The following is a 115,343-nucleotide window of genomic DNA, read 5'->3' on the forward strand; positions in this document are numbered from 1 at the left end:
TTACGAAGTGCTGCACGAACTGAAGCTGATCGTGGACCTGTTCTACGAAGGCGGCATCACTCGCATGCTGGAGTTCGTCTCCGAAACCGCGCAGTACGGCGACTACGTCAGCGGACCGCGCGTCATCGATGCCAGCACCAAGGCACGCATGAAAGATGTGCTGACCGACATCCAGAACGGCACCTTCACCAAGAACTGGGTGGCCGAATACGAAGCCGGCCTGCCGAACTACACCAAGTTCAAGCAGGCCGATCTGGAGCACCCGATCGAAGAAGTGGGCAAGAAATTGCGCGCCAAGATGGTATGGCTCAATGGTGAGCAGCAGGCCGCCACACCTGCGAAGCAACAGGCGGCGTAACGCCGCCGCCTCCCCCACCGTTTAACCGAAAGGTCCGCACAACGCATGAACACCTCCGCACACAGCAAGCCCCGCAATGGCGCGCGCTGGCTGACGCAGGCCCTGGAAGCCGAGGGCGTGGAAACGCTGTTCGGCTATCCGGGCGGCACCATCATGCCGTTCTACGACGCCCTGGTGGATTCCAAGCTCAAGCACATCCTTGTGCGTCATGAACAAGGTGCCGCATTGGCGGCCAACGGGTTCGCCCGTGCCAGTGGCCGTGTCGGCGTGTGCGTGGCCACCTCCGGCCCGGGCGCGTCCAACCTGGTCACCGGCATTGCCGACGCCATGCTCGACTCGGTGCCGATGGTGTGCCTGACCGGCCAGGTCGCCACACCCTTGCTGGGCACCGATGCGTTCCAGGAACTGGACGTGTTCGGCATGACCATGCCAATCGTCAAGCACAGCTTCCTGGTGCGCAGCGTGGATGAGTTGCCGGAGATGGTGCGCGAGGCGTTTCGGATTGCACGCGAAGGGCGTCCTGGGCCGGTGCTGATCGACCTGCCCAAGGACGTGCAGATTGCCGATGCCTCGCATCTGCCCGACCACGTGCCGGCGCAGGTGCTGCCTCCGCCGGCGCCGCAGGACGCCAAGTTGGCCGAAGCGTTGGCGGCGATCGCCAGCGCCGAACGCCCGGTGGTCTACGGCGGTGGCGGCATTGCGCTGGCGGGCGCGGTGGAGGCCTTCCGTCGCTTCGTGGAAGCCACCGGCATCCCGACCGCGCTGACCTTGCGCGGCCTGGGCGCGTTACCGCATGCCCACCCGGACTATTTGGGCATGTTGGGCATGCACGGCACGCGCGCGGCGAACATGGCCATCCAGGAGTGCGATCTGCTGGTGGTGGTCGGCGCCCGGTTCGACGACCGCGCCACCGGCAAATTGAGCGAATTTGCACCATTTGCGCGCGTCATCCACCTGGATGCCGACGCGTATGAAATTTCCAAGCTGCGCACCGCCGATGTGGCGGTGCCCGGCGATGTGGCCACCAGCCTGAAGGCGTTGAGCGCGGCACGTGCCAATTGCCAGGCCTGGCGCACGCGGTGTTTTGCCAACCGTGAAAAGTTCGGCGCGCGCTATGACGCACCAGGCACCGATATCTACGCACCGGCGCTGCTGAAGCGCCTGAGCGAAGTGGCCCCGGCCGACACCATCATTGCCTGCGATGTCGGCCAGCATCAGATGTGGGTTGCGCAGCATTGCCGCTTCAACGACCCACGCAACCATCTCACCAGCGGCGCGCTCGGCACCATGGGCTTCGGCCTGCCGGCGGCGATGGGCGCGCAGTTCGCCTGCCCGGACCGCACCGTGGTGCTGGTCTCCGGCGATGGCAGCTTCATGATGAATGTGCAGGAGCTGGTGACGATTGCGCGCTGCAAGTTGCCGGTGAAGATCGTGCTGCTGGATAACAGCTCGCTGGGCATGGTGCGGCAGTGGCAGGAACTGTTCTTTGCCGAGCGCTACAGCGAGATCGACCTCTCCGACAACCCGGATTTCGCCGCGTTGGCGCAGGTATTCGGCATCCCGGCCAAGCGCATCATTGCGCGCGGCGATGTGGACGCCGCGCTGGCCGAGTTGCTGGCGCAGCCCGGCCCGGGCCTGCTGCATGTGGCCATCGACGCACGCGCCAACGTGTGGCCGCTGGTGCCGCCCAACAATGCCAACAGCACCATGCTGGACAGCAATCCCGCACATGCGGCCAAGGAGACCCCTCATGCGTTACCGGCTTGATCTGGTGCTGAAGCCGGCCGAAGGCGCGCTGGTGCGCGTGATCGGCATGACCGAACGGCGTGGCTTCCGCCCGTGCGCCATCCAGGGCGCCGCCGCGCCGGACGATGCCGGCCGCTGGCATCTGCAACTAGACGTGGACAGCACGCGCCCGCCGGAAACGCTGCGCCTACAGTTGGAAAAAGTGTACGACTGCGAGTCGGTGGCGATCACGGCATTGGACTCGGTGGAGGCGGCCGCATGAGCCTGCAGACCTCGCGGGATGACCAGATGGCTGTTCGGAGGTGTCTTCTTCCGGATCGGCCGCGCGCGTGCCGCAATGCCTGATTCCGGCCGCCCGACCACGCAGGAGCCAGACGTAGGCGAGGTCGCCGTCAGCGTGGCCGACGTGCTGGCCGCGCAGGCACGCCTGCGCAAGTACCTCTCGCCCACACCACTGCATTACGCCGAACGCTTCGGCGTGTGGCTGAAGCTGGAAAACCTGCAGCGTACCGGCTCCTACAAGGTACGTGGCGCATTGAATGCGCTGCTGGCCGGACTGGAGCGCGGCGATGAGCGCCCGGTCATCTGCGCCTCGGCCGGCAACCATGCTCAGGGTGTGGCGTGGTCGGCGTATCGGTTGGGCGTGCAGGCCATTACGGTGATGCCGCACGGTGCGCCGCAGACCAAGATCGCCGGCGTGGCCCACTGGGGCGCCACGGTGCGCCAGCACGGCAACAGTTACGACGAAGCCTTCGCCTTTGCGCGCGAGCTGGCCGACCAGAACGGCTACCGTTTTCTGTCTGCGTTCGACGACCCGGATGTGATCGCCGGCCAAGGCACGGTGGGTATCGAATTGGCCGCGCATGCACCGGATGTGGTGATCGTGCCGATCGGCGGCGGTGGCCTGGCCTCCGGCGTGGCGTTGGCGCTGAAGTCGCAGGGCGTACGCATCGTCGGCGCGCAGGTGGAAGGCGTGGACTCCATGGCCCGCGCCGTGCGCGGCGACCTGCGCGAAATCACTCCGGTCGCCACCCTGGCCGATGGCGTGAAGGTCAAGATTCCAGGCTTCCTGACCCGCCGTCTGTGCTCGAGCCTGCTCGACGACGTGGTGATCGTGCGCGAGGCCGAATTGCGCGAGACGCTGGTGCGTCTGGCACTGGAAGAGCACGTCATTGCCGAAGGCGCCGGCGCACTCGCGCTGGCTGCCGGTCGCCGTGTTTCCGGCAAACGTAAATGTGCGGTGGTCTCTGGCGGTAATATCGACGCGACTGTCCTGGCCACCCTGTTGTCCGAGGTGCGGCCGCGTCCGCCACGTAAGCCGCGCCGTCGCAATACCGAGCGGCTCCGCAACGAACGCAGCACCAAAGCATCACCGCCATCCATTGCTATTCCCCGCCCATCCGCAGTCGCATCAACGCCTGTCACCGCCATCGCAGTAGAGGAGTCTTCCTGGTGAACACGACCGTATCCAACCAGACCCCGCATATCCGAATTTTCGACACCACCCTGCGCGACGGCGAGCAATCCCCCGGCTGCAGCATGACGCCCCAGCAAAAGCTGGTCATGGCGCGCGCGCTGGACGCGCTTGGCGTGGACATCATCGAAACCGGCTTCCCGGCCAGCTCGCATTCCGACCGCGAAGCGGTAGCGATGATGGGCCGCGAATTGCGCCGCCCCACCCTGGCGGTGCTGTCGCGCTGCCTGCAGGCCGATATCGAGATCTCTGCCCGTGCACTGGAAGCGGCCGCCAACCCGCGCCTGCATGTGTTCCTGTCCACCAGCCCGCTACACCGCGAGCACAAGCTGCGCATGAGCCGCGAGCAGGTGCTGGAATCGGTGCACAAGCACGTGACGCTGGCGCGCGGCTACATCGACGACATCGAGTTCTCGGCTGAAGATGCCACGCGCACCGAAGAAGATTTCCTGGCCGAAGTGACACGCGTGGCCATCGCCGCCGGTGCGACCACGATCAATCTGCCGGACACGGTGGGGTTCACCACGCCGGAAGAAATCCGCGGCATGTTCTCGCGGCTGATCGCCAGCGTCGAAGGCGCCGAGAAGGTGATCTTCAGCGCGCACTGCCACAACGACCTGGGCCTGGCGGTTGCCAATTCGCTGGCCGCAATCGAAGGCGGCGCCCGCCAGGTGGAATGCACCATCAACGGCATCGGCGAACGCGCCGGCAATTGCGCGCTGGAAGAAATCACCATGGCCCTGAAGGTGCGTGGTGCGTTCTACAACCTGGACACCGCAATCAATACGCCGCGCATCGTCTCCACTTCGCAGCTGTTGCAGCGTTTGGTGGGCATGCCGGTGCAGCGCAACAAGGCAGTGGTGGGCGGCAATGCGTTCGCGCATGAATCGGGCATCCACCAGCACGGCATGCTGCGTCACCGCGGCACTTACGAAATCATGCGCCCGGAAGATGTGGGCTGGGAGTCGTCGCAGATGGTGCTGGGCCGCCACAGCGGACGCGCTGCAGTGGAACAGCGCCTGCGTGCGCTGGGCTATCTGCTGGAGGAAGATGAGGTCAAGCTGGTGTTTGAGCAGTTCAAGGCATTGTGTGAAAAGCAGCGCGTCGTCACCGACGCCGACCTGCAGGCCTTGATGCAGGACGCCACCGTGCAGGAAGGCTACCGCCTGGCCTCGATGACCATCAGCGATGTCGGCAGCCGTGCCAATGCACTGGTCGAACTGTCCGACCCGGACGGCAATCGCGTCGCGGAAACAGCGCAAGGCAATGGCCCGGTGGACGCGCTATTCGGTGCGCTGGCGTCGGCCACCGGGGTAAAGCTGGAATTGGACAGCTACCAGGTCCACAGCGTAGGCATCGGCGCCGATGCGCGCGGCGAAGCCAGCCTGAGCGTGCGCCACGACGGCGTGGAATACGAAGGCACCGGCACCAGCAAGGACATCATCGAGGCCAGTGCCCTGGCCTGGCTGGATGTTGCCAACCGCCTGCTGCGTCAGCGCGAGCGCGGCGTGGTGGCGGGGAAGACGGCGGCTGTGGCGTAACACGCGGTTTAGGTACGGCGTCGGCGACACGATGCCGTCAGCAAAACGGCCAGCGAGTAATACGCTGGCCGTTTTGCGTTTGTGCTTCCGCTAGTTTTGGGTGCTTGGGGATGGTGCGCGGCGGCGAGTGGATTCTTTGCCACGGCAACCAGCATGTTCGCGCACAGCGCCTGCGGGCAACATGTGCTGTGCTTCGGCGCACTGCTCACAGTGGGAGAAGGCATCTACGGGCCATTCCAGCGCGTTTCGTAGGAGCGCACTTGTGCGCGATGGGATTGATGGGAAGGCTTCATCGCGCACAAGTGCGCTCCTACGAGGCGATGGCTTCGTCATTGTTGTGCGCAGCCGAGCGGCACAGGTGCATCTCTGCACGCGGCGCATTGCATCTTTGCCTCGAAATGGCGTGAGCAGAAGCTACGCAAGCAGCCCTTCTTTCTCGCTCTTCGTTCTTCGCTCAGACAGCGCGCCAGCGACAGAGCGGCGGTGGGTCTGGCGGCGGGACCATGTGGCGGCATGGATGCCGCCACTGAGCCTCCACGGATGGATTCACGGCGTGTCCCGGTGCCGGACCCACCGCCGCGCACACGGCCAACGTGCAGTGCAAGTGCACCATTAGGTCCACAACTACACACGCAAGCACTTGCACTTGCATTCGTATCGTGAAACGCAGGCAAGAAAGCGGCCACCGCCCCAACGAACGATGGCCGCCTCTCTAATCAAAGCCCTCAGCAAAGCCGACAAGGGCGGCTCGCCGTGGACACTGAAGACCAAGCCGGATTGGTCGGCAAGCCGTTACAGCGCAGCCACCACCGCATCACCCATCGCAGCCGTGCCCACCTTGGTGGTGCCTTCCGACCAGATGTCGGCCGTGCGCAGTCCCTGATCGAGCACCTTGCCCACAGCTGCCTCAATCGCATCCGCCGCTGCCGCCTGTGCAAAGGTGTAACGCAACATCATGGCCACCGACAGGATCGTGGCCAACGGATTGGCAATGCCCTGCCCTGCAATATCCGGTGCTGAGCCATGACACGGCTCGTACATGCCTTTGTTGTTGGCATCGAGCGAGGCCGAGGGCAGCATGCCGATCGAGCCGGTAAGCATCGATGCTTGATCGGACAGGATGTCGCCGAACATGTTGTCGGTGACGATCACGTCGAATTGCTTGGGCGCGCGCACCAACTGCATCGCCGCGTTGTCCACGTACATATGCGACAACGCGATGTCGGGATAGTCCTTAGCCACTTCTTCGACGACGGCGCGCCACAGCTGGCTGGACGCCAGCACATTGGCCTTGTCGACCGAGCACAACTTCTTGCCGCGCAGCCGGGCCATCTCGAAACCGGCCTTGGCGATGCGGCGGATTTCGCTTTCGCTATAGGGCAACGTGTCGTAGGCCTGGCGCTCGCCATTGTCCAGCGTGCGCGTGCCGCGTGGCTGGCCGAAGTAAATGCCGCCGGTAAGCTCGCGCAGGATCAGCAGATCCAATCCGGAAACCACCTCGGGCTTGAGCGTGGACGCATCGGCCAGCTGCGGATACAGCAACGCGGGGCGCAGGTTGGCAAACAGGCCGAGTTGCGAACGGATCTTCAGCAGCCCGCGTTCCGGACGCAGTGCCGGATCGATGGTGTCCCACTGCGGGCCACCGACCGCGCCCAACAGCACGGCATCGGCAGCGCGCGCACGCTCCAGCGTTTCGTCGGCCAGCGGGCTGCCGTATTTGTCGTACGCCGCGCCGCCCAGCTCGTCGTACACCAGGGTGACGCCAAGAGTGTGCTGGGTATCGATACGCGTCAGCACCTTGACCGCCTCGGCCATGATTTCCGGGCCAATGCCGTCGCCGGGAAGAATCAGAATCTGCTTGCTCATGCAATCCTCGTGAGTTGGCGCCGCAGCGCCATGAAAATCAACGTGTCGCCCACAGCACCAGCACATCGGTGCTGAAAGAACCATCGGCGCCAATCTGGAAGTAATCGCGCACGTCATCCACCGCCGTGTCCTGCAGCGCGCGAATGGCTGCGCGCAGCACCTCCGGCGTGCGCATGCGATCGACCCAGCTCAGGTAATCCAGCTGCAGGCGTTGGCAATGATGACGCTGTACGTGCAGGCCAGCATCGCCCACCACCTGCAGCCACTGCGCCACGCTGTAGTCGCGCACATGGCTGGTGTCACGCAGTAACTCGATCGCCTGCAGATGCGTATCGAGCAGCGGCAGCCCTGGTGCCACTACGTCGATCAGTGCGGCGATTCCGCCGGGGCGCAGCACCCGCCGCACCTCACGCAGCGCCTGGCCCAGGTCACTCCAGTGGTGCGCCGAATACCGGCTGACCACCACGTCCATGCTGCCGGCCTCGAACGGCAGCCGCTCGGCGACGCCCTGCAAGGTACGCACCTGGGTCAGGCCACGCTCGGCGGCGGTGGCCGCCACGACGTTAAGCATGTCGGCGGATAGATCGTAGGCGACCACCTCATCCATCAACGGCGCCAGCTGAAAACTCACATGCCCCGCGCCACAGCCCAGGTCGAGCAAGCGCCCGTTGCGATGACCTGCCAGGCCCGCGCGAAGCTCGGCGAATTCGGCGCCCTGTGCATGCACCTCGCTCTGCAGATACGCCTGCGCCTGCGGCCCAAACTGCGCCGCAACGTGCGTGCTCAACGCGTCAATCCCGCTGGATGGCGACGCAGCGCTCACTGCAGCGCGCCGAACAACCACGGCTGTTGCGCGCGATGCCCTTGCTCGAAGCGGCCAATCGCGTCGGCCTCCTGCAAGGTCAGGCCGATATCGTCGAGCCCATTGAGCAGGCAGTGCTTGCGGAATGCATCGATCTCGAACGCGTACTCCACGCCATCGGGACGGCGCACGCGCTGCGCGGCCAGATCGACGGTGAGTTGATAGCCTTCGTTCCCCAGGCACTGTTCGAACAAGGCGTCCACTTCCGCCTCTGCCAACACGATCGGCAGCAGGCCGTTCTTGAAACTGTTGTTGTAGAAGATGTCGGCAAAACTCGGCGCAATCACCGCGCGGAAGCCGTATTCGTCCAGTGCCCACGGCGCATGTTCGCGCGAAGAACCGCAGCCGAAGTTCTCGCGTGCCAGCAGCACGCTGGCGCCCTGGTAGCGCGGGAAATTGAGCACGAACTCCGGGTTGAGCGGGCGCGTGCTGTTGTCGCGACCCGGCTCGCCGATGTCCAGATAGCGCCACTCATCGAACAGGTTCGGGCCGAAACCGGTGCGCTTGATCGACTTGAGGAATTGCTTGGGAATGATCTGGTCGGTATCGACGTTGGCACGATCCAGCGGCGCGACCAGTCCGGTGTGTTGGGTGAAAGGGGTCATAAGGAGGCCGGGAATGGGGAGTGGAGAATGGAGAATCGGCAGAGCGCAAAGCGGGACGTGGCGATTCTCTATTCCCGATTCTCGATTCCCTGCAGTTCACGCACATCGACAAAGTGGCCGCTCACCGCCGCAGCTGCGGCCATCGCCGGGCTGACCAGATGCGTGCGCCCACCGGCGCCCTGGCGCCCTTCGAAGTTGCGATTGGACGTGGAGGCGCAATGTTCACCGCTGCCCAACTTGTCCGGGTTCATCGCCAGGCACATCGAGCACCCGGGCTCGCGCCACTCGAAACCGGCGTCCAGAAAAATCTTGTCCAGCCCTTCGGCCTCGGCCTGTGCCTTGACCAGTCCCGAGCCCGGCACCACCAGGGCCTGCTTGATGGAGGACGCCACCTTGCGGCCTTTGGCAACCGCCGCGGCAGCGCGCAGGTCTTCGATGCGCGAGTTGGTGCACGAGCCAATGAACACGCGGTCCAGATGGATCTCGGTGATCGGCTGATTTGCCCGCAAGCCCATGTACTTCAGCGCGCGCTCGATCGAGTCGCGCTTGGTCGGATCCTGTTCGGCGGCCGGATCCGGCACCTGCTGATCGACCGCCAGCACCATCTCCGGCGAGGTGCCCCAGCTGACCTGCGGCTTGATGTCTTCGGCACGCAATTCCACCCCGGCGTCGAAGGATGCATCGGCATCGGACACCAGCGTGCGCCACAACGCCACGGCCGCGTCCCAATCCGCGCCCTTCGGCGCGAACGGGCGGTCCTTGACGTAAGCAATGGTCTTTTCGTCCACCGCCACCATGCCCACGCGCGCACCGGCTTCGATGGACATGTTGCAGATGGTCATGCGGCCTTCCATCGACAGCGCGCGGATCGCGCTGCCGGCAAATTCAAGCGCATGCCCGTTGCCGCCGGCCGTGCCGATCTTGCCGATCACCGCCAGCACGATGTCCTTGGCGGTGACGCCGAACGGCAGCGTGCCTTCCACGCGCACCTGCAGGTTCTTCATCTTCTTGGCGATCAGGCATTGCGTGGCCAGCACATGCTCGACCTCGGAAGTACCGATGCCATGCGCCAACGCACCGAAGGCGCCATGCGTGGAGGTGTGCGAATCGCCGCAGACCACCGTCATGCCCGGCAGCGTGGCGCCCTGCTCGGGGCCGACCACGTGCACGATGCCCTGGCGCGTGTCGTTCATCTTGAACTCGAGGATGCCGAAGTCGTCGCAGTTCTCGTCCAGTGTCTGCACCTGCAGACGCGAGACTTCATCGGAGATGGACTCCAGCCCGCCCTGGCGCTCGGCACGGGTGGTGGGCACGTTGTGGTCGGGTGTGGCGATATTGGCATCGATGCGCCACGGCTTGCGCCCGGCAAGACGCAGGCCTTCGAAGGCTTGCGGCGAGGTCACTTCATGCAGGATGTGGCGGTCGATGTAGATCAGCGACGAGCCATCGTCACGGCGCGTGACCTCGTGCATCTCCCACAACTTGTCGTACAGGGTCTTTCCGGTCATCGCTTGAGATTCCGATGCGGTGGCGAACGGCGGATGCACCGCCTGGCTGAGACCGATGCTAGGAGCTTGCCATGGATAACGCAAATTCATATTGTTTATTCAGCAAATGAATTTTAGGAATGGCATGGACCTCGCCAATCTGAGCGCGTTCGTGGCGATTGCCGACCACGGCAGCTTTTCGTCAGCGGCCGAAGCGCTGCACCTGACCCAACCCGCGGTGAGCAAGCGCATCGCCTTGCTGGAAGCGCAATTGTCGGCGCGCTTGTTCGACCGCCTGGGCCGCCAGGTGGTGTTGACCGAGGCCGGGCTGGCGCTGCTGCCACGTGCGCAGCGCATCCTGGCCGAGCTGGACGATACGCGCCGCGTGCTGGAACACCTGGGCGCGGCGGTCGGCGGGCGGCTGAGCCTGGCCACCAGTCACCACGTGGGGCTGCACCGGTTGCCGGCATTGTTGCGACGCTTCACCGCCGAGCATCCGCAGGCGGCCCTGGACATCCAGTTCCTGGATTCGGAACTGGCCTACGCGGCGGTATTGCGCGGCGAGGTGGAACTCGCGGTGACCACACTGGCACCGGACACCCGCGCCCCGTTGCGCGCGCAGCCGATCTGGCATGACCGCCTGCAGTTCGTGGTGGCGCCGGATCACCCGCTGGCCGCGTTGGAGACGGTCACGCTCGATGACGTGGTCGCCCACCCTGCGGTGCTGCCGGATCCGGGCACCTTCACCCATCGCATCGTGGCCGGGTTGTTTGCCGAACGCAGCCTGGCACCGAGCCTGCGCATGACCACCAACTATCTGGAGACAATCAAGATGTTGGTGTCGGTTGGCCTGGCCTGGAGCGTGCTGCCCGAGCGCATGATCGATCACCAGATCGTGGCGCTGCCGTTGGCCGATGTGGCGCTATCGCGTGCGTTGGGATGCGTCACCCACGGCGGGCGCACCTTGTCGCGCGCGGCGCAGGCGTTCGTGGCGCTGTTGCATGCGCAGGCGGATCAGGCGGCAGGGCCGCAGGTGTCGCCACGCTGATGCTCCGCAAGACCGCACGCTACTGATCGATCAACCGATCGCGTCCCTGCCGCTTGGCGTGATACAGCCTGCGGTCGGCCAGCGCCAGCAACTCGCGCCGGCTGGGCGCTTCGTCGCTCATCGCCATGCCCATGCTCGCGGTGCACTGCACGGTGACCTCGTCTGCGGCAATCGCGATGGTGCCCAGGCGTTGGCGCAGTTGTTCGAACAATGCACGCGCTTGCGCGGCCTCCAGGCCGGTCACGGCCAGCAGGAATTCTTCGCCGCCGTGGCGCGCGGCAAAACAGTGTGCGTGCTCCTGGTCGGCCAGTACCTCACCCACTGCACGCAACACCGCATCGCCGACTTCGTGGCCATGCGCATCGTTGATGCGCTTGAAGTGGTCGATATCGGCCAGCGCCAATGCCAGCGGCGCGCCGCCCGCCTGCGCCTCGTCCAGCCATTGCTGCAGCACGCGCTCGGCTTCGCGCCGGTTTGGCAATGCGGTGAGCACATCGTGGCTGGCGCGGTATTCGAGCTGGCGCATCAGTGCTTCACGCTCCTGGCTGGCCTGCTGCAAGGCCAGGTTCTTGTCGCTCAATTCGCGCGTGCGCTTGTCGATCACCACGTTGAGCTCGCGCTGGCGGCGGCGATAACTGGCGGTGCGCCACAGATAGAACCCGTAGATCACACTGGCCAGGCACAACACGCCCAGGCCGATCACTTCGCCACGCCGCCACCACGGCGGTGCCAGTTCCAGCACCAGGCTGGTTTCACCGAGCAACGCCGCCTGGCGCCAATCCACCGGCAGCGACATCGCCTGCACGCGGAAACGGAACCGCCCCGGCGGCAGATTGGTATAGACCGCTTCGGTGGCGCTGTCGGCGTCCACCCAATCCGGGTCGAAGCCGTCCAGCCGGTAGCGGTAGCGCACCTTGTCCGGCCCGCGGAAGTTGAGCCCGGCATAGCCAATGGCGATGCGTCGGGTATCTGCACTCAGACGATGCGGGCCGGCCAGCGGCTGCACCATGCCATCCACCACCAGGCGCTCGAACACGATCGGCACGCGGTGGCCTTGCAGGGTGCCGACCCGGGTGGGGTCGATCACGCCCAGGCCGGCCGCGGTGGGAAACAGCAACTGGCCGGTTCGTGTCAGCCAGCCGGCTGGCGCGCTGCTGCCATTGCCCTGGTTGCCGGGCATGCCGTCGCTGCGGTCGACCACTTCCACACTGAGCTGCTCGCGGGTGCCGGTGTCGATCTGGTCGAAGTCGCGCCGCGCAATCCGGAACACGCCGTGGTTGCTCGACAGCCACAGGTAGCCGCGGCCGTCGTCGATGACGCGGAACACCTTGTCGCGTGGCAGACCCACGCGATGGTCATACACCTGGAAGCGCTCGCCGCGCAGCCGCAGCAGCCCGCGGTCGCTGGCAATCCATAAGTCGCCATTGGGATCGCGCAGGAAATCGAAGGCGTTCTGGCCCGGAAAATCCTGCTCGCCCAGCCAGGCGCGGGTGCCGCCATCGGGCGACAGCGCGGTCATGCCACGGTCGGTACCGCTCCAGATGGTGCCCTGGGCATCGCGATAGAGCACCTGCACCGAACCATCCGGCACCCCGTCGGCGGCGGTGTAACGACGCGCGCGGCCGTTGTGCCAGCGCACCAACCCGGCAGTGGTGCCGATCCACAGCGCATCGCCGTCCGGCAATAACGCACGCACCGACAACGAAGGCAAGCCCTCGGCCGCACCGATGCGCTGGACCACCGCCCCCTGCGCATCCAGACGCAGCACACCCTGGCTGTAGGTGCCGGCCCAGACCCCGCCATCGCCCGCATCGGCCAGCGCCAGCACCGATTGCTCCAGCACCCGCCCGGCACTGCCCAGCGAGAACGGCACGCGCGCGATCTGCCCATCGCGCCAGCGGTCCAGGCCCACCGCGCTGCCCACCCACACGGTGCCGTCGGCGGTCTGCAACACGCTTCGCACGTAGTCCGAGGCCAGGCCGTCGTCAATGGTGACGCCATGCGCGGCGCCTTCGGCGACCCGGAACAGGCCATGCGTGCTGCCCACCCAGATCAGGCCCTCGGCATCCTCCAGCAAGGCCGGGCTGGCCACGCCGGAAATGGCGATCTGTTCGTCTGGATCATCCGGCCAGCTGTGCATCACCAAGGTGCCGGCGGACAGGCTCATCCATAGGTGACCGCTGCGGTCCATCACCAGCGAGTCGACCCGCTGGCCCTGGCGGAAGCGCTGCAGGCCGCCGCCCCGGCTCCACCACCACACCCCATCGTCGCCTGCCACCAGCAGGCCACCCTGGCGATCGCTGGCCAGCCGGCGCACGGGAGTGTCGGCCATGCCATGCGCCTGCCCCCAGGCAATTGCAGCGCTGGCGCCTAGCGGCAGCTGATACAGGCCGACGTCGGTCCCGATCCACAGGTCGCCACGCGCGTCTGTCGACAAGGCGGTGATGCGTGCGCGTGGCAGGCCGGCCTGACGCCCGACATCCACCACCCGCCCATCCAGCTCGATCCGGTACAGCGTCTGCGGCGTGCCCACCCACAACGCACCATCGGCGCGGCGTAGCAACGCGCTGACGGCCAGATGCCTAGCGGAGGCATCGCCCAGCTGTTGCCAGCGGCCGTCCTGATAGCGGTACACACCGTCGAAGGCGGTGCCGAACAGCATGCCGTCGCCATCGCGTACCACCACGAACACCCCGCCCAGTTCCACGCCCGGAGTGTTCTGACGGTCGAACACGGTGAAATCGCGCCCATTGAAGCGCGCCACGCCTTCCCAGGTGCCGAGCCAGATCACCCCATCGCTGCCCTGGGCGACCGCATGCACCAGGTTGTGCGGCAGGCCGTCATCCATGTCCCAGCGGGTGACCGTGTGGTAGGCGGTGTGCTTGAGCGGATGCGCGCCGAGCGGCCAGCCGGCCAGCAGCGCCCAGCACAGCAGCGACCACAGCCACAGCGGTGCGTTCCGCAGCGCCTGCGCACTGCGGAGCTCGCCTGTGTGCGCATGCGCCCCGACCCCGTCCACGCGTCCTGCTTCGTCCCTTCGGCTGCCTGTCAACAGGGTGTTGCAGGCCGTTCGGCAATCTATCACCGGGGGTAGCAGCGACGCGCTAGGTGGATTCCCCACAGCGCCGGGGCAGACCACGACAGCGCAAGCGACTCACCGCAACGGTTAATGGACCGCGCGGTGCCGCCATATAAATATAGAACCCGATGGTCTAGTATTGGCGCATGTCCAGCTCGCCCCCCCTCAAGTCCAAGGCCAAGAGCAACGGCCCTGGGCGTCCCAAGGATCTTGGGAAACGCGCCGCCATCCTGGGCGCCGCCCGCTCGCTGTTCATGGAACAAGGTTTTGCGGGCGTCAGCATGGACGGCATCGCCGCTCTGGCGGGCGTCTCCAAGCTGACCGTCTACAGCCACTTTGGCGACAAGGAAAGCCTGTTCGGCGAGGCGATCCGCGCACAATGCCAGCACATGATGCCCGACGACCTGTTCGACCATGCGCCCGAAGGCGCGTTGCGCGAGCAGCTCATCGAGATCGCCGACGCCTTCTTCGCCATGGTCAGCTCCGACTCGGCCATCGCCACCCACCGCATGATGATGGCGCCGGGTACCGGCGACGTACACGTGCGCGAGATGTTCTGGGACGCCGGCCCCAAGCGGACCCAACAGGCGCTAGCGGATTTCCTCAGCGCGCGCGTAGCCGACGGGCAGCTGGAGATTCCGGACGTGGCCCGCGCCGCCGCGCAATTCTTCTGCCTGCTCAAGGGCGAGCTGTATGCGCTGATGATGTGCGGCCTGCACGGCCAACCCGATCGTGCGCAAGTGGACGAGCACATCCACGCCAGCGTGGATTTCTTCCTGAGAGCCTATGTGCCGCGCTGATCGGGCCTGCCCTTTGGTCGCGGTGACTTCCGGCACTGCGTGGTTTGGCCGCGCCCGGCGATGCTAGATGCGCCAGTTGCCCCAAGCCCCGCTAAAATGCCTGCCCCGCCGCGTTGGATAACCGCACCATGACGATCGATTTCACCCAGGCCCGCGAAAAGATGGTCGAACAGCAGATCCGGCCGTGGGATGTGCTGGACCTGCGCGTGCTCGACGTGCTGGCGCGCATGCCGCGCGAAGCCTTCGTGCCGGAGGCCTACAAGACCCTGGCCTACGTCGATGTGGAAATTCCGCTGTCGGCCGGCCACAAGATGATGAAGCCGGTGGTCGAAGGCCGCATGTTGCAGGCCCTGGATCTGCAGCCCGGCGAAGACGTGCTGGAAGTGGGCACCGGCAGCGGCTTCTCCACCGCCTGCCTGGCCGCGCTGGCCCGTGAAGTGGTGAGCCTGGAGATCGACCCCGCGCTGGCCGCCGCCGCGCGTGCCAACCTGGACGCCACCGGTCTGGGCAGCAACGTGCGTATCGAAACCGCCGACGTGTTCGCCTGGCAGAGCGAGCGTCGCTTCGACGCCATCTGCGTGACCGGCGCGGTCGATACGGTGCCGACCCAGTGGCTGCAGTGGCTGCGCCCGAACGGCCGGCTGTTTGTGGTGCGCGGTCACGATCCGGTGATGGAGGCCGTCCTGGTCCGTGGTGACGTCAACGCGCCGCGCATCGAATCGTTGTTCGAAACCGACCTCGCCTATCTCCAGGGCGCCGCACCGACGCCCCGATTCCAATTCTGATTCCCAAGGAAGCTTCCCCGATGATCCGCCGATCCCTCGTCCTGGCGCTGGCCGCCGCCCTGTCTCCGATGGCCGCGCACGCCACCGACCTGCTGCAGGTCTATGAAATGGCCCGCAATGGCGATCCGCAGCTGGCTGTTGCCGAGTCCACGCGGTTGGTGAATCGGGAAGGAGTGGTGCAGGCACGTGCGGCGCTGCTGCCGCAGCTGGATGGTACGGCGGGTTATACCCAGTCGCATCGCGAACTCGAAGGCGTAGACGGCCGATCCACCACCAAGCAGCGCCAGTACTCGATCCAGGGCAGCCAGACCATCTTCAACTGGGCGCAGTTCGCCAACGTGCGTGCGCAGCGTGAGGTGGCCAAGGCGGCTGATTTCACCCTGGCGTCGGCCAACAACGACCTGATCACGCGCACCTCGGCGGCGTACTTCCAGGTGCTAGTGGGCATCGAGTCATTGGCAGCGGCCGAGACCAACGAGGCAGCGGCCAAGAAACAGTTCGACTACGCCGACAAGCGCCTCGAAGTGGGCCTGGCGCCGATCACCGACGTGCACGAAGCACGCGCCCAGTACGACCAGGCGCGCGCCGACACCATCAATGCACGCAACACCTTGAAGGATTACTACCAGGCCTTGACCGAACTCACCGGCCAGCCGGTCGTGGGCCTGCGTGCGCTACCGGAAGACTTCCGCCCGGAAGTGCCTTCGGCCTACAGCAATGTCGACCAATTGGTGGCCAGCGCCATCGCCGATAACCCGGCGTTGAAGGCGCAGGAGTTGCAGGTCAGCGCAGCCGAGGCGCAGGTCAATGCGGCACGTGCAGGTCATTATCCGACGCTGAGCCTGGGTGCCAACGTTGGCCGCAGCAACAGCTGGGGCGGTGCCAGCACCGTCGACCAGGCCGCCGGTAATTTCACCACCAACGGCCGCGACATCGATACCGATTCGATCGGTGTGACCTTGTCGATCCCGATCTTCGCTGGCGGCGCAACCCAGTCGGCCGTGCGTCAGGCGTTGTCGCGTCGCGATATTCAGCAGGACACCTACGAACAGCAGAAGCGCGCGCTGGATCGCAATACGCGCAATGCTTATCAGACCGTAGTGGCCGGCATCAGCGAGGTGGAAGCACGTCGCCTGGCCGTGGTGTCCGCACAAGCCGCCTACGATGCGTCACAGGTGGGCCTGGAAGTGGGTACGCGCACCGTGCTGGACGTGGTGCAGAACCAGCGCACGCTCTTCCAGGCGCAGTTGAACTACGCGCAGTCGCGCTACACGTTCCTGCAGAATCGCCTGCTGCTGGGCCAGGCCATCGGTAAGCTCGACATCACCGATCTGCAGGACGTGAACCGCCTGCTATCGCAGGATGCAGAAGCCAAGCTGCAGGGCAGCGGTTCGTTGCAGTAAGCACCTCGCGCAGTGAATGAAGAGGCGGGCATGGCCCGCCTTTTTCATGTCTGCACTGTCAAACCGGTGTCGTCATGTTTCGGTCTCGAATCACGGCAACGAGCTTGTGCAGATGTGCGCTTGGGCAGTTCGCCGCGCTGCCGAGTGAGGGCTGACGCAACGGTAATGCCGCGATGTCTGCAATCATCAGTAGCAATCCGGATTTCGCCTCACTGACGATGCGCTTGCACGCAGGTCGCGCCGACCTCGCCACCCTGTTGAGCACGCTATGTTGTGCCTGACTCAACTGCAGAAACGGAGAGGCACCCGTGCGGCGCGCATGCCTCGCATGGGCGCGCCTCGGCCCACCGGCAGGCGCCCGTACGCAGCCTGGGCGCAAGCCGACCTGCGCTGCGCGCCGCCGTCGCAACTCACTGCGACGAAGCGATCTCACCAACCACTGATGGCAGATCCGGCGCGATCTGCACCAGGGTGCGTGCCACCGCGCCCTTGCCGTTAGCCACCAGCGCCAGCCCGGCCGCGGCCATGGCCTCGCGCTGTGCGGGATCGCCGAGCAGGCGGGCCAGATCGTGTTGCACGCACGCGGCGTCCTCGCAAATGGTCACTGCATCGGCCTCGCGCATGCGCCGCGAGATTTCCGAGAAATTGTGCAGGTGCGGGCCGGTGACGGCCGGTGTGCCGACCGCCGCCGGCTCCAGCAGATTGTGGCCACCGATCGGCTGCAGGCTGCCGCCGACAAAGGCGACCTGTGCGCAGGCGTAGAAACTCATCAACTCGCCCAGGGTATCGACCACGAACACCTGGTCGCGCGCCTGCGGCCACTGCTGCGCCTTGCGCGTGGTCACGGTCCAGCCGCGGTCACGCGCCAGCGCCTCCACTTTGGGAAAGCGCTCCGGGTGCCGGGGCGCCCACAGCAGCAACAGGTCCGGGAACTGTTTCAGCAACTGCGCATGGATGTCGGCCACCGCCGCTTCTTCGCCTTCGTGCGTGCTGGCTGCAATCCATACCGGACGGGTTGCCGGCACCTGCCTGCGGAACTGCGCCACCAAGTCCTGCAGCTGCGCCGGTGCGGCGATATCGAACTTGAGATTGCCCAGCGCAACCACTTGATCCGGCCGCGCGCCCAGGGTGATGAAGCGCCCGGCATCGTCCTGCGACTGTGCTGCCACGCAGGTCACGGTGCGCAAGGCGCGGCTGATCAGCGGTGCCAGCACGCGGTAGCCACGGAGCGAGCGCGCCGACAGCCGTGCATTGAGGATGTACACCGGAATCTGGCGGTCGCGGCAGCCGAACAGCATGTTCGGCCACAACTCGGTTTCCAGGATCAGTGCCAGCCGCGGGCGGAAATGTTCGAGGAAGCGCCCGACACTGCCGGGCACGTCGTAGGGCAAATAGACGTGATCCACCGCATCGCCCCACAGCGCACGCACGCGCTCGGAGCCGGTCGGGGTGATGGTGGTGATGACCCAGCGGATGTCAGGCCGTTGCGCACGCAAGGCGTTCACCAGTGGCGCCGCCGCATTGACCTCGCCGACCGACACCGCATGCACCCACACGCGCGGACGCCCGCAGGCATGCGTGTAGGAGGCGTAGCGCTCGTTCCAGCGGTTGAAATATTCGCGCACGCGGAAGCCGCGCCACACCAGGTGGTACACCGTCACCGGCAGCAACAGGTAGAGCAGCGCCGAGTACAGCCCGCGCAACAGCCATTCGATCGGGTCTTTCCGCATGCGTGCAGGATACGGGAGGCGTTGCGCGCGCGCATGTGTGGCCGTCCTGCCTGCTTGCTGATTGGCCTGGCGTGCCTGGCCCGGCTTGGCTTAGACGCAGACACTGGTGCGGTCGTTCGCAGTGCAGCCACAAGTGCGGCTGTGCGCGCGATCGCCGTGCTACCCCTGCATCGCGACCTGTAGTCCATCCGCCTCAGACACACCGCGGGTGCGCAGTATTCCGCCGACACGTTGGACACAAAGGTCCCGTCCTACCCGCATGAGGCAGGTGTGCGGCGAAGGCTACGCGTGACGTGGCGCCGCCACACGCGCAAAGACCATGAGCGCGAACAATCCCTGCCAGTAGCGCTCACACCACGGTACGCGTAACACATTGGCTGTACCGCCCACCGCCCACTCACCTCAAAGCCCGGAGCACGCTCTAGAATTACGCCATGTCCGAGTCCGCCAACGTCGCCGTCCGCCCTTCCCTGCGCAACCCCAAGCACTGGCCGATGTACCTGGGCCTGGCGGTGATGGTGCTCGCCGGGCGCCTGCCGTGGCTGCTGCAACGCGCGCTTGGCCGCGGCGTTGGTTGGGTGGCGATGCGCCTGGCCGGCACGCGCCGCCGCGCGGCCGAGGTCAACCTGAAACTGTGCTTCCCCGAGCAGGACGACGCGTGGCGGGCACGGCTGTTACGCGACAGCTTCGACGCACTAGGTGTGGGCCTGTTCGAATTCGCACGCGCCTGGTGGGGCAGCATCGCCACCATCCGTCCACGCGTGCAGATCGAAGGCCTTGAACATCTGCAGCAGCTGCAGGAACAAAAGCGCGGCGTGCTGCTGGTGTCCGGGCACTTCATGACCCTGGAAATGTGCGGGCGCCTGTTGTGCGACCACGTGCCGCTGGCCGGCATGTACCGCAAACACCGCAATCCGGTGTTCGAGTGGGCGGTCAAGCGCGGCCGGCTGCGCTACGCCACGCACATGTTCGCCAACGAGGACCTGCGCGCCACCATCAAGCATCTCAAGCGCGGTGGTTTCCTGTGGTACGCGCCGGACCAGGACATGCGCGGCAAGGACACGGTCTTTGTGCCGTTCTTCGGGCATCCGGCTTCCACCATCACCGCAACCCATCAGCTGGCACGGCTCACCGGCTGCGCGGTGGTGCCGTACTTCCATCGTCGCGAAGGCGGCAGCTACGTGCTGAAGATCGCACCGCCGCTGGCGGACATCCCCTCCGACGACGTGATCGCCGATACCACGCAGGTCAATGCGGCGATCGAGGACATGGTGCGCGAAGCGCCTGATCAATACCTGTGGATCCATCGCCGCTTCAAGCGGCAGCCCGGTGGGCGGAGCGACTTCTATCGCTGAGGGCACTGGCACTGGCACTAGTGCTTCAGTGCGGCGAACGCCTAGCAAGGTGGGCCGCCGGCGTACGGAGTTGATCGCGCATTGCAGGCAGCGATGGCGCGTCAAACGGATACGGCGCTCTTGCCAGGCATCCACGCCACCACATAAGTGCCGCATTCAGCTGCAGAGTCACTCAGCCGGTTGAACCCCGACGCAAACCACACACACCTCGCCCGAACAAAACATCCGCTCAGGCAGGCGGCAATCGATCCCCATCGTCATTGAGCAACGCACCGGCATACAGGCCGGCCAGCATCAGGCTGAGACCGCCCCAGAAGCTCGAATAGAACGCCAGGTGCGTGTTGAGCGGGAACACCGTGGCCACCAGGGCGATCATCGCCGGGCGTGCCTGCGCGCGGGCTGCCGGGCTCGAATAGCGCCACGCGCGCCACGCCTGCGCCGCGCCGGCCAGCCACAGCAGCAGGCCGATCACACCGGTTTCAGCCAGGATTTCCAGCAGGATCTGATGCGCGTGGAAGGCCGGGCCATCGCCCCAGGCCGGGGCCTGATCAGGTGCAGGATTGCAGGCCGGGTACGCCTGGCGGAAGCCGCGCGCGCCCACGCCATTGAGCGGATGCTCGCGAATCATGCATAGCGCCGCGCCCCAGATCTGCGCGCGCCCGGACAAGGCCTGATCCACGCCCTGCTCGCCATCGGTAAAGGCCAAGGTGGTGCGTTGCAGGCGCTCGCGGGCCTGCGGTGCCACGGCAACCACGCCTGCGGCCAACACCGCGCCCAGCGCCGCCACTGCGATCACCTTGCGCCCGCCCAGCAACTGCCAACCGGACAGCAGCACGATCACCCCGTAGGTGATCCACGAAGCGCGCGAGCCCGCCAGCACCAGCACCACGCCCACCGCCGCCGCCGCACCGGCCCACGCCCAGGCGCTGCGCCGGCCCAGCGCCAGCAGCAGGAACGGTGACAGGCTGGCCAGGGTCTGGCCGAACTTGAGATTGCACGGCCCCAGCACGCCGCTGAGCCGGTCGACCACCGCCAGCTCCTGCGCGGTGCACAGGCCGTGCCCGCTGATCAGCTGTTTGACCTGATCCAGTGCGAAGAACAACGGACTGCTGCCCAGCGCGACCTGCAGCAATGCGTCCAGCGTCCACACCCCGGCGATCACCGCCAGACCGATAAAGGTGCGCCGCCGCCGTTGCGCGTTGGCCACCGCGATGGCGCACAGCCACATGAAAGGCAGATAGCGCAGGTCGGTGGCGGACTTGCGCAGCGCGCGGCCCACGTCCACCGCATCCACGGCCGAAAGCATCTGCGGCAACCAGTAGGCGAAGAACAACACACTGGTCAGCGCCCAGGCAGCGCCGCTCAAGAGCCTGGTGCCGCCACGAAAGCGCGTGTGCAGCAGCCGGTAGGCCGCGAACACGGCGCCCAGCGACAGCACCGTTTCGGCCAGGCCCGGGGTGGGCCACAAGGCTACAAACAGCAGCACCCACACCGGCGCCCAGCGGCCGGCATCGGGCGTCAGCACGGGCGCGCGCGGCGCTGCCTCAGCGGCGGAGTTCGTCATAGACCTTCAAGGTGGCCGTTTGCATGGCCTGCAGCGTGTAGGGAAGCCACGCCGGCGGTGCCGGGCGGTGGTGCAGTAACGCGAGCGCCTGTTGCGCCAATGTCTGGGCATCGAATGGCGGCACCGCACCGGCGGGCTGCAGTTCGGCGAGCAGTTCACCAGCGCCGCCGTGCGCCCAGCCCAGCACCGGCCGGCCCACGGCCAGCGCTTCGATCACGGTGCGGCCGAAGGCTTCGGGCTTGCGCGAGAGTTGCAGCACCAGGTCGCTGGCGGCGTAGGCCTCGGCAATGCGCGCAGTGGGTTCGGTGAAGGCCACGGCATCGGCCACACCCAGCCTGGCCGCCTCGGCTTCCAGTTCGCGGATATAGGCCTCACGCCCCGGCTCGCGCGCGCCGGGCAGCCACAACCAGGCCGGCAGACCGGCGGCGCGCACAGCGGCGAGCAGTTGCAGGCCATCGGCATGCCCTTTCAGGCGCGTGCCGCGGCCGGGCAGCAGCAGCAGCGGCACATCGGCTGGCAAGCCGGGCACCAGCGTCTGCGCCCACGTGCGTGCGCGCCGGTCTGGCTGCGGCCGGTGTGGGAACTGTGCGATCTCCACGCCGCGCGGGATCACCCGCAGGCGCGCGGTATCGGTGTGCGGGTAATGCGTGCACACGTAGTCGCGCACCGTCTGCGAGACGCAGATGACGCGCTCGCCGTAGGTCATCACCGCGCTGTAGCGGCTGGGCGAATTGAGCCCGTGCACGGTGGTGACGAAGCGTGGCCGCGTGGCCGGTGGCATCCCGCGCAAGGCGTACCAGCCCAGCCAGGCCGGCAGGCGCGAGCGCGCGTGCACGATATCGGCGCCCAGTTCGGTGAACAGCCGGCGCAGCCCCACCACGTGGCGCAAGGTCAGCAACGACTTGCGCCCGATATCCAGCGTGAGGTGTTCGGCGCCGACCTCCAGCAACGGCTGGACCAGGCGCCCGCCCGCGGAGACGACCACAGCGCGATGGCCGGCACGCACCAGCGCAGCGGCGATTTCCAGGGTGGAGCGCTCGACGCCGCCGGACTGCAGCGCCGGCAGCAGTTGCACCACGGTCAGGCGGTGCATGCCGCCAGGATCAGTCGGCGAGCACGAACAGTGCACCGCAGTACGGGCACTTGGCTTCGCAGTTGGGCTCGTCTTCGATCGGCAGGTACACCCGCGGATGCGAATTCCACAGCGCCATCGCAGGCGTCGGGCAGCTCAGCGGCAGGTCAACGCGGTGCACGGTGTAGCGCTTTTCGGCATTGGCGGGCGCGGTGGCGGTCTGGCTCATGGCGGCACGATCGGAAGGCGAAGACAGAGCGCGGATTCTAGCAGCCTCGCGCCCGGCACGGCCCAGCGACGCGTCCAGCGCGCGGTGCCGACGTTTGCCAGCGAGCTGCCAGGCGTGTTCACCATGACCATTGCCTGCGCTATCGGCGTCCCCGGCCTTGTTGCGGCACGGTCCCGAATCTGGCGCAAGGCGGTGTGACGCGAGCGGCGACGCATGCGCCGTATCATCGGCTGACACGTTGCCTGGGGTGCACGTGCGCGCACGCCGCATGGCTGCCCATGCGTCAGCACACCCGCCTCGGCGCTCTGCTGCATCCGCCTTCCGGGAGACATCATCACGTGCGTTCCTCTGCTGTCGTGCCGCGCCCGCTGCACCTGTTGCGCCCTGTTGCGCTTGCCCTGGCGGTCGCGACCGCGCTCCCGGCTGCTGCCGCCGATGGGTTCTTCGCCTCCTTCGATACGCACGAGCGCGAGCTTGTCGCTGATCGTGCCAATGCGCTGCAGGTCGCGGTCGGCAGCGGCCCGGACGCGCCGTATGCCGCCAAACACCACGCCGGCTACAGCGGCGCGCACGCACTGCATTACAGCAGCCGGGTTGGCGCGGGGCGGCGGACGTTGTTTACGACCGATCACCTGATCGGTGCCGACACCACGCTGTCGTGGATGGTCTTGCCCGAAAGCGTGGGCGATGACCATGTCAGCTCCACGTTTGTGTCGCTGGATCTGCTGCTGGACGACGGGAGCCGGCTGTCGGCCAGCAACGCGCTGGACCAGCACGGCGTGGCGATCGGCGCAGCCGCGCAGGGCGCTTCCAAGACCTTGTACCCGCAGCAGTGGGCACGCAAGGCGGTAAGGCTGGGCGATGTTGCCGGGTTACGCGGGCGGCGCATCACCGCCATCGCGCTGGAAGTGGCGCCACAGGGCGGCGCGCCGGTGCGTGGCTGGCTCGACGATATCGCCATTGCCGAAGTTCCGCGCGTGGCGCCTGCACGGCCGTCGGACTGGGTGCTGACCACCCGCGGCACGCAGTCCAATGGCACGTTCTCGCGCGGCAATAATTTCCCTGCCACGGCGGTGCCGCATGGGTTCAACTTCTGGACCCCGGCGACCGACGCCGGCACGCTGGGTTGGCTGTATCGCTGGAACGAGCACAACGGTGCCGACAACCGCCCGCGCCTGCAGGCATTGTCGCTCAGTCACCAGCCCAGCCCGTGGATGGGCGACCGCCAGACCTTCCAGGTGATGCCCTCCACACACAGCGGCGCGCCGGAAGCGGACCGCATAAAACGCGCGTTGGCGTTCTCGCACGCCAACGAAGTGGCCAGGCCGTATCGCTACGCGGTACAGCTGGACAACGGCATCCAGGCCGAGATCGCTCCTACCGATCACGCGGCGCTGTTCCGCTTCCGCTTTCCACCCGGAGGCGATGCCAATTTGCTGTTCGACAACGTGGATGCACGCGGTGGGCTGACCCTGGATGCGGCCACGCAAACGCTCTCGGGCTATACCGATGTGCGCAGTGGGCTGTCCACGGGCGCGACGCGCATGTACGTGTACGCCCGCTTCGATACGCCGTGGAAGGCGAGCGGCCGCAGCGACACCGGCCGGCCGACGGGCTGGATCAAGTTCGCTACAGGCAGCACGCGCACGGTGCAGATGCGCATCGCCACGTCGCTGATCTCGCTGGAACAGGCCAGGCACAACCTGGCCCTGGAGATCGCGCCACAGGATTCGCTGGAGCGCGTGGCTGCGCGTGCGCAGGACGCCTGGGATGCGCTGCTTGGGCGCGTCGAAGTGGCGGACGCCAGCGACGATCAGCGCACCACGCTGTATTCCAATCTGTACCGGCTGCATCTGTATCCGAACTCCGCGCACGAGAATGCCGGCAGCGCCAGCGCGCCGGAGTGGCGCTATGCCAGCCAGAACAGCTGGTCCGACGAAGCCGCCGATGGCAGCGCCGTGCGCAGCTTTGCGCCGATCCGCGACGGCCGTGTCTACGTCAACAACGGGCTGTGGGATACGTTCCGCACCGCGTGGCCTGCCTACGCGCTGTTTGCACCCGAGGCCGGCGCGCTGGTGCAAGGATTTCTGGAGCAGGCGCGTGCCGGCGGCTGGGTGGCGCGCTGGTCCTCGCCGGGTTACGCCGACCTGATGGTGGGCACCAGTTCGGATGTGGCCTTTGCCGATGCCTGGCGCAAGGGCGTGCAAGGGTTCGATCCGGCCGAGGCGTACGCCGCCGCGTTGAAGAACGCCACCGTGGTGCCGCCCGACCGGCATGTAGGGCGCAAGGGCATGGCCCGTTCCACCTTCCGCGGCTATGCCGACACCGACACGCACGAGGGCATGTCGTGGTCGATGGAAGGTGCGCTCAACGACTTCGGGATTGCGGGCATGGCCGATGCGCTCGCACAACAGACACCGGACGCCGCAGCGCGCGAGCGCTATGCCACCGAGGCGCTGTATTTCCGCCACCGCGCCGCTGGCTATGCGGCGCTGTTCGACCCGGCAATCGGCTTCTTCCAGGGCCGTACGCCCGATGGCGGCTGGCGCCTGGATGCCGCGCACTACGATCCACGCGAATGGGGCAACGATTACACCGAATCCAGCGGCTGGACCTTTGCCTTCACCGCACCACACGATGGCGAAGGCCTGGCTGTGCTGTATGGCGGACGCGACGCGCTGGCGGCCAAGCTGGATACGTTCTTTGCGACGCCGGAAACGGCACAGGCCGCGCTTTCCGGCTCGTATCGCGGCGTGATCCATGAGATGACCGAAGCGCGCGATGTGCGCATGGGCATGTACGCGCATAGCAATCAGACCGCGCACCACATCCCGTGGATGTATCTGTACGCCGGCCAGCCGTGGAAGACCCAGCAGCTGACGCGCGAGATCCTGGCGCGGCTGTACCTGGGCAGCGAGATCGGCCAGGGCTATGCCGGCGACGAAGACAACGGCGAGATGTCGGCGTGGTACCTGTTCGCCGCGCTCGGGCTGTATCCGTTGCGCATGGGCGCGCCGGAGTATGTGATCGGCTCGCCGCTGTTCACGCATGCCAGCGTGCAGCTGCCCAATGGCCGCACGCTCTCGGTCAACGCGCCGCAGAATTCGCCGCGCAACGTGTATGTGCAATCGCTCAAGGTCAACGGCAAGCCGTGGCGCAAGACCTGGGTGCCGCATGCCGACATCGCCAAGGGCGCAACGCTGGACTTCGTCATGGGCCCGCGCCCGTCACGCTGGGGCACGGATGCGGATGCGGCGCCACCGTCACTGACGCCGCCGGGCCAGCGCCCTGCGCCGTTGCAGGATCTGCTGGGCACGCGCGCGCGCATCACGCGGGACGATGGCGGCGCAGTGGACGCATTGCACGATGACGATGCGACAACGATGGCCACAGTGTCGTCCGCGTCTGCGGTCACGGTGAGCGGCATCGACGCCGGCACGCCGACGCTGTATACGCTCACCAGCGGCAGCGCGGCGATTACCAACGGCGGGTGGACCTTGGACGCGCGTACCGGGAGTGGCCACTGGACGGTGATTGATCAACGTCGCGATGAGGTGTTCCGCTGGCCCCTGCAGACGCGGCCCTTCCGGATTGCCACACCGGGCGCGTACACGGACTACCGGCTGCGCGTGAGCACACCTAAGCCGGTGCAGTTGGCGGAGATCGAATTGCTGCGTGTGGCGCCGGCCTCGCCGTGAGGGTTTGGCGACGCGCGCGTGCGGGTGGCGCAGTGAGTACTGGCATGCTGGCCTGGTAGCGACGACCAGGCATGGCGGGCTGGTGCAGCGTTATAGCGTGCTTGAAATGTTGCGCTGACTGTTTGGGCTTGCGCACGTGCGGGCAGACCGCAGTCGCTCTGCAACTCGTCCGAATGCTCGCTCATTGGCCGGCGGGCGTGCCCTCACCCGAACCCTTCTCTCGCCGGGAGAGGGCTTTCAGCCATATTGGCAGGCGTACGGCAGCGAGTGACTGGCCCAGCACTGATGCGCAGCGGATAGCGCATCAAAGGCTGTTGCTCGTGATCGCCGCACTCAAGCAGCAGTTGCATCAGCTTTTCGCATCGGCAATTGCTTCAGCGCGATATCCGTAGGAGCGCGCTTGCGCGCGATAGGGCTCTACCGATCACACTCAAATGTTTTTCGAACAGATACTCCAGCTAGTTGTTCTAGCGTATTGCCCGATCTATTCGTTAGACGGTTTGCATAGCTGCTTGCTGTAGAGACTTGCCTCAACCGCGTTGTTCTCAGCACCTTCGCCTGTAGACGCCATCACATCCACCACTGTCGAACCTGCAGCCTCCATTGGCGCTATTGATAACCGAGGCGTCACTCAACGCCCCGGTCACCAACGCTGCAACATCAGCCGCCGTTCTTCTCGGCGTTGTGCTTCTCGGCATCACGCTGCTTGCGGATCTGCGCATCCACCGCAGCAATCGCGGTCATGTTCATCACCCGGCGCGAAGTGGCGCTGGTGGTGAGGATGTGCACCGGCTTGGAGATGCCCATCAGGATCGGGCCGATCGCCACGCCGTCGGTGAACACGCGCACCAGGTTGTAGGCGATGTTGGCCGCTTCCAGGTTGGGCAGCACGAACAGGTTGGCGCGGCCCTTGAGCGTGCTGTTGGGCATGATCTGCTTGCGCAGCGCTTCGTCCCAGGCGGTGTCGCCCTGCATTTCGCCGTCGATGTTGAGCTCGGGCTTGCGCTTGAGCAGGGCTTCGCGCACTTCGCGCATCTTCAATGCGTCACGCGAATCGTGGCTACCGAAGTTGGAATGCGACAGCAGCGCGATGTTGGGCTCGATGCCGAACAATTTGAGGCGATACGCGGCCTGCAAGGTGGCTTCGACCACCTGCTCCACGGTGGGGTCTTCCTGCACGTGCGTATCCAGGAAGAAGAACACGCCCTGCTGGTTGATCACGCCGGTCATGGCCGAGGTGGAACTCACGCGCGGTTCCAGCGGAATCACGCTACGCGCGTAGCCCAGCTTCTTGTGGAAGCGCCCCACCACGCCCGACAGCATCGCGTCGGCTTCGCCGCGCGCCACCATCACTGCGGCAATCAGGGTCGGACGCGAGCGCATCAGCTCCTTGGCCGCGGTCACGGTCACGCCACGGCGCTCGGTGAGCGCGTAGTAGTACTGCCAGTAATCGTTGAAGCGCGGGTCGTCGTGGATGTTGGTGATCTCGAAATCTTCACCGGCACGGATGCGCAGCCCCATGCGCTGGATACGCGCCTCGATGACGTCCGGGCGGCCGATCAGGATCGGCAGCGCCAGACCTTCGTCGATGACGTTCTGCACCGCACGCAGCACCACTTCTTCCTCGCCTTCGGCATACACCACGCGCTGCTTGTCGGCGCGCGCGCGGTCGTAGACCGGCTTCATCATCAGGCTGGTGCGGTAGACGAACTGGCTGAGCCGGTCGCGGTAGGCCGCCATGTCGGCGATCGGGCGCGTGGCCACGCCCGAATCCATCGCCGCCTGCGCCACCGCCGAAGACAGCTCCACCAGCAGGCGCGGGTCCAGCGGACGCGGAATCAGGTATTCCGGGCCGAAGCTCGGGGTCTCGCCGCCATAGGCCGCGCCCAGGTCGGAGGCCTCGCGCCGCGCCATCGCCGCAATCGCCTTGACGCAGGCGATCTTCATCTCTTCGTTGATGCCGGTGGCGCCCACGTCCAGCGCGCCGCGGAACAGGTACGGGAAGCACAGCACGTTGTTGATCTGGTTCGGGTAGTCCGAACGGCCGGTGCCGATGATGCAATCCGGCCGCACCGCCTTGGCCGCTTCCGGGGTGATTTCCGGGTTGGGATTGGCTAGGGCGAAGATCACCGGCTGACGCGCCATGGTGGCGACCATTTCCGGCTTGAGAATGCCGGCGGCCGACAGGCCCAGGAAGATGTCTGCGCCTTCGACGATTTCGGCCAGGGTGCGCTTATCGGTGTCGCGTGCGTAGCGCTGCTTGTCCGGGTCCAGGTCGGTGCGGCCGGTGTGGATCACGCCGTCGCGGTCCAGCGCCAGGATGTTCTCCGGCTTCAGGCCCAGCGAGACCAGCATGTTGACGCACGAGATACCTGCCGCGCCCATGCCGGTGGTGGCCAGCTTGACCTCTTCGATCTTCTTGCCGGTGACCACCAGCGCATTGAGCACCGCCGCGCCGACGATGATGGCAGTGCCGTGCTGGTCGTCATGGAACACCGGGATGTTCATGCGCTCGCGTAGCTTGCGCTCGACGATGAAGCACTCCGGCGCCTTGATGTCTTCCAGGTTGATGCCGCCGAAGGTCGGCTCCAGGCTGGCGATGATGTCCACCAGCTTGTCCGGATCGTTCTCGTTGATCTCGATGTCGAACACATCGATGCCGGCGAACTTCTGGAACAGCACGCCCTTGCCTTCCATCACCGGCTTGGAGGCCAGCGGGCCGATGTTGCCCAGGCCCAGCACCGCAGTGCCGTTGGTGATCACCGCCACCAGATTGCCGCGCGCGGTGAGCTCGCTGGCCTGGGTGGCGTCCTCGACGATGGCCTCGCAGGCGAAGGCCACGCCAGGCGAATACGCCAGCGACAGATCGCGCTGGGTCAGCATCGGCTTGGTCGCGGTGACCTTGATCTTGCCGGCCGGCTGCTGGCGGTGATAGTCGAGGGCGGCCTGTTTGAAGTCGTCGTTGGACATCGGCTGTGTAGGTCTCAAGGGCGCAGAAGGGCTGAATTCTACCCTCCTGCCTGAACAAGGGCCTGTCGCGCAGCTGTCAGCGCGGCAGGAAGATCGGTTGCTGCAATGCAAAAACGGCCCTGCATCCCGCCGGGATACCAGCGGAATACAGGGCCGTAGGAAGCATCAGCGTGCGCTGACCGGCGCGACTGCGTCCGGCGGCGGCACCGGTGCCTGCAGCGGCGGCGCACGGCCGTCCAGTGCCAGGCTCAACTGGTCACGGTCCAACGCATTTTCCCAACGCGAGACCACCACCGTGGCCACTGCATTGCCGATGAAGTTGGTCAGCGAGCGGCACTCGCTCATGAAACGGTCCACGCCCAGGATCAGCGCCATGCCGGCCACCGGCACATCCGGCACCACCGACAGCGTGGCCGCAAGCGTAATGAAGCCTGCGCCGGTCACGCCGGCCGCGCCCTTGGAGCTGAGCATCGCCACCGCCAGCAAGGTGATCTGCTGGCCTAGGGTCAGGTCCACGTTGGTGGCCTGGGCGATGAACAGCGCCGCCAGGGTCATGTAGATGTTGGTGCCGTCCAGGTTGAACGAGTAGCCGGTCGGCACGACCAGGCCCACCACCGACTTCTCGCAGCCGGCCTTTTCCATCTTCTCCATCAGCGACGGCAATGCCGACTCCGACGAAGAGGTGCCCAGCACCAGCAGCAGCTCGGCCTTGAGGTAACGGATCAGCTTGAGCACCGAAAAGCCGCACAACCGGCAGACGATGCCCAGGATCACCAGCACGAAGAACAACGAGGTCAGGTAAAACGAGCCCACCAGCCAGGCCAGGTTGACCAGCGATTCCACGCCGTACTTGCCGATGGTGAAGGCGATCGCACCGAATGCACCGATCGGCGCAGCCTTCATCAGCATGTGCACCAGGCGGAACACCGGGGCGGTGAGCGCTTCCAGGAAGCTCAGCACCGGGCGGCCACGTTCGCCCACCAGGGCCAGCGCGATGCCGAACAGCACCGCCACGAACAGCACCTGCAGGATGTTGCCATCGACGAACGCGCTGATCAGCGTGGCCGGGATGATGTCCATCAAAAAGCCGACCAGGCTCAGCTCGTGCGATTTCTGCACGTAGGTATTGACCGCGCTCTGATCCAGCTCGGCCGGGTTGATGTTCATGCCGGCGCCCGGCTGCACCACGTGCGCCACCACCATGCCGACGATCAGCGCCAGCGTGGAGAAGAACAGGAAGTAGGTCATCGACTTGGCGAAGACCCGGCCCACCGTCTTGAGGTGGGTCATGCCGGCGATGCCGGTGACGATGGTCAGGAAGATCACCGGCGCGATGATCATCTTCACCAGCTTGATGAAGGCATCGCCGAGTGGCTTGAGGCTTTCGGCGAAGGCCGGCTCGAAATGGCCCAGCAGGGCGCCAAGAACGATCGCCACCACCACCTGGAAATACAACTGGCGGTAGAAGGGGACAGGCGCCGGCAGGGGGCCGGCAGGCTTGCTGATGTGCATGACACCACTCCGAGGGAACTTGGAGGGCGCCTGAGCCAGGCACCCGGTGCAGGCATTCTGGCCGCACGTCACAGCCCGGGCCGATAACCCATTGGTACTACGCACTGGGCGTTGCCTGAACCTGGTCTTACACTTCAGCCACGCGCCCCTCGGCCGTTAATTCCGTTTAACGCAGACACCGACTTTCTGTGTTGTTGGCCGTCCCGGACCCTGCGCGTTTCATGAAGCTGTTCATTGCGCTCGCCATGGCAGGACGCCCGGCCCCTACTTTTCCTCGCCGAAGATCATTCCTATGCGCCTCAATCCGCTCGTTCTTGCGCTGGCCATCGCCGCCGCGCCCGCCGCCCATGCCGCCACCTCGATCGAGAACTGGCCCACCAAGTACACCTTCGGTGACGGCACCGAAATCGGCCTGACCGGCAACTACGCCTACGACGACAACAATTTCTCCGGCGACGACCGCCTGGAAGACCGCACCGATTTCCGCCGCAAGGAATTCGGCGCCACCTTGAAGAAAAAGGGCGTCTACGACGCCATGGTGTATTTCGACTTCGAAACCAAGCTGTGGCTGGACGTGTTCTTCCGCTTCGAAACCAAGGCGCTGCTCGGTCAGGACTACGGCCGCGTGCGCCTGGGCTACATGAAGGTGCCGGTGGGCCTGGAAGCGGTGCAGAGCTCGCGTGCGGGCAGCTTCATGGAACTGGGCCTGCCGATCCAGGCGGTGTTCCAGGGCCGTCGTACCGGTGTGGAATGGACACTGGAGCGTCCGCAGTACCTGCTGCAGGCCGGCGCATACGGCGGCCAGGACCTGCAGGGCGACAACCCCGGCACCACCCAGGCCGTGCATGCGGCGTGGACCCCGTTCAAGGCCGAAGGCAACGTGCTGCACCTGGGCCTGGCCGGCTCGGTGGAGAACCCGCGTGGTTTCAGTGACGGCCGCGGCGTGTCGTTCAGCCCGCGCGTGCGGCTGCGCGCCCGCCCGGAAGCCGGGTTGACCGACGTGCGCCTGATCGACACCGGCACCATCCTCGATGTGGACCACGTGATCCGCGCCGGCGTGGAAGCGGTCTGGATCCACGGCCCGTTCTCGCTGCAGAGCGAAGCGCTGCGTGCCGAAGTAGCGCGCAACGCCAACCAGCCGCATTACATCGCCCAGGGCCAGTACGTCTACGGCACCTGGTCGCTGACCGGCGAATCGCGCAGCTATGCCGGCGGCGTGCCGGGCAACATCAAGCCCGCCCACGACTACGGCGCGGTCGAGCTGACCGCCCGCTACAGCCGCCTGGACCTGGAAGACAACCGCGTCAGCGGCGGCCGCCAGCACGACACCACCATCGGCGCCAACTGGTACCTCACCAGCCACTTCAAGGTGCAGGCCAACTACAGCTGGGTGGATGCCACGCGCAACGGCGTGCATGAAACCCCGCACGTGATGGAACTGCGCGCGCAGGTAATGTTCTAAGCGCCCACGGCTGAGGCTTCAACACGCATCACCCTGCGGCCGCCTCCTTCGGGACGCGGCCGCAGCCGTGTGTGCGGTGGCTGCGCCCAGCGCCCACCGCCGCCATACTTGCGCGATGTATCCCTCGCAACGCCGCCGCCTGCTGTTCACCTTGTCCATTGTGCTGGGCGGGATGTTGGTGGCCATGTTCGCGGCCGGCTACTTCGTCGAACAGAACGCATTGCGCGAAGAAAGCGCCACGGTGCAACGTCAGTTGCGCCTGTATGCGCAGGCGCTGCAGCAACGCATCGACCGTTACCGCACCCTGCCGCAGATCCTGACGCTGGACCCGGATCTGCGCGCGGCCGTCGACGCGCCGTTGTCGGCCGACCAGGTCGAACGCCTCAACCGCAAACTCGAACGCGCCAACAACGTCACCCAGTCTTCCACGCTGACCCTGATCAACCGCGACGGCATCGCGCTGGCCGCCAGCAACTGGCGCGGCGCGCGCAGCAACGTGGGCGTGGATTATGCGTTCCGCCCGTACTACCAACAGGCCCTGGCCAGTGGCAGCGGCAGCTTCTACGGCATCGGCCTGACCACCGGCGAGCCGGGCTACTTCCTGTCACAAGCCATCCGCGACCCTGCCGGGCAGGTGCAGGGCGTGGTGGTGATCAAGATCGCGCTGGCCGCACTGGAGCGCGAATGGCTGCAGACCCCGGACATCGTGCTGGCCTCCGACGCGCACGATGTGGTGTTCCTGGCCAGCCGCCCGCAATGGCGCTACCGCATGCTCGCCCCGCTCAGCGAACGTGACCGGCGCGAACTGCAGGCCACCCGCCAGTACGCCAACCAGCGCCTGCTGCCGTTGCAGCGCCGGGTGATCGAACCCACCGGCAGTGGCGGTGTGCTGGCGGAGGTGCAGATGCCGCCACTGAGCGGCCAGGTGCTGTGGCAGACCCTGCAGGTGCCCGAGAGCGGCTGGCGCCTGCACCTGCTGCACGACACCCGCGCCAGTGCGGCCGCCGGCCGCGCGGCGGCCATCGCGGCGGCCGGTGCGTGGCTGGCGCTGGCGCTGCTGTGGTTGTTCGTGCAGCAGCGTAGCCGGCTGTCGGCCTTGCGCCAGCGCAGCCGGCATGAACTGGAAACGCTGCTGCAGCAACACGCCGAAGAACTGCGCACCGCCCAGGATGGCGTGGTGGCAGCGGCACAGCAGGCCAACACCGGCCTGAGCCGCAGCCTGGAACATTTGCCGCAAGGCGTTGTGGTCATCGACGCGGCGCTGAACCTGGTCGCGTGGAATTCGCGCTATGTGGAGCTGTTCCGCTTTCCCGCCGAGCTGTTGAAGGTTGGCCGGCCGATCGAAGACCTGTTCCGCTTCAATGCGCGCCGCGGCCTGCTCGGGCCCGGCCCGATCGAGGCCGCCATCGAGCGCCGCCTCAACCATCTGCGCAGCGGCAAACCGCACATGCGCGAGAGCGAGAAGGAAGACGGCACGGTGCTGGAAATCCGCGGCAACCCGCTGCCCGATGGCGGTTTTGTCACCAGCTACGCCGACATCACCACCTACAAGAACGCCGCGCGCGAACTGCGCTCGCTGGCCGATGCGCTGGAACACCGCGTGGCCGAGCGCACCCGCGATCTGGCCGCAGCCAAGCGCGAGGCCGAAAGCGCCAACCGCTACAAGACCCGCTTCGTGGCTTCGGCAGTACACGACCTGCTGCAGCCGCTCAATGCCGCGCGCATGTTCGTCTCGGTGTTGCGTGGGCAAGTGCAGGCCACCGGCAGTGCGCAACTGGTGGACAACATCGACGGCGCACTGGCGGCGCAGGACGCCATCCTCAACAGCCTGCTCGACATCTCGCGCCTGGAAGCCGGCAGTTTGAAAACCCAGGTCCGCGATTTTGCGATCGGCCCGCTGCTGGACACCCTGGCGCGCGAGTTCGGCATCCTGGCCGAAGACCGCGGCCTGGTGCTCGACTGGGTGCCCACCTCGGCGGTGGTGTTGAGCGACGAAACCCTGTTGCGCCGCATCCTGCAGAACTTCCTGTCCAACGCGATCCGCTACACCCCGCGCGGCCGCGTGCTGCTGGGGTGCCGCCGGCGTGGCGGCTGGCTGCGCATCGAAGTACATGACCAGGGCCCTGGCATTCCCGAAGCGCTGCAGCACGAAATCTTCGAAGAATTCCGCCGCCTCGACGACGGCGTGGCCAACGACCGTGGCGCGGGTCTGGGCCTGGCGATTGTCGAGCGCATCGGCCGGCTGCTCGGGCATCGCATCGGCCTGCGCTCCACGCTGGGCGGCGGCAGCGTGTTTTCGGTCAGCGTGCCGCTGGGCGAACGTGCGGCCATCGTGCAGCCATTGCCCACGCCGCAGCTGCAGCACGAACACGGCAACGACCCTATCCTGCACGGCTGCCGGGTGTGGTGCGTGGACGATGACCCGCGCGTGTGCGAGGCCACGCGTGCACTGCTGGAGCGCTGGGAATGCCGGGTCGATTTTGCTGGCGGCCCCGACGACGCACTGGCCGCGGCCAACCCCGACGATGCCCCGGAACTGCTGCTGCTGGACGTACGCATGGGCAACCATTACGGCCCAATGCTGCTGCCGCAACTGGTGGCGCAATGGCAGCGCGAACCGCGCGTCATCCTGGTCACCGCCGAACCCAGCCCCGCCTTGCGCGAGCACGCGCTGGAGGCGGGCTGGGGCTTCCTGTCCAAACCGGTCCGGCCGCCGGCGCTGCGCGCGTTGGTCACGCAGATGCTGTTGCGGCGCGGGTAAGTCTGTGCGGCAACGCACAGGCGCAGGCACCGCTGCCTGGCGGGGTCGGATCGTGCACCACCACTTCGCGTTTCGACGTCAGGCACTGGCCGTTAGCCTGAATCATCGTGCTTTCGCACCTGCAAGGTGGACACTCGATGATGAAGACGACGCTGCTTCTGTTGACGTCCTTGTTGATTGTCAGCTGCGCAGGCGGATTCACGGCGCATGCGCAGGATGCTCCTGGCACTGCGCAGCCCGGGTCATCAGCACGCGTGCAGATGGATCCGTACACCGCTGGCAAACTGATCACCGTGCTGGATCAGGTCGCACATCACCGCCATCTCAGCACCGGCCACATGATCGATGTGGTGTCCGCGCAATTTCTGGCAACGCCGTATCGCGATCACGTCCTGCAGGGCTCGGCGACCACGCCGGAGAAGTTGATCATCGATTTCACCGGCCTGGACTGCTTCACCTACCTGGACTATGTCGAGGCCGCACGTCGCTCCTATTCGCAGCAGGACTTCGTCAATCAGCTGGTGCTGACCCGCTATGTCGACGGCATCGTCAGCTTCACCCACCGCAAGCACTTCTTCAGCGACTGGGCCAACCGCACGTATGAGCTGGCCACCGACATCACCGCACGGTCAGCCCCGACAGTGTCACCGTGGTCAAACAACTCAACCTCAAGGCCGATGGCAGCAACTACCTGCCCGGGCTGCCGGTGGTGGCGCGGGCCATCACCTACATCCCCACCGCACACATCGACGCGGCGCTGATTCGCAAACTGCGCACCGGCGACTTCATCGGCATCTACACGCCGCTGGACGGGCTGGACGTCACCCACGTCGGCTTTTTCATCATGACCGACCGCGGCCCCATGCTGCGCAATGCCTCCTCGCGCGCGGAGAACCAGAAGGTGGTGGACTCGCCGTTCCTGGACTATGTGGCAAGACGGCCGGGGATCATTGTCTACAGGGCCAAGCAGTGATGCGCGCTTTGCACCTGCAGAAGATGGAACATTCGCAGGCTGCATGAGCTTGGCTGCCGCGTAATAGCCGGTTGCAGCAGTGCATGCGCCACCTTGCAACTAGCTAGCTACGCAGCGGCTGAGGCGTTGTATCCGAAGCGGCCACGTGCCCTGCAGCACGCGCAGTGCGCTCAGCCCTCGCCTTCAGGCTCCAAGGCCTTGACCAACACCGCCGCCTGGGTGCGGCTGTAGCAGTCCAGCTTTTTCAGGATGGCGGTGACGTGCACCTTGACGGTGTTCTCGGCCAGGCCCAGTTCGTGCGCAATCTGCTTGTTCAACAGGCCATCGGCCAGGCACAGCAACACGCGAAACTGCTGCGGCGTGAGCTGGGCGAGCTTGGCCGCAAGTTGCGCATCGGCTTCGGAGCGCTCGGCGGTCATCGGCGGGAACCAGGTGCCACCATCGAGCACGCTGGCCACCGCGGTACCGATCGATTCGGCCGGGGTGGACTTGGGAATGAAGCCGGCCGCGCCGAACTGCTGCGCGCGCCGGATCACCCGCGGGTGGTCGTTGGAGGAAATCACCACCACCGGAATGTCGGGATGCTCGCCACGCACGTGCAGCAGCGCGGAGAAGCCGCGCGCACCCGGCATGGCCAAGTCCAGCAGCACCAGCTCGGCCTGCGGATGCGAGCGCAGCATCGCGCTCAAGGTGGTGGCGCTGGAGGCCTCCACCACTTCGGCAGTGGGCAGGGTCTGGTGCAGCACGTGGATCACGGCAGCACGGAACAACGGGTGGTCGTCGGCGACGAGGATGGTGAGATCGGCCATGCGCCAAGTCTGGCACATGGCTGCGTCGCTTTCCCGCTGCGCTGCGCGGTAGGTGACTGGTGCGCGGTGCTAGACGGCCCGGGCATGCGGCAGGCGCGCTGCCGATGCGCTCGGTGCATTGGACTCCGCGCACGCCTCTCAGATGGCAGACGCGCAGACAATCCATCCATCGAACGCCTGCATGGCGTGCATGCGCTGCTCCATCTCGCCGCGATCAAGCGGCCCGTTCAATGCGTGTTTTCACCATGAAACACGGGTCGGCCCGCCCCGCCAACCCTCAGCGCGGCGGCTGGGTGCTGGCGCGCCAGGCTTCCAGGAACTGCCGGCGCTTGAGTTTGTCCAGATAGACCAGCAGGCCGGGACCAAGTGGAATCGGTCGAAACGGCGGCTGCGCCGAACCACCGCGACCACCGGCCGAGGGCAGGATCGGCATCAGCCGCGCCTCGCGCGAGAGCACCTGCTGGCCGCGCGGCGAGAGCAGGTAATCCAGGAACCGGCGCGCCTCGGGCGCGTGCGGCGCGGTCTTAGGGATCACCGCGGTGCGCAGCGCCACCAACGTGTAGTCCTGCGGCTGCACGATGCCCAGCGGCGCGCCGGCATCGATGCGCGCCTGTGCGTAGGAGCCGAGCACGTTATAGGCCAGCAACAACTCGCCGCGGCTGACACGGTCCAGCAAGGTGCCGGTACGTTCTTCCAGACGCACCTGGTTTGCCCCCAGCGCGGCCAGCAACGCGCCGGCAATGCTGCCCACCTGCCCGTCCTGGGTGGCGAACAGATAGCCCACGCCGCTGCGCTCGGCATCGTAAGTGCCCACCTTGCCGCGCAACGGCGCATCGGGCGCGCGCAGCAGCGCGAGCAGTTGCCGGCGTGTACGCGGCACCCGCGCGGCGGCGAGCTTGCGGGTGTTGTAGACGATGGCCACCGGCTCGTAGCTGATGCCGAAGACTTCGTGCCGCCATTGCGCCCAGGCCGGCAGCGCTTCGGTCTGCGCCGAGCGATGCGTCAGCGCGTGGCCATCGTTCACCAGCTTGGTCTGCAGATCCATGCTGGCGCTGATCAGCAGATCCGCCTGCGGCGCATTGGCGGCCGGATGCAGATACTGCTCGTAGATGTCCCAGGCGATCACGTCTTCGTAGATCACCTCGGTGCCGGGATGCAGGCGCTGGTAGTCCTGGATCACCGCGCCAAACACTTCCAGATCCGTGGAGCCCTGCACGCGCAACTGCGCCTGCACCGCGCCCTGTGCCGGGAACCGCCGTACATCGCCGGGCGCCGCCCAGGCCAGTCCGCACAGCAGCAGTAACACCACACCACACACCACGCGCATCACGCCGTGCCTCCGGGAAAATGCAATGACGCAATCAGCCCGCCACCGATGCGATTGGACAGATCGATACGTCCGCCATGTGCCTCGACCACGCGCTTGACGATCGCCAGGCCCAGGCCCGCCCCACCGGCCGGCGCATCCGGGCCGCGCACAAAACGCTCGAACACCCGCTCGGCTTCGGCCGGCGGAATGCCCGGGCCGTGATCGGCGATGGTCAGCACATGCTGGTGGCCGTCGCTGGTCAGCGCAACCTGCAATGGTGCGCCCGCGCCATATTTGCAGGCGTTATCGATGAGATTCTTCAAGGCTTCGCGCAACAGCAAGGCATCGCCGCGCAACAGCGCCGGCTGCGGGTCGATCGCCAGATGCACGCGCGGTGCCTCCTCGCCACGTGGCAGCGCGTCATGCAGCGCCTGGTGCAGGAGTTCGACCAGGTCGACCGTGGCAAACCGCTGCAGATTGGCGCGATGGATCACGCTGGCGTCGCTGAGCAACTGGTTGAGCAGGCGGCTCATATGGCTGGCGTTGCGCTCGATCGCCACCAGGCTGCGCTGCATGTCGCGCGGGTCGTCGTCGTCCATCGCCAGCTGCGCCTGCGCACGCAACGCGGCCAGCGGCGTGCGCATCTGGTGCGCAGCCTCGGCCATGAACGCGCGCAGGGTTTCGTTGCTGGACGACAACCGCGCCATGAAGCGGTTGAGCGCGGCAACCATCAACTGCATTTCCTGCGGTGCGGGCACGGTGAGCGGTTTCAGATCGGAGGGCTCGCGCCGCGAGAGATCACGCTCGATGCGTTGCAGCGGGCGCAAGGCGCGATACACGCCAATCCACACCAGCGCCAGCGCCAGCAGCGACAGCACTGCGATCGCCACCAATGCGTTGAGCACCACATCGCGCGCCACCGCGTCGCGCGCGCGGCGGGTCTGACCCACCTGCACGCGCACCTCGCCCTGCCCGGAGTCGGAGGCCACCCGGTGCATCACCACCGCAAAGCGCACCGGCTCGCCGCTGTAGTTTGCGTCGAACAACAACGGCCGCTCGCCATCGGGCGCGCGCGGCGGCAACGGCAAGGTGTCTTCGCCGGTGATGGTGCGGCCCTGCGCATCGAACACGCGGTAGAACACGCGGTCTTCCGGCGCCATGCCCAGCAGGTCGAGCGAGGCATACGGCAGATCCACCTGCCAATCGCCGCCCACCAACGCCACGCTGTCGATGATCGACAACGCCGACGACACCAGCAGGTGGTCGTAGGAGCGATTGGCCGCACGCTCGCCGTAATCGCGTGCGGCAAAGAACAGCACCACCGCACCTAGCAGCGACAGGCTGCTCAGATACAGCAGCAGCGTGCGCCGGATCGACGGCGCCACCGCATGCGCCTCAACCATCGCTGCCGGCCTCGACGACCGCCTGCGGGTCGGCTTCTTCCAGCTTGTAGCCGGCGCCACGCACGGTGACGATGCGCAGCGGCGCACCGATCAACTTGCGGCGCAGCCGGCCAACATACAGTTCGATTGCGTTGGGGCCGGCATCGTCATCGAAACCGAACAACCCGTTGCCGATCTCGTCCTTGCCCACCACCTGGCCCAGCCGCCCGATCAGGATTTCCAGCAGACGGTACTCACGATTGGGCAACTCGATCGCCACCCCGTCCAGGCTCACGGTGTGCGCAGCGTTGTCGAACACGAACGCGCCGAGCTGCACTACCTCACTGGCCTGGCCGCGATTGCGCCGCAGCAGCACCCGGCAGCGCGCTTCGAACTCACGAAAGTCGAACGGCTTGCCCAGGTAATCGTCGGCCCCCACATCCAGCGCCTGCACGCGGTCTTCGATGCCATCACGCGCGGTCAGCATCAGCACCGGCGTGGTGTCGCCACGCTCACGCATCCCCGCCAGCACGCGCAATCCATCCAGCTTGGGCAGGCCGATATCCAGCACCACCAGATCAAAGCTCTGGTAGCGCAACACGCTGGCTGCGGCCAACCCGTCCTGCTGCCAATCCACCGCATGCCCGCTACGGCGCATGCGCCGCACGATGGCATCGGCAAGGTCGGCGTTGTCTTCGACGAGCAACAGGCGCATGAGCGGGGATTCGGCAATCGGGATTAGGGATTCGCAAGTGCGTTGACCGCGGCCGGAAGGTAACAGGCCAGGCGGACAAAAGCTTCTTTGCCGTTGCCAATCCCCAATCCCGACTCCCCAATCCCGTCTCGCGACAGGTCCATGACAGCTTCGCGGGACTAGGCTGCAGCCAGCTCGCCGTGACGCGGTTGCGGCCGATTGATTGCCTGTGCTGCACACATGTACCTGGGAGGGTCTGTGATCAACGACACCTTGCGCTTGCGCGCCATTACCGCCTGTGCGGCCATCTGTCTGGCGCCGGCGGCACACGCGGCCGATGACCAAGGCCCGGTGACCGCCGAAGTGGGCGGGCGCGTGCATTGGGACTTCACCGTCTTCGACAACGATGAACGCGGCACACCCGAGCGTAACGACACCCAGTTCCGCCGTGTCTGGCTGGACGTGGCCGGCAAGTTCTATGGGTTCAACTACAAGGCCGAGGCCGAGTTCGCCGGCCTGCAGTACGAACCCGGCAGCCGCGGCATCCTGGCGCGCGATGTCTACATCGCCAAGAAGTTCTCCGCCGGCACGCTGACCGTGGGCCAGTTCAAGCAGTACTTCTCGCTGGACGACCGGACCGGCTCCAACTATGGCCCGTTCCTGGAACGCGGCTACGCCTCGACCACGCTGGCACCGATCTACCGCAAGGCGATCTCCTGGCAGACCAGCCGCCCGGATGCCACCTGGTCCACGGCCGCCTACAGCCTGGAAAGCATCGATAATTCGGCCACCAAGGGCGGTGCGCTGGGCACGCGCCTGACCTTCGCACCGGAAATGGGCGACGCGCGGCTGCGCCATCTGGGCGTGTCGCTGGCGCACGAGCGCTATTCGCATCCCGGCAGTGGCGGCGCCTCACCGCTGCTGATCCGCCCGCGCCCGGAAAACGATCTCGCCAACAACAGCCGCATCACGCTGGCACGCTTCGCCGATGGCCGCGACACCGACTTCGACAAATGGTCGCTGGAATATGCCGAAGTAGTCGGCCCATGGTCGTGGCAGACCGAGTTCAGCGGCGGCCTGCTCGACGATGGCGCGCAGCATGCCAAGGTGCTGGCCAGCTATGGCCTGGTCAGCTGGTTCGTGACCGGCGAGTCGCGCGGCTACGATCGCAAGACCGGCCGCTTCAGCCGCATCAAGACGCCCAACCGCCCGTCCGGCGCGTTCGAGCTGGCGCTGCGTTACGACTACATGCGCGGCGACCAGCATCTGGATGGGCAACCCAACTTCATCGACGCCAACACGCAGTCGTGGACGCTGGGCGGCAACTGGTACTTCAAGCCCAATCTGCGCGTGATGCTCAATGTGATCGACAGCCGCAACCGTGACCGCATGGTGGATGCGGTGGTCGATCACACGTTGGCCGTTACCGGCCGCTTCCAGTACGACTTCTGAGTGGCCTGCATCTTCGCCCTGCGTCATCGCGCATCTGCGCCCCGCCACTGCAGCGGCGCGCTGCCGTCCGCCAATGCGGTGACCTGCAGCCTGCCGCATGACAGCCACAGCGCTGTCACGTCAGCCGCCAACAGCACTGGCGTGCACCACCTTCGCTGCTGCGCGCCCGGCGCGGTGGCGCGCTCCACTTATCCCCTGCTGCACGCCTCAAAGGATTTGCCCGCATGCTGACCGCGCTCGGTTTCGGAATGGTGATCACCTTCATGTACCTGATCATGAGCAAGCGGCTGTCGCCGCTGGTGGCTCTGATCACGGTGCCGATCGTGTTCGCATTGCTCGGCGGCTTCGGCACCGGCATCAACGAGATGATGCTCGACGGCATCAAGAAGATCGCGCCCACCGGCGTGATGCTGATGTTCGCCATCCTCTATTTCGGGGTGATGATCGATGCCGGCCTGTTCGACCCGCTGGTCGGCCGCATCCTGCGCCTGGTCAAGGGCGACCCGCTGAAGATCGTCATGGGCACGGCGATCCTGGCGATGCTGATCTCGCTCGATGGCGACGGCTCCACCACCTACATGATCACCGTCTCGGCGATGCTGCCGCTGTACCAGCGCCTGGGCATGAACGCGCTCAACCTCACCTGCGTCACCATCCTGGCCAGCGGCGTGATGAATCTCACCCCGTGGGGCGGGCCCACTGCGCGCGCCGCCACTGCATTGCACGTGGATCCGGCCGATGTGTTCGTGCCGCTGGTACCGGCCATGGCGATGGCGATCGCCGGCATCATTGCACTCGCCTGGCTGCTCGGCATGCGCGAGCGTCGCCGCCTGGGCGTGGTGCGCCTGCCCGCCGACGGCAACTGGCTGGAAACCAGCCTGCCCGACGACAACGACGCCCTGCCGCGCGTTGAAGACACCGAAGACATGAAGCGGCCCAAGCTGCTGTGGGTGAACCTGGTGCTCACCCTGGCGCTGATGGCCGCACTGGTGGTGGGCATCCTGCCGATGCCGGTGTTGTTCATGATCGGCTTCGCGCTGGCGCTGATGATCAACTACCCCAACCTGGCCGAGCAACGCCGTCGCCTGGTCAACCACGCCGGCAATGTGTTGTCGGTGGTGTCGCTGATCTTCGCTGCCGGCATCTTCACCGGCATCCTGTCCAACACCGGCATGGTCGAAGCGATGTCGCGCAGCTTCCTGGCGGTGATTCCCGACAGCTGGGGCCCGTACCTGGCGGTGATCACCGCCATCGTCAGCATGCCGTTTACGTTCTTCATGTCCAACGACGCGTTCTACTTCGGCGTGCTGCCAATCCTGTCCGAAGCCGCCGGCCATTACGGCATCACGCCCGTGGAAATGGCGCGCGCCTCGCTGGCCGGCCAGCCCGTGCATCTGCTCAGCCCCCTGGTGCCCTCGACCTATCTGCTGGTCGGCCTGGCCAAGGTCGATTTCGCCGACCACCAGCGCTTCACCCTGAAATGGGCGGTGCTGATTTCGATGCTGATGCTTGCCGGCGGGCTGCTGTTTGGCTTGTTTCCGTTGGCGCGCTGATCGCGCGCCGGGAATGGGGAATCGGGAATGGGGAATCGCAAAAGCGGCGCTGCGCTGCCGTTTCGATTCCTGACTTCCACATAAAAAATAGAAACCGCGGCCCCTGCTCCACCGATTCCCCACTCCCGATTCCCCATTCCCAACTCCCAACTCCCAACTCCGAAGGAGTTCAAGCAATGACGCTTCGCATCGCATACGTCACCAGTGGCATGGGCAGTGTGGGCACTGCGATCTGCCAGAAACTGGCGCGCACCGGGCACACGGTGGTGGCCGGGTGTGGTCCGAATTCGCCGCGCAAATCGGCGTGGTTGCGTGAGCAACGCGAGCTCGGATTCGACTTCGTTGCCTCCGAAGGCAACGCCGCCGATTGGGATTCCACCGTAGCTGCGTTTGCCAAGGTCAAGGCGGAGGTCGGCGAGATCGATGTGTTGGTCAACAACGCCGGTGGCAGTCGCGACACGCTGTTCCGCCAGATGAGCCGCGACGACTGGAATGCGGTGATTGCCAGCAACCTGCATTCGCTGTTCAACATCACCAAGCAGGTGGTGGATGGCATGACCTCGCGCGGCTGGGGGCGCATCGTCAACATCGGCTCGGTCAGCGCGCACAAGGGCCAGATCGGGCAGATCAACTTCGCCACCGCCAAGGCGGCCATGCATGGATTCAGCCGTGCGCTGGCGCAGGAAGTGGCCTCGCGCGGCGTCACCGTCAACACCATCTCGCCCGGCTATATCGCCAGCGCATCCATCAGCAATTTCCCACCGGATGTGCTGGACCGCCTGGCTACCTCGGTGCCGGTGCGCCGGCTCGGCAAGCCGGCCGAAGTGGCCGGCCTGTGCGCATGGCTGGCCTCCGACGACGCCGCGTATGTGACCGGCGCCGACTATGCGGTCAACGGCGGTTTGTACATGGGCTAGTGCGCCATGCACGTGCGGCGCTGCTGCGTGGAGGCTGGCATCCATCACGCGCAGCGCAGCGATGCACTGGCACCGCAGCGGTGCGTACAGCCGCCCGTGCTGCGGCCGCCTCCCGCGCATGCAGCAACGTTTGGCATCGCATCCCCCTGCACGCCGCAGCCCGACGCGCTCCGTTTCATGCCCTGCATCACCCCCCACAAGCGCCGCGCCAGCGCGCTGCAATGCCTGAGCAAGCCGCTGTTTGCCGACCGTTGTGCGCCCGCATGGCATCCGCAAATGCCCTGCAAGCGACCGCCACCGCAAGGCCTGCGCGACACGTGGCGTGCACGAACTGATTACACTCTGGCTTTTCCGCAGTGCGGTGCCATGGCCAAACATCCCGAACGCGCCACTCCTGCTGCACGCCCGCAGATGGCCGACATCGCGCGCATGGCGGGCGTGTCCGAGTCCACCGTGTCGCGTGCGCTGGCCGGCAGCCCGGTGGTGGCAGAGCGCACCCGCGCCTACATCAAGCAGATCGCGGCCGATGCGGGGTATCAGGTCGATCCGGTGGCACGCAGCCTGCGCGCCAAGCGCTCCAACACGGTGAGCGTGGCGGTGCCGATGATGCATGCGCTGGACCAGCCGCTGTCGGACCCGTTCCTGATGACCATGCTCGCGCTGCTGGCCGAAGAACTCACCGGCCGTGGTTACAGCATGCTGTTGTCCAAGCTCAATCGGCACCAGGACGGCTGGGTGGAACAACTCGCACGCGGCAGCCGCTCCGATGGCGTGATCGTATTGGGGCAAAGCTCCGAACATGCTGCGCTGGATGCGGCCGCACGCGATGGCCTGCCGATGGCGGTGTGGGGCAGCCGAATCGACGGGCAGTCGTACATCAGCGTGGGCAGCGACAATTTCCAGGGCGGCGCACTGGCCACCGAGCACCTCATCGCCAGCGGCCGCAGGCGCATCGCCTTCCTGGGCGATGACCAGCTTCCCGAGGTCGCACCGCGCTTTGCCGGCTACCGGCAGGCGCTGGAGCAGCATGGCCTGGAGTTCGACACGCGCCTGCACGCGCGCAGCCACTTCCTCAGCGAGGACGCCTACCGGCTCACCCGCGCCATGCTCAAGAAGACTGACGCACCGGATGGCCTGTTCGCCGCCTCCGACGTGATTGCGGTCGGTGCGATCCGCGCCCTGGTCGAAGCCGGCCACCGCGTGCCGCAGGACATTTCACTGGTGGGCTTCGACGATATTCCGCTGGCCGCCTACAGCCAGCCGCCGCTGACCACCGTGCAGCAGGATCTTGGCCTGGCCGCCCGCCTGCTGGTGGACCGGCTGCTGGCATTGATCGCCGGCGAAGCGGTGGACTCGGTGGAGATGCCGGTGAAGCTGGTGGTGCGCGAGTCGGCTTGATTCGGGATTCGGGATTCGGGAATTGGGAATTGGGAATTGGGAATCGGGAATCGGGAATCGGGAATCGGGAATTGGGAATCGGGAATCGGGAATCGGGAATCGGGAATCGTAAGAGCGTGCGTCCTGGACGGAGTGCACGCAATGTCTTGGTGCTGCAATCCGCTTTTTTTAGCGGCAAAACATTGCGACACCTTGCTGGCAACTAAGAGCGGCTAACAAAACGTAGCGAGCAGTCGTCAGGTGGGTGCGGACGGCGCGGAGGAACCGGAGTGTACGTGGGTACATGAGGATTCCGAGCACCGGCCGCGCCCGCCTGGCGGCTGCGCAGTAGTTTTGATAGCTGCTCTAAGCCGCAACGGCCTTGGGTTTGCGGATGCGTACGCACAACATCGCCACCGCTGCAGCCAACATCAGTGCGCCGGCCAGGCGGATTACGTTGCGCGGGTCGCCGTGTAGCAGCGGTTCGTAATACAGCGGCAAGGTCACGATCTGGATCAGCATCGGCAGCACGATGAACAGGTTGAACAGGCCCATGTACACGCCGGTGCGCTCGGGCGGAATGCTGTCGGCCAGCATCAGGTAGGGGTTGCCCATCATGCTGGCCCAGGCCAGGCCAATACCGATCATCGGCAACAGCAACAACCAACGGTTCTCGATCCCCGGCAACACCCACATGCCCACGCCAGCCGCCAGCAGGCAGGCCGCGTGCGTGTACTTGGGGCCGACGCGCCGCACCACCGGCACCATCGCAAAGGCCGCCAGAAACGCGATGAAATTGTAGAAACCGCCGATCTGCCCGTTGACCAGCCCGGCCTCGCGAAAGCCGTGCGAGTTCGCCTCGGTGGTGCCGAACAAAGTGGTCGACAGCGACAGCACGATGTACTGCCAGTAGCTGAAGATCGCATACCACTGAAACAGCATCACTGGCGCCAGTTGACGCATGGTCGGCGGCATGTCGCGCAGCGCGCTGCCGATTTCGCTCAGCGTGGCGCCCAGCCCGGTACCGGCCTTGCGCATGCGCGCGATCTCCGCCGCAGGCACCACCGGCTCGCGCACGCTGCGCGCGGTGAGCAGGATCGAGGCAGCCGAAAAGCCGGCGCCGATCACGAACGCGGCAATGGTCACGTACGGGATGTGGTGCGCATTGGCCGCGTCCTGGCTCATGCCGAACCACACCAGCAACGGCGGGGTGAGATAGGCCAGCGTCTGCGCCAGCCCGGTAAAGGCGCTCTGGGTGAGATACCCCAACGGCCGCTGCGGTGGCGCCAGCACGTCGCTCACCAGGGCGCGGTACGGCTCCATCGCGACGTTGTTTGCGGCGTCCAGCACCCACAGCAGGCAGACCGCCATCCACAATGCGGTACTGAAGGGCATCGCCAGCAGGCACAGGCTGCACACCAACGCGCCGAGCACCATGTAGGGCATGCGCCGGCCCCAGCGCGTCACCGAGCGATCGCTCAAGGCGCCGACGAACGGCTGCAGCACCAGGCCGGTGATCGGCCCGGCCAGCCACAGGTACGGCAGGCTGGCGTGGTCGGCACCCAGGTAGTTGTAGATCGGGCTCATGTTGCTCTGTTGCAGCCCGAAGCTGTATTGCACACCGAAGAACCCGGCATTGAGGGCCAGGATGCGTGCGAAGGAAAGCGGAGGAGCGGTCGACGACATGCAGGGTCCAGGCATCGGTGCGGCTCCCAGTGGCCGCAGCGCACTCTACCCTGGCCGCTTTGCAATCGATTGTAACGCTGCGCCGCAACACGGACGCTCACCCGCTTCTCCCTCCTTCATTAGCGCAACAAATGCTGCAACGCAGGATTGCAATCGATTGCATTAGGGCGTATCACTCCGCTCGCACTGCAGGCCACCCGGCCATCCCTGGGAGGGGACGACGCAGGGCGTCGACACACCACCATCCGTGAGAGAGAGAATCGCGATGTCCACCTTGCACACCCTGCGCCTGCACGCTTTGGCCTGCGCGGTCACCACCTGCCTGTGCGCGCCGCTCGCGCTGGCCCAGGACGCCACCCCGCCCGCACCCGCCACCCCGCCGGCCGCCGACAGCGCCGCGGTCAACCTGGATTCGGTGTTCGTCACCGGCACCTCCACCGCCACCACCAAGCTCAAGTCCAGCGTGTCGGTCAGCACCGTGGGTGCGGAGGCGATCGAGCAATCGGCGCCGCGCAGCACTGCGGAAATCTTCCGCAACATTCCCGGCATCCGCTCCGAGTCCAGCGGCGGCGAAGGCAATGCCAATATCGCCGTGCGCGGCCTCCCCGTCGCTTCGGGTGGCGCCAAGTTCCTGCAGTTGCAGGAAGACGGCCTGCCGGTGATGGAGTTCGGCGATATCGCCTTCGGCAACGCCGATATCTTCCTGCGCTCGGATTTCACGATGGATCGCATCGAAGCGATCCGCGGCGGTTCGGCCTCGACGTTTACCAGCAATGCGCCCGGCGGCATCATCAACTTCATCAGCAAGACCGGCGACACCGAAGGCGGCAGCGTCGGCGTCAGTCGCGGCCTGGACTACGACAACACCCGCATCGACTTCAATTACGGCGCGCCGTTTGCCGAGCACTGGCAGTTCAACATCGGCGGCTTCTTCCGCCAGGGCGACGGCGTGCGCGATGCCGGCTACACCACCGACAAGGGCGGCCAACTCAAGGCCAACCTCACCCGCCTGTTCGAGAACGGCTACGTGCGTGTGTACGGCAAATACCTCAACGACCGTGCCGCCGGCTATTTGCCGGTGCCCACCTCGGTGCGTGGCCGCGACGGCTCGCCGGACCTGGGCGGCTTCCCCGGGTTCGATCCCGGCAACGACACCTTGTACAGCCGTAATTTCCGCTCCGATGTCGGCCTGGATGGCAACAACCAGCCGCGCCGCACCGACCTGGGCGACGGCATGCACCCGATCTCCCGCACCATCGGCGCCGAAGCCTGGTTCGACCTGGGCAATGGCTGGAACCTGAGCGATAAATTCCGTATCGCCGACAACAGCGGCCGCTTCGTCAGCCCGTTCCCGGCCGAAGTCACCGATGCCGCCGCGCTGGCATCGTCCATCGGCGGCGCCGGCGCGCAGCTGGTGGAAGCCGGTGGCGCCAATGCCGGCCAGGCCTACACCGGCACGGCCATCCGCACGCATCTGTTCAATGTCGCCATCAACGATCTGGGCAATGTCACCAACGACCTCAGCCTCTCGCGCGAGTTCGGTGGTGACGGCCGCACCCTCAACCTGCGCATGGGCTACTACACCTCGCGCCAGACCATCGACATGGACTGGACCTGGAACTCCTACGTGCAGAGCCTGGGCCGCGACTCGCGCCTGCTCAATGTGGTCGACGCCGCCGGCGTGTCGCGCTCGCAAAACGGCCTGTACGCCTACGGCACGCCGTTCTGGGGCGACTGCTGCATCACCCGCAGCTACGACGTGCGCTACGACGTCAACGCACCGTACGTGGCGCTCACCTTCGACAGCGGCAAGCTCAGCATCGACGGCAGCCTGCGCTACGACATGGGCGATGCACGCGGCAACTATTCCGGCACCGCCATCGCGCAGAACCTGGACGTCAACGGCGATGGCGTGATCCAGCCGGTGGAACAGCGCGTGGCCACCGTGGACACCGCCAATGCGCGGCCAGTGGATTACGACTGGAATTACCTGTCGTACTCATTGGGCGGCAACTACCTGATCAACGACGACCTCGGCGCATTCGCACGCGTCAGCCGTGGCGCACGCGCCAATGCCGACCGCCTGCTGTTCGGCGTGATCCGCGACGATGGCTCGGTGACCTCCGATGAAGCGGTCAACGTGGTGCGGCAGACCGAAGCCGGCCTGAAGTGGCGCCGCGACGGCCTGAGCCTGTTTGCCACCGCGTTTGCCGCGCGCACCCAGGAGCAGAACTTCGAAGTCACCAGCCAGCGCTTCTTCAACCGTAGCTACAAGGCGCACGGCATCGAACTGGAAGCCAGCTACCGCTACGAGGGCTTCACCGTCAACGGCGGCGTGACCTGGACCGATGCAGAAATCGCCAGGGACCAGATCACCCCGGAGAACACCGGCAACGTGCCGCGTCGCCAGGCCGACTTCGTGTGGCAGCTCACCCCGAGCTACCGCGGCGACGGCTACCAGTTCGGCGTGAACCTGATCGGCACCACCGAGGCCTACACGCAGGATTCCAACCAGCTGAAGATGCCGGGCTACACGCAGGTGAATCTGTTCGGCGACTACCGCATCACCGATGCGCTCACCGTCGCGTTGAACGTCAACAACCTGTTCAACACGTTCGGGCTGACCGAAGCCGAGGAAGCTACGATTCCGGCCAACGGCATCATCCGCGCACGTTCGATCGCCGGCCGCACCACCAGCCTCAGCCTGCGCTACGACTTCTAAAGGACCCGCGCCGGGCCCTGCCCGGCTTTCCCCCATGATCGCCTCCTCCCCCATCGACGCCGCTGCACTGCGCGCCAGCGTTGCCGCCGCACTGGATCCGTCCACTGCCGCAGCAATACTGGCGCGTTTCGATACGCATGCCCCGCGTCTGCTCGACGCGCTGTCCACGCTCTACGGCGACCGCGCCGACTACGCCACCTGGTTGCCACAGTGGCTGAGCGCACTGGGCGTGGTCGCGCAGGCGCGGCCAGCGGCCTTGCGGCACCTCGACGACAGCCGCACACCGGGCTGGTTCGGCCAGCAGGACATGCTGGGCTACAGCGCCTACGTGGACCGTTTTGCCGGCACGCTGCGCGGTGTTGCCGAGCGCGTTCCGTATCTGCAGGAACTGGGCGTGCGGTATCTGCACCTGCTGCCATTCCTGCGCGCACGCGCCGGCGATAACGACGGGGGTTTTGCAGTCAGCGATTACGGCCAGGTGGAACCGGCCCTGGGCAGCAACGACGATCTGGTCGCACTGACCGCACGCCTGCGCGCGGCCAACATCAGCCTGTGCGCGGATTTCGTGCTCAACCACACCGCCGACGACCACGCCTGGGCACAGGCCGCACGCGCTGGCGATACGCGTTATCTCGACTACTACCATCACTTCGCCGACCGCAGCGCACCGGACCAGTACGACACCACCTTGGTACAGGTATTCCCGCAGACCGCGCCCGGCAACTTCACCTGGGTGGACGAGACCCGGCAGTGGATGTGGACCACGTTCTATCCCTATCAGTGGGATTTGAACTGGAGCAACCCGGCGGTGTTCGGCGAGATGGCCTTGGCGATGCTGGAGCTGGCCAATCTGGGCGTGGAAGCGTTCCGGCTCGATTCCACGGCGTACCTGTGGAAACGCCCGGGCACCAACTGCATGAACCAGCCCGAGGCGCACACCATCTTGGTGGCATTGCGTGCCGTGGCCGACATCGTGGCGCCCTCGGTGGTGATGAAGGCCGAAGCCATCGTGCCAATGGCGGAACTGCCGCCCTACTTCGGCAGCGGCGTGCAGCGCGGGCACGAGTGTCACCTGGCCTATCACAGCACGCTGATGGCGGCTGGCTGGTCGGCGCTGGCCCTGCAACGCGGCGACATCCTGCAGGACGTGATCGCGCACAGCCCGCCGCTGCCGCCCAACTGCGCCTGGCTCAGCTACGTGCGCTGCCATGACGATATCGGCTGGAATGTGTTGCAGCGCGAGGCCGCCGGCACTGCCGCGCAGCCGCCGTTCTCGCTGCGCGAGGTGGCGCAGTTCTACGCCAACGCCGTGCCCGGCAGTTACGCGCGCGGCGAAAGTTTCCAAAGCAGCGGCGATGGCGTGCACGGCACCAATGGCATGAGCGCGGCATTGGTGGGCGTGCAGGCTGCGCACGAACACGCCGATGCGGCGGCGGCCGCCCGTGCGGTGGACCGCCTGGTGTTGCTCTACGCCGTGTCGCTGTCGATGCCGGGTGTTCCGCTGATCTACATGGGCGATGAACTCGCGCTACCCAACGACACCGCCTACCTGGACGATGCGCAGCGACGCCACGAAGGACGCTGGCTGCATCGCCCGGCGATGGCATGGGAGCTGGCCGCACAGCGGCATGACCCCGCCACCTTGGCAGGTACGGTGTACACACGCTTGCGTGCATTGATCCGGCTGCGTGCGGGCCTGCCTGCGCTGGCTGCCACGCAATCGCTGGGCAGCGTCGCCCTTGGTGATGCCCGGCTATTCGCGCTGACGCGTGGCGACAGCTTCCTGGCGGTGCACAATTTCAGCGAAGTGCCACTGCCGGTGGATCTCACCCAGACCGGGCATGCGCAATGGGCTGTGCTGGACACCGACGGCACTGGCGATGCGCCTGCGCCGTGTACGGAGCTGTTGCTTCCTGCCTATGGCGTGCGCTGGTTGCAGCGTCGTTGAATCATGGGTTGATCTAGACCGCACTCGGCAAAGCGGCCGTGGTGCGCGTCGCGTGCCGATGCTTGATGCGCGAGGTACTGGAGTGCCTCGCCGACTCGACGCCAGCGCTTCATCAATACGATGCGGTTCCGCACCCAGCCAACACTGTATTGCAGCGTGTACATCCGCAATAAAAAAGCACGCCGGTCAGGGCGTGCTTTTTCTCATCGCATCTGCTCGACCTGACGACCACGAAGGCCGCGCCGCCGCACAGATGAGTTGCTGCGCTGGCGCGTTAACGCGCCAGCAGCTGCATCTCAGCGCTTGCCCAGGCTCAACAGCGTTTCTGCAGTCTTCTCGGACGAAGCCGGGTTCTGGCCAGTCACCAGCATGCCGTCGGTGACCACATGCACGCCCCAGTCGGCGCCCTTTTCATACTGGCCACCGAGCTCGATCAGCACGTCTTCCACCAGGAACGGCACGATCTTGGTCAGACCCACGCCCTCTTCTTCGCCATTGGTAAAGCCAGTGACGCGGCGGCCATTGACCAGCGGCTTGCCGTCGGCGCCCTTGACCCGACGCAGCGCGCCCGGTGCGTGGCAGACCAGACCATGTGGCTTGTTGGCAGTGGCGAACGCTTCGATCAGCGCGATCGAGTGCGCGTCTTCGGCCAGATCCCACAGCGGGCCATGACCACCCGGATAAAACAGCACATCGAACGCGTCTGCCTGGATGTCGGCTAGGCGGTGCGTGCTTGCCAGCGCCTGCTGGGCTTCTGGATCCTGCTTGAAGCGCTTGGTCGCCTCGGTCTGCGCGTCGGGCTCGTCACTCTTCGGGTCCAGCGGCGGCTGGCCGCCCTTCGGCGAGACCAGGGTGATCTGCGCGCCTGCGTCCTTGAACACGTAGTACGGCGCGGCGAATTCTTCCAGCCAGAAGCCGGTCTTCTTGCCGGTATCGCCCAGCTGGTCGTGGGAGGTGAGCACCATCAGAACATTCATTGGATTGCCTTGGGTTATCGCCCCGGACTCGGGCAAGGCAGCCAGTCTGCGGTTCAGCCCGTTGCAGTGCCGTGTAGAGCGCGTGGGCGCCGCGCACACGGTTCAGACATTCATCGCTGGCGGCTGCAGCTGATCCATGCGGATGCGGTTGGCAAATAGCGAGAACGCCAGCATGCCGGCCAGCCCGCTGACACGGCTCACCCACGGCGGCAGCCAGCGTGGCGCCACCAGCACACCGCTCTCGAATAAGGGCGCAAAGCGCGCCACATCGCCCAGCGCCATCTTGCCGGCGAACAAATACCGGCAGCGCTGCAACTGATCGCGCTGCAACGCATGCCGGAAGAACGTATGCACCGCCACCAGCCCGCGCAGGTACACCGTGTCCTTGGTAAAAGCACCGCCACCGCTGGTCGGCACGCCGCGAAATACGCGCTGCGCGGAGGAAAAACTTTCCGGCGGGCTTTGCCCGCTCTCGGTGAAATAGCGAAAGATCTCGATGAAATCTGCGCCGGAGCGCGCCATCGCAATCGCTTCGATGCGCAGGCTGATGCGCTTCATGCGTTCGATGTCGATGCTGCCTGTGATCTGCTCGGCAAAGGTCGCTAGGCCTTCCTGCGTGGCGGTGGTGCGTGGCGAAGAAATCCCCAGGCTGGGCAGGTGCACCTGCGCACGCCCGTTGAGCGCCGTGAGCGAGTGCACCAATGCTTCGTGATGGAACAACTGCGCGCGATCGTAATCGCTGAAGGTCGCGCCACTGCGCAGCCGGATGCGATGCGCACCGGCCGCGGCCTTGGCCAGCAGGTCCGGGTCCAGCGTCACCGTAATCACGCGGCCTTCGAAAAACGCATCCAGATCGTTCTGCAACTGCATCCGCAACGCGGTGGCCGACACCGGCACCTGTTCTTCCGGCGCCAGCAATTCACGGTCCAGCTCCTGCGCGATCTGGATGAAGTGCCGCGCAGCCTCGCGCGTGCTCGGCCCATTGCCCGGCATCGGGTCGTCCGGCACACCAAACAGCTGCGCCGAGTAATCACTCACCGCTGCGGTGCCCAGCGATTCCAGCAACCCGGCCGCCAGCCCCCAGCTATGCGCCGAATCGATCAAATACGCGCCGAGCGGATGCTGCGGGTCGGCGGCCTTCGCAATGACGGCCAGCTCGCGCCGGGTATCGCCAAAATCCAGTACCGGGTACTCCACCTGCGGCAGCTCTGGCTGCCCGCGCGCCACGCTCTGCAGGAAGGGCTCCTGCAAGGCCCGAGGCCAGCTCGCCAACGCGAGCAATTTGACCCCGCGCACGGCCTTGACCAAGCGCGCATCCAGCGCCGCGTGATGGACGATGTCCGGCGGCCCCTTGCGCGATGGCATCAGCGCCGTCCGGGACGATCGACGCTGGCAGGCCGCTTGCCCGAGCCCTTGCCGCGATTGTTCTGCGCAACACGGGTGGCGAGTTTTTCGGCCGCGCTGGCCACTTCCACGCGCAGCTTCATGTAGTTGGCCACGCGCTCCGGGTCCAGCTGATCGGCCTCGATCGCCGCACGCACCGCGCAACCGGGTTCGGCGATATGCGCGCAATCGTTGAAACGGCATTGCGCCGCCAACGCTTCCACATCGGAAAAGCCGCCTTCGGCCAGATCCTCCTCACCGGTGGGCTTGAGCTCGCGCATGCCGGGCGTATCGATCAGACACGCACCCGACGGCAGCGGAATCAACGCCCGATGCGTGGTGGTGTGGCGGCCGCGCGAATCGTTCTCGCGCACCGCGTTGGTCTTCATCTTCTGCGTGCCGAGCAAGGTGTTGGTCAACGTCGACTTGCCCGCGCCGGACGAGCCCACCAGCACTGCGGTGCGGCCATCGCCCAGCCACGGCCGCAGCGCCGCCACACTCTCGGGATCCTTGGCATTGACCGCACGCAACGCGATGTTCTGCGCTTCCAACTCCTCCAGCACCGCTAACGCATCCTCGGCGTATTCGGTCTGATCGGCCTTGGTCAGCACCACCACCGGCTCGGCACCGCCACCGCCAACCAGCAGCAGATAGCGCTCGATGCGGCGCGGATTGAAGTCCGCATCCAGCCCGCACACGATGAACACCGTATCGATATTGGCCGCGATCACCTGCTGGTGGTAATGCTCGCCTGCAGCCCCACGCTTGATCGAGGTGCGCCGCGGCAACAACGCCACGATGCGCTTGCCCTCCATCAGTACCCAATCCCCCACCGACGCCCGCTCATGGCTGGGAAAGCGCGGCCGCTGCCATTCCGGCAACGACTCGGCCTTCAGGCTGGCCTCCGGCGTATCGGCCACCACATAACCGGTGCGGTGCTGCTCCACCACCCGCGCCGGCAACGCCTGTGGATGCGCCGCAAAGATCGCCTGCCAGGCCGGGTCCTCGGGAGGGCCAGGCCAGGGCCAGCCGATAGATTGAAGGGTGTGGTAGTTGGGGGATGTGTCGCTCATGTGCGGATTCTAGCGGTCCAACCTGGGCCGCTTGTGCATTCAAGCGTGATCGGAGCGCTTGTCGTGCACTTGACATTGTTGCCAATGCAAGCATGTCCGCTTGTCATATTTCCGCTACCATGCCAAGCCTCACGCCTACAACCGGCCTGCCGTATGTCCACCGCCCCGCAAAAGCCGCTCGCCATCCGCGAGCGCCTGTCCGAAGTCCGCTACGAGATCCGGGGCGAACTGGCGCGGCGAGCGCGGGAGTTGGAGGCGCAGGGCCGCAAGCTGATCAAGCTCAACATCGGCAACCCCGGTGCATTCGGGTTCCGTGCGCCGGAGCATCTGCAGCGTGCGATTGCCGACGACATGGGCCGCACCGACCCCTATACGCATCAGCAAGGCCTGCCGGAGGCGCGCGAAGCGGTCGCCAAGGCGTATGCGCGGCGCCAGCATCCGGACGCGCACCCGGATCGCATCTTTATCGGCAACGGCGTCAGCGAGCTGATCGATCTGTCGCTGCGTGCGCTGCTCAACCCCGGCGACGAAGTGCTGGTGCCCTCGCCCGACTATCCGCTGTGGTCGGCTGCGACCATTCTCAACGACGGCCGCCCGGTGTATTACCGCTGCGCGCCGGAGAATGGCTTCCAGCCGGACCCCGTGGAGATCGAGACGCTGGTGTCCTCGCGTACCCGCGCCATCGTGCTGATCAATCCGAACAACCCTAGCGGCGCCAGTTATTCGCGCGAACTGCTGGAGCGCATCGTGGCGATCGCCACCAAGCACAACCTCTTGCTGATGGTCGATGAGATTTACGACCAGGTGCTGTACGACGACGCGGCCTTCCTGCCGGTCGCACCGCTGGCCGGTGCGCACCCGTGCATCACCTTCAGCGGGCTGAGCAAGGTGCACCGCGCCTGTGGCTGGCGCGTGGGCTGGGCGCTGTTGTCCGGTGAGCAATCGCGCATCAACGATCTGCGCAACGCCATGGACCTGCTCGGCGCGCTGCGCCTGTGCGCGAACGTGCCGGGCCAGTACGCGATCGACGCGGCAGTCAACGGGCCGGACACCATCTCGGCGCTGTGCGCGCCGGGTGGACGCTTGTACGAGACCCGCCGCGCGGTGATCGAAGCATGCGCGGCTAGCACGCATCTGTCGTTGGTTGCACCGGCCGGCGCGCTGTATGCGTTCCCGGCAGTGGTGGGGCCGGCGGCGCGTAATTTCGACGACCACACCTTCGCGCTGGATCTGATGAACGACGAAGGCGTGCTGGTGGTGCCGGGCTCCAGCTTCAACGTGCCGTATCGCCACCATTTCCGCGTGACGCTGATGCCCGAAGCCGCGGTGATGCGTGATGTGTTTGCGCGCATCGATCGCGCCCTGACGCGGCGTGCAGAGGCGGTGACCAAGGTCGTGCCGCTCAAGTCGCGCAGCGTGGCGTGATGGCGGCGGTCGGCCTGCCGCGGCGCTATCTGGCGCTGGGCGACTCCTACACCATCGGCGAGGGCGTCGCCGCCGAGCAGCGCTGGCCGGAGCAACTGGCCGAAGGCCTGCGGGCCTATGGCTGGCCGGTGGCAGCACCGCAACTGATCGCCACCACCGGCTGGACCACCGACGAACTGCAGGCCGGGATCGACGCGGCCGCCCCGCAGGGTCCGTTCGATCTGGTGAGCCTGCTGATTGGGGTGAACAATCAATACCGCGAGCGCACGCTGGACGCCTACCGCGCCGAGTTCGACGAGTTACTACAGCGCGCGATTGGCTTTGCCGATGCGCGGCCCGAACGCGTGGTGGTGCTGTCGATTCCCGATTGGGGGCTGACCCCATTTGCGCGCGCACAAGGACGCGATGCGGCCCTGATCGCCGCACAGATCGATGCATTCAACACGGTGGCCGCCGAACGCTGCACGGCACGCGCGGTGCGCTTCGTCGACATCACCGCCACCAGCCGCGACGGCGGCGATGCACCGGACATGCTCGTCGATGAGGGCCTGCATCCGTCCGGTGCGATGTATGCGCGCTGGACTGCGCTGGCGCTGCCCGCCGCGCGCGACGCACTCAGCTAGCCGCGTTAGACGCCTCACTGCCAAGGACCGACATTGCACACCACCGCCACCCAACCCATGAGCCGCCCGCAGGCGCTGGCGATCGCACGCGCGTTTCTGCCGCCGCATCCGTTGGGTAACCGCTACGACTACTACTACACGCAGGCCAAGCTGCGCACCGACCCGCTGTACCCCGGCGTACTGGCAGAGCTACGCAGCACCACCGCGCCGGTGCTGGACCTGGGCTGCGGGCTTGGGCTGCTGGCCCATGCATTGCGCGCCGATGGCCAGACGCTGGGGTATCACGGCGTGGATGTGGATGCGTCCAAGATCCGCCGCGCGCAGCACATCGCGCAGCGCTCGGCGTTGGGCAATACGCAATTCGCAGTGGTCGACCTGAGCGTGGCGTGGCCGCAACACAGCGGCAGCGTCACCATCCTGGACGTGTTGCAGTATCTGCAGGCCGACATGCAGGCCAGCCTGCTGCACAGCGTGGCGCAGATGCTGACCCCCGGCGCCAAACTGGTCATCCGCAGCGCACTGGGCGATGACAGCGGCCGTGGCCGCACCAGCCGCGTCACCGACGTGCTGGCGCACCTGTGCGGCTGGATGCAGCGCATGCCGCGCAGCTATCCCACCCGCGACAGCCTGCAGGCGCAGCTGGATGCCGCGGGCCTGCGCGCGACGTTTGCGCCGCTCTACGGCAACACGCCATTCAACAACTGGCTGATCGTAGCCGAGCCGCGTTGAGCGGTGCTGCCGGTCCCCCGCTGCGTTGCGGGGATCGGCGAGCGGCACGTTCTGACAGGAAAATCGTGCGCTCTTGTGCGTATCCGGTTGCGTCGCATCCTGCGTGCTGACGCAGTGCGTAGCGATGGATGTCGGCCTGCTACGGCTTCCGTAAGGACGAATGCATTTTCAAATGCCATCGGCTAGGCATTGGACATGACTACCGAAAATGCATCGCCGAAGCATGCGATCGCCTCCCCAATGGCGTGACCTGCAAACTCAGCTCCATCAGACGTCGGCCGAACAGCGCCGTCATGAATGGCACTGCGCACGCCTTGCGCATGCGTCGCCGCGTTCCGCGAGAATGGATTTGCAACACAGCCGCGCCGTCAATCCGGGCGCCGCGCGACCAATCCACGCGCCTGCATCGCCTCCAGCACGCCGCGCAGGATGGTGACGTTGTGGCCGTGCGCGGCGCCTTCGTGCAGCAGCACGATGGCGCCCGGTGAGAGGTCGCGTACGATGCGCGCCACCGTGGTGTCGGGTTCGCAGCGCACGCCGTCGAAGCCGCGTGCACTCCAGGCCACGCGGGTCAGGCCGTGCTCACGCAGCGCAGCGGCAACGAAGGGGTTGGTCATGCCTACCACCGAGCGGTACAACCGCGGTGCCTGGCCGGTGATGGCCGCCAGCGCCTGTTGCGCGTCGCCGATCTCGCGCGCCATGCGGCGCGGGCCCAGCGCCCAGAACCAGGCCTGCGGATGGCTGTGGCTGTGATTGCCGATGCCATGGCCGCGGCGCACGATTTCGCGCACCAGTTCAGGCCGCTGCGCGGCGCGTTCGCCCACCACGAAGAAGGTGGCGCTGGCGCGGTGCGCATCGAGCAGGTCGAGCATGGCCACGGTGTCGTCGGAAGGGCCATCGTCGATGGTCAGCCACACCTGCGGCCCGTGCCCGGGCAAACGCGACACCACCGGCGCGTACAGGCGTGCGCGCGGCAGGAACACCGGGGCGACGAACAACGCATGCGAGAGCAGCAACGCCGGCAGCCCCCAGGCCCAGCCCAGCCGCCACCACAGCAGCGCCACGGCCAGCTGCGAGACGGCCAGCCAGCCGACCCAGCGGTACGGGCGCGAGGGGATGCGATACAGCGTTTCCAGCGTGGTCATGCCTCATGATGCCACGGGGCGTAGAATGGTCGGCCTCCACGATCTGACCGAAGTGCTGCCATGTCCCTCGATCCCGCCCTGCGTTCCCGCATCGATACGCTGCTGCAATCCAACCGCGTGGTCCTCTTCATGAAAGGCCAGCCCGGCATGCCACAGTGCGGCTTCTCGGCCAAGGCCATCGGCGTGCTGGACGGCCTGGGCATCGACTATGCCCACGTCAACGTGCTGGCCGACCAGGAAATCCGCGAAGGCATCAAGGCCTACGGCGACTGGCCGACCATTCCGCAGCTGTATGTGGATGGCCAGCTGATCGGCGGCAGCGACATCATCGTGCAGATGGCCGACAGCGGCGAGCTGAGCAGCATGCTCGGCCTGCAGGCGCCGGACCGCAGCCCGCCCAAGATCACCATCACCCCGGCTGCGGTCGAGATGCTCAAGGGTGCGCTGGCCGATGCGCCGGATGCCTCGCTGACGCTGGCCATCGATGCCAATTTCCAGCCGAACTTCCAGCTGGCGCCAACCAACCCGAACGCTATCGCCGCCGAGTCCAACGGGCTGCGCGTGCAGTTCGACTTGGCCAGCGCGCGTCGCGCCGACGGCATCACCATCGACTGGGTGGACGACATCCGTGGCCGCGGCCTGGCCATCGACAACCCCAACGCGCCCAAGCCGGTGCAGGAGCTGTCGGTGCGCGATGCCGACGACCGGCTCAAGGCCGGTACGCTGACCCTGGTGGACGTGCGCCCGGCCGATGAGCGTGCGCTGGCCACGGTGGCAGCGCCGTTCCGCACCCTGGACGCACACGAGCGCCTGGAGATCGAGCAACTGCCCAAGGACACCCCGCTGGCGTTCCTGTGCCACCGCGGCGGGCGCAGCCTGCAAGCGGCCGAGCATTTCCGCGGCCTGGGCTTCACCAACGTCTACAACGTGACCGGCGGCATTGATGCCTGGTCGGACGCGGTGGACAACGGCGTGCCCAAGTACTGAGCACGCCGGGTGGCCACGCACGGCCGCCGTGACACCCGAACGGGCGCTCCATGGAGCGTCCGTTTTTTCATGCCTCCCATCACAAGGACACCGATGCGCATGCACTGCCGATTGCTTTCCCTCGCCCTCACCGCCCTGCTGCCGCTGGCCGCGCACGCCGCCGCACCGCCGCGCGCGGTGATGCTGGTGCAGACCTACGACACCCAGCCGGCGGATGAGCCGTTCGAATACGTGCCGGTGTGGTTGGGCCGTGGTGTGGTGCAGGAAGCCACCATGCCGCGCTCGCTGATCGGCCAGCCGTTGCAGCTGTTCGATGCAGGCGTCTCCACCGGCGCAGTGCGCCTGACCGCATTGAGCGTGGACGACAACAGCATGTGCGGCGGCACCGCGCGCCTGCGCTTCAAAGGGGCGACATCGCCGACCAGGCCGGTCTTGCTGTCGTCGGTAGACCTCAACCCGGGCCAGCGCTTTGCCACGCGCGCGGCCACGCCGAGCGAGCAGACCGAGCTGCTTCGCCTGCTTGGTGAGAGCGCGCAGCTGCGGCAGAAGGTCAAGCCGGCGGCATTGAACAAGGCGTTGGCGGCATTTGCGGCAGACCGTGCCAACGACGCCGCGTCGCTACAGATCTTCACCGATGCGCGCGCACCGCAACGCCGCGTGGCAGTGCTCACCCAGAGCCACCCCACCCAGACCGGCAACACCGAAAGCCCCACCGGCGTGCTCACGGTGTTCGCCCTGCTGGAGCACACCGGCCAACGCTGGCAGCTACGCCAGGGCAACGCCGAGAATGGCTGCGACGACTGCGAAGGCCTGCCACGCATTACGCACTTGCTGCAGTTCGGCGACATCGACGGCAATGGCACGCTGGACTTCGTGCTGTCCGACAGCGGTTATGAAACCTACGGTTTCTATCTACTACTGGGCGAGGGCGACCGCTGGCAGAGCGAGACCTTGATGGGCGGCTGCTGAGGCATCGAAGGCGTGCAGGGAGGCGCCTGTCGATGCATGAAAACGCCTGATTGGCTTGGGCGCACGCAGATCAGCCCTGCGTGCGTCCATCCACGCGATTGCGTTGAGGTGCAGACAACGCGATCTGCCCAGTCATCAACATCTCTCAGAATCGGCTGGGCGCGCACGCATCAACACTGCGTGCGCCCACGCATGCGAGTGCTCGCAGATCCAGACGCACGCGACCCGGGCAGTCAACACTGTCTTCAGTGCCTGCGCGCAGATGCCAAGCTCGCCGTCATACCCAATGGGGGCAGCCCGCGCCGCACTCATCAACGGCCTAACCGGCAAACCCACCTTCGTCGAGAAACTGCTGCTCTTCGACAGTGGTTTCGCGCCCCAGCACGGCATTGCGATGCGGGAAACGACCGAAGCGCTGAATGATCTGCTGGTGCTCCAGCGCATAGCGCGTGGTCTCGGCCTCGCCGAGCGCAGTGATCAATGTCACCGAGCGTGCCTGCTCCTGCAACTCCTCCGCATGCTCGAATGGCAGATAGAAGAACAGGCGCAATTGCGCTGACACCTGCTGGTCGAAGCCGCGTGCAATGGCCTGCTTGGCGTAGAACAGTGCCAAGCCGTCGGTGGCATAGGCGTGCGCACTGCCCCGGAACGCGTTGCGCGGAATCTGGTCGAGCAGCAACAACAAGGCCAGCGCATCTTCGGCGCGGGTCATCCAATCGGCGTACTCGCCCCGTGCCGCGGCGAAATGCTGCTCGCTGAAATGCTGGCGCACGTTGGCGTCGAAGGCGTCGTTGCGGGTGAACCAGCGCGCCTCGCCGGCCAGTTCCCAGAAAGCCAGCACCACATCGGCCTGTTTGTTGCGTTCGGTTTTGGCAATCATCGACATTCTCCCCCATGAATACGGCACAGCATGCGCCTGCAGGCGTGATGAGCCCGCTGCGCTGCGACCATCAGCACTTGGCAAGCGCGCCGCCGGCCGCTAGGTTTGCGCAGACGTCTTTCGTTCCACCGGGGAAATCCATGCGTTCCATCCTGTTCGCCGCGCTCGGCGCGGCTGTGCTGTGCGGGCCTGCCGCGGCCGCGTCGCGTTTTGTCGAAGACCCGTACCCCAGCACCTACCACGCGCTCGCCTCTGGCCCAGTGCTGATCCAGCATGCCACCGTGCTCACCGGCACCGGCCAGCGCCTGGACGATGCCGACGTACTGCTGCGCGACGGCAAGGTGGCCGCGGTCGGCCGTGGCCTGGAGGTGCCCGCCGACGCGCGCCGCATCGACGGCAGCGGCAAGTGGGTGACGCCGGGCATCATCGACGTGCACTCGCACCTGGGCGTGTACCCCAGCCCGGGCGTCAGCGCGCACAGCGACGGCAACGAAATGACCGCCCCGGTCACCCCGAACGTGTGGGCGGAACATTCGGTGTGGCCGCAGGACCCGGGCTTCGGCACGGCACTGGCTGGCGGCATCACCTCGCTGCAGGTGCTGCCCGGTTCGGCCAATCTGATTGGTGGCCGTGGCGTCACGCTCAAGAACGTGGCGGCCACCACCTACCAGGGCATGAAATTCCCCGGTGCGCCGTGGGGCCTGAAGATGGCCTGCGGCGAAAACCCCAAGCGCGTGTATGGCGAGAAAGGCGGCCCGGCCACGCGCATGGGCAACGTCGCCGGCTACCGCGCGGCCTTCATCGACGCGGCCGAGTACTTGAACAAGAACGCGCCCAAGAAGAGCGATAAGAAGCGCCACTGGTGGAGCGACGGCGGCGACAACGACAGCAGCGGCGATGCCGGTGGCAAGCGCGATCTCAAGCTGGACACGCTGGCCGGTGCCATCAACGGCGACATCCGCGTGCACATCCACTGCTACCGCGCCGATGAAATGGCCACCATGCTGGATCTGGCCAAGGAGTTCGGCTTCCACATCGCCGCGTTCCATCACGGTGTGGAAGCCTACAAGCTGGCCGACCGGTTGGCGCAGGAAAACGTCTGCGGCGCGCTGTGGGCCGATTGGTGGGGCTTCAAGATGGAAGCCTTCGACGGCATCCAGGAAAACATCGCCATCGTCGATCGCCCGGCCAACAGCTGCGCCATCGTGCATTCGGATTCGGAAGAAGGCATTCAGCGGCTCAATCAGGAAGCGGCGAAGGTGATTGCCAACGCGCGCCGCGCCGGCATGGAGATTCCGCCCGAACGCGCCATCCGCTGGCTCACCAGCAACGCCGCCAAGGCGCTGGGCATCGAGCAACAGACCGGTGCGCTGGAGCCGGGCAAGATGGGCGATATGGTGGTGTGGAACGGCAACCCCTTCAGTTCCTACGCACTGGCCGAGCAGGTGTATATCGACGGCGCGCAGGTGTACGACCGCCACGACCGCAGGTTGCAACCGGTCTCCGACTTCATGCTGGGCCAGGAGGTGGCACGATGAGCCGCGCCATGTTCCGCCGCCCGCGCCTGCGTGCGTTGTCCGCAGTGGTGCTGGCTGCGCTGGCATTGCCGGCAGTTGCGCAGCAGGTGCTGATTCGCGGCGCCACCGTGCACACCGCAACCAGCCAGGGCACGTTGCGCAATACCGATGTGCTGGTGCAGGGCGGCGTGATTCGCGCCATCGGTACTGGCCTGGCCGTGCCCACCGACGGCCGCGTGGTCGAAGCCAAGGGCCGCCCGCTGACGCCGGCCCTGTTTGGCGGCATCACCGAGATCGGTATCGAAGAAGTGTCTGGCGAAGCCGCCACCGTGGACAGCGGCGTCAAGCTGACCGAGCAGCCGATGCGCCCGGAATTCGACGTCACCCTGGCCTACAACCCGGACTCGGTGCTGATCCCGGTGGCACGCGTGGAAGGCATCGGCTTCACCGCGCTCGGGGCGACCACCAGCGGCGCGTTCATCGCCGGCCAAGGCGGCATCGTGCGCCTGGATGGCGGCCCGGATCCGGTCGGCCCGCATGCCTTGTTCATTCGTCTGGGTGCGGCCGCCTCGGACCTGACCGGCAGCTCACGCGCCGCGCAGTGGATGCTGCTCGATCAGCTGGTGGCCGAAGCACGCGGGCGCGTGTCGGCAGACTCGCCGCATGCCTTGCTGACCCCGGTTGGCCGCAGCGTGCTGGCCAACTATCTGGCCGGCCAGGGCCGCATCGTGGTCCAGGTGGAACGGGCTGCGGACATCCGCCAGCTGCTGCGCTGGGCGCAGCGCGAGAAGGTGCGCATTGCCATTGCCGGCGGCACCGAAGCGTGGAAGCTCGCCCCGCAGCTGGCGCAGGCCAAGGTGCCGGTGCTGGTGGATGCGTTGGCGGATCTGCCTTCCACCTTCGACCAGATCGGCGCCACGCTGGAAAACGCCGCACGCCTGCGCGCGGCCGGCGTGGAGGTGAGCTTCACCCAGAGCGGCGATGCCTCGCACAACGCGCGCAAGCTGCGTCAGCTGGCCGGTAATGCCGTGGCCAATGGCCTGCCGTGGGACTCCGGCCTGGCTGGGCTGACCCGCGTGCCGGCGGAAATCTTTGGCGTGGGTGATCGTATCGGCAGCATTGCGGTGGGCAAGCAGGCCGACCTGGTGCTGTGGGACGGCGACCCGCTGGATGTGGCGCATTACGCCGAACAGGTCTGGATGGGCGGGTGCGACATGCCGATGCGCTCGCGCCAGACCGATCTGCGCGACCGCTATCTGCAGCAGGCCGGCCCGTTGCCACGCGCCTACCAACGCTGAGCTGCGCGGCGCAGACGGCTGCGTCGCTGACAGTGGTCGCAGTACACCGTAAGCGCCGCATCGCGGCGCCGCGCAGTGCAACATACTGCAAGCATCGCGAAGCACTCCACCGTCGCAGGCAGCACGCCTGCGACACCTCATCGCAAAGGATTGCCCATGCGCCTGATGCGCACACTGCCGTTGTCGTTGTTGCTGCTGCCGCTGCTGGCCAGCGCCCAATCCGGCTGGATCGATACGCAAGGCCAACCGATTCCCAATTCCTCCAGCCGCAAGGCGGTGCAGGACCTGGGCGCCAGCCTGCTGCTGACCCCCGATGCGGACTGGCAACAGAAATGGAATACGCCCAGCGACACCACACCGCACTTCAATGAGGTGGATCACCTCGCTACCGGCGAGGTGTTGTTCATGCTGATCCTGCTCTCCAACCCGGGCCTGGATGCGCAGCGGCATACCGACGTGGTGTGCAACATCCGCATCATCGACCCGACCGGGCACCTCGTGCAGGACACCACCGATACGCCCTGCCTGCAGGGCGAACTCAGCGGCGACCCACGCAATGTGTACATGGCTCAGGCTAGCCTGCATGTGGAAGCCGAAGCCGACGACCCGCCGGGCCGCTGGCAGGTACAGGTCACCGTCAATGACCGCCAGCGCGGGGTCAGCATTCCGCTCAGCACCAGCTTCACCATCGGCCGCAAACGCGCCGCAGAGACTGCCCGATGAGCAGCATGCCGCGACGGACCCGCGCCGCCTACCTACTCATCGCGGCGGCCATCTTCTTGACCGAAGTGGCCATCGCCGCCGGCTGGATCGGCGGGCCATGGGTGCGCGGCAGCCTGGGCGACGTGTTGGCGGTGGCGTTGGTGTATTGCGGCCTGCGCGGTGTGTTCGCCTGCCCGCCGCGGTGGGCAGGCGTGCTGGCGATTGCCATCGGCATGCTGATCGAAGGGCTGCAGGCCGTGCACCTGGCCGACCGGCTTGGTCTGCGCCCCGGCAGCGCCGCTTACATCGCACTTGGCAACACCGCCACGCTGCACGACCTGGTGATGTATCTGATCGGCGGGCTGCTTGCCTACGGCTGCGACGTATTGCTGCGTCGCCGTGTCATGCGTGCATCGCATCATGCAGCGCAGCAGTGAGTCACTTTTTCTGGAGACACGAATGGCCGGTTCGATGACCACGGCGCTGACACGCATCACCGCCCTCTGTACGCTGCTTGCGCTGGCCGGCTGTGAGCGTGCGCCCGCGCCTGCTCCCGCACCATCGCCTTCGGCAGCGACGCCGACCACATCGGCGACCAGTGCGCCGGCAACACCCGCCGCAGCAGCAACGCCAGTCGAAGGCGCATCGCTCGCGCTGGGCTGCGCGGAAGGCGACGACCCCGCGCAGGAAGCCAGTGCCATCGCCGCACGCGGTGGCGGCATGGTGCAACGGGTGTCCGCGCATCGCCTGCAGGTCACCACGCCGGCCGGCGTGCAGGTCTTTGCCGACACCGCGCCCTTCGACGAACCGCTGGAGGGCGAGGACTACCGCTTTTGTGATCGGCGCGATGACTACCTGCTGCTGCAGCATCGCGACGGCGGCACCTTCGCCGGCACCTTGATCGACGCACGCACCGGCACGCAGACGCCGGGCGGCCTGCGCGTGGTGATCGCGCCAGACCACAGCCGCTATCTGGCCACCGCGCAGCCCGATGGCATGGATGGCGAGGAGTGGCAGGTGCTGAGCATCGGCGGAAAGCAGCTTGCGTCCACGACCAATGCCTTGCTCAGCGACGACGCTGCCGAGCCCGGCATCATCGCCACGCTGGACGCACCGCAGTGGAGCACCGCGCAGCAGCTGCGGGCCACTGCCACCTGCCTGAGCGATGAGACGCAGCAGTGGCAGGTGCGCCTGGTCGAGCAGGCCGGCCGCTGGCAATGGCAGCCACGTCGCGACTGCGCGAGCGCGCCCACGGAGCAATGACATGTTCCAGGGCAGCACGACGGGGTCGATTCAACAGCGTGTCCTGCAGCAGGCGCCCGCCAATCTGCAACGCGGCCTGGAAACGGTGGGCGGGCGGCTGATCCTGACCGCCGATGCGCTGCACTTCCAGCCGCATGCCTTCAATATCCAGACCCAGTCACTGACCATCATGCTGCTGCAGATCGCATCGCTGCAGTTGTGCTGGACGCGCCTGCTCGGCTTGCTGCCGCTGGCACCCAATTCGCTGGCGGTGCAGCTGGCCGATGGCAGCGAGCACCGCTTCGTGCTTGGCAAACGCGACCAGTGGATGCGCGCCATCCAGGCGGCCTGCGATGCAAAGCGCCAGGCCGCCACACCGCCGCCATTGCCGTAGCCTCACCGCCGGTTCTGCGCAGCCGGCGGCCTGCGCGCCAAGCGGCGATGCATGCCGGTCGCACCGCGAGCGTGACCTGCACTGCGCTTCGCGTACCGGGCGTGAACCCAGCGCACGCTCCTGGGCTGCGGTTATCGCCGCTGCAGCCGCGCCCGCCTAGCATCGCGCATCGGCGCACCGCGCCTTGCTCGTTACGGAGATCGACATGCATCGCATCCCGCTGCGCACGCTGGCCTGTGCGCTTGTGCTCTACGCCGGCGTCGTCGTGCCCGCATCCGCCGCCTTCGGCATCACCCGCAGTGGCGACCGCATCGTGGTGGATACCGGCGCCGAACTGCTGTTTTCGGTCAATGCCAGCAACGGCGATCTCGTGTCGATGCGCTACCGCGGCAACGAACTGCAGACCACCGAATCCAAGGGCTCGCATATCGCCTCCGGGCTAGGCACCGCCAGCGTGGAGGCGCGCGTGGTGGGCGGTGCCATCGTGGTCACGGCCAAGGCCGGCGACCTCACCCAGTACTACATCGCGCGCAAGGGCCGTAATGCCATCTACATGGCCACCTCCGCGCCCAGCTTGCTACCGGTGGGCGAGCTGCGCTTCATCGCCCGCTTGAACGTGGCCAAGCTGCCGAACGCGTTGCAGGAACCGGATTCCAGCGTCGGCACTGCGATTGAAGGCGAAGACGTGTTCCTGCTGCCGGATGGGCGGACCAGCTCCAAGTTCTACTCGGCCCGGCGCATGCTCGAAGACCCGTTGCACGGCGTGAGCGGCGGATTGCACGGCGTGTACGGCCTGTTGTTCACCGACGGCGGTGCGCCTTCCTCAGCACAGACCAGCACCGACTTCATCGATGCCAGCCTGGGCTTGAGCGGCTACCTGGCCGCGGACGGGCGCGGCACGCTTGCCGGGCGCGTGAGCGGCGTGCTGGCGGGGCAGCCGGCAGTGGTCGGCTTGCGCAACGCTCAGGCGCAATACTGGGCCACGGCCACTGGCAGCGGCGACTACCAGATCAGCGGCGTACGCCCGGGCCGCTACCGCATGACGCTGTATCAACACGAGCTGGAGGTGGCGCAACGCGATGTCGAGGTGTTTGCCGGCGCCACCGCACAGGCCGCGCTGCAGGCGGTGAGCTTGCCCGGCGCGGTGAAGTGGCAGATCGGCGTTCCCGATGGCACGCCCGGCGGCTTCCAGTACGCGGACCTGCTGCCGCGCGCGCATCCGTCCGATGCGCGCATGCGCTGGGCACCGGTCACCTACACGGTGGGATCAAGCAGCGTGGGCAGCTTTCCGGCGGTGCAGTGGCGCGGGATCAACACGCCCACGCAGATCGTGTTTAGCTTGAGCAGCAGCGAAGTGCGCAGCTATCGCCTGCGCATCTTCGTGCCGTTGGCGCAGGTCAGTGCGCGCCCGCAGATCACCGTCAACGCACGCTGGAACGGCCCCGTCCCCGCTGCACCGAATCAACCCAAGACGCGCGGCATCACCCGTGGCACCACACGCGGCAACAACACGCTGTATGAAGTGGATATCCCAGCGACGGCGCTGCAGGCCGGCAGCAACCGGATCGCCATCAGCCTGGCCTCGGGGTCGCCGGACAATGGCTTCCTCAGCCCGGCCATCGTCTACGACAGCGTGCAGCTGGTCGCACCGTAATCACGCCACGTGCGGGTGCCCGCATAGCGCACGGCAGAACGCGTGGTGTGCGGTGCACTGCATCAGTTGGCGGATGCCACCGCCAAGCGACGCGCTAGCGCTGCGGTAACTTCTAATGCATCGTCCACCACTTGCAGATACAAGGCGTTGCTGTAGCGGCCATCGCCATTGCGCACGGCCTGCACTCTGTCCGGAAAGGTCTTGATGCGCGCCGCCTGCAGGGCATGTCGGAATGAGCGACCTGCGCCTGCGTATGTTTGCACGTGTCCTCCAATGAGTTATGGACGACGTGCTTACTGCTGCACACGTAGTGGCAGGCGATACGCCGATCAATCTATCCAGTAAGCCCTCATCAAGGTGAGCATCCACATGCGGCTTCACGCGCACGGCATGACTGCGCGAGCTGCGCCACGCTAGCGCGCAGCAAAAAGCGCGGCACACCCATGGGGTGTACCGCGCCTTGGATTACTGCGTCTACCTAGCAGTGATCAACACCGCCCGGGCCAGCACCGCCCGCGCCAGCCGCAACTATGCAGCCGCGCTGATCGCCGCTGTTACTTGGCGTCCATCGTGGCGCTGACCTTGGCCCAGCCATTGCCGCGCACCACTTCGAAACCGGCTTCGGCCGCATGCAAATACATGCTGTTGTTGTAGCGGCCATCCTTCGAGCGGTTGGTCTGCAACCAGTTGAGGAACGGCTTGGCATCCACGTTGAGGCTGCCGCTGGTCTTCAGCGTGGCCTGCCCTGCGGTTCCGGTCGGGATGAAGGTGTAGACGTAATAGCCCGCACCGGAGTTGAAGCCTTCCCACAGATCAAAGGTGCGCCCGCCAGCGGTGATCACCTTGCTCGCGGTCAGCGTGCCGATCGGCCAGGAGTTGTGGTCGCCCCAGATCATCACTTCCAGCTGCGGATTGCCTTTGGCCGTATCCCAGCGGAAGAAGATGTCGTAGGCGAAATCGCCCGCCAGGTTGGTGCCACCTGCGCTGTAGCTGAACTTCATCGGGATCGAGCTGATCGAGGAGATCTGCTTCGGAAACAACGTGTCGCTGGTGGGGTTCCAGTCGTAATGCCAGCCGCGCACGATCGCCGGATACCCGTAGAGGTTGTAGTCGGCGAAGTTGAAGGTAACGGTGAGCTCCGGCGTGCTGCCGGTGCCGAACGTGCCCTGGATGATGTTGTTGGGGTCGTTGAAGTTGTTTACCCACGCGTAGTGGTTGCCGAAGATCTTGTACGGCCCGGCCAGCGCGACCGGCGCCAGCGCCACCAGCCCGAGGGTCAGGGCGGCCTTCCACCAGCGCGAGGCACGCCGCCGTGTGGTGGGCGCCTGCGCAGTGGCCTGGTCGAGGATGCGATGTTGAGTCTGCTGCATGTGGTGTCTCCCTTGGATTCAGCGCGCGACGCCACCGTTGCGGCGTCGGGACCGCTGCCTGGCAGCGATCGCAGCGGGACCCTAGCAGCGCCGCGTCACTAGGAGCTATAGCGAAACCTGGGGGCCAGCAGATGCCCGCACGATAGCGGGCGCTACCCGGCAATCGGGGCGTGCGCCCGTCCTCAGTTCGTCGTCGGCATGCTGCCGTGCCAGCGCATCCCAGTCAGGTGGCGGCGGCCTTGGTGAGGGCGATTGCTGCGTTGCCACATCGGGCGACGGCGCACTGGCGCCGTGCAGTGCCTGGACAGGTGCTGTGCTCAGCGTGCCTGGGCCATCCCGCAGACCCCGGCGACGCTGCCGCCGAACCCGTCCCCACACGCCTTCCGACCAATGCCCTTCGCCTCGCGCCCGATTTGCGATAGCGTTCACATCCAGAGACGACGCAACAGCCGGAGGGGGCGACGATGCGCATCGGAATCGTGGTGGACAGTGCGTGCGACTTGCCGCAGGACTTCATCCAACGCAACAACGTCATCGTGCTGCCAATCAGCGTGCGTATCGGCGAAGCCGTGCTGGCAGACCATCGCGATGAGGAAGCCACCTTGAGCTTCCTGCACGCGCACGTGGCCGAGCGCGGCCATGAGGCAGAGACCACGCCGTTTTCGGTCAACCAGATCCGCGACCTGTTCCTGCAGCGGCTGGTCATCGATTACGACCACGTGTTCTGCCTGACCATCTCCAAGCTGCGCAGCCAGATCTTCGACAACGCCACCCAGGCGAGCTTTGCGATTCTCAACGACTACAAGCCGGTGCGGCAGGCGGCCGGGCACACCTCGCCGTTCGCGCTGCGGGTGATCGACACGCTGAACCTGTTCGCAGGCCAGGGCATCACTGCGGTGGAAGCGGTACGCCTGCGTGCGCAAGGCCTGGGCGTGGCGCCGATCCGCGCCCGGCTCGAGCAATTGGCCGAGCACACCTATGGCTACATGATTCCGCGCGATCTCTACTACCTGCGTGCGCGTGCGCGCACCAAGGGCGATCGCAGCGTGGGTCTGATCGGCGCAGCGCTGGGCAGCGCGCTGGACATCAAGCCGGTGCTGCGCGCCTACCGTGGCGTCACCGAGCCGGTGGCCAAGCTCAAGGGCTTCGAACCCTCGGCCGAAAAGCTGTTCGCTTTCACCGTGCGCAAGCTCCGCGAAGGGCTGATGACGCCTACCGTGTGCGTGGGCTATGGCGGCGAACTTGCCGAACTGCACGCGCTGCCGGGCTATGCCGCATTGCAGGCCGCCTGCCAGACGCAGGGCGTGGAGCTGTTCGAGAGCGTGATGAGCCTGACCGGCATGGTCAACGTCGGCAAGGGCGCGTTAGCGGTGGCCTTCGCCGCCGAGCCGCACAGCTTCTCGGCATAGACGTGCGCCTGCACGCCAGCACACGGCAGCAGGCCTCGACGACGCACTCACCGCTGCTGGCATAAGGTGCCCGGCACCTGTCATCCGAGTGTGTGCCCATGCCTGTCAGCTATTCGATCAGCCTGCCCGACCCCAAGCTCGCCCGCGGCAGCGCGCCGGCGGTGAGCTTCAGCGCCAACGGTGCGGAGGCCTTTGCCGAACAGTTGCAGGCTGCCCTGCGCGACCCGGCCTGGTTCGACCGCTGGCGCCAGCTGCAGGCCGACCCGGACGAGGTGGACCCCAGCCTGGGCGTCACCGACCCGGCGGCCACCGTGACCGGCAAGCAGGGCGACCTGCGCATCGACCTGGTGGCCACCACCAGCATCCCCGGCGACCTGCTCAAGCAGCGTATGCAGGCCCTGGCCGGCCATCACTGGGAACTGCGCGACGTCCGTTGACGCGTAGATGACGTGCCGGTTTGCGCGAACGATCGTGTTGCGCAAACCGGTGCGGCCTTCAAGACACTATGGCGCAGCACTACGCACGCCGCAGATCGCATTCCGCTCCAGCATGCGAGCGAAATGACTGACTACTCCTCATCGCCAGCGCGCGTTACCGCTGCAGCACTGCCTTGCCAACGGCCCACCGCGGCCAGCGCCATTTCAGATTCACCGCCAGCGTGCCGCAGACGATCAGGCCCAGGCCCAGCCATTGCACCGGTGCCAGCGCGTGGCCGTACAGCAGGTAATCCAGCAGCAGCGTCACCAGTGGATACACGAAGGCCAGCACCGCAATGGTGGCCACATGCAGATGGCGGTACGACGAATAGAACAGCACGTAGACAATGCCGCTGTGGATCACGCCCAGGCCCACCAGCCAGGCCCAATGCAGGCCCGGATGCAGCGCAGCGCTGCTGGAAAACCCTATAAGCAGCAGCGTCCCGACCCAGCACTGCACGGTGACCACCGCCAACGGCCGCTCACGGCCGATGCGTCGGGACATCAGTAGCGAAGCGCCACAGAGCAGCGCCGCCAGCAGCGTCAGCCCGATGCCCAGCAGATAGCTGCGGTCGGCGGACTGCCACAACCGCAATGGGTCTGCCGAACACGCCACCCCGATGAAGGCAAGCAGCGTCCAGCCCAGATCGGCGCGACGCGTGCGTTCGCCCTGCACCACCGCCGCCAGGATCAGCATCACGAACGGAAACACGTGATACACCATGGTGGCCACACCGATCGACGAGCGCGCCATGCCGGCAAACAGCGCCACCCAGTTCAATACCAGCAGCACGCCGCTGATGGTCGCATCGCGTAGCAGGCGGCGCTCCCGCCATAGCCCACGCAAGTGCCCACCAAGCACCCCGCAGACAGTGAGAAACAGTGCGCCAAACAGGCAGCGGTAAAACACCGCCGTCACAGGGTCCTGGCCGCTTTCATGCACGAAGACGCCAACCGAGCCGATCAACACTTCGGCCAACAGCAGCTGCCAGATTGCGCGGCGCGACGCCGCCACCGGTGGTGCAGCTGCAACGCTCATAGCGTGATCTCCCCACGCAGATACTGCACGGCGCTGCCACGCACGTAGACATGCGCCGGCGTGACACGACACGCCAGCTCACCGCCACGTGCCGAGGCCTGCAGCGCGCGCAGATCGGTCTTTCCAAGCGTGCGCGCCCACAACGGTGCCAGCGCTGCATGGATCGACCCGGTGACAGGGTCCTCCGCTCCGCCATTGGCCGGCCAGAAATAGCGCGACACCAGGTCATGCGTGGTTCCCGGGGCGGTGATGGCCACATCGCGTGGCGCCAACGCCAGCATCTGCGCCAGGTCGGGCACCACGGCACGCACCTGCTGCTCGTCCGCGTACACCGCGATGTAGGCCTGTGCGTTGGCATACACCGCCTGCGGTGCGATCGACAACGCGGCCAGCAGTGGCGCCGGGACCTGCGTGACCAGGGTCGGCAGCTGATTGGGAAAGCACATCTCGAACGTAGCTTCGTCCACCTGCTCCACACCGATCTCACCGACCGCCGGGGCGCGCAGCCGCAACGCAAACGGTGCCAGCTGCTGGCGCGCAATGACGTACGCACTTGCCAGCGTCGCATGGCCGCAGAAGCCGACTTCCTTCAACGGCGAGAACCAACGGATGTCGAAGACGCCGGCGTGATCGCGCACAAAGAACGCGGTTTCCGACAGATTGTTTTCGGCAGCGATCGCCTGCATCACCGGCACCGGTAACCATGCCTGCAATGGCACCACCGCCGCAGGGTTGCCCTTGAAACGCACACACGTAAACGCATCGACCACGAACAGGGAAAGCAGCACGTTGCAACCTCGCCGGAAGACCGGGCAGGTCGCCCGGCACAGCCAGTCTGCGACGCGATGCGCAACCAGGACAGATTCAGATACGCTACAAACAGACCAATACAGATTTGGGCACTGCACCCATGCTGCTTTACGAATCGCTGGCCACACAGCTGCGGCACCAGATCGAGCGCGGCACCCTGCGCGCCGGCGAACGCCTGCCCTCGATCCGCCAGCTGGCCGCCAGCCATGGCATCAGCCCGGCCACCGCCGTGCAGGCTTGCCTGCAACTGGAACGCGAGGGCCGCGTCCAGGCGCGGCCACGTTCCGGCTATTTTGTGCGCGCCGCTGCCGCGCCACTGCCGGCCGCCACGCCCACGCCGCGCCGTCGCGCGCCGGGCGTCATCGCCAATCCCGCCCTGCAGGGCGTGTTCGACCTGCTCGCACGTACCGACCTGGTGCCGCTGCACCTGGCGACGCCTGCGCCCGCGCTACTGCCCGGCGCACAGCTGGCCGCAGCGATGTCGCGCCAGCTACGCCGCCAGCGCACTGCGGCACTGGACTATGCACCTCCACAGGGCCACGCCGCGCTGCGTCGGCAGATCGCGCTGCGGTATGCGCAATGCGGCACCAACGTGGACGCAGACGAAGTGGTGGTCACCGCTGGCGCGATGGAGGCAATCAGCCTGGCGTTACGCACCATCACCACGCCAGGCGATGTGGTGGTGGTGGAGACGCCCACCTACCACGGCATCCTGCAAGCGGTTGCCGCGCTGCGCCTGAAGGTGCTGGAAGTTCCCAACCGTGCAGGTCTGGGCATGGACGCCGCGCATCTGGATGCACTGCTGCAACGCACGCCGGCACGCGCCGCGATCCTGGTGCCCAACTTCAACAATCCGCTAGGCAGCCTTACCCCCGATCACGCCAAGCGCGCCGTAGTGGACAGTTGCGCACGGCATGGCACGGTGGTGATCGAAGACGATATCTACGGCGAATTGGCCTGGTCTGGTCAGCGCCCACGCCCGCTGCGGCAGTTCGACACGCACGCCAACGTCATCACCTGTGGCTCGTTTTCCAAGGTGTTGTCGCCCGGCCTGCGGGTGGGCTGGCTGCTCGGTGGGCCGTGGACCGACGCGCTGGTGCGCGCCAAGTATTTCTCCACCGTCGGCAACGCGAGCCTGCCGCAGCTGGCCCTGGCCGATTACCTGGCGCAACACGATCTGGAGCGGCATCTGCGCAAGCTGCGCCGCACGCTGGCCGACAACGGTCAACGCCTGCGCGATGCGATCGTGCGGCACTGGCCACCCGGCACGCGCATCGGCGAGCCAGCGGGTGGATTGTCGCTGTGGCTGCAGTTGCCCGATGGCGGCAGCGGCCAGACGCTGTTCGAAGCCGCGCTGGCCAAGGGCATCGGCACCTCACCCGGCCAGGTGTATTCCAGCCGCGGCGACTACGCCGACCATCTGCGCCTGACCTGCGGCCAGCCGTGGAGCGAGACACTGGACCGCGCCATGCGGCGGCTGGGGAGGCTGGCCGCGCAACGCCCGCGTTGAATGGCGGGCGTACGCGTTGTTGCCAGAAATCCGGCAAGCGCCTGACCTGCTCGCAGGTACTGCGCGTCGATGGTTGGGAGGTGATCAACGTCGTCCGCAGTCATGAGGCGATGCGCGGCGGGAAGCAAAAGCAAGGGCTCACAGGGCGACAACACTGCGGCATTGCCACCGCATTTAGCAATGGCGCCTTACCGCATCAGCGCGCGCGACACGGCAACCACTACGACACCAAGCACGCCGGCACTGCCTCACTGAGAGCAGCGATCAAAACAACGACGCAACTGCCAGGCGGGAGCTGCGGCCAGTGCTCGGATCGGCATGTACCCGTACCTTCCGATTCCTCCGCACCGTCCGCACCCACCTGACGATTGCTCGCTGCGTCTGTTAACCGCTTTTAGCCTTTCAGCGCGCGCGCATGATGGGCAATATGCTCGCCGATGAAGCTGGCGATGAAGTAATAGCTGTGGTCGTAGCCGGGCTGCAACCGCACGGTGACCGGATAGCCCGCAGTCTTGGCGGCATCTTCGAATAGCTTTGTTTTCAGCTGGTTTTCCAGGAATTCATCGGCATCGCCCTGGTCAATCAGCAGCGGCAGGCGCTCGGCTGCCTGTGCAATCAGTGCTGTGGCGTCGTACGCCTTCCATGCCGCGCGATCGTCGCCCAGGTACTGACCGAAGGCCTTCTCGCCCCACGGCACCTGGCTCGGTGCGACGATCGGCGAAAACGCCGACACGCTGCGATAGCGGCCTGGATTCTTCAAGGCAATGGTCAGCGCGCCGTGCCCGCCCATCGAATGGCCACTGATGGCGCGTGCGCCGGTGGTGGCGAAGCTGGCCTCGATCAATGCCGGCAGTTCGTTCACCACGTAATCGTACATGCGGTAATGCGCGGCCCATGGCTGCTCGGTGGCATCCACGTAGAAGCCGGCACCCTTGCCAATGTCGTAGCCCTCGGCATCGGCGACATCGTCACCGCGCGGGCTGGTATCCGGGGCCACCAGGATCACGCCGTGTTCGGCGGCATAGCGCTGAGCGCCGGCTTTGCTGATGAAGTTCTGCTCGGTGCAGGTCAACCCGCTCAGCCAGTACAGCACTGGCAGGGGGCCGTCAGCTGCCTGCGGCGGCAGATACACGCCCACCTGCATGGCGCAGCCCAAGCTCGTGGAGTGGTGCCGGTAAACGTCTTGCCAGCCGCCGAAGCAGGCACGGTGTTCGATGCGTTCCATGGGATTCCTTGCGAAGAGAAAATCCTGCGGCCGGGATCACCGGCCGCAGGATCGAACCATCAGTGCAACAAGCCCTTGTGACGCGCCACGTTGGTCGACAGCGCATCCATCAGCGCTGGCGACAGGCAGTCGTACGGCGTCAAGCCCAGTTCGGTGAGACGCGCACGCACGCCATCCATCTGGTCCGGCGGCGTGCCGGTTTCGATGATGGACGAGACGAACGCGGCAAAGCCCGGCGGCGACCATCCCGACTGCTGCGACAGCTCGGTATGGATGAAGTCCAGACCATAGAACGCATGGTCCTTGTTCTCGATCCGGCCATACAGATGCACGCCGCAACCGGTACAGGCATGGCGCTGGATCGTCGCGCTTTCGTCGACGATCTTGAGCTTCTCCGGATGCGCGGTCACGGTGACCTTGTCGCGTGGCGCAACCGCCACCACCGAGAACTTGGCGCCTTCCGGCTTCCAGCATTTGCTGCAGCCGCAGGCGTGGTTGTGCGCGCTCTGCGATGCCACGTCCACGGTCACCTTGTCGCTGGCACACAGGCATTGCAGGGTGCCCCCTGCAAAACCTTCGGTACTGCCATGCACAACACCACCATCTACTGCAGGGTGAATCGACACGTTAGCCATCATGCCCCTCCCGGTTACGGGTCCCACGTGCGCGGAAGCGGCCGCGCGCCGCTCCTGGCCGTCCGGTCAGAAATGAATCACGGTGCGGATCGACTTGCCTTCATGCATCAGGTCGAAGGCTTCGTTGATCTGTTCCAGCGGCATGGTGTGGGTGATGAACGGATCCAGATCGATCTCGCCCTTCATCGACTGCTCCACCATGCCCGGCAATTGGGTACGTCCCTTGACGCCGCCGAAGGCCGAGCCGCGCCACACGCGGCCGGTCACCAGCTGGAACGGGCGGGTGCTGATTTCCTGGCCGGCACCGGCCACGCCGATGATGACGCTCTCGCCCCAGCCCTTGTGGCAGCACTCCAGCGCCGAGCGCATCACGTTGACGTTGCCGATGCATTCGAAGCTGAAATCCACGCCGCCATCGGTCAACTCGACGATCACTTCCTGGATCGGCTTGTCGTAATCCTTCGGGTTGATGCAATCGGTGGCGCCCATGCTGCGCGCCAGGTCGAACTTGCCCGGGTTGGTGTCGATGGCCAGGATGCGCCCGGCCTTGGCCTGCACCGCGCCCTGGATCACCGCAAGACCAATACCGCCCAGCCCGAACACGGCCACGCTCTCACCGGGCTTGACCTTGGCGGTGTTGTGCACGGCACCGATACCGGTGGTGACGCCGCAGCCCAGCAGGCAGACTTTTTCCAGCGGCGCTTCCGGATTCACCACGGCCAGCGAGATCTCCGGCACCACGGTGTATTCGCTGAAGGTGCTGCAGCCCATGTAGTGGAAAATCGGCTCGCCGTTGTAGGAGAAGCGCGTTGTGCCATCGGGCATCAAGCCCTTGCCTTGGGTTGCGCGCACGGCCTGGCACAGGTTGGTCTTGCCGGACAGACAGAACTTGCACTTGCGACATTCGGCCGTGTACAGCGGGATCACGTGATCACCGACTTTGACGCTGGTCACACCTTCGCCGATCTGCTCGACGATGCCGCCACCTTCGTGCCCGAGCACCGACGGAAAAATGCCTTCCGGGTCATCCCCTGACAGCGTGAACGCGTCGGTGTGGCAGACGCCGGTGTGGGTGATGCGGACCAGCACTTCGCCGGCCTGCGGCGGTGCCACGTCGATCTCGACGATTTCCAGCGGCTTGCCGGGTCCGAATGCAACTGCTGCACGGGATTTCATGGATGAGTGCTCCTGACGAGGATGTTCGAGGACGGGCGCGGCGCATGCCGACCCGGTGGGAGTTCATTTGAGATAGGACCGGACCAGGCCAAGCAATTCCTGCACCCGTTCGGCGCGTTGCGCATCGGACGCGGCGGCATGCCCGAAGTCTTCACGGATATGCGCCTCCAGTACCTGCGACATCAGCCCGTTGACGGCCCCCCGGATCGCGGCGATCTGCTGCAGGACTGGCGCGCAGTCTGCGCCTATTTCCAGCGCGCGCTCAAGTGCATCGCACTGCCCACGCAGCCGACGCACACGCGCTAGCGCTCGCTTTTTCTCCTGTGGCGAATGCGGCATGCACGGTCCCGTTCCGGATACTGGGGGGTAGTATATGGATCGAAAACAAAAAAGCCATGACCGCCGCATGACAGACGATGCAGTGCGCCGATTCAAAGCGTCTCTCTTCGCAGCGCAGGCGCACGTCATGCCCCACCACCACAATTCCCCTGCAATGGCATATGCAGTGGGCTGCGAACATTCGGCAAGCTGCGCTGCAGCAACACGTTATGGTGTAACAGGCGCTCTCTGCGTCTGTGCAAACTGCCGGCAGCTGCTGCGAAAACGCGCAAGACTCGGCGAGAGAAACTTGTCGCGATGCGTGATCAGAAAGAAGCGACGTGACATCGGCGGGAGCACGCCGGTGATGGCCTTCAACGTCCCGGCAGCCAAGGACGCCTCCACCACCCAACGCGACAGACAGCTCACGCCCAGGCCGTGCATCACCATGTGCTTGATCGCTTCGGAGCTGCCTATCTGGCGTGCATCGGCCAACTGATGCAGATGCCGCAGCAGTCGTTGCTCCACCTCCTCACGCGTGCCAGAACCCGGTTCGCGCAACAGCCACGCAGCGGCGCGCAGATCCTTGCGGGTGACGTTTGCCTGCTTTGCCAGCGGGTGCTGGCTGCCAACCACGATGAGCAATTCGTCGGACAACCAGGGCTCGACGTGCAACTCGGGCACGTGGCACGGCCCTTCGATCAGCCCCATCTCCAGCTCGAAATTGGCGACCTTCGCAGCGATGGCCGTGCTGTTGCCGGCTTCCATTTCCACGCGCAGATGCGCAGCGGTTGTATGCAGCTCGCGCAGCACCAGCGGCAGCACATAGTTGCCGATGGTGGTGCTGCAGCCCACCTTCAGACGTGTCGACAAACTGGCGCTGCCGGGATGGAAACCGGCTTCGATCTGCTGCGCGTTGTCGAGCATCCTGCGTGCGTGCGGCAACAATGCTCGGCCGCTGTCATTCAACAGCAAGCGTTTGCCGACCCGATCGAACAGCCGGGTGCTCAAGCCACTTTCCAGTTCATTGAGCGAGGCGCTAGTGGCCGACTGCGACAACGCCACCTGCGCCGCCGCTGCGGTGGTGGAGCCACACTCGGCAACCGCACAAAAGATCTGGAGCTGCCGCAGGCTGAGTTTCATCGTTAGCGATTTATTGGGTTACTCCAATCGATATTACGCGCTTTACCACTAGATCCAGCTGCCTAGACTCACTCACTTCTTCAGACGACAACGCTGTGGCCCAGATGCCGATGCCCACCTCCCCGACCTGCCCTGCAACCGCCTGGCCGCTGTACGCGCTGCCCAGTCCGGGCGAAGCGATCCGCCAGTTCACACCAAACTGGTTCGCGGTGACCATGGGCACCGGCATCCTGTCGCTGGTGCTGGGCCAGCTCCCCTGGCCCGTGCCTGGCGCCGCGTTGCTCGGCGCTGGCCTGTGGCTCTGCAATATCGGGTTGTTTGTGGTGTTCAGCGCGTTGTATCTCGCTCGCTGGGCGCTGTATCCGCACGAAGCCCAACGCATCCTGGCCCACCCGACCGCCTCGATGTTTCTGGGCACTATCCCGATGGGATTGGCGACGCTCATCAACGGCCTGCTGCTCTATGGCCTGCCGCGCTGGGGCGCTGCCGTCATTCCCGTGGCGACTGCGTTGTGGTGGATGGACGCGGCCATGGCGCTGGCCTGCGGCGTGCTGGTGCCCTACCTGATGTTTACCCGCCAGCAGCACCGCATGGAACAGATGACCGCACTATGGCTGCTGCCAGTGGTGGCTGCGGAAGTCGCCGCGGCCAGTGCTGGCGCGCTCGCCCCGCATCTGGCCGATGCCGGCAGCCGCTTCGGCATGCTGGTTGCCGGGTACGTGCTGTGGGCGTACTCGGTGCCGGTGGCGATGGGCATCCTGGTGATCCTGTGGCTGCGCATGGCGCTACACCAGTTACCGCAGGCCAGCATGGCCGCTTCGAGCTGGCTGGCGCTGGGGCCGATCGGCACTGGCGCGTTGGGCATGCTGGTGTTTGCCGGCGACGCGCCGGCACTGTTCGCCGCACAGGGCATGGGCACCATCGGCCAGGCCGCGGCGGGATGTGGCCTGATTGCTGGTTTGTTGCTGTGGGGGCTAGGGCTGTGGTGGCTGGCGCTGGCCATCCTCATCACGGCCCACTATTTCGCAGACAACGTGCCGTTCAATCTGGGCTGGTGGGGATTCACGTTCCCGCTCGGGGTTTATGCGTTGGCGACACTGAAGCTCGGCGCCGCGCTGCAAATGCAGGTCTTCGATGTATTCGGCAGCGCATTGGTCCTGCTGCTATGCGTGACCTGGACGATCGTGGCGGCACGCACTGCGGCAGGCGCGTATCGGGGCACGTTGTTCGTCGCGCCCTGTCTTGTCGAATCCAGCGAGAGTGCACCTGGACGCTGAAGTACAGGTTGCATGTCTGACAGGTGCGCTTCGCGCTGCCGGATGAGCACGCATGCGCCTTCGGCTACTCCGCGGCGGCGTCCAGATCCGATGCTGGTGGACCTGATGAGTCATCGAACCAATCGGCATCAGGCGCATCCAACGCATCCGGTGACGGTGGTAGCGGGACACCCATGTCGTGATCCGCCAGACAGCGCGCGAGCGCTGCCGGATCTACAGGAATGTCTTCAGCGCCATCGTGCAACACGGGTGGCTGGTGGGGTGACTGCAGGCACTCGCGCAGGATCCGTCGCTCCATTGCAGACGGCGGCGGCCCGCGATGCACATGCACCGGGGGAGGTGGCGGTGGGCCCGGTGGCGTACCGCACAGGCTTGCACAGCCTCCGAGGCTCAGCAGCGCAAGCATGGTGATCACGGTAGCAATGGTCGGGCGCGTCTGCTCCATGTTTTGATCTCCCTGGTGTGCGGCAAACGCAGCGCGCGGCGTGTGGCAGAGCGACGTTCGCCCCGCGGCCAGGAGATGCTTGCAGGCACGTTTTGCACAGGTGTGTTGTGCGCTGGCGCCGCATGGCATGCCGTGCCGGGCGCGTGCAAACGTGAGGAAACAAGCGAAACGACGACAAACATGCGGCGCGCATCAGCATTGCGTCAGCGTGATCCAACGCCGCGCTAGAGGAGACCTACACGTGAGTGGGTTGCACACCACAGCATCTCAGCGCTGCAAAACAAACCGTACGATCAGTGCATTCCCAATCAGCTCTTCGCGGCCACCGGCACCACGTCGGCCACTGCCTCGGTCGGCATCGCCACCGCAGCCATGACCGCAGCGCGGAAGCGCCCCGCAAAAACCGCGTCGTTGGCCAGATAGCACGCCCGCGCAGCGGCCGAGAGGCGCTCCAGCTCTGCGGGCGGCAGCGCCAGCGCGGCTTGCACTGCCTGCGCAATGCCTGCCGCATCCACATAGTGATAGCTCGCCAGCCGACGCTGGCGCACTGTCGCCACCGGCATCAGCAGGCCGTGCTCGGGGCGGACCAATTCATTCATCGGCTCGCCATCGGTGGCCAGGGTGATCGCACCCACGCTCAAGGCCTCCATCAGGTAATGCCCGAAGCCTTCGGCCTCCGATGGACAGATATGGAACTGGTGGGCGTTCTGCAGGCGGCGCAGCGCTGCATCGTCGAGATACCCGACGCGATGATCGATGTTGGCCGCCACCACCTGCTTGCCCGCCGTGCGCGGGTTCTGCACCACCGTCAGCAGCGGCCATTCGGGATGCTGCTGCCAGGTTTCCAGCAGCACGCGGGTGCCCTTGGCGGTGCTACGCCCGGCCAAGTGGAAGAAGGCACGCTGACGGAACATCTCCGGATCGTGACGATCGGGGCTGGTGAAGCCGATGTACTGCGTGCGGCAGCCCAACTCGCGGAAGATCCGCTCGGCATGGTGGGTCTTGCACAACACCGCCGTGAACCGCGGCAGCAATGGCAACCACTTGGGCAGCAACCATTCCGGGTTGGGAACCAGCAGATTGGCGTGCCCCAACGGCAGGCAGCGCGCATACACGCGCTCGGAAAAGATCTGTACCGGCACCTTGCCCAACAGCGCGCGCCGTCCCCACAGGCGCAGTTCACGCCCGGTGTCGTGCAGGCGCTGACTGGTGAACCCCACTTCCTGCACCTGCGCCCCGCCGGCACGCAGCGTCTGTGCCATCAACACCATGTCGCGGGTCAGGCCCACGCCATTGTCACGGCTGATCACCCGCATCATCGGCAACACCACGTCATGCACCTGCTCGACCTTGTCGGCGGGCAGTGTCGGTGCAGCGGATTTTGGTGGGATGTCCCGGTCTGTCATGCTGCGTCACACGTGTGCCAATGGTTGACAAATTCGATCATTATGATGCGTGCTCCCGTCCTGCACCTTGCGAGCACCATGTTTCCGGTAGCCACCCCGCGCAGCCCGACCGTTGCGCCTCCGACGATGACCTCCATGGACATGCAACAACCCTGCGTTCTTGTGGTCGACGACGACCCCGACCTGCGCAAGCTGATCGGCGAGTTCCTGAGCGCCCACGGCTACCAGGTGGATGTGGCCGAGAATGTCGCCGAAATGCGCAAGCGCATCACACAACGGCGTCCGGACCTCATCGTACTCGACGTGATGATGCCGGGAGAAGACGGGCTGAGTGCGGCGCGCTCGCTGGCCAGCGAGCGCGGCTCGCCTGCGGTGATCATGCTGAGCGCGCTGGGCAATGATACAGACCGCATCATCGGGCTGGAGGTCGGTGCCGACGACTATCTGGCCAAACCCTGCAACCCGCGCGAGCTGCTGGCCCGGGTGCGCGCCCTGCTGCGCCGCAGCCAGGTCACCAGCGACCAGGCCGAGCCGCGCGGCAATGTCTACGAGTTCGCCGGTTGGCGGCTGGACGTGGTGCGGCGCGACCTGCGCGACCCCACCGGTATCTTCATCAACCTCTCCGACGGCGAATTCGCCCTGCTGCGCACGTTCGTGGAGCATCCGCAACGCGTGCTGAGCCGCGACCAACTGCTCGATTACGCGCGCGGCCGCGATACCGACGTCTATGACCGCGCCATCGACAGTCAGATCAGCCGGCTGCGCCGCAAGATCAACGAACGCGTGCACACCGAGCTGATTCGCACCGTGCGCAACGAGGGCTACATGCTGCTGCCGAGCGTCGCGCGTCTGTGAGTGAACCGGTACGCCGCGGGCTGTCGATTTTTGCTCGCACCTTCGTCCTGCTGGCGGTGGCCCTGGTCACCGCACAGGCCGTCGGCATCGCCCTGCTGGTGATGCGCACCCCCGTCTATGAGCCTCCGGTGCATCCGCCGGAGGTCGTGGCCCTGCTGTCCACCCGCATGCCGGCCGGCACCCAGACGCTCAAGGTGCACGAAGCCCGCCAGGCGCCCACGCCACCGGCCGGCCAGGTCCGCGACGGCTTCGCCGAAATGCTGCTGGCACATTGGCTGGATGTGGACAGCGCGCGCGTGCGCTTCTATCGCAGTGCCGATGACGGCGAGGCGCCACGGCTTCTGCCGCGCGAGGGCACATCGAACCGGACATCGGCCCAGACCCGCGCGGCTGGCGCCGGCAGCGAGCAACTCCCAGCCGGGGCAACGCCATTCGGCAAGGACTGGCCACGCCCCAGCCCCGAGGGCGCGCCCTTCGGCAACGGACTGCGGCCTGACGACCCCCGCGGTGACTGGGAAAGCGAACGCCTGACCCCGGGCGTGCCGCTGCTGGACGGTTTCACCGCCGCGCTGCAACAGCCCGACGGCCGCTGGCGCACGGTGGAATCGCCACGGCGTCGCCTCTCGGCCGAGTTCAAGACCCACGTGGTGCTGCTGTTCCTGGCCGGCCTGCTGGCCAACGTGCCGCTGGCGTGGTGGTTCTCGCGTGCGCTGTCGGCGCCGATCAAGCGCTTTGCCGAAGCCGCAGACCGCCTGGGCCGCAATCCCGACGCGGCGGCCCTGCAACGCAGCGGCCCGCCGGAGATCGTGCGCGCGGCCGATTCATTCAACGCCATGCAGGCACGCCTGAACCGGCTGATCAACGAGCGCACCCACATGGTGGCGGCGATCGCGCACGACCTGCGCACCCCGCTGGCACGGCTGTCGTTCCGCCTGGACGACCTGCAAGCGCCGCTGCGCGACAAGGCGCTGGCCGACATCGACGAGATGAAGGCGATGATTTCCGCGGCGCTGGATTTCATCCAGAACGACCGCCATCGCGGCGAGCGCGCCCCGCTGGACCTGCGCCTGCTGGTGGAGAGCGTGGTCGACAACGCGGTGGACACCGGCGCCGATGCCGAACTGCTGCCAGGCCCGGCGATCACCCTGGACGGCGACCCGCTGGCGTTGCGCCGCGCGGTGATGAATCTGCTGGAAAACGCGCTGAAATACGGCCGGCGCGCGCGCCTGCGGCTGCATCGCGAAGGCGAGGACGGCGTGCTGTGGATCGACGATGACGGCCCGGGCATCGACCCCAGCCAGCGTGAACAACTGCTGCTGCCGTTCGTGCGCGGCGAATCCTCGCGCAACCGCGACACCGGCGGAATCGGGCTGGGGCTTTCGGTGGCGCACAGCATCGTGCTGGCGCATGGCGGCGCACTGCGGCTGGACAATCGCGACGGGGGCGGCCTGCGGGTGACCGTGCGCCTGCCGTGCATGCCGGAACGGCGCTGACGGCGACGCAGGCAGGCCTGCGCCGCACTGCTGACTGACTTAGTACGCGAACTCGCGGAACACCGGGTCGATATCGCCCTTCCAGGCGCCGTGATACAGCGCCAGCTTGCGCTCTGCGGCAGTGACGCCGGTTTCGGCAATCTCGGCGATTACATCGAGAAATCCGGTCTCGTCCTGGCCATCGCGGTTCAGGCGGGCACGCCGGCGCAGACCTTCGCGGGCGATGTTGACCGCCTCCAGCGCCAGGTCGCGCACCACGCCGTTGCGGAACGGCAGGCCCAACGCCTGCTTGGGGACGCCGTCGCGCAATGCGTGGCGCTCGGCCAGGGTGAAGTCCTTGACCAGGTCCCAGGCCGCATCCAGCGCAGTCTGGTCGTACAGCAGCCCCACCCAGAACGCCGGCAGCGCGCACAGGCGATTCCACGGCCCGGCGTCGGCGCCGCGCATTTCCAGGTACTTCTTCAAGCGTACTTCGGGAAACGCGGTGGTCATGTGGTCGGACCAATCGCGCAGCGTCGGCAGTGCGCCCGGCAGCACCGGCAGCTTGCCCTGCATGAAATCGCGGAAGCTCTGCCCGCTGGCATCGTGGTAGACGCCATCGCGGTAGGAGAAATACATCGGCACATCGAGCAGGTAATCCACGTAGCGCTCGTAGCCGAACCCGTCGTCGAACACGAAATCCAGCATGCCGGTGCGATCGGCATCGGTGTCGGTCCAGATGTGCGAGCGGTAGCTGAGGTAGCCGTTCGGCTTGCCTTCGGTGAACGGCGAATCGGCGAACAGCGCAGTGACGATCGGCTGCAGCGCCAGCGAGACGCGGAACTTTTTCACCATGTCCGCTTCGGTGGCGTAATCGAGGTTGACCTGCACCGTGCAGGTGCGCGTCATCATGTCCAGGCCGAGCGAGCCGACCTTGGGCATGTAGCTTTTCATGATCTGGTAGCGGCCCTTGGGCATCCACGGCATCTCGTCGCGGCGCCACTTGGGCTGGAAGCCCATGCCCAGGAAGCCCAGCTGCAGCTCGCCGGCCACTTCGGCCACTTCGCTCAGGTGGGTGCCGGTTTCCACGCAGGTGTGGTGCAGCGTTTCCACCGCTGCGCCGGACAACTCGAACTGCCCGGCCGGTTCCAGCGTGACCGAGGCACCATCGCGCAGCAGCGCAATGGTGCGGCCGTTTTCCTGCACCGGCTCCCAGCCGAAGCGGGTCATGCCGACCAGCAAGGCCTCGATGCCGCGCTCGCCATCGAAGGTGGGCGGGCGCAGGTCATCCAGCCGGAAGCCGAACTTCTCGTGTTCGGTGCCGATCCGCCAGTCCGCACCGGGCTTCTCGCCGGAGGCGAGCACCTGGATCAGCTCTGCGCGTTCGGTGATCGACGTTTCGGCAACGTGGCTGGGACTCGACAAGGGCACGCTCGCAGGCGAAAGGGGAGGTGGGACGATGTGGGGATCCTCCCCAGCCACCGCAAGGCCCGCACTATAACCGCAGGGCGTGCCCGGATTGGCGACATGGACGGGGCATGAGATTTCCACTCACAGGCGCTCGGCGCTGCGGTGGTGGATGGGCGCGGGAGACCGGTCGCGCCGAAGGGCTGTTTACGGCCGGCGATATCGTCCACTGCCGAGACGGCAGCCGCTGAACGCGTTGACTTGGGCCGCATTGCGGGTGGGCAGGCCGGCATCCGATCGAGGTTTGCCTCAACCGCCGACCATGTCCACCGAAGCCAGGCGCCGCGTATCAGCGCATTGCATGTGCTGCACCTGCGCAAAACGCTGCCGCAACACCACCTTCAAGCAACCGCCCCAACCAGCCACTACGCGCGGGCCGCCAAGGCAGGCCAGCCGATCACCGCCCTGCCAATTAACCCGGCAATCCAGACGCGCAGCCACGCCGCGCGTAAGGGGCTATGCGTCTGCAGGCGGTTCGACGTTCAGGCCCAGCCAGCCGCCGACGATGCCGCGCAGTTCGTCCACGCCCTGGCGCGATTCGCCCGAATAGGTCTGCACAGTGACGCTGTCGCCGAAGCGCGAGGTCATTTCCTTCTTGACCTTCTGCAGGGTCTGCATCTGCTGGCCACGGCCGAGCTTGTCGGCCTTGGTCAGCAGACCGTGCGCCGGCAGGCCGCGTTCGGCGGCGTAGCCCAGCATCTGCAGGTCGTAATCCTTGAGCGGGTGACGGATGTCCATCACCACCACCAGGCCGCGCAGCGCTTCGCGCGTGCGGAAGTAGCGGTCGATGAAGGCCTGCCAGTGCGCCTGCAGGTCCTGCGGCACCTTGGCGTAGCCGTAGCCGGGCAGATCCACCAGATAGCGCTCGGGCTGGATCTGGAAGAACACTAGCTGCTGGGTACGGCCGGGCGTCTTGGACACGCGGGCCAGGGAATTTTGGCGGGTCAACGCATTGAGCGCGCTGGATTTTCCGGCGTTGGAGCGGCCGGCGAAGGCCACCTCGTAGCCGCCATCGTCCGGCAATTGCCGGGCGTTATGGGCGGACAGGTGGTAGCGGGCTTGTTCGATAAGGAGCGACATCCCCCTAGGATCGCACGTTCGGCGCTCCAGGCGATTTTGCTGCACTGTTCGTTGACCCTGGCGCGAAGGCGTGTCGATAATCGGGAACGCCTGCCACAGCCAGCACCTTCACGCGCGCGGGCCGGGTCCATACGGAGCTTTAGCTGATGCGCCATGCTCGTGTGCTTGTCCTTGCCGCCATTGCCGTGCCGGTCGTTGCCGCGGTGGCGTTTGCCCAGTCGGCGGTCACGCCGATCCCCGATCCGCCGCCTATCCGCGTTGCGCCGCTGGAGGTCGACCTGTCCAAGACCACCTGGGGCGATGCCAAGGCCGGCCAGGCCAAGGCCGCTGCCTGCGCGGCCTGTCACGGGCCGGACGGCAACCCGGCAGTGCCGATGTATCCGCGCATCGCCGGCCAGACCGAGCGCTACGTGGCGCACCAGGTGGCGCTGATTGCCAGCGGCGAGCGCAATACCGGCATGTCGGCGGTGATGGTGCCCTTCGTCAAGGACCTCACCGCGCAGGACATGCGCGATCTGGGCGCCTACTTCGCCACGCAGAAATCCGCCGCCGGCGTCGCCGACGATGCGGTGATCAGCGAGGGCCCCTACCAGGGCATGAAGTTCTACGAGGCCGGCGAGAAGCTCTACCGCGGCGGCGACATCGCCCGCGGCGTGCCGGCCTGCATGGCCTGCCATGGGCCTTCAGGCAGCGGCAACCCGGGGCCGGCCTACCCGCGCCTGGGCGGCCAGCACGCCGAGTACGTGGCGCGCCGCCTCAAGGAATACCAGGCCGGCACCACCCAGGAGCGCAATCCGGCGCTGTTCAATATCATGGCGCAGGTGGCCAAGCCGCTGAGCGAGCAGGAGATCCAGGCGCTGGCCAGCTATCTGCAAGGCCTGCACGACCGCGCCGACGATGCCGCGGCCGCGCAACTGCCCGCCGGAACGCCCGCACGCTCATGAGGTGAGTGCCGCGGCGGTCCATCCGCTTCGCAACGCCGGTCTTCGGGCCGGCGTTGTCGTTTCACCGCGTCGTATCACTGCAATCCATCCCCCTCGGAGCCCGCATGAACCTGTTTTCCCGTCTGTCGCTGCTGTTGTTGATCCTGCTGCCGCTGGCCGCCTGTGCCGCGGACAAGAAGGCCCCGCCGGTGGAAGGCGAGGACTATGTGCTGATCGACGGCGGCCAGCCGTATGCGCCCCTGGCGGGCAAGGTCGAAGTGGCGGAAGTGTTCGGCTACACCTGCCCGCACTGCGCCCACTTCGAGCCGACGCTGGAAGCCTGGACCGCCAAGCAGCCGGCCTATGTGCGGGTCACGCCGGTACCGGCGGCCTTCGGCGGCTTCTGGGATGCGTTCGCGCGTGCCTACTTCGCCGCCGACACGCTGGGCGTGGCCAAGCGCAGCCACCGCGCCATGTTCGATGCCATCCACGAAAAGCACACCGTGCCCACCCAGAACGTGGCCCCGGAAGAGCTGGCGGCCTTCTATGTCGCCTACGGCGTGCCGCAGCAGCGCTTCATCGACACGCTCAAGAGCGCGGCGGTGGAAGACAAGGTCAAGGCCGCGCGCGAATTTGCAACGCGCGCCAAGATCCCCGGCACGCCGGCCCTGGTGGTCAACGGGCGCTATCTGATCACCGCGCGTGACTACACCGACATGCTGCGCGTGGCCGATTATCTGATTGCCCGCGAGCACGCCGCGCCGGCCGCGCGCTGAGCCGCATAACCGCCATCACGCACGGCCCGTGGCATCATGCGCCCCGCGGCCGCTGCGGCCTCCCCTTCCGCCCCACGCTGGAGATCCAATCCGATGAAGACCCGCTTCGCCCTGACGCTGATGGCGCTGCTGCCGATCCTGGTCGCCTGCAAGGCCCAGGACGGTTCGTCCGACACCGCCCCGGCGCCTGCTCCGGCTGCCGAGACCGCCACCGCGCCTGCGGCCACCCCGGCCACTGATGCCGCTGCCCCGCCTGCCGTGGGCGAGAGCGCCAACGCGCCGGCCACCGACACCGCCGCTGCGCCGCCAGCGCCGGCACCGCGTGCGCCGAACGGCCCCGAGCCGGTCGCCGGCACCGATTACCTGGATATCGAAGGTGGCCAGCCGTACCAGCAGGCCGCCGGCAAGATCGAAGTGGCGGAAGTGTTCGGCTACGTCTGCCCGGCCTGCAACGCGTTCCAGCCGCTGATCGGGCCGTGGAAAGCCGGCCTGCCGTCGGATGTGCATTTTGTCTACGTGCCGGCGATGTTCGGCGGGCCGTGGGATGACTACGCGCGCGCCTTCTACGCCGCAGAAACGCTGGGCGTGCAGGAAAAGACCCACGACGCGCTGTACAAGGCGATCCACGTCGACCAGAGCCTGAAGGGCGAGCGCGGCAAGGATTCGGTGCAGGATATCGCCGGTTTCTATGCCAAGTACGGTGTGGATTCGAAGACCTTCATCGACACCATGAGCAGCTTCGGCGTGTCGGCCAAGACCAACCGCGCCAAGCAGTTCGCCACCCGCAGCAAGATCACCGGCACCCCGTCGCTGATCGTCAACGGCAAGTACCTGGTCAAGGGCCAGAGCTTCCCGGACATGCTGCGCATCGCCGATCACCTGATCGCGCGCGAACGCGCCACGCTGGCCAAGTGACCCGAGCGATCGCCACGTCGTGAACGCTTCGGACTCGCGCACCCTGCGGGTGCTGACCGCCAATATCCAGGCCGGCTCCAGCACCCGCCGCTACAGTGACTACGTGACCCGCAGCTGGTCGCATGCGCTGCCGCTGGGCAGCAAGCGCACCAGCCTGGACAGCATCGCCAAGCTGGCCGGCGAGCGCGACATCGTGGGTCTGCAGGAAAGCGACCCCGGCAGCCTGCGCTCGGGCTTCACCAACCAGACCCACTACCTGGCCGAGCGCGCCGGCTTCAACTACTGGAGCCACCAGCCCAACCGCCGCATGGGCGGGGTGGCGTCCAGCGCCAACGGCCTGCTCAGCAAGCTGGAACCGCTGGAAGTCCAGGACCATGCCCTGCCCGGCCGCATCGGCGGGCGCGGCATCCTGCTGGCCAAGTTCGGGCAAGGCCGCGAAGGCCTGGCGGTGGCCGTAGCGCATCTGTCGCTGGGCGCCAATTCGCGCATGGCGCAGCTGGCCTTCATTGCCGAATTGTTGTCCGACCATCCGAATGTGATGCTGATGGGCGACTTCAATTGCGTTGCCGATCGGCCGGAAATGCAGGCCTTGTATCGGCACACCCGGCTGCAACCACCGAGCTGCGTGGTGCACACGTTCCCGAGCTGGCGCCCCGACCGTGCGATCGATCACATTCTAGTCAGCGACAGTGTGGTGATCGAACACACCGAAGCGATTCCTGCAGCGTTCTCCGACCACCTTGCAGTGGGCATGGATCTGCGCGTTCCGCTGCAATTGCTGCGTTAAACCCGCAGTAGAACGCCAGCGCCCGGTTGCGCTGGCGACCTCAACCGATGACGTGCTCTAGACACCGCTTGTGGCATAACACAGGCGGTTTTTTCGTTGGAGCACGCCACGTGACGCACCGCGCATGAATGTGTCCGAGCCGCAGCTCGCACCGGTACGCACCCTTCGGCCGGTGTTCGTGTTGGCGGCGACGGTGGTGTGTACGTTCGCGCTGCTGGTGGCGCTGTTTCCCCTCGATGCCGGGCGCATCTTGCTGGATGCGCAGACCTGGGCCTCACGCAATGTGGGCTGGTACTACCTGCTGGCAATGACGCTGTATCTGGTGTTCGTGTTGGGCGTGGCACTGTCCAGCTACGGCAACATCAAGCTTGGCGCCGATCACGACGAGCCGGAATTCAGCTATCTCTCCTGGGCCGGCATGTTGTTCGCCGCCGGTATCAGCATCACGCTGTTCTTCTTCTGCGTCTCCGAACCGCTCACGCACTATCTGCAACCACCGCAAGGCGGCACCGGCAACGGCGAGGCGTCCGCACGCCAGGCCATGCAGCTGCTGTTCCTGCATTGGGGCCTGCACGGCTGGGGCGTGTTCGCGTTGGCGGCGATGGCGCTGGCGTACTTCGCATTTCGCCACAATCTGCCGCTGGCCTTGCGCTCGGCGTTGTATCCGTTGATCGGCAAACGCATCAACGGGCCAATCGGCTACACCGTCGATGCGCTGGGCATCGTGGCCACGGTGTTCGGCCTGGGCGCAGACATGGGCTTTGGCGTGCTGCATCTCAACGCCGGCCTGACCACCTTGTTCAACGTGCCGCATACGCATTGGGTGCAGGTGTCGTTGATCGTCGCCATGATGGGCGCCGCAATCCTGGTGGCGGTGTCCGGCGTCGAAAAAGGCGTGCGCTGGATGTCGGACATCAACATGCTGCTGGCGATCGCGCTGCTGTTGTTCATGCTGTTCGCAGGCCCTACGCAATATCTGCTCAATGCCTTGATGCAGAACCTGGGCGACTATCTGGGCAGCGTGGTCGGCAAGAGTTTCGACGTGTACGCCTATGGCGGCCGCCCCGACTGGCTCGGCAACTGGACGGTGTTCTATTGGGCGTGGTGGATTGGCTGGGCGCCCTTCGTGGGGCTGTTCATTGCACGCATCTCGCGTGGCCGCACCATCCGCGAATTCGTGCTGGGCGTGTTGTTGATCCCGTTGGGATTCACGCTGGCCTGGCTGTCGATCTTCGGCAACAGCGCGCTCGATCAATTGCTGCACCACGGGCAAGCCGCCTGGGCGCAGCAGGCCATCGACGCGCCGCAAACCGTGCTGTATTCGCTGCTGCAGGACTACCCGTGGAGCCGCGTGGTCATCACGATCACCGTGGCGATCAGCTTCGTGTTCTTCGTCACCTCGGCCGATTCGGGCACGGTGGTGTTGTCCACGTTGTCCTCGCATGGCGGCGAGCCGCATGACGACGGCCCACGCTGGCTGCGTGTGTTCTGGGGCGTGCTCACGGCCGTGGTCACCGCAGGCTTGCTGCTGGCCGGCAGCATGGACGCGCTGAAATCCGCAGTGGTGCTGGCGTCGCTGCCCTTCTCGGCCGTGTTGCTGCTGATGGCGTGGGGGCTGTCGCGCGCGCTCAGCGAGGAATCGCAGCGCAAGCGTGCGCAGCTCTACAGCCCCAGCCCGTTGATCGGGCAATCGCGCGATCACCGCGGCTGGCGTCAACGCCTGGGCCAGGCAATGCATTTTGCCGCGCGCGATGAGGTCTATCGCTTCATGCACGAGCAGGTTCGCCCGGCGATCGAAGCGGTGGCCGCGCAGCTGCAGGACGAAGGTTGGCAGGTCAGCAGCCGGCTCGACGACGCCGACATGGAGATCAGCGTCGACCACGGCGAACAACAAGGCTTCCGTTACCAGGTGGTGATGCGCGGCTACCTCACCCCGTCGTTCGCCGCGCAGCGCCTGCGCAACCAGCGCTATTACCGCGCCGAGGTGTATCTGTTCGAAGGCAGCCAGGATTACGACCTGGTCGGCTACAGCCGCGAACAGATCATCAACGACATCATCGATCAATACGAGCGTCACCTGCAGTTCCTGCATCTCACCCGCTGAGGTGTCGTCGCTGCGGCGAGCGTCCCACAGGAGGTTTGTCATGCCACGTTTCCCCGACCAGCTGCTGTACATCGGCGGCCGCTATGTTCCCGCCCGCGGCGGCCACACGTTCGAGGTGGTGAACCCGGCCACCGGTGAAGTCCTTGCCAACGTCCACAACGCCGGCGCCGACGATCTGGATGCAGCCGTGGACAGCGCCAAGGCCGGCCAACGGCACTGGGCCGCACTCACGGTGGTGGAGCGCTCACGCATTCTGTTGCGTGCCGTCGCGCTACTGCGCGAGCGCAACGACGCTCTGGCGGAACTGGAAACGCTCAACACTGGCAAGCCGCTGAGCGAAACGCGCAGCGTGGACATCGTCACCGGTGCCGATGTGCTGGAGTACTACGCCGGCGTGGCGCAGGCGCTGCAGGGCGTGCAGGTACCATTGCGCGAAGGCAGCTTCTTCTACACGCGGCACGAGCCGCTTGGTGTGGTGGGTGCCATCGGCGCGTGGAATTACCCGATCCAGATCGCGCTTTGGAAAGCCGCACCGGCCCTGGCCGCCGGCAACGCGATGATCTTCAAACCCAGCGAGGTGACGCCGCTCACCGCGCTCAAGCTCGCTGAAATTTTCACCGAAGCCGGCCTGCCGGATGGCGTGTTCAACGTGCTGCCCGGCGACGGCGCCAGCGTGGGCCATGCACTCACCGAGCATCCGGAGATCGAGAAGATCAGCTTCACCGGTGGCACCGCAACCGGCCGCAAGGTGATGGCCAGCGCCTCCAGCTCGTCGTTGAAGGACGTGACCATGGAACTGGGCGGCAAGTCGCCGCTGATTGTCTGTGCCGACGCCGACCTGGACCTGGCGGCCGACATCGCGATGATGGCCAACTTCTACAGCTCCGGCCAGGTGTGCACCAACGGCACGCGCGTCTTCGTGCCGCGTGCACTGCGCACTGCATTCGAAGCGCGCCTGCTGGCACGCGTGCAACGCATCCATATCGGCGACCCGCTCGATGAGCGCACCACGTTCGGGCCGATGGTCAGTGCCGCGCACATGCAGCGCGTGCTGGAACACATCGAGCAAGGCAAGGCCGAAGGGGCGCGCCTGCTGTGCGGTGGCGAGCGGCTGCGCGATGGCGCACTGGCGCAGGGCTGCTACGTGGCGCCGACCATCTTCAGCGATTGCACCGACGTGATGACCATCGTGCGCGAAGAGATCTTCGGGCCGGTGCTGAGCCTGCTCACCTACGACGACGAAGACGAGGCAATCACGCGCGCCAACGCCACCAGCTATGGCCTGGCGGCGGGTGTGGTGACGCCGGATCTGTCACGCGCGCATCGTCTGATCCATCGCCTGGAGGCCGGCATCTGCTGGATCAACACCTGGGGCGAATCGCCGGCGCCGATGCCGGTGGGTGGCTACAAGCAATCGGGTGTGGGCCGCGAGAACGGGCTGGCCACGCTGCAGGCCTACACACGCACCAAGTCTGTCCAGGTCGAACTGGAACGCTACGCGTCGGTGTTCTAGGCGCGGCTCACAGCGCGCGTACTGCTGTTCAAACGACCGCAGACGCGTGCCGATCCGCACGCCTTACCGACCACGCATCAGGAGATCACCATGCAACGCGAATACGACTACATCATCATTGGCGCAGGCTCGGCCGGCAATGTACTGGCCGCGCGCCTCACCGAAGACCCGGGTGTCAGCGTGCTGCTGCTGGAAGCCGGCGGGCCGGATTACCGGCTGGATTTCCGCACCCAGATGCCCGCCGCATTGGCGTTTCCGTTGCAGGGCCGCCGCTACAACTGGGCTTATGAAACAGAGCCGGAACCGCACATGGACAACCGGCGCATGGAGTGCGGGCGCGGCAAGGGGCTGGGTGGCTCATCGCTGATCAACGGCATGTGCTACATCCGCGGCAACGCACTGGATTTCGATCATTGGGCCAAGCGCCCGGGGCTGGAAGACTGGAGCTACCGCGATGTGTTGCCGTACTTCCGCAAGGCAGAAACGCGCGACATCGGCGCCAACGATTACCACGGCGGCGAAGGCCCGGTGAGCGTGGCCACGCCGAAGAACGACAACAACGTGCTGTTCCAGGCGATGGTCGATGCCGGCGTGCAGGCGGGTTACCCGCGCACCGACGACCTCAACGGCTATCAGCAGGAAGGTTTCGGGCCGATGGACCGCACCGTGACGCCGCAAGGGCGGCGTGCCAGCACCGCACGCGGCTATCTGGACATGGCCAAGCCGCGCGACAGCCTGCACATCGTCACCCACGCCACCACCGACCGCATCCTGTTTGCCGGCAAGCGCGCGGTCGGCGTGCATTACCTGGTGGGCAACAGCAGCGAAGGCATCGACGCGCACGCGCGTCGCGAAGTGCTGGTCTGTGCGGGCGCGATTGCCTCGCCACAGTTGCTGCAGCGCTCCGGCGTGGGTGCGCCGGACCTGTTGCGCGCGCTCGACGTGCAACTGGTGCATGACCTGCCCGGCGTGGGGCAGAACCTGCAGGACCACCTGGAGGTGTACATGCAATATGCATGCACCAAGCCGGTGTCGTTGTACCCGGCACTGCAGTGGTGGAATCAGCCAGCCATTGGCGCCGAGTGGTTGTTTGCCGGCACCGGCACCGGGGCCAGCAATCAGTTCGAGGCCGGCGGTTTCATTCGTACCCGCGAAGAGTTCGACTGGCCCAATATCCAGTACCACTTCCTGCCGGTGGCGATCAACTACAACGGCAGCAACGCGGTAAAAGAGCATGGCTTCCAGGCCCATGTGGGCTCCATGCGTACACCTAGCCGCGGCCGCGTGCATGCCAAGTCGCGCGACCCGCGCCAGCATCCGTCGATCCTGTTCAACTACCAATCCACCGACCAGGATTGGCAGGAATTTCGCGATGCAATCCGCATCACCCGCGAGATCATCGCCCAGCCCGCACTCGACCCTTACCGGGGGCGCGAGATCAGCCCCAGCGCAGACTGCAAGACCGACGCCGAGCTGGATGCATTCGTGCGCGCACGCGCCGAAACCGCGTATCACCCCTCGTGCTCATGCGCGATGGGCACCGACGACATGGCGGTGGTGGATGGGCAAGGCCGCGTCCACGGCATGGAGGGGTTGCGCGTGATCGATGCCTCAATCATGCCGCGCATCATCACCGGCAACCTCAACGCCACCACCATCATGATCGCCGAGAAGATCGCCGACCGGATGCGCGGGCGTGCACCGCTACCGCGCAGCACCGCCGACTATTACGTGGCGGGCGATGCACCTGTACGCCGGTGATGTGTGATCGACCGAGTGCATGGTTTGAACGACCTGCTGGCGAATTTTCGGCCAACTTGGGTTTGAATCTAGATAGCTGAGACCGCAGCGGCTCGCTGCCTGCGCGACATGCCGTGCGTCCCTCCATGAAGGCTTCGAGCGGCATCTGTCCCGCCGCGGTTCGGCAAGCGGCGAAGACATTGCATGTAGCACGTGAGGTATTTTGAGAATCCACGCAAACCAGCCAACTCGCCTGGTCCTTGCGTGCCCGCCGTCGCGGGACCTTTGGCGGCATGGATGCCGCCAAAGAGCCTACAGGGACGTACTTGCGGCGTGTCCCGCGATGGCGGGCGCGCAAGGGCCCTGCATGCGCTATACGTGCCTGTGGCCTTACTGCACAACGCCGTTGATCGCTGCATTGACGCCTGGCAGACAGCGCTGAGCGACCAGCAATTGGATCTCAGGCACCGACTCGCAGTGGGAAATCACCAGCGATGCCAGCCTGACGCGCAACGCCAGCAGCTCGAGCGCGCGATGCCCTCACCGCCCCCGGGACACGCCGTGAATCCGTCCATGGAGGCTCCTTGGCGGCATCCATGCCGCCAAGGGTCCCGGACGCGGTGAGGGCACCGCGCCATCCGTCTTGGTCGCTGACTGATGCAGCAGCAACGCCAATGCGCCGTACGTCACTGCACATCTGCATTGCAAGCAGAGTGCTGCCCGCCGCATGCATCACGCGCGGCAGGCAGCCGTCGTGCCAACTAGAACTTCAGGTCCGCGCGCACGTACCAGAAGCGGCCGCCGGGGATGTCATAGGTGGACGCGTCATAGCCGTTGAGTGAGCACGACAGGCAGATCGGTGGATCCTTGTCGAACACGTTGTTCAAGCCGGCGGTCAGTTGCAGGCCCTTCAACCAGTCGAAGCGGTAGCCCACCTGTGCATCGTGGTAGGTGATGGCATCCAGTTGATTGGTGCCCTCGGCCGGCGTCGAGCACACCGCAAATTCCACTGCGTCGCCGCACTGTTCGGTGAGCTTGGAAATGTGGCGCGCGGTCCACGATGCGGTCCAGTTGCCTAGCGACCAGTCCAGCACCGCATTGCTGGTCCACTCGGGAATCGCACTATCCACCACTTCGATGCCCGGCCCCTGCGGCTGCCGCTGCCCGGCGGCGCCCAGCGCCTCGTAACGGCCCACAAAGGTGTTCTGCCAGGACAGCTTGAAGCGGCCCAACGCACTTTCCGGCAAGGTCCAGAACAGGTCCACGTCCCAGCCATCGGTCTTGATCGAGCCCAGGTTGGTCAGGCGGTTGTTGAAGGCATTGATGCCGCCGGTGGACGCGCGGCCGATGCCGTCGCAGTACAGCGCGTCCAGCGTATCCACGCACAGATCGAGCTGGGTCTGCGCGTTGATCGCCTGGATCGCGCCATCCACATGGTGACGGTAGAAGGTCACTTCGAGATCAAGCCGGTCGGACCAACTTGCGTTGCTGCCAAAGCCCGGGCTGAACACGAAGCCGGCGCTGAAGCTACGCGAGCGCTCCGGCTCCAGCTGCTCGTTGCCGCCGGTGGTCACCGAAATCTGCTGGTTGGCCTGCTGGTAGTTCACCGGCACCCCCAGCGTTGCGCAGTTGGCGGCGCTGCCACGCGGCGCGGTCCCGCCAAGGCCGATGGAACACGGGTCGGACAACTGCAGATCCGCACGCGCCGCCGAACCGAACAACTCGCCGATGGTCGGCGCGCGGAAGCCTTCCGCATAACTGGTGCGCAGTACGAACTCGTCGCTCACCTGCCAACGCAGGCCGTACTTGGGCGTGAACTCGCCGCCGAACGTGGAGTAATCCGAATACCGGCCCGCAATGTTCAGATCGAGTTTGTCGCCCAACGTGGAGTTGGCAAAGATCGGGATGTTGAGTTCGAGATAGGCCTCATTGACGTCGTAGCTGCCGGAGGTAGGCAACGATGGCACACCGTTGTAGCGGCCGGCCACGGTGAGCGGGTCCGGCTGATACGAGCCTTCGTATTTGCGGTACTCGTAGCCGGTGGCAAAGCTCACCGCACCGCCGGGCAACTGGAACAGCTCGCTGCTCAGGTTGGCGGTGAACAGGCTCAGTTCGTTCTGGCTGCGATCGCGCACCACGGGCTGGATCCAGCGCAACATCTCCGGCGTGATGCTGCCGGCGCCGCTGAAGATATCCAGTGGCACGCAGCCGGCCACCGCCGCGCAGGCGGCCGGGTCGCCGAGCCCCAGGTTGATGTTGAACAGGTTGTAGCTGCCGTAGTTGGTCTGCTCGGCCTTGTTCTTGCTGTACATGCCGTTGACGTCCCAGAACCAGGTCCGCGACGCGCCTTCGAAGGTGCCGACCAGGCCAGTGCCGAAATACTGCGTGTCCACCTGTTGCTCATACCGCCGCGGGCCGCCTTCCACCGGGCGCCGCCCGATCTGGATCAGGTTGGTGGCCGAGTTCAGATCGAAGCCGAACGGATTGAACGGATTCAAGCCGGAAATCACGATGTTGTCGGCCAGCGGATTGCCGGTGCCGGCATCGGGGCCGAGGAAGATCGGCTCGGGCGCGGCCTGGTTGGTGGACTCGCGCCGGTTGCCCAACGCCTTGACGTACCACTGCACGTCGTCGTTGAAGTAATAGCGGAACTGCGCGAACACGCCCTTGCGCTCGGACGGCGTCAGCAGCAGGTTCTGCTCGGCGAAGTTGTAGCGGTCGGCGGTGCCGAAGCAGTGGTAATCATCGCTGCGCGTGCAGCCACCGCTGCCGTCGTATTGCGGCGTGCCCACGCCCGCGTTGGGGGTGAGGTTCTGGCGCACGCCGGTGTTCGGGTCGACGAACTGGAACCGCCCATCGGGCGTGGCCGAACTGGCAAAGGTCAGCCCGGTGCCGGGAATGGGGAAGCGTGCCTGCGCACGGTCGCGCGCATAGATCGGATCCTGCTTGACGTAGCTGGCGCCCAGAAACAGGCTGAAATCCTCGCCACTGGTGCCCCAGGCCAGGTCCATGCCCTGGTTGGTGCCATCGCCCTTGCCGTACTGCCCGTAATTGAGCGTGACCTGCGCGCCGTCGAACGTGCGCCGCGTGATGATGTTGACCACACCGGCGATCGCATCCGAGCCGTACAGCGACGAGGCGCCGTCTTCGAGCACTTCGATGCGCTCCACGATCGCCAGCGGAATGGTGTTGAGGTCCGTCGACGAGCCTACGCCGGAGGCGGAGGATTCATTGACCCAGCGGATACCATCCACCAGCACCAGCACGCGCTTGGAACCGAGATGGCGTAAGTCCACCTGCGCCGAGCCGGCACCCACGCCGCTGCCGTCGGGCGGAAAACCGAAATTGCCGGACGAATTGAACTTGGCATTGAGCGCCGAGCCGGAGGCAGTGAGCTCCTGCAACACCTCGCCGATCGAGGTGAGCCCGGTGCGCTCGATATCGGCGCGGTTGAGCGTCTGGATCGGCACCTGGCCCTGCAATTCGGCCGTCTTGATGCGGGTGCCGGTGACTTGCACGCTGTCGAGCGTGCGCGTACTCGGGGCGGGTTCGGGCTGCTGCGCCCAGGCCAGCGAAGGGATCAGACACAACGACAACTGCACGGCCAGGCACGACCGACGGGAGCCACTCAGACGCTTCATCCTTTCTCTCTCCAGAAGGATTTCAGGAAATGTCCCCGCACGCCCCCGTGCCCTGCGGTCCATGCCGACTTTTAAACGAAACCTTAACGCACCGCAACCTGGCAACGCAGCACTGCCTCCGTCATCGCATCGGCACGCTTGCTTCGCGCGCCCTACTGAGCGAGTGCCATCCCCGCCTACGCAGCGCGCGACAGGCGCACATGCGCGGCGCCACCGCGCCACATTCACTCAAGTGCTCAGCCACGCTTCGGTATAGTCGCGCGATGACTTATTCCCCACGTTTCGCCGCTGTTTTCGCCGGCCTGCTTTGCCTTGGCAGCACTGCGCTGCATGCCCAATCGCTCGATCCGCAATTGACCGCCATGCGCGATGCCATCGCCGCCGCCGAGCGTGGCCAGGCCGACGCCGGACAGCTCACTGCCCTACGCCGGCATCCGCTGTACGGCTGGCTGGAATACGCCGCGCTCAAGCGCAACATCGACAGCGTCTCCACCGCGCAGGCGCAGGGCTTTCTGCAGCGGTATGCGGGCCAGCCGGTGGCTGAGAGCTTCCGCGGCGCCTGGTTGCCGGCCGTGGCGCGGCGTCAGGACTGGACCACGCTGCTGGCCAACTGGAAGCCCACCGACAACCTGGGCCTGCGCTGTGCGCAGCTGAGCGCACGCCAGGCCACCGGCAAGGCGGATGCGCAGTGGAGCCGCGATGCCTTGACGCTGTGGCGTACCGGTAAGGGCCTGCCCGATGCCTGCGACGCGGTGGTTGCCGGGCTGGAGTCGCGCGGCGAGCTCACCCCCGCCTTGCGCTGGGAGCGCGTGGAAGCCGCTGCCGACGCGCAGCAGCCTGCGGTGATGCGCACGGCCGCACGCGGGCTGCCGGCGGCCGATCTGGCCCTGGCCACCGACTACGCGGCATTCCTGGACAAGGTGCATCCGCGTGCGGCGAGCTGGCCCAGGACCGAGCGCAGCCGCAACATCGCCGTGGACGGCCTGGCCAAGCTGGCCAAGAGCGACCCGGACGCGGCCGAACAACAACTGCCTGCACTGGCCGCCGCGTTGGGCTTCAGCGACGCGCAGCGTGGGCAGGTGCTGTACCAGATTGCGTTGTGGACCGTGGCCTCGTATCTGCCCGATTCGGCGCGCCGCCTCAATGCGGTGCCCGATGCGTCCTACGACGAACGCCTGCACGAATGGCGCGCGCGCGAGGCGATGTCGCGTGGCGATTGGCCTGCGGCACTGGCCGCCATCCGCAAGATGCCGGCTACCCAGCGCAGTGATTCGCGCTGGCAGTATTTCGAAGCACGGCTGGCCGAAAAGACCGGCGCCGCCGCCGCGGCACAGCCGCTGTATCGTGCGGCTGCGCAGTCGCCCACCTTCCACGGCTTCCTGGCTGCCGATCGCCTGCAGCAGCCCTACCGGTTGTGCCCGTGGGAGCCCAAGGATAGCCCGCAGGCCAAGGCCGCGGTGGCACGTGACCCGGCATTGGTGCGCGCCATCGCGCTGTTCCAGATCGACCGCCCCGGCTGGGCCGTGGCCGAATGGAACGATGCCGCCAGCCGCTTCGACGACACCCAACGCCGCCTCGCCGTGGAGGTCGCCAGCGACAACGGGTGGTTCGACCGCGCGGTGTTCGCACTCGGCAAGCAGCCCGACGAACAGCGCCTGTACGCGCTGCGCTTTCCGCTGCACCACGACGACAGCATCCGCCGAGAAGCAGCCAAGAATGCGATCGATCCGGCATGGGTGGCCGCGGAGATTCGCGCAGAAAGCATCTTCAACCCACGCGCGCGCTCGCCAGCCAATGCAATGGGCCTGATGCAGGTGTTGCCGGGCACCGGCGCGGCGGTGGCCAAGGGTATTGCCCTGCCCAACTACGGCGGCGCCGCCAGCCTGTACGAGCCAGACACCAACATCGCGATCGGCACGGCTTACCTGCGCCAGCTGCTCAACACCTACGGCCTGCCCTACGTCACCATCGCCGCCTACAACGCCGGCCCCGGCCCGACCGGGCGCTGGCAGGCCCAGCGGCCCGGCTTTGATCCGGATTTCTGGATCGAGACCATCAGCTACAAGGAAACACGCGAGTACGTTGCGCGCGTGTTGGCCTTCAGCGTGATCTACGACTGGCGCCTCAACGGCGATGCATTGCCGCTGAGCGACCGGTTGATGGGCAGGCTGGTGGACAAGCGCACGCGCCCGGTGTGTTCGCCGGGCCCGGCGGCCAACGCCGCACAGGACTGACGCGGCCCGCGCACTGCCGCGCGCGCTTGCCGTGCGTGGCAGTGCGCGGGGCATCGGGCATCATGTGCGCATGAAGATCTATCTTGTGGGCGGCGCAGTCCGCGATGCCTTGCTCGGCCAGCCAGCCGGCGACCGCGACTGGGTGGTGGTCGGCGCCAACCAGGCGCAGATGCAGGCGCTGGGCTACAAGCCGGTGGGCAAGGATTTCCCCGTGTTCCTGCACCCGCGCAGTGGCGAGGAATACGCGCTCGCACGCACCGAGCGCAAATCCGGGCGTGGCTACCGTGGCTTTGTCGTGGACGCCGACCCGTCGGTGACGCTGGAAGAAGACCTGCTGCGCCGGGACTTCACCATCAATGCGATTGCACGCGACGAAGCCAGCGGCGAGGTGTTCGACCCGTATGGCGGCGTACGCGATCTGCAGCAACGCGTGTTGCGGCATGTGGGCCCGGCCTTTGTGGAAGACCCGGTGCGCGTGCTGCGTGCGGCGCGCTTCATGGCACGGTTGGCGCCGCTGGGGTTTAGCATTGCGTCGGAAACCGCCGCGCTGATGCGCGAGATGGCCGACAGCGGCGAACTGGACAGCCTGGTGCCCGAACGCGTGTGGCAGGAGCTGCGCCGCGTGTTGGCCAGTGCGCAGCCTTCCGCGTTCCTGCGCACCTTGCACGACACCGGCGCGCTGCGCGCCATCCTGCCCGAGCTCGATGCGCTGTACGGCGTGCCGCAGCGTGCCGAGTTCCATCCGGAAGTGGATACCGGCGTGCACCAGGAGATGGTCAGCGACATGGCTGCGCGGCTTGCGCCCGGCGATGCGCTGGTGGGATTTGCAGCGCTCACCCATGACCTGGGCAAGGCGCTGACCCCGCCGGAGCAATGGCCGCGCCATGTGATGCACGAACAGCGCGGCGTGGCCCCGTTGCAGGCGCTGTGCGAGCGGCTGAAAGTGCCGCAGGACTATCGCCAGCTTGCGGTCACCGCCTGCCGCGAACATCTCAACGTGCATCGCTTGCCCGAACTGCGCGACCGCACCGTGCATGAGCTGCTAGTGCGCTGCGACGGCTTCCGTCGGCCGGAGCGCATCGCCCAACTGGCGCTGGTCTGTGAAGCGGACAAGCGCGGCCGGCTGGGCAGCGAAGAAGCCGCATACCCGCAAGGGCTGGAACTGCAGCGTGTGCACGCCGCGGCGCTGGCGATCAATGCGCGTGATCTTGCGGCAGAAGGCTTGCAGGGCCCGCAGATTGGCGAGGCATTGGCCAGTGCGCGTATCGCTGCCATTGCACAGGCGCGCAGCTTGCGTCAGTAAGCGCGGGATCGACGCGCGGTGTGGGCGCCGCGCGGCCACACGGCAGGCCAAGCCCTATCGGTAACACTCACCTGGCGAACGCCCGCATGCAGCCGGCGTTCGCCAGGTGGTAAAGCTACAGCTTGAAGTTGAGGCTCAGCATGAAGGAGCGGCCGTTCTTGTACAGGTAGTACGGCTGGTTCTTGTTGCCGATGTAGCTGAAGTAGGTTTCGTCCAGCAGGTTGGTGGCTTCCAACGCCACACGCAGCCGCTCGGTGGCCTGATAGCCCACCGACGCATCCACCTGGGTAAACGCATCGGTCATCTGCTGCCCGTTGAGCCGCCCGATCTGGGTGAAGTATTCCGAACGCCAGCCCAGGTTGACGCGCGCACTCCACTTGCCCTGCTCGTAGTACGGGCTGATGTTGTAGGCATTGCGCGAGTTGTACGGCAGGCTGTAGTCGCCATCGGTGTTGGAATCGGAATAGGTGTAGTTGGCCACCACGCCGAAGCCGTTGCCGAAGTTGTGCTGCAGATTGACCGCCACCCCGCGCACCTTGGCATCGCCGGCATTGGTCGGCACCGAGGTCTGGTAGGTGCTGGAGCCGCCGGTGGCGTTGTTGAAGAACACCCGGTCCTGCACGGTGGTGAGGATGTAGTCGGAGATGTCGCGCGAGAAGAATTCGCCGCTGAGCACGCTGCTGTCGGTGAAGTACCACTCCAGCGATGCGCCCAGGTTGGTCGACTCGTACGGGCTCAAGCCAGGGTTGCCGGTGGAGGCGGTCAGCGTGGTGTCGTCGGTCGCCACGTACGGGGTCATGTTGGTGTAGCGCGGCCGCGCGATGACCTTGGAGGCGGCAAAGCGCATGATCAGATCGTCGCGCAGGTCGTAGGCGATGTTGAACGCCGGCAGCCACTTGCCATAACTGCTCAGGAAATTCACCGGCGTATAGCCACCGCCCGGTGCGTAGCTATAGCCATCGGTGGAGTCGCGCGTATGCACATAGCGCACACCGATGTTGCCGAGATAACGCTCGCCGGAAAAGTTACCCTGCAGGAACCAGGCGCGGTTCTGCTCTTCGATGCTGTAGTTGCCCGCATAGCTGATCGGCAAGCCTTCATCGCCTTCGAGCCCGCCGATGTACTGGCTGATGGCGCCACTGTTGATCGTCGACCAGCGCTGCATGTCGGCACTGGTCGATAGCCCGTCCAGATAGCCGGAGGGCGTGGTGCCCGGCGAGAACGCGGCCAGCGTGCTGCCATCGTTCGGGTTCCAGGTGCGGCTGTACGAGGACTGCCCGGTGGCGTGATTGGTGAGCTTGATGCCGGTGAGAATCTGCGTAAACGGGCCCCACTCCACCGCATGGTCGAAGTCCAGCTGCAGGTAGCGTTCCTTGTCGTACTGCGGGCTATGGCTGGCCGAGGCATTGTTGAGTTGCATCGCTGCCGCGTTGGTGGGGTCGGTGCTGTAGTCCATCGCGGTGCGGCGCCCGTCGATGTTGTAGCTATAGCCGGCCAGGTTGCGGAACTGGATGCCGTAGATGCGTTCGGCGCCGCCTTGCGAGCTGGTGTAGCCCACCTGGCTGGAGGCATTCCAGCCATCGCCATGCCAGTCGGCGCGCAGATGGATGCTGCCGGTACTGACCTCGCTGTTGCGCAGGTAGCCGTCGAGATAGGTGTTGGATTGGTCGCCGAAGGTGCCGGAGGTGGCAATGCCGTTTTCGAACCCCAGCGCTTGCGCATCGCCAGGGGTGGAGCCCCAGTAGCCGTAGCGGCTCTGGTTGTAGTTGTCGAAGCTTTCCTTGACGTACAGGCCGGTCAGGTTGAGCTCGAAGTCTGCATCCGGCTTCCACTGCAGTGCGGCGCTGACGCCATCGCGCTTACGCGTCTGCTGAAACAAGGCCGTGTTGATCGAGGTGGGAAACACCCCGGTGTTGTTGCCGACTACGGCAGCGGGAAAGCCGGCGCCTGCCACATCGTCATAGCCGAAGATCTCCACACCGTCGCGGCGCAGCACGCGTTGCGAATGCATCACCGAGGTGAGCACGCCGAGCGTTTCATCCTGGTTTTTCCAGCTGTACAACGCGGAGGCGTTGGGCTTGCCTTCTTCGGAACGATCGTTGTACCCGTAGCTCACGGTGCCGGTGAGCGTGTTGCGCTCCAGCTCCAGCGGCTTGCGCGTGTGCACGATCACGGTGCCGCCGATCGAGCCTTCATCGATGCGTGCCTCAGGAGTCTTGTAGACCTCCATCAGGCCCACCACCTCCGGTGCCAGCGTGCTGTAGTTGAACGAGCGGCTGTCCGGGTCGTTGGGGTCGCCACCCCAGCTGGTGGAGGCAATGGTCTGGCCATTGAGCAACACGCGGTTGAGTGCCGGATCGGTACCGAGGATGCTGACTTTTTCGCCTTCGCCGAACTGGCGGTCCACGGTGATGCCGGATAGCCGCGACAGCGACTCGGCGACGTTGGTGTCGGGGAATTTGCCGATGTCTTCGGCGCTGATCGCATCGACGATGGCATCGGCATTGCGCTTGACGTTGAGCGCCTTGCCGAGACTGGCCTGATAGCCCACCACCTTGATTTCATCCAAGGTGGAGACCGATGGATTGGTTTGCGCGGGTGCCTGTTGCTGGGCGGGTGCAGGCTGTTCCTGTGCGAATGCGGGAAGTGCCGCAGTGCTGGCAAAAGCCGCGCCACCCAACAGCAAACCACGGACCGCTGCGCTCAGTGGCGAACGACGCGGTGCACGCGCATGACACAGGACATGACCGGACAACTCGAACACACGGGGATACACCATTGCGTGGACCTCTAGGCTGATACGTCGCAACCGGTGAGTTGCGCAAGAACGCGCGATGCGCGTGCCATGTTCGCAATCCGTCCCCTGTGCCGGATGCGAGCAGCGTCCCGCACTGCCTCGTGGCGTACGGGTCAAGGCGCCAGACCGATGCATGATCGGCGGCAACGTCTGCATGAATTCGGAGCGTGCTCCTGTTCGCTGACAACGTTATCAGCGAAGGTGCCTCCCGCAAGCCGCGCTGTCAACTCAACGACACAAACAGCCTGATTTATGTGTAATTCGTCGAATTCAACGCAGATAACGGAATGACGACGTGATCACCATCGCGTTCTTTTTGGTGTGCAGGCAGACCACTGCGCATGGAACCCTGATGCCATAAGGCTGCGCACGCAGATGTTGCGATGCAAGTGTTTGCACGCTTTGATACGGCGCGTACTCGTACGCAACGCTCTCACCAGAAAGCGCTCGACTTCTGCTGCAGAAGTGCTGCAAGTCCATGCGGCTGCGGCAACTCGCCGCGCAGCATGGAGCCACGCACCGGCACGCACGCTTACTCGCGCTGCCCGGCCACCCAGGTCGCCAACACCTGCACATCCGCATCCACCAGCACCAGGTCGGCCTGGTAACCCGGTGCGATGCGGCCCAGGCGCTCGCCCAGGCCGATGCACTGCGCCGGATAAGTGGACGCCATGCGCGCGGCTTCGGCCAGATCCACGCCCAGCCACTGCACGCTGTTGCGCACCGCGGTGGCCATGTCCAGCGCGGAGCCGGCGAGCGCACCGGCGGCGTTGCGTACCACGCCGTCGATGGCGGTGATGGTTTCGCCGTACAGATCGAAGCTGGGGCTGTCGGCGCCGACCATCGGCATGGCGTCGGTGACCAGCAGCAGCTTGCCGCGCGGCTTGGCCGCCAGCGCCACGCGCAGGCTGGCCGGATGCACATGCACGCCGTCCACGATCACGCCGCACCACACCGCGGGATCTTCCAGCGCGGCGCCCACGGCATTGGGCTCGCGCCCAGCCAGTGGCGACATCGCGTTGTACAGATGGGTGAAGCCGCTGACACCGGCGGCAATGCCGTCGCGCGCCTGCTCGTAGGTAGCGGCGGTATGGCCGGCAAACACAACTGCACCACCGGCGACAAAGGCGCGGATGTCGTCCAGCGGCACGCGCTCGGGCGCGAGCGTGATCAGGGTGACGCCGTTGTCCAGCGAGGTGTCCACCGCGATCTCTTGCGCGTCGGGCACGCGGAACTTCTGTGCGTCGTGAGTGCCCTTGCGCGCCGGGCTCAGGTACGGGCCTTCCAGGTGGATCCCGAGCACGCCTGGCACGCCCTCTGCGATCGCCTGACGCGTGGCGGCGATGGCCTCGGCCATCACCTCGGCGGTGTCGCTGATCAGCGTGGGCAACATGCCGGTGGTGCCGTAGCGGCGATGCGCTGCGGCGATCGTCGCCAGGGCCTGCGGCGTGCAGGCGTTGTTGAACAACACCCCGCCGCCGCCGTTGACCTGGATGTCGATGAAGCCGGGCAGCAGGGTGGCGCCACCCAGATCCACGCGCGTGCCGGCCTGCGCCACGCGCGCATCGTCGGCCGCGACAACGGCCTGGATCTGCGCGCCGTCCAGCAGCACGGCCAGGCCGTCCTGCAGGCCGTCATCGGTGAGCACGCGTGCATTGCAGAGCGCTTGAATCGGGGAAGCATCCATGTTCAAACCGTTTCCGTGACCTTGTTCAAATGCGGCGGCAGATCGGGGTTATGCCCGCGCTGCAGGGCCAGTGCGTTGATGGCGCGGTAGAAGCTCTGCACGGTGAGCAACGGTGCGCACGCCGGGTGCGCGGCATCGGCCAGCGGCAGGTCGCCATCGGGCGCGGCCAGCCACACCTGCGCGCCACGTGCACGAAATTCTTCCGCCAGGGCGCGCGTGCCTGCGCCGGTTTCATCCGGCTGCGCGAACACCAGCACCGGGAAGCCCGGGCCCACCAAGGCCATCGGGCCATGCTTGACCTCGGCCGAGCTGTAGGCCTCGGCGTGCAGGCCGCAGGTTTCCTTGAACTTCAGCGCGGCTTCCTGCGCCGCGCCCAGGCCCAGGCCACGGCCGAGCACAAACAGGTTGTGCGCCGGCTTCAAGCCGCTGGTGAGTGCGGACCAATCGGCCTGCCAGGCGCTGCGCAGCTGCTGCGGCAGCTGCTGCACGGCGGCGAGCAGCCCGGGGTCGTTCTTCCACACCGCGCCCAGGTGCAGCACCGCGGCGAGCGAGGCGAGATAGCTCTTGGTCGCGGCCACGCTCTTTTCCGGGCCGGCACCGAGCGGAATCACCACCTCGGCCAACTGCGCCAGCGGCGAATCTTCCACGTTGACCAGCGCCACCACGCGCGCACCAGCGGCCTTGGCGGCTTCGGCATTGCGCAGCAGGTCCGGGCTCTTGCCCGATTGCGAAATCACGATGTACAGCGCGCCGCGCAACTGCAGCGGCGCCACATAGACCGAGCCCACCGAGGGCGAAGCCGATGCGGTGACGATGCCGAGCTGGGTTTCGAACAGGTACTTGGCGTAGGTGGCGGCGTGATCGGAACTGCCGCGCGCGCAGGTCACCACGAACGGTGGCGGGTTGTCGCGCAGCGACTGCGCCAATGTGGCGATGGTGTCGGCATTACGCGCGAACTGTGCAGCGACCACGTCGGCGGTTTCGGCCGCCTCGCGGAACATCAAGGTGTCAGTTTCCTGGGGGAGATTCATCGGAGCTCAGGCGGATTCGGGGGAGGGGGACTTGGCGGCCGGCGGTTGCGCCGGTGCGGTGGAGCCGCGCACCACCAACTGCGGCACGAAGCCGCGGTTCTGCAGTTGCGCGGGCTGGTCGTCGTAGGCGTCGCTGCGCAACTGGCTGATCAGCAGGCGTGCCGCGTGCCGCGCGATGTCTTCGGTGGCCTGCTTGGCAGTGGTCAGCGCCGGCCACGACTGCCGTGAGAACGGGCTGTCTTCGAATCCAGCGATCGACAACTGGTACGGCACGTTCATGCCGGTGGACTTGGCCGCGGCGAGCACGCCGGCGGCGATCTCGTCATTGCTACCGAAGATGGCCGTGGGCGGCTCGCGCAGCGACAACAGCCGGCGCGCACCACGAAACCCATCGTCGAAGGTGTAGTCGCCCGGAATCACCAGGTGCTTGTCCAGGCTGATGCCGTAATCCTTCAACGCAGCTTCATAACCGGCGTAGCGCTCGCCGCTGGAGCGGTGCTGCGGGCCGCCCCATAAAAAGCCGATGCGCTGGTGCCCAAGCTGGATCAGATGCTCGGTGATTTCATAGGCGGCATCGCGGTCGTCGATGTACACGCACGGCCCATCGCCCGGGTCGGTGGTGGAGGCGATGATGCGCACGCTCTTGATGCCGCGCGCGGCCAGGCCGGCCAGCAATTCGGGGCGCTCGGACATCGGCGCGGTCAGCACCACGCCGGCCAGGCGCGAGCGCTGCACCCATTCGGCCAGTTCTTCGGCCAGCAGCGGCGAAGTGGAATCGCAGGGATGGATCTGCAACCCGAACCCGGTTTCGCGGCAGGCGGCCAACACGCCGTTCTGGATGCCGATGATGTGGTACGGGTTGGGGTTGTCGTAGACCAGGCCGATCACGAACGGCGTGCCGCTGCGCAGGTTGCGCGCGGACGGATCGGGTTCGTAATCGAGATCGGCGATGGCACGCAGCACGCGCGCACGCGTGGCCTGCATCACTGACGGTTCGTTGTTGATCACGCGCGACACGGTCTTCAAGGAGACCTTGGCGCGCTCGGCGACATCTTTGATGGTGGGCCTGCGCATACTCGTGCCTTGTTCGTCTGAACGCATCATGCCGCGTCACTCATTTCGGTTGAGCCGGCAGCCCCACACGGTGGCCGCGCAGCGAATAGAACAGGATGTACAGGTAGCACGGCACCATCAGTGCGGCGAACACCACCTGGAAGTCGTAATGCTGTTTGAGAATGGCGAACAGCTGCGGAATGATCGCGCCGCCGGCAATGCCCATCACCAGCAACGCCGAACCGATCTCGGTAAACCGGCCCAGGCCGCGGATGGCCAGCGGAAAGATCGCCGGCCACATCATGGCGTTGGCGAAACCGAGCGCGGCCACAAACCCCACCGACACGTAGCCATGGGTAAGCAAGGCGCCCAGCGAGAACAGCACGCCCAGCAGCGCAGACACGCTCAGGTAGCGCGCCTGCGAAATCACCCGCGGAATCAGCACCAGGCCGGCGATATAGCCCAGCAACATTGCGCCCAGCGTGTAGGAGGTAAACAGCTTGGTGCTGTCCAGCGGCAAATTGAAGCCGTGTCCGTAAGTGCCGATGGCATCGCCGGCCATCACTTCCACACCGACGTACACAAACAGGCACAACACACCCAGCCACAGATGCGGGAACTGGAAGATGCTGGACTTCTGCGCCGCGCCACCGCTGCCCGGCGTGGCATTGGCTTCGGAGGCTTTGAGTTCGGGCAGCGGCGAGAACAAAACGCCCACCGCCAGCACCAGCAGCACGCCGGACATCACCAGATACGGTGCATGGATCTTGGCGGCAAACGCATTGAGCAGTTGCTGCTTGGTCGCCCCATCGGCCGCGGCCACCTGAGTGGAGAGATCGCCGATGCCGTGCAGCACCAGCGAGCCGATCAGGATCGGCGCCAGGATGCCGGCAATCTTGTTGCAGATGCCCATCAGCGCGATGCGCCGCGCCGCACTTTCGATCGGCCCCAGAATGCTGATGTATGGGTTGATCGCGGTCTGCAACAGCGCCAGGCCGCTACCGATCACGAACAGGCCGGCCAGTGCGCCCGGATACCAGCGTTGCGTAGCGAATTGCCCGAATGCTGCCGCGCCCAGCGCCATCACCACCAGGCTCAGCGCCAGGCCTTTTTTCATGCCGGTGCGCTTGAGGATCCACGACGAGGGCAGCGCCAGGAAAAAGTACGACAGGTAGAACACCATCAGCACCAGGAACGCATTGACCTCGTTGAGATCGAACGCCAGCCGCACGAAGGTGATCAGCGGCCCGTTGATCCAGGTGAAAAAGCCGATGATGAAAAACAGCACGCCGACGATGGCGATCGAGACAACGGGATTTGCGGGCCTGGCGGTAGTCATGGATCGGCTGGCTCTAGGTTGTCGTGCGGGGGAATGCCGTCGGCGTCAGCGGCGCAGTTCGGCGACGAAGTCGTAGAAGTCGTTGTGGCAATAGGTGTCGGTGAGTTCGATCGCGCTGCCGTCGCGGGTGTAGCCCACGCGCACCACATGCAGGATCGCCTCGCCGGTCTTCATACGCAGATGTTCGGCCAGCCGTGCCGGCAGATTGATCGCGCGGAAGTACTGCAGCGCACGCACCACCGGGGTGCCTTGCGCATCGAGAAAGGTGTAGAGCGAATCGCCCACCTGCTCCGGGTCGGCGACCACGCGCTGCGGCAACACGGCGTGCTCGTAGGCCATGACGCGGTCATCGGCGCTGCGCAAGCGGGTGAGCGAGGCGACCGCCGCATCCGGCGACAACCCCAGGCGCAGGATTTCCTCGCCATGCGCGGGCCGCAGGCGCCGTTCCAGCCACTTGGTGCCGGGCTCGTAGCCTTTGATGCGCAGCGTCTCGCTGAAACTGGTCAAGCCGCTGAGCTGGTGCTGGATGTGCGAGGTAACAAAGGTGCCGGCGCCCTGGCGGCGCGAGACCAGGCCCTGCTCGACCAGCGCATCCACCGCCTGGCGCAAGGTGACCCGCGAAATCTGCAGCCGCTCGCACAGCTGGCGCTCGGCGGGCAGCGCTTCGCCGGCCTTCCAGTGACCACCGCGGATCTGCTCGTCCAGCCTGCTCGCCAACTGCAAGTACAGTGGCGTCGGCGCGGAGGCGTCCAACGCCAGCGCATCCATCCTGGGGTCGGCGTCCGTCCTGGCATCGGTTTTCGGTTTGGCCATTGCCTGTCCTCTGGACCGACTTGGATTCATTAGGTCCAATATAGTACCAATTTGCCCGGAGCGCATCAGTGCAGTGAATTGCGGAGCGATACGTGTGCCGGTGGGGCGCTGCGGCACCGCGAGGGATCGAACCGCAGCGGACCACCGCATAGCCGCGCATGAACTTGCACGCTGCCGCCACGGTGCCTCATCACGTAGGGCGCAAAGCCATCACAAGCGCAGATACCACCGCCGCCGGTCCATCCACCAGCCCACGCCCCAGCACAGCAGGGTGTAGCTCAGCGCGCACAAGAGAGACCCAAGCGGCCCGGGCGCGATGGCCTGGAACACGCGGATGCCGGCCCAGGCGTACAGGTCCAGACCAGAATGACCGGCCGGCAGCAGCCGCAATATGACCACAAACAACTCGGAGAACAGGTAGATCGCCAGCGGGTTGCGCCCCAGCACGGTGAAAAAGCCGCTACCGCCGACCCAGCCGCGCGGCTCCAGCAGATAGACCAGCACGCTCAGCGCCAGCAGATCCAGCCCCACGGTGCAGGCGACGAACGACCCGCTCCAGAGCTTCTTCGACATCGGCCAGGCGGGGTGCCAGAGCAGCGCCAGCAGCACCAGCCCCACGCCGGCCAGCAGCAACGCGCGCGTGGCGGCGCCCGTCTTGCCGCGCCGCTGCAGGAAACGCCCAGCCAGATAGCCGGCCAGTACGTTGACCGTGGCCGATAACGTACCGAGCAGGCCCTCCGGGTCGAAGCCGCCATCCTTGCGATACAGGTGTGCGCGCCCGAACAGCCATAGATCCAGCCGCGTGCCGGCGTTGCCGACTTTGCCCAACTCCGCGCCGGGCTGGCCGAAGACATACAACGCTGCCCAGTAGCCCAGCAGCAGCGCCACGCAGGCCGGCGCGATGCCGCGCGGTGGCACGTAGCGCACCAACAATGCCGCCAGCAGATAGCACAGGCCGATCCGCTGCAGCACGCCAGGCAGGCGGATCTGATCGATCGCAGTGAACGCCCATCCGCCTCCAGGCTGCAGATGGAAGAACGGGAACCAGTACATCAGCACGCCGCACAGAACGATCAGCGCGGCGCGCTTGCTCACACGGCCGAGGAACTGCCGATGCGGCGTATCGGTGGCCAATGCAAAACTCATCGCGCTGCCGACGGCGAACAGGAACGAAGGAAACACCAGGTCGGCGAGCGTGAAGCCAAACCAGGCCGCGTGCGTCAGCTGCGCATATGCCTGCGCGCCTGGCCCGGCGGTGTTGACCAGAATCATCAGGAAAATGGTCAGGCCGCGAAAGACGTCCAGCGATAGAAAACGCGCGCGCTTCGGCGTGGTGGCGATGGGCGCGGCAGCATGGGTCTGCCCGCTCATCGGCCTGCCTCGCCGATCCACAACGGCGCGCCAGGTGCGCACGCGACGCCGGTGAATTGCGGCGTTGCATCGGCTCGATCACCATCCTCCACGGTCACGATAGGCGCTCCGGGGCCGATCATCGAACGGTGCCTTCGGCCGCGCCATGCGTGGTGACCTGAACCGCGCCCTGCACGTCGCTGCGTACGCCCTGTTGCGCGTCCACCTGCGCCAGCAAGCGGCCCAGCAGCTTCAGCGGATCGCGTGGCGGTTGGCGCTTCGGCACCGTGCCCTGCTCGGCCCAGTCGCGCTCCCACGCGACAAGCTGCGCGTTGACCGCCGCTGCATCGAACGGCGTGCCGGCCTCGCGTGCAGCACGGTACGCGCCGAGAAAGCGCGTCCAGCGCTGCAGATAGAAATCCGCGTACATGCCTTGCCATGCCTTGGACGCGTAATCGGCAAGATTGCCGTCGCCGCCCCAGACGCTGACCTGCGCACGCGCATTGCCGATATAGGCGCGACGCAATCCGGCATCCTCGCCAGCGGCAGCGGCGGCCTGGCCGGTCCAGTCGGCCAGGGTTTCGTGTTGACCACCGACCAGTGCATCCAGTCCCTGCACCAGTTGCGTGGTGCGCGCCAGCAGCGCATCGCCGTGTGCGAAGTCGCCGGTGTCGTACGCCTGCACAACCGCCTGCAATTGGCGGTCGGCTTGCAGGCTGAGGTAATGCCGCGCGTCTTCGATCAGGTCGTAGCGGTACAGCGGTGCATCGGCATAACGGCCGGCTTGCAGCAGCAAGGCATCGATGGCACGGCGCAGGCGTTGCGGATCCCCGGGGCGGTCGTCGAAGCCCGCGATGTCGGCCGTTGGCCGCTTGAACAGCAGGTAGGCACCGGCACGCTTGTTCCACCAGCGCGGCGACCAGTAGCGGGTCTGATAGATCCCCGCTTCCAGATCCGACCAGGCTTGCAGCAAGGCCGCATCACTGCGGCCGTAGCG

Annotated in this window: 88 protein-coding genes, 2 other RNA genes and 1 pseudogene (2 of these 91 cut by a window edge); 48 read left to right on the forward strand and 43 right to left on the reverse strand. The window is 66.1% G+C overall.

What is annotated here, in order from left to right:
• The 5 genes from ilvC to ACCQ01_RS18210 all read left to right on the forward strand — a co-directional run.
• Nucleotides 1–358 carry the final stretch of a ketol-acid reductoisomerase gene (gene ilvC / locus ACCQ01_RS18190; RefSeq protein WP_115001840.1) on the forward strand. 641 nt of this gene lie to the left of the window's left edge, so only the last 358 of its 999 coding nucleotides appear in the window; its start codon lies beyond the left edge, outside the window; it ends in the stop codon at nt 356–358.
• A gap of 45 nt (nt 359–403) precedes the next feature.
• Nucleotides 404–2,125: an acetolactate synthase 2 catalytic subunit gene (gene ilvG / locus ACCQ01_RS18195; RefSeq protein ID WP_042596939.1), complete on the forward strand. Its 1,722-nt coding sequence runs from the start codon at nt 404–406 to the stop codon at nt 2,123–2,125.
• Nucleotides 2,109–2,366: an ACT domain-containing protein gene (locus ACCQ01_RS18200; protein ID WP_011038424.1), complete on the forward strand. Its 258-nt coding sequence runs from the start codon at nt 2,109–2,111 to the stop codon at nt 2,364–2,366. Before ilvG ends, ACCQ01_RS18200 begins: the two co-directional genes overlap by 17 nt.
• Nucleotides 2,367–2,441: 75 nt before the next feature.
• On the forward strand, nt 2,442–3,560 hold the full coding sequence (locus ACCQ01_RS18205; RefSeq protein ID WP_011038425.1) for a threonine dehydratase: 1,119 nt from the start codon (nt 2,442–2,444) through the stop codon (nt 3,558–3,560).
• Nucleotides 3,557–5,119: a 2-isopropylmalate synthase gene (locus tag ACCQ01_RS18210; protein ID WP_103700328.1), complete on the forward strand. Its 1,563-nt coding sequence runs from the start codon at nt 3,557–3,559 to the stop codon at nt 5,117–5,119. Before ACCQ01_RS18205 ends, ACCQ01_RS18210 begins: the two co-directional genes overlap by 4 nt.
• 792 nt (nt 5,120–5,911) lie before the next feature.
• On the opposite strand, the gene leuB is transcribed toward ACCQ01_RS18210, so the two are convergent.
• The 4 genes from leuB to leuC all read right to left on the reverse strand — a co-directional run bounded on the left by leuB (nt 5,912) and on the right by leuC (nt 9,960).
• On the reverse strand, nt 5,912–6,985 hold the full coding sequence (gene leuB, locus ACCQ01_RS18215; RefSeq protein ID WP_228431211.1) for a 3-isopropylmalate dehydrogenase: 1,074 nt from the start codon (nt 6,983–6,985) through the stop codon (nt 5,912–5,914).
• 37 nt (nt 6,986–7,022) lie between these two features.
• Nucleotides 7,023–7,772, reverse strand: coding sequence for a class I SAM-dependent methyltransferase (locus ACCQ01_RS18220; RefSeq protein WP_267131954.1), 750 nt, complete (start codon nt 7,770–7,772; stop codon nt 7,023–7,025).
• 32 nt (nt 7,773–7,804) lie between these two features.
• Nucleotides 7,805–8,452, reverse strand: a complete 648-nt coding sequence (leuD, locus tag ACCQ01_RS18225; protein WP_042596942.1) for a 3-isopropylmalate dehydratase small subunit — start codon at nt 8,450–8,452, stop codon at nt 7,805–7,807.
• 68 nt (nt 8,453–8,520) lie between these two features.
• Complete coding sequence (leuC, locus tag ACCQ01_RS18230; RefSeq protein ID WP_228431215.1) at nt 8,521–9,960, reverse strand: 3-isopropylmalate dehydratase large subunit; 1,440 nt, start codon at nt 9,958–9,960, stop codon at nt 8,521–8,523.
• 124 nt (nt 9,961–10,084) lie between these two features.
• On the opposite strand from leuC, the gene ACCQ01_RS18235 reads away from it, so the two are divergent.
• On the forward strand, nt 10,085–10,987 hold the full coding sequence (locus tag ACCQ01_RS18235; RefSeq protein WP_228431217.1) for a LysR family transcriptional regulator: 903 nt from the start codon (nt 10,085–10,087) through the stop codon (nt 10,985–10,987).
• 19 nt (nt 10,988–11,006) lie between these two features.
• Here the strand turns inward: ACCQ01_RS18235 and ACCQ01_RS18240 are convergent, their stop codons facing one another.
• On the reverse strand, nt 11,007–14,006 hold the full coding sequence (locus ACCQ01_RS18240; RefSeq protein ID WP_323370305.1) for a two-component regulator propeller domain-containing protein: 3,000 nt from the start codon (nt 14,004–14,006) through the stop codon (nt 11,007–11,009).
• Nucleotides 14,007–14,212: 206 nt separating this feature from the next.
• On the opposite strand from ACCQ01_RS18240, the gene ACCQ01_RS18245 reads away from it, so the two are divergent.
• The 3 genes from ACCQ01_RS18245 to ACCQ01_RS18255 all read left to right on the forward strand — a co-directional run bounded on the left by ACCQ01_RS18245 (nt 14,213) and on the right by ACCQ01_RS18255 (nt 17,054).
• The gene (locus ACCQ01_RS18245; protein WP_011038433.1) at nt 14,213–14,866 is read left to right on the forward strand and encodes a TetR/AcrR family transcriptional regulator; all 654 of its coding nucleotides are present in this window, start codon (nt 14,213–14,215) and stop codon (nt 14,864–14,866) included.
• Between the two features lie 128 nt (nt 14,867–14,994).
• Nucleotides 14,995–15,651, forward strand: a complete 657-nt coding sequence (locus tag ACCQ01_RS18250) for a protein-L-isoaspartate O-methyltransferase family protein (protein WP_012437436.1) — start codon at nt 14,995–14,997, stop codon at nt 15,649–15,651.
• Between the two features lie 20 nt (nt 15,652–15,671).
• Nucleotides 15,672–17,054 carry a TolC family outer membrane protein gene (locus ACCQ01_RS18255; RefSeq protein WP_115006900.1) on the forward strand — a complete coding sequence of 461 codons (1,383 nt, stop codon included), beginning with the start codon at nt 15,672–15,674 and terminating at the stop codon, nt 17,052–17,054.
• Between the two features lie 410 nt (nt 17,055–17,464).
• Here the strand turns inward: ACCQ01_RS18255 and waaA are convergent, their stop codons facing one another.
• Nucleotides 17,465–18,784, reverse strand: coding sequence for a lipid IV(A) 3-deoxy-D-manno-octulosonic acid transferase (gene waaA, locus ACCQ01_RS18260; RefSeq protein ID WP_042596946.1), 1,320 nt, complete (start codon nt 18,782–18,784; stop codon nt 17,465–17,467).
• Nucleotides 18,785–19,218: 434 nt separating this feature from the next.
• Here waaA and ACCQ01_RS18265 point away from each other — a divergent pair, with 434 nt between their 5' ends.
• Nucleotides 19,219–20,139, forward strand: a complete 921-nt coding sequence (locus ACCQ01_RS18265; protein ID WP_115556715.1) for an LpxL/LpxP family Kdo(2)-lipid IV(A) lauroyl/palmitoleoyl acyltransferase — start codon at nt 19,219–19,221, stop codon at nt 20,137–20,139.
• A gap of 229 nt (nt 20,140–20,368) precedes the next feature.
• On the opposite strand, the gene ACCQ01_RS18270 is transcribed toward ACCQ01_RS18265, so the two are convergent.
• From ACCQ01_RS18270 to ACCQ01_RS18280, 3 genes are read right to left on the reverse strand one after another with little or no spacing between them, the layout of a single operon-like run.
• Nucleotides 20,369–21,703, reverse strand: a complete 1,335-nt coding sequence (locus ACCQ01_RS18270; RefSeq protein WP_228431219.1) for an O-antigen ligase family protein — start codon at nt 21,701–21,703, stop codon at nt 20,369–20,371.
• The gene (locus ACCQ01_RS18275) at nt 21,684–22,796 is read right to left on the reverse strand and encodes a glycosyltransferase (RefSeq protein WP_228431221.1); all 1,113 of its coding nucleotides are present in this window, start codon (nt 22,794–22,796) and stop codon (nt 21,684–21,686) included. The genes ACCQ01_RS18270 and ACCQ01_RS18275 overlap by 20 nt, the downstream gene beginning before the upstream one ends.
• A 10-nt stretch (nt 22,797–22,806) precedes the next feature.
• Nucleotides 22,807–23,004, reverse strand: coding sequence for a zinc-finger domain-containing protein (locus ACCQ01_RS18280; RefSeq protein WP_228431223.1), 198 nt, complete (start codon nt 23,002–23,004; stop codon nt 22,807–22,809).
• Nucleotides 23,005–23,342: 338 nt separating this feature from the next.
• Here ACCQ01_RS18280 and ACCQ01_RS18285 point away from each other — a divergent pair, with 338 nt between their 5' ends.
• Complete coding sequence (locus ACCQ01_RS18285) at nt 23,343–26,702, forward strand: GH92 family glycosyl hydrolase (RefSeq protein ID WP_228431225.1); 3,360 nt, start codon at nt 23,343–23,345, stop codon at nt 26,700–26,702.
• Nucleotides 26,703–27,362: 660 nt separating this feature from the next.
• On the opposite strand, the gene ACCQ01_RS18290 is transcribed toward ACCQ01_RS18285, so the two are convergent.
• Both ACCQ01_RS18290 and ACCQ01_RS18295 read right to left on the reverse strand, forming a co-directional pair.
• Nucleotides 27,363–29,672 (reverse strand): NADP-dependent malic enzyme, encoded by a 2,310-nt coding sequence (locus ACCQ01_RS18290; RefSeq protein WP_228431228.1) that lies wholly within the window; start codon nt 29,670–29,672, stop codon nt 27,363–27,365.
• Nucleotides 29,673–29,837: 165 nt separating this feature from the next.
• Entirely contained in the window at nt 29,838–31,184 is a 1,347-nt protein-coding gene (locus ACCQ01_RS18295; protein ID WP_011038444.1) for a dicarboxylate/amino acid:cation symporter, read from the reverse strand.
• A 292-nt stretch (nt 31,185–31,476) separates the two neighbouring features.
• Between ACCQ01_RS18295 and ACCQ01_RS18300 the strand changes: the two genes are divergently transcribed.
• From ACCQ01_RS18300 to ACCQ01_RS18310, 3 genes and pseudogenes are all read left to right on the forward strand, one after another.
• Nucleotides 31,477–32,646, forward strand: a complete 1,170-nt coding sequence (locus ACCQ01_RS18300; protein WP_042596957.1) for an OprO/OprP family phosphate-selective porin — start codon at nt 31,477–31,479, stop codon at nt 32,644–32,646.
• 115 nt (nt 32,647–32,761) lie between these two features.
• Complete coding sequence (locus ACCQ01_RS18305; protein ID WP_228431230.1) at nt 32,762–35,407, forward strand: hybrid sensor histidine kinase/response regulator; 2,646 nt, start codon at nt 32,762–32,764, stop codon at nt 35,405–35,407.
• Between the two features lie 338 nt (nt 35,408–35,745).
• Nucleotides 35,746–36,380, forward strand: a pseudogene (locus ACCQ01_RS18310) (DUF1460 domain-containing protein).
• A 170-nt stretch (nt 36,381–36,550) separates the two neighbouring features.
• Here the strand turns inward: ACCQ01_RS18310 and ACCQ01_RS18315 are convergent.
• The 4 genes from ACCQ01_RS18315 to ACCQ01_RS18330 all read right to left on the reverse strand — a co-directional run bounded on the left by ACCQ01_RS18315 (nt 36,551) and on the right by ACCQ01_RS18330 (nt 40,595).
• A complete protein-coding gene (locus ACCQ01_RS18315) occupies nt 36,551–37,189 on the reverse strand; it encodes a response regulator (RefSeq protein WP_011038447.1) in 639 nt (212 codons plus the stop codon).
• Nucleotides 37,190–37,466: 277 nt separating this feature from the next.
• The gene (locus tag ACCQ01_RS18320) at nt 37,467–38,516 is read right to left on the reverse strand and encodes an ABC transporter substrate-binding protein (RefSeq protein WP_011038448.1); all 1,050 of its coding nucleotides are present in this window, start codon (nt 38,514–38,516) and stop codon (nt 37,467–37,469) included.
• Nucleotides 38,516–39,901 (reverse strand): sensor histidine kinase, encoded by a 1,386-nt coding sequence (locus ACCQ01_RS18325; protein WP_228431232.1) that lies wholly within the window; start codon nt 39,899–39,901, stop codon nt 38,516–38,518. The genes ACCQ01_RS18320 and ACCQ01_RS18325 overlap by 1 nt, the downstream gene beginning before the upstream one ends.
• Complete coding sequence (locus tag ACCQ01_RS18330; RefSeq protein WP_115001871.1) at nt 39,894–40,595, reverse strand: response regulator transcription factor; 702 nt, start codon at nt 40,593–40,595, stop codon at nt 39,894–39,896. Before ACCQ01_RS18330 ends, ACCQ01_RS18325 begins: the two co-directional genes overlap by 8 nt.
• 237 nt (nt 40,596–40,832) lie before the next feature.
• On the opposite strand from ACCQ01_RS18330, the gene ACCQ01_RS18335 reads away from it, so the two are divergent.
• The 4 genes from ACCQ01_RS18335 (at nt 40,833) to ACCQ01_RS18350 (ending at nt 45,894) form a co-directional block, all read left to right on the forward strand.
• The gene (locus ACCQ01_RS18335; protein ID WP_012437421.1) at nt 40,833–42,026 is read left to right on the forward strand and encodes an OprO/OprP family phosphate-selective porin; all 1,194 of its coding nucleotides are present in this window, start codon (nt 40,833–40,835) and stop codon (nt 42,024–42,026) included.
• A 224-nt stretch (nt 42,027–42,250) separates the two neighbouring features.
• Nucleotides 42,251–43,579, forward strand: coding sequence for a CitMHS family transporter (locus ACCQ01_RS18340; protein ID WP_011038452.1), 1,329 nt, complete (start codon nt 42,251–42,253; stop codon nt 43,577–43,579).
• 176 nt (nt 43,580–43,755) lie between these two features.
• On the forward strand, nt 43,756–44,496 hold the full coding sequence (gene phbB / locus ACCQ01_RS18345; RefSeq protein ID WP_014508912.1) for an acetoacetyl-CoA reductase: 741 nt from the start codon (nt 43,756–43,758) through the stop codon (nt 44,494–44,496).
• A 366-nt stretch (nt 44,497–44,862) separates the two neighbouring features.
• Nucleotides 44,863–45,894, forward strand: coding sequence for a LacI family DNA-binding transcriptional regulator (locus tag ACCQ01_RS18350; RefSeq protein WP_011038454.1), 1,032 nt, complete (start codon nt 44,863–44,865; stop codon nt 45,892–45,894).
• A gap of 210 nt (nt 45,895–46,104) precedes the next feature.
• Here ACCQ01_RS18350 and ACCQ01_RS18355 read toward each other — a convergent pair.
• Together ACCQ01_RS18355 and ACCQ01_RS18360 are read right to left on the reverse strand one after the other, a co-directional pair.
• Nucleotides 46,105–46,179, reverse strand: a non-coding RNA gene (locus ACCQ01_RS18355) — sX9 sRNA.
• Between the two features lie 60 nt (nt 46,180–46,239).
• Complete coding sequence (locus tag ACCQ01_RS18360; protein ID WP_228431234.1) at nt 46,240–47,559, reverse strand: MFS transporter; 1,320 nt, start codon at nt 47,557–47,559, stop codon at nt 46,240–46,242.
• 265 nt (nt 47,560–47,824) lie between these two features.
• Between ACCQ01_RS18360 and ACCQ01_RS18365 the strand changes: the two genes are divergently transcribed.
• Nucleotides 47,825–50,281 carry a TonB-dependent receptor domain-containing protein gene (locus tag ACCQ01_RS18365; RefSeq protein WP_181921297.1) on the forward strand — a complete coding sequence of 819 codons (2,457 nt, stop codon included), beginning with the start codon at nt 47,825–47,827 and terminating at the stop codon, nt 50,279–50,281.
• Nucleotides 50,282–50,318: 37 nt separating this feature from the next.
• Nucleotides 50,319–52,229 carry an amylosucrase gene (locus ACCQ01_RS18370; RefSeq protein ID WP_228431424.1) on the forward strand — a complete coding sequence of 637 codons (1,911 nt, stop codon included), beginning with the start codon at nt 50,319–50,321 and terminating at the stop codon, nt 52,227–52,229.
• 296 nt (nt 52,230–52,525) lie between these two features.
• On the opposite strand, the gene ACCQ01_RS18375 is transcribed toward ACCQ01_RS18370, so the two are convergent.
• From ACCQ01_RS18375 to rsgA, 3 genes are all read right to left on the reverse strand, one after another.
• Entirely contained in the window at nt 52,526–53,206 is a 681-nt protein-coding gene (locus ACCQ01_RS18375) for a type 1 glutamine amidotransferase domain-containing protein (protein ID WP_228431236.1), read from the reverse strand.
• A gap of 102 nt (nt 53,207–53,308) precedes the next feature.
• Nucleotides 53,309–54,571 (reverse strand): flavohemoglobin expression-modulating QEGLA motif protein, encoded by a 1,263-nt coding sequence (locus ACCQ01_RS18380; protein WP_119960235.1) that lies wholly within the window; start codon nt 54,569–54,571, stop codon nt 53,309–53,311.
• Entirely contained in the window at nt 54,571–55,662 is a 1,092-nt protein-coding gene (gene rsgA / locus ACCQ01_RS18385; RefSeq protein WP_228431238.1) for a ribosome small subunit-dependent GTPase A, read from the reverse strand. Before rsgA ends, ACCQ01_RS18380 begins: the two co-directional genes overlap by 1 nt.
• A 153-nt stretch (nt 55,663–55,815) precedes the next feature.
• On the opposite strand from rsgA, the gene ACCQ01_RS18390 reads away from it, so the two are divergent.
• The 3 genes from ACCQ01_RS18390 to ACCQ01_RS18400 are packed head-to-tail and all read left to right on the forward strand — an operon-like array spanning nt 55,816 to nt 58,439.
• Nucleotides 55,816–57,087: a pyridoxal phosphate-dependent aminotransferase gene (locus tag ACCQ01_RS18390; protein WP_228431240.1), complete on the forward strand. Its 1,272-nt coding sequence runs from the start codon at nt 55,816–55,818 to the stop codon at nt 57,085–57,087.
• Nucleotides 57,087–57,710: an SGNH/GDSL hydrolase family protein gene (locus ACCQ01_RS18395; RefSeq protein ID WP_228431242.1), complete on the forward strand. Its 624-nt coding sequence runs from the start codon at nt 57,087–57,089 to the stop codon at nt 57,708–57,710. The genes ACCQ01_RS18390 and ACCQ01_RS18395 overlap by 1 nt, the downstream gene beginning before the upstream one ends.
• A 57-nt stretch (nt 57,711–57,767) precedes the next feature.
• Entirely contained in the window at nt 57,768–58,439 is a 672-nt protein-coding gene (locus tag ACCQ01_RS18400; RefSeq protein WP_228431425.1) for a methyltransferase, read from the forward strand.
• Nucleotides 58,440–58,807: 368 nt separating this feature from the next.
• Here the strand turns inward: ACCQ01_RS18400 and ACCQ01_RS18405 are convergent, their stop codons facing one another.
• Entirely contained in the window at nt 58,808–59,584 is a 777-nt protein-coding gene (locus ACCQ01_RS18405; protein WP_228431244.1) for a polysaccharide deacetylase family protein, read from the reverse strand.
• A gap of 60 nt (nt 59,585–59,644) precedes the next feature.
• On the opposite strand from ACCQ01_RS18405, the gene grxD reads away from it, so the two are divergent.
• Together grxD and ACCQ01_RS18415 are read left to right on the forward strand one after the other, a co-directional pair.
• On the forward strand, nt 59,645–60,571 hold the full coding sequence (gene grxD / locus ACCQ01_RS18410) for a Grx4 family monothiol glutaredoxin (protein ID WP_228431247.1): 927 nt from the start codon (nt 59,645–59,647) through the stop codon (nt 60,569–60,571).
• Nucleotides 60,572–60,670: 99 nt separating this feature from the next.
• Nucleotides 60,671–61,540 (forward strand): hypothetical protein, encoded by an 870-nt coding sequence (locus ACCQ01_RS18415; protein ID WP_228431249.1) that lies wholly within the window; start codon nt 60,671–60,673, stop codon nt 61,538–61,540.
• Between the two features lie 319 nt (nt 61,541–61,859).
• On the opposite strand, the gene ACCQ01_RS18420 is transcribed toward ACCQ01_RS18415, so the two are convergent.
• Nucleotides 61,860–62,426, reverse strand: coding sequence for a DUF924 family protein (locus ACCQ01_RS18420; protein WP_175611678.1), 567 nt, complete (start codon nt 62,424–62,426; stop codon nt 61,860–61,862).
• 134 nt (nt 62,427–62,560) lie between these two features.
• On the opposite strand from ACCQ01_RS18420, the gene ACCQ01_RS18425 reads away from it, so the two are divergent.
• The 7 genes from ACCQ01_RS18425 to ACCQ01_RS18455 all read left to right on the forward strand — a co-directional run bounded on the left by ACCQ01_RS18425 (nt 62,561) and on the right by ACCQ01_RS18455 (nt 69,227).
• Nucleotides 62,561–63,958, forward strand: a complete 1,398-nt coding sequence (locus ACCQ01_RS18425) for an amidohydrolase (protein ID WP_228431251.1) — start codon at nt 62,561–62,563, stop codon at nt 63,956–63,958.
• Nucleotides 63,955–65,235, forward strand: a complete 1,281-nt coding sequence (locus tag ACCQ01_RS18430) for an amidohydrolase family protein (protein ID WP_228431253.1) — start codon at nt 63,955–63,957, stop codon at nt 65,233–65,235. The genes ACCQ01_RS18425 and ACCQ01_RS18430 overlap by 4 nt, the downstream gene beginning before the upstream one ends.
• A 156-nt stretch (nt 65,236–65,391) precedes the next feature.
• Entirely contained in the window at nt 65,392–65,958 is a 567-nt protein-coding gene (locus ACCQ01_RS18435; protein ID WP_228431255.1) for a hypothetical protein, read from the forward strand.
• Nucleotides 65,955–66,374, forward strand: coding sequence for a ribosomal maturation YjgA family protein (locus tag ACCQ01_RS18440; RefSeq protein ID WP_115571856.1), 420 nt, complete (start codon nt 65,955–65,957; stop codon nt 66,372–66,374). Before ACCQ01_RS18435 ends, ACCQ01_RS18440 begins: the two co-directional genes overlap by 4 nt.
• 22 nt (nt 66,375–66,396) lie before the next feature.
• The gene (locus tag ACCQ01_RS18445) at nt 66,397–67,200 is read left to right on the forward strand and encodes a hypothetical protein (protein WP_228431257.1); all 804 of its coding nucleotides are present in this window, start codon (nt 66,397–66,399) and stop codon (nt 67,198–67,200) included.
• Between the two features lies 1 nt (nt 67,201).
• Nucleotides 67,202–67,573 (forward strand): hypothetical protein, encoded by a 372-nt coding sequence (locus ACCQ01_RS18450; protein WP_192883989.1) that lies wholly within the window; start codon nt 67,202–67,204, stop codon nt 67,571–67,573.
• 205 nt (nt 67,574–67,778) lie between these two features.
• The gene (locus tag ACCQ01_RS18455; RefSeq protein ID WP_228431259.1) at nt 67,779–69,227 is read left to right on the forward strand and encodes a rhamnogalacturonan lyase B N-terminal domain-containing protein; all 1,449 of its coding nucleotides are present in this window, start codon (nt 67,779–67,781) and stop codon (nt 69,225–69,227) included.
• A 62-nt stretch (nt 69,228–69,289) separates the two neighbouring features.
• On the opposite strand, the gene ACCQ01_RS18460 is transcribed toward ACCQ01_RS18455, so the two are convergent.
• Together ACCQ01_RS18460 and ACCQ01_RS18465 are read right to left on the reverse strand one after the other, a co-directional pair.
• Complete coding sequence (locus ACCQ01_RS18460) at nt 69,290–69,490, reverse strand: hypothetical protein (protein WP_153065450.1); 201 nt, start codon at nt 69,488–69,490, stop codon at nt 69,290–69,292.
• Nucleotides 69,491–69,781: 291 nt separating this feature from the next.
• Nucleotides 69,782–70,597: a GH12 family glycosyl hydrolase domain-containing protein gene (locus ACCQ01_RS18465; RefSeq protein ID WP_011038479.1), complete on the reverse strand. Its 816-nt coding sequence runs from the start codon at nt 70,595–70,597 to the stop codon at nt 69,782–69,784.
• A gap of 464 nt (nt 70,598–71,061) precedes the next feature.
• Here ACCQ01_RS18465 and ACCQ01_RS18470 point away from each other — a divergent pair, with 464 nt between their 5' ends.
• Nucleotides 71,062–72,006: a DegV family protein gene (locus ACCQ01_RS18470; protein ID WP_011038480.1), complete on the forward strand. Its 945-nt coding sequence runs from the start codon at nt 71,062–71,064 to the stop codon at nt 72,004–72,006.
• 98 nt (nt 72,007–72,104) lie between these two features.
• Entirely contained in the window at nt 72,105–72,443 is a 339-nt protein-coding gene (locus ACCQ01_RS18475) for a hypothetical protein (protein WP_016944410.1), read from the forward strand.
• Nucleotides 72,444–72,597: 154 nt separating this feature from the next.
• On the opposite strand, the gene ACCQ01_RS18480 is transcribed toward ACCQ01_RS18475, so the two are convergent.
• Both ACCQ01_RS18480 and ACCQ01_RS18485 read right to left on the reverse strand, forming a co-directional pair.
• A complete protein-coding gene (locus tag ACCQ01_RS18480) occupies nt 72,598–73,521 on the reverse strand; it encodes a DMT family transporter (RefSeq protein WP_228431261.1) in 924 nt (307 codons plus the stop codon).
• The gene (locus ACCQ01_RS18485; protein ID WP_228431263.1) at nt 73,518–74,309 is read right to left on the reverse strand and encodes a PhzF family phenazine biosynthesis protein; all 792 of its coding nucleotides are present in this window, start codon (nt 74,307–74,309) and stop codon (nt 73,518–73,520) included. The genes ACCQ01_RS18480 and ACCQ01_RS18485 overlap by 4 nt, the downstream gene beginning before the upstream one ends.
• A gap of 122 nt (nt 74,310–74,431) precedes the next feature.
• Between ACCQ01_RS18485 and ACCQ01_RS18490 the strand changes: the two genes are divergently transcribed.
• Nucleotides 74,432–75,841, forward strand: a complete 1,410-nt coding sequence (locus tag ACCQ01_RS18490; RefSeq protein ID WP_228431265.1) for an aminotransferase-like domain-containing protein — start codon at nt 74,432–74,434, stop codon at nt 75,839–75,841.
• 318 nt (nt 75,842–76,159) lie between these two features.
• Nucleotides 76,160–76,231, forward strand: a non-coding RNA gene (locus ACCQ01_RS18495) — sX9 sRNA.
• A gap of 4 nt (nt 76,232–76,235) precedes the next feature.
• Here the strand turns inward: ACCQ01_RS18495 and fghA are convergent.
• The 5 genes from fghA to ACCQ01_RS18520 form a co-directional block, all read right to left on the reverse strand.
• The gene (fghA, locus tag ACCQ01_RS18500; RefSeq protein ID WP_228431267.1) at nt 76,236–77,066 is read right to left on the reverse strand and encodes an S-formylglutathione hydrolase; all 831 of its coding nucleotides are present in this window, start codon (nt 77,064–77,066) and stop codon (nt 76,236–76,238) included.
• A gap of 59 nt (nt 77,067–77,125) precedes the next feature.
• Nucleotides 77,126–77,701: an S-(hydroxymethyl)glutathione synthase gene (gene gfa / locus ACCQ01_RS18505; protein ID WP_012437406.1), complete on the reverse strand. Its 576-nt coding sequence runs from the start codon at nt 77,699–77,701 to the stop codon at nt 77,126–77,128.
• A gap of 66 nt (nt 77,702–77,767) precedes the next feature.
• The gene (locus ACCQ01_RS18510) at nt 77,768–78,877 is read right to left on the reverse strand and encodes an S-(hydroxymethyl)glutathione dehydrogenase/class III alcohol dehydrogenase (RefSeq protein WP_042597014.1); all 1,110 of its coding nucleotides are present in this window, start codon (nt 78,875–78,877) and stop codon (nt 77,768–77,770) included.
• Nucleotides 78,878–78,940: 63 nt separating this feature from the next.
• Complete coding sequence (locus ACCQ01_RS18515; protein ID WP_014508942.1) at nt 78,941–79,216, reverse strand: metal/formaldehyde-sensitive transcriptional repressor; 276 nt, start codon at nt 79,214–79,216, stop codon at nt 78,941–78,943.
• 207 nt (nt 79,217–79,423) lie between these two features.
• Complete coding sequence (locus ACCQ01_RS18520) at nt 79,424–80,338, reverse strand: LysR family transcriptional regulator (RefSeq protein ID WP_115571862.1); 915 nt, start codon at nt 80,336–80,338, stop codon at nt 79,424–79,426.
• A 110-nt stretch (nt 80,339–80,448) separates the two neighbouring features.
• On the opposite strand from ACCQ01_RS18520, the gene ACCQ01_RS18525 reads away from it, so the two are divergent.
• A complete protein-coding gene (locus ACCQ01_RS18525) occupies nt 80,449–81,615 on the forward strand; it encodes a TDT family transporter (RefSeq protein ID WP_228431269.1) in 1,167 nt (388 codons plus the stop codon).
• A gap of 753 nt (nt 81,616–82,368) precedes the next feature.
• Here ACCQ01_RS18525 and ACCQ01_RS18530 read toward each other — a convergent pair.
• A complete protein-coding gene (locus tag ACCQ01_RS18530) occupies nt 82,369–83,466 on the reverse strand; it encodes a glycosyltransferase (protein WP_228431271.1) in 1,098 nt (365 codons plus the stop codon).
• Nucleotides 83,467–83,601: 135 nt separating this feature from the next.
• Here ACCQ01_RS18530 and ACCQ01_RS18535 point away from each other — a divergent pair, with 135 nt between their 5' ends.
• Together ACCQ01_RS18535 and ACCQ01_RS18540 are read left to right on the forward strand one after the other, a co-directional pair.
• On the forward strand, nt 83,602–84,321 hold the full coding sequence (locus tag ACCQ01_RS18535; protein ID WP_011038492.1) for a response regulator: 720 nt from the start codon (nt 83,602–83,604) through the stop codon (nt 84,319–84,321).
• A complete protein-coding gene (locus tag ACCQ01_RS18540; RefSeq protein ID WP_228431273.1) occupies nt 84,318–85,814 on the forward strand; it encodes an ATP-binding protein in 1,497 nt (498 codons plus the stop codon). Before ACCQ01_RS18535 ends, ACCQ01_RS18540 begins: the two co-directional genes overlap by 4 nt.
• A gap of 39 nt (nt 85,815–85,853) precedes the next feature.
• Here ACCQ01_RS18540 and ACCQ01_RS18545 read toward each other — a convergent pair whose 3' ends face one another.
• Complete coding sequence (locus ACCQ01_RS18545) at nt 85,854–87,218, reverse strand: glutamate--cysteine ligase (RefSeq protein WP_228431275.1); 1,365 nt, start codon at nt 87,216–87,218, stop codon at nt 85,854–85,856.
• A gap of 498 nt (nt 87,219–87,716) precedes the next feature.
• On the reverse strand, nt 87,717–88,340 hold the full coding sequence (yihA, locus tag ACCQ01_RS18550) for a ribosome biogenesis GTP-binding protein YihA/YsxC (RefSeq protein ID WP_228431278.1): 624 nt from the start codon (nt 88,338–88,340) through the stop codon (nt 87,717–87,719).
• 146 nt (nt 88,341–88,486) lie between these two features.
• Between yihA and ACCQ01_RS18555 the strand changes: the two genes are divergently transcribed.
• From ACCQ01_RS18555 to betA, 7 genes are all read left to right on the forward strand, one after another.
• Nucleotides 88,487–89,284, forward strand: coding sequence for a c-type cytochrome (locus tag ACCQ01_RS18555; protein ID WP_012437398.1), 798 nt, complete (start codon nt 88,487–88,489; stop codon nt 89,282–89,284).
• 104 nt (nt 89,285–89,388) lie between these two features.
• A complete protein-coding gene (locus ACCQ01_RS18560) occupies nt 89,389–90,039 on the forward strand; it encodes a thiol:disulfide interchange protein DsbA/DsbL (RefSeq protein WP_011038497.1) in 651 nt (216 codons plus the stop codon).
• A 93-nt stretch (nt 90,040–90,132) separates the two neighbouring features.
• A complete protein-coding gene (locus ACCQ01_RS18565) occupies nt 90,133–90,954 on the forward strand; it encodes a thiol:disulfide interchange protein DsbA/DsbL (protein ID WP_011038498.1) in 822 nt (273 codons plus the stop codon).
• A 49-nt stretch (nt 90,955–91,003) separates the two neighbouring features.
• Nucleotides 91,004–91,741, forward strand: coding sequence for an endonuclease/exonuclease/phosphatase family protein (locus ACCQ01_RS18570; protein ID WP_228431426.1), 738 nt, complete (start codon nt 91,004–91,006; stop codon nt 91,739–91,741).
• A 124-nt stretch (nt 91,742–91,865) separates the two neighbouring features.
• Nucleotides 91,866–93,845, forward strand: coding sequence for a choline BCCT transporter BetT (betT, locus tag ACCQ01_RS18575; protein WP_228431280.1), 1,980 nt, complete (start codon nt 91,866–91,868; stop codon nt 93,843–93,845).
• Nucleotides 93,846–93,885: 40 nt separating this feature from the next.
• On the forward strand, nt 93,886–95,358 hold the full coding sequence (betB, locus tag ACCQ01_RS18580; RefSeq protein ID WP_040940669.1) for a betaine-aldehyde dehydrogenase: 1,473 nt from the start codon (nt 93,886–93,888) through the stop codon (nt 95,356–95,358).
• Between the two features lie 90 nt (nt 95,359–95,448).
• Entirely contained in the window at nt 95,449–97,119 is a 1,671-nt protein-coding gene (gene betA, locus ACCQ01_RS18585) for a choline dehydrogenase (RefSeq protein WP_115001922.1), read from the forward strand.
• 740 nt (nt 97,120–97,859) lie between these two features.
• On the opposite strand, the gene ACCQ01_RS18590 is transcribed toward betA, so the two are convergent.
• Entirely contained in the window at nt 97,860–100,739 is a 2,880-nt protein-coding gene (locus ACCQ01_RS18590) for a TonB-dependent receptor (RefSeq protein ID WP_115006960.1), read from the reverse strand.
• 263 nt (nt 100,740–101,002) lie between these two features.
• Here ACCQ01_RS18590 and ACCQ01_RS18595 point away from each other — a divergent pair, with 263 nt between their 5' ends.
• Together ACCQ01_RS18595 and ACCQ01_RS18600 are read left to right on the forward strand one after the other, a co-directional pair.
• Nucleotides 101,003–102,973, forward strand: a complete 1,971-nt coding sequence (locus ACCQ01_RS18595; protein WP_186829826.1) for a transglycosylase SLT domain-containing protein — start codon at nt 101,003–101,005, stop codon at nt 102,971–102,973.
• A 70-nt stretch (nt 102,974–103,043) separates the two neighbouring features.
• On the forward strand, nt 103,044–104,276 hold the full coding sequence (locus tag ACCQ01_RS18600) for a multifunctional CCA addition/repair protein (RefSeq protein WP_115007420.1): 1,233 nt from the start codon (nt 103,044–103,046) through the stop codon (nt 104,274–104,276).
• A 115-nt stretch (nt 104,277–104,391) separates the two neighbouring features.
• Here the strand turns inward: ACCQ01_RS18600 and ACCQ01_RS18605 are convergent, their stop codons facing one another.
• The 8 genes from ACCQ01_RS18605 to ACCQ01_RS18640 all read right to left on the reverse strand — a co-directional run.
• On the reverse strand, nt 104,392–107,055 hold the full coding sequence (locus ACCQ01_RS18605; protein WP_228431282.1) for a TonB-dependent receptor: 2,664 nt from the start codon (nt 107,053–107,055) through the stop codon (nt 104,392–104,394).
• Between the two features lie 550 nt (nt 107,056–107,605).
• Nucleotides 107,606–108,760 carry an N-acetylglucosamine-6-phosphate deacetylase gene (gene nagA, locus ACCQ01_RS18610; protein ID WP_228431284.1) on the reverse strand — a complete coding sequence of 385 codons (1,155 nt, stop codon included), beginning with the start codon at nt 108,758–108,760 and terminating at the stop codon, nt 107,606–107,608.
• Between the two features lie 2 nt (nt 108,761–108,762).
• Entirely contained in the window at nt 108,763–109,791 is a 1,029-nt protein-coding gene (locus ACCQ01_RS18615; protein WP_115006966.1) for an SIS domain-containing protein, read from the reverse strand.
• Between the two features lie 6 nt (nt 109,792–109,797).
• Nucleotides 109,798–110,865, reverse strand: coding sequence for a LacI family DNA-binding transcriptional regulator (locus ACCQ01_RS18620; RefSeq protein WP_011038510.1), 1,068 nt, complete (start codon nt 110,863–110,865; stop codon nt 109,798–109,800).
• 40 nt (nt 110,866–110,905) lie between these two features.
• Nucleotides 110,906–112,183 (reverse strand): sugar MFS transporter, encoded by a 1,278-nt coding sequence (locus ACCQ01_RS18625; RefSeq protein ID WP_228431286.1) that lies wholly within the window; start codon nt 112,181–112,183, stop codon nt 110,906–110,908.
• A gap of 45 nt (nt 112,184–112,228) precedes the next feature.
• A complete protein-coding gene (locus tag ACCQ01_RS18630) occupies nt 112,229–112,951 on the reverse strand; it encodes a GntR family transcriptional regulator (protein ID WP_228431427.1) in 723 nt (240 codons plus the stop codon).
• 255 nt (nt 112,952–113,206) lie between these two features.
• Nucleotides 113,207–114,367, reverse strand: coding sequence for an acyltransferase family protein (locus ACCQ01_RS18635; protein ID WP_228431288.1), 1,161 nt, complete (start codon nt 114,365–114,367; stop codon nt 113,207–113,209).
• 118 nt (nt 114,368–114,485) lie between these two features.
• Nucleotides 114,486–115,343, reverse strand: partial view of an alpha-N-acetylglucosaminidase gene (locus ACCQ01_RS18640; protein ID WP_228431290.1) — the end only. 1,518 nt of this gene lie beyond the right edge of the window; only the last 858 of its 2,376 coding nucleotides appear in the window; its start codon lies beyond the right edge, outside the window; its stop codon occupies nt 114,486–114,488.

Source organism: Xanthomonas sp. NCPPB 4037 (assembly GCF_041475695.2).
Lineage (GTDB): Bacteria > Pseudomonadota > Gammaproteobacteria > Xanthomonadales > Xanthomonadaceae > Xanthomonas > Xanthomonas campestris.

Excerpts from the sequence above, each read along its gene's own strand:
- ilvG (WP_042596939.1), top strand. The coding sequence starts at position 404 with ATGAACACCTCCGCACACAGCAAGCCCCGCAATGGCGCGCGCTGGCTG.
- ACCQ01_RS18200 (WP_011038424.1), top strand. The coding sequence starts at position 2,109 with ATGCGTTACCGGCTTGATCTGGTGCTGAAGCCGGCCGAAGGCGCGCTG.
- ACCQ01_RS18205 (WP_011038425.1), top strand. The coding sequence starts at position 2,442 with ATGCCTGATTCCGGCCGCCCGACCACGCAGGAGCCAGACGTAGGCGAG.
- leuB (WP_228431211.1), bottom strand. The coding sequence starts at position 6,985 with ATGAGCAAGCAGATTCTGATTCTTCCCGGCGACGGCATTGGCCCGGAA.
- leuD (WP_042596942.1), bottom strand. The coding sequence starts at position 8,452 with ATGACCCCTTTCACCCAACACACCGGACTGGTCGCGCCGCTGGATCGT.
- leuC (WP_228431215.1), bottom strand. The coding sequence starts at position 9,960 with ATGACCGGAAAGACCCTGTACGACAAGTTGTGGGAGATGCACGAGGTC.
- ACCQ01_RS18235 (WP_228431217.1), top strand. The coding sequence starts at position 10,085 with ATGGACCTCGCCAATCTGAGCGCGTTCGTGGCGATTGCCGACCACGGC.
- ACCQ01_RS18245 (WP_011038433.1), top strand. The coding sequence starts at position 14,213 with ATGTCCAGCTCGCCCCCCCTCAAGTCCAAGGCCAAGAGCAACGGCCCT.
- ACCQ01_RS18250 (WP_012437436.1), top strand. The coding sequence starts at position 14,995 with ATGACGATCGATTTCACCCAGGCCCGCGAAAAGATGGTCGAACAGCAG.
- ACCQ01_RS18255 (WP_115006900.1), top strand. The coding sequence starts at position 15,672 with ATGATCCGCCGATCCCTCGTCCTGGCGCTGGCCGCCGCCCTGTCTCCG.
- waaA (WP_042596946.1), bottom strand. The coding sequence starts at position 18,784 with ATGCGGAAAGACCCGATCGAATGGCTGTTGCGCGGGCTGTACTCGGCG.
- ACCQ01_RS18265 (WP_115556715.1), top strand. The coding sequence starts at position 19,219 with ATGTCCGAGTCCGCCAACGTCGCCGTCCGCCCTTCCCTGCGCAACCCC.
- ACCQ01_RS18270 (WP_228431219.1), bottom strand. The coding sequence starts at position 21,703 with ATGACGAACTCCGCCGCTGAGGCAGCGCCGCGCGCGCCCGTGCTGACG.
- ACCQ01_RS18275 (WP_228431221.1), bottom strand. The coding sequence starts at position 22,796 with ATGCACCGCCTGACCGTGGTGCAACTGCTGCCGGCGCTGCAGTCCGGC.
- ACCQ01_RS18280 (WP_228431223.1), bottom strand. The coding sequence starts at position 23,004 with ATGAGCCAGACCGCCACCGCGCCCGCCAATGCCGAAAAGCGCTACACC.
- ACCQ01_RS18290 (WP_228431228.1), bottom strand. The coding sequence starts at position 29,672 with ATGTCCAACGACGACTTCAAACAGGCCGCCCTCGACTATCACCGCCAG.
- ACCQ01_RS18295 (WP_011038444.1), bottom strand. The coding sequence starts at position 31,184 with ATGCACATCAGCAAGCCTGCCGGCCCCCTGCCGGCGCCTGTCCCCTTC.
- ACCQ01_RS18300 (WP_042596957.1), top strand. The coding sequence starts at position 31,477 with ATGCGCCTCAATCCGCTCGTTCTTGCGCTGGCCATCGCCGCCGCGCCC.
- ACCQ01_RS18305 (WP_228431230.1), top strand. The coding sequence starts at position 32,762 with ATGTATCCCTCGCAACGCCGCCGCCTGCTGTTCACCTTGTCCATTGTG.
- ACCQ01_RS18315 (WP_011038447.1), bottom strand. The coding sequence starts at position 37,189 with ATGGCCGATCTCACCATCCTCGTCGCCGACGACCACCCGTTGTTCCGT.
- ACCQ01_RS18320 (WP_011038448.1), bottom strand. The coding sequence starts at position 38,516 with ATGCGCGTGGTGTGTGGTGTGGTGTTACTGCTGCTGTGCGGACTGGCC.
- ACCQ01_RS18325 (WP_228431232.1), bottom strand. The coding sequence starts at position 39,901 with ATGGTTGAGGCGCATGCGGTGGCGCCGTCGATCCGGCGCACGCTGCTG.
- ACCQ01_RS18330 (WP_115001871.1), bottom strand. The coding sequence starts at position 40,595 with ATGCGCCTGTTGCTCGTCGAAGACAACGCCGACCTTGCCGATGCCATC.
- ACCQ01_RS18340 (WP_011038452.1), top strand. The coding sequence starts at position 42,251 with ATGCTGACCGCGCTCGGTTTCGGAATGGTGATCACCTTCATGTACCTG.
- phbB (WP_014508912.1), top strand. The coding sequence starts at position 43,756 with ATGACGCTTCGCATCGCATACGTCACCAGTGGCATGGGCAGTGTGGGC.
- ACCQ01_RS18350 (WP_011038454.1), top strand. The coding sequence starts at position 44,863 with ATGGCCAAACATCCCGAACGCGCCACTCCTGCTGCACGCCCGCAGATG.
- ACCQ01_RS18360 (WP_228431234.1), bottom strand. The coding sequence starts at position 47,559 with ATGTCGTCGACCGCTCCTCCGCTTTCCTTCGCACGCATCCTGGCCCTC.
- ACCQ01_RS18365 (WP_181921297.1), top strand. The coding sequence starts at position 47,825 with ATGTCCACCTTGCACACCCTGCGCCTGCACGCTTTGGCCTGCGCGGTC.
- ACCQ01_RS18375 (WP_228431236.1), bottom strand. The coding sequence starts at position 53,206 with ATGAATGTTCTGATGGTGCTCACCTCCCACGACCAGCTGGGCGATACC.
- ACCQ01_RS18380 (WP_119960235.1), bottom strand. The coding sequence starts at position 54,571 with ATGCCATCGCGCAAGGGGCCGCCGGACATCGTCCATCACGCGGCGCTG.
- rsgA (WP_228431238.1), bottom strand. The coding sequence starts at position 55,662 with ATGAGCGACACATCCCCCAACTACCACACCCTTCAATCTATCGGCTGG.
- ACCQ01_RS18390 (WP_228431240.1), top strand. The coding sequence starts at position 55,816 with ATGTCCACCGCCCCGCAAAAGCCGCTCGCCATCCGCGAGCGCCTGTCC.
- ACCQ01_RS18395 (WP_228431242.1), top strand. The coding sequence starts at position 57,087 with ATGGCGGCGGTCGGCCTGCCGCGGCGCTATCTGGCGCTGGGCGACTCC.
- ACCQ01_RS18400 (WP_228431425.1), top strand. The coding sequence starts at position 57,768 with ATGAGCCGCCCGCAGGCGCTGGCGATCGCACGCGCGTTTCTGCCGCCG.
- ACCQ01_RS18405 (WP_228431244.1), bottom strand. The coding sequence starts at position 59,584 with ATGACCACGCTGGAAACGCTGTATCGCATCCCCTCGCGCCCGTACCGC.
- grxD (WP_228431247.1), top strand. The coding sequence starts at position 59,645 with ATGTCCCTCGATCCCGCCCTGCGTTCCCGCATCGATACGCTGCTGCAA.
- ACCQ01_RS18415 (WP_228431249.1), top strand. The coding sequence starts at position 60,671 with ATGCACTGCCGATTGCTTTCCCTCGCCCTCACCGCCCTGCTGCCGCTG.
- ACCQ01_RS18420 (WP_175611678.1), bottom strand. The coding sequence starts at position 62,426 with ATGTCGATGATTGCCAAAACCGAACGCAACAAACAGGCCGATGTGGTG.
- ACCQ01_RS18425 (WP_228431251.1), top strand. The coding sequence starts at position 62,561 with ATGCGTTCCATCCTGTTCGCCGCGCTCGGCGCGGCTGTGCTGTGCGGG.
- ACCQ01_RS18430 (WP_228431253.1), top strand. The coding sequence starts at position 63,955 with ATGAGCCGCGCCATGTTCCGCCGCCCGCGCCTGCGTGCGTTGTCCGCA.
- ACCQ01_RS18435 (WP_228431255.1), top strand. The coding sequence starts at position 65,392 with ATGCGCCTGATGCGCACACTGCCGTTGTCGTTGTTGCTGCTGCCGCTG.
- ACCQ01_RS18440 (WP_115571856.1), top strand. The coding sequence starts at position 65,955 with ATGAGCAGCATGCCGCGACGGACCCGCGCCGCCTACCTACTCATCGCG.
- ACCQ01_RS18445 (WP_228431257.1), top strand. The coding sequence starts at position 66,397 with ATGGCCGGTTCGATGACCACGGCGCTGACACGCATCACCGCCCTCTGT.
- ACCQ01_RS18450 (WP_192883989.1), top strand. The coding sequence starts at position 67,202 with ATGTTCCAGGGCAGCACGACGGGGTCGATTCAACAGCGTGTCCTGCAG.
- ACCQ01_RS18455 (WP_228431259.1), top strand. The coding sequence starts at position 67,779 with ATGCATCGCATCCCGCTGCGCACGCTGGCCTGTGCGCTTGTGCTCTAC.
- ACCQ01_RS18465 (WP_011038479.1), bottom strand. The coding sequence starts at position 70,597 with ATGCAGCAGACTCAACATCGCATCCTCGACCAGGCCACTGCGCAGGCG.
- ACCQ01_RS18470 (WP_011038480.1), top strand. The coding sequence starts at position 71,062 with ATGCGCATCGGAATCGTGGTGGACAGTGCGTGCGACTTGCCGCAGGAC.
- ACCQ01_RS18475 (WP_016944410.1), top strand. The coding sequence starts at position 72,105 with ATGCCTGTCAGCTATTCGATCAGCCTGCCCGACCCCAAGCTCGCCCGC.
- ACCQ01_RS18480 (WP_228431261.1), bottom strand. The coding sequence starts at position 73,521 with ATGAGCGTTGCAGCTGCACCACCGGTGGCGGCGTCGCGCCGCGCAATC.
- ACCQ01_RS18490 (WP_228431265.1), top strand. The coding sequence starts at position 74,432 with ATGCTGCTTTACGAATCGCTGGCCACACAGCTGCGGCACCAGATCGAG.
- fghA (WP_228431267.1), bottom strand. The coding sequence starts at position 77,066 with ATGGAACGCATCGAACACCGTGCCTGCTTCGGCGGCTGGCAAGACGTT.
- gfa (WP_012437406.1), bottom strand. The coding sequence starts at position 77,701 with ATGGCTAACGTGTCGATTCACCCTGCAGTAGATGGTGGTGTTGTGCAT.
- ACCQ01_RS18510 (WP_042597014.1), bottom strand. The coding sequence starts at position 78,877 with ATGAAATCCCGTGCAGCAGTTGCATTCGGACCCGGCAAGCCGCTGGAA.
- ACCQ01_RS18515 (WP_014508942.1), bottom strand. The coding sequence starts at position 79,216 with ATGCCGCATTCGCCACAGGAGAAAAAGCGAGCGCTAGCGCGTGTGCGT.
- ACCQ01_RS18520 (WP_115571862.1), bottom strand. The coding sequence starts at position 80,338 with ATGAAACTCAGCCTGCGGCAGCTCCAGATCTTTTGTGCGGTTGCCGAG.
- ACCQ01_RS18525 (WP_228431269.1), top strand. The coding sequence starts at position 80,449 with ATGCCCACCTCCCCGACCTGCCCTGCAACCGCCTGGCCGCTGTACGCG.
- ACCQ01_RS18530 (WP_228431271.1), bottom strand. The coding sequence starts at position 83,466 with ATGACAGACCGGGACATCCCACCAAAATCCGCTGCACCGACACTGCCC.
- ACCQ01_RS18535 (WP_011038492.1), top strand. The coding sequence starts at position 83,602 with ATGGACATGCAACAACCCTGCGTTCTTGTGGTCGACGACGACCCCGAC.
- yihA (WP_228431278.1), bottom strand. The coding sequence starts at position 88,340 with ATGTCGCTCCTTATCGAACAAGCCCGCTACCACCTGTCCGCCCATAAC.
- ACCQ01_RS18555 (WP_012437398.1), top strand. The coding sequence starts at position 88,487 with ATGCGCCATGCTCGTGTGCTTGTCCTTGCCGCCATTGCCGTGCCGGTC.
- ACCQ01_RS18560 (WP_011038497.1), top strand. The coding sequence starts at position 89,389 with ATGAACCTGTTTTCCCGTCTGTCGCTGCTGTTGTTGATCCTGCTGCCG.
- ACCQ01_RS18565 (WP_011038498.1), top strand. The coding sequence starts at position 90,133 with ATGAAGACCCGCTTCGCCCTGACGCTGATGGCGCTGCTGCCGATCCTG.
- betT (WP_228431280.1), top strand. The coding sequence starts at position 91,866 with ATGAATGTGTCCGAGCCGCAGCTCGCACCGGTACGCACCCTTCGGCCG.
- betB (WP_040940669.1), top strand. The coding sequence starts at position 93,886 with ATGCCACGTTTCCCCGACCAGCTGCTGTACATCGGCGGCCGCTATGTT.
- betA (WP_115001922.1), top strand. The coding sequence starts at position 95,449 with ATGCAACGCGAATACGACTACATCATCATTGGCGCAGGCTCGGCCGGC.
- ACCQ01_RS18590 (WP_115006960.1), bottom strand. The coding sequence starts at position 100,739 with ATGAAGCGTCTGAGTGGCTCCCGTCGGTCGTGCCTGGCCGTGCAGTTG.
- ACCQ01_RS18595 (WP_186829826.1), top strand. The coding sequence starts at position 101,003 with ATGACTTATTCCCCACGTTTCGCCGCTGTTTTCGCCGGCCTGCTTTGC.
- ACCQ01_RS18600 (WP_115007420.1), top strand. The coding sequence starts at position 103,044 with ATGAAGATCTATCTTGTGGGCGGCGCAGTCCGCGATGCCTTGCTCGGC.
- ACCQ01_RS18605 (WP_228431282.1), bottom strand. The coding sequence starts at position 107,055 with ATGGTGTATCCCCGTGTGTTCGAGTTGTCCGGTCATGTCCTGTGTCAT.
- nagA (WP_228431284.1), bottom strand. The coding sequence starts at position 108,760 with ATGGATGCTTCCCCGATTCAAGCGCTCTGCAATGCACGCGTGCTCACC.
- ACCQ01_RS18615 (WP_115006966.1), bottom strand. The coding sequence starts at position 109,791 with ATGAATCTCCCCCAGGAAACTGACACCTTGATGTTCCGCGAGGCGGCC.
- ACCQ01_RS18620 (WP_011038510.1), bottom strand. The coding sequence starts at position 110,865 with ATGCGCAGGCCCACCATCAAAGATGTCGCCGAGCGCGCCAAGGTCTCC.
- ACCQ01_RS18625 (WP_228431286.1), bottom strand. The coding sequence starts at position 112,183 with ATGACTACCGCCAGGCCCGCAAATCCCGTTGTCTCGATCGCCATCGTC.
- ACCQ01_RS18630 (WP_228431427.1), bottom strand. The coding sequence starts at position 112,951 with ATGGATGCGCTGGCGTTGGACGCCTCCGCGCCGACGCCACTGTACTTG.
- ACCQ01_RS18635 (WP_228431288.1), bottom strand. The coding sequence starts at position 114,367 with ATGAGCGGGCAGACCCATGCTGCCGCGCCCATCGCCACCACGCCGAAG.